Genomic DNA, 101,199 nt, shown 5'->3' with positions numbered 1-101,199 from the left:
ATCTTCAATTGTCAAATAACAGACCAGTAAAACCAGTCAAAATCTTCCCCGACGAGACAACCGCCTTACAGCAACCATCCCTCAACCAAACCGTCGTTTCTATCGAAACTCCAGAGCGAGGCAGTTCGTCGCCAGCAGCGCCGCCGCCCTCGTCAGTGATCGGGCTTATAAAGAGATCGTCGTAAACTCGTCAATGGGGAAAAACGAAATGCCGATAAATTTCGTATAAAGTACTGAATATGCAGGGAAATGTGTCCTGTGGATTTTTGCAGAGGCAGGTCTCGTAGTTCGATCACATAGAAAGCGCCAATGGTCCGCTTCCTGAAATCCTTGTGGCCTCACCTTTTAGGCAATCGCGAGTTTGTTTGAGTGGCGGCATTGACTTCAAGAGTGGGGACGATGCGGTCGCGCGGATTGAAGCCAAGCGGCGAAAGTCGAGCAGGTAGTCCCCGACGACAAGGTAAGCCTCCGGTGATCGGTAAGCCGCGCATGACGTTTCTCGATCTCGAGAACTTTTGCAAGGTCTGTCTGGCGGTCTTCATAGCCAGCCGCGAGCTTGCGCGCGGACATAGGATTCTGACGGCGAATATAATTGGCCGCTTCTTTCGAAGGTCGAACCGTGATCTTGCCACCTTTCCAGCAATGATGTGCTCCATGTCAGCAAAAATATCGCCCATGTCTTCGTTGCCTCCGGTCTCGATCCAGGCGGGGGGCTGGATGGACACAAGAACGTCAGCGCCTTCGTTCATCAGGCAGCTCCGTAGCGCGCGAACAACGATGTAGCTGCGGGATTTGTCCGTGGCTTCGGCAATGGTCGCGATTTCCGCGAGGACATCGGAAGGTACGCGCGGGGTGTGGAGGGCCGGTCACGCCAGTCCGTTTTGCATCCTGCCCATGGATACCGTTTCCGGTCCTGGAATTCAGCGATGGGGATCGCGCCTTGACTGTAGCGCCAGAAACCGCTCAATCATGGCGTTGACCTGGTCGGGGACCTCCAACTGGCAGAAATGACCGGATCCAACGACTTGACCGTAAGCGAGACCAGGCACCAGTTGCCGCAGGCGCTCGACATCCGACCTCGGTTGCGGCTCGCTTGCCGCGATGTAGAGGGCAGCACAAGCCAGCCTCATCCCTTCGGATGCGGGGTCGTGGTCGCGCAAGCCTTCAAATGCGGAGATCATGACATGTTGCGGCACTGATGTCATATCCTCCAGGATATGGGCAAGTCGTCCCCTGTCGTCCGTTGGGATCACAAGCGCGTTCGACACATAGGAAGTAAGGGCCTCACGATAGCCGGAGCCTTCGAGTTCGCGGAGGAACGGTTCCATCGCAGCGCGAGACGCGGCAGGCCTCGTAACGGCACTGTCGATCATGACAACCCCGGCCGCCAGGTCAGGCCGTCGGCGGCCCACCTCATAGGCGACATTGCCCCCCATGCTATGGCCGATGAAGTACGCCTTTGCCATCCCCAATTCATCGCAGAGCCAGCCGACATCGTCTGCAAAAACCTCCATGGAGTAGCTCTGCCGCGGTTGCGCGCTTTGCCCATGCCCACGCAGATCCACAGCCATCACACGATAATCGAGCGATTGAAATCGGCTGATCTGGGGGCCGAAATAGCTATGGTCACAACACCACCCGTGGATAAATACCAGATTGGGGTCGCCTACTTCGGTGGACCGGAAGGAGAGTTTTATTCCGTTGCGTTGAAGTGAATGCATAGACTTTGCTCCTAATCATTCACCGCTCGGACTTGAGGCGACCGACGTACTATCCGCTCAGCAAGCTCTCCCCTCGGACCTTCAACGAGCGATGCCATTTGCTCACAATCGACTGGCGCCATTGGCAGCAACAGTTCTAGAGGGGAGATCATTCGGCGTCTCCTAGCTAGTTCGGAGATATCGAGCGAATATACGGCGTCTTTGCGGGGCAAGAATATTGAACGAGGTGCCGATGAAATCGTCGCGCGGTCGGCTCAGCGATATATCGATCGGCTCGGCGTTGGCGTCTGACGTGCAACCAGGTTCATGGCCTTTCGACCTTTCAAGATGCTCTTCCCCGTTTCAAGAACCGGCGAATACCTTGTTAGCCGATGGCGATTTCGCCAAGGTTGCCGGCCACCCACGGACAAGCCGCCCAGCCGTTGTCGCCGCGCAATCATGAATAGTCTCGCGATCCCGCCCCCATTCCAAAGTCGACCAACAGATCGGGGAGAGCGTTCTCGTAATCAGGTTTGGGGCTAACTTGGGAGCCTGTCCGTGGCAGACTGGAAGACTGGGCTAGCACACAATTGGTAAGAGGATGGTTGATATCAGCAAGCGGCCACTGGATCAGATCCATAGTGTATGAGATTTGCCCGTCGGAACCCAAAGCCGGCATCGAGCCGGCTTTGAGAGATCGCCCGCACCAGAGGGGATGACACGGGCGATCATTGGAGCCTCGCTTGGGAGGAGAAAACAGGCTCCATCAAATATTTACTTGGCCGCGATGTTTCCGACTTTGGCGCGGTGGATGTGATTGCGAGAACTGTATTTCGAAGAGAACCTTCTACTGGGCAGGCGACATCTCCTTGAAGAGATTTCCGGGCTGAGAATAGTCGTCGTCGCCTATCAATGATGATGTGACAAGGTGAGTGGCTCAAGGCGCGATCCGACTGCGCCTCTAGGCTGCTGCCAGCTCATGCTCTCGAGCTGCTTTGCTTCGATAGCCCGCGAGGGTGGCGATATCCTGCGTCAGGGGCATGGATATTCCCTGAAGTTCGGCCAGTTCGATGACGGCGCCGCATATCGCTGCCAGCTCGAGAGGTTGCCCGCGCTCGAAATCCTGGAGCATGGATGTTTTGAAATCGCCCTTGCTGGCGCCCATCGCCAAGAGCGCATCCGGATCGAGCTCCATCCGGGCGCCGTATGAGGCCGCTATCAACAGCCCTTCTTCAAGCAGTTTCCGCGTGATACGCGACAGTGACGGGTGGGCGCATATATCGCGCAACGTTGCGCCAGAAAGCACCGAAAGTGGGTTGCAGATCAAATTGGCAATGACCTTTGACCAAAGGGGATCGCGGATCCGATCGCTTACGCGGGTAGCAATTCCGGAAAAATTCAGAACTGCAGCGGCTTGTTCGACCCTTGCGGTGATACGATGATCGATCTCGCCGATCACCATATTGAGTGGATTGAGACTGCGAGCGAGCCCCGGCTCCAACCGCTCAGCCGTAATGGTCGTGACGGCGCCAATAACCTGGGACGAAGGCAATAGCTGTTTGAGGCGGCCGTCGGGATCCACGGATCGCACGGTCCGGCCGGCATGTCTTCCGCCCTCGTTCTCGAAATACCACCACGGAATTCCGTTGATCACAGGAACAATCAGCGTTTCCGGACCGATCAGGCGCGCGATTTCAGAGGCAAGTTCCGGCAGATCATGCGCCTTGGAGCAGAGAAACAGGATGTCGGCCGGCGCTAGCTCCATTGGTTTCCCAGCTGCCACCTTGGCCGCATGAGCGCCCTCGGCATCGATCAAGCGGACCCCGCTATTCTTGATCGCCGCAAGGCTCGGTCCGCGTGCAACCACGCTGACCGGATAAGCGCCAAGCGCCAGGCGCGTCGCCAATGTCAGGCCGATAGCACCGGCGCCAGCGATGCAGATCCGAGGCTTCGGAGCGGCGCTATCGTCATTAGAAATTTCAAACGGCATATTTATCTCCACGCATCTTCAGATCGATGTCCCGCATCGAGGCATGTGGGGGCCAGAGATTCGGGCGGGCGGCCATCAAAAAGCTTTCGCCGCACAAGCAGCTGTAACGCCGTGCCAACGACGTCGTTGAGATCTCTATGGAGCTGCTGTTAATCGTCGATTTCATTCGAAGATCGCTTTCTTGCATTTGTAATTTGGGCAGCGACCTGAAGACGTCCAAACCGCTCGAAATCAGATCACACCAACGAAGCCTAGCCACCGGGAACCCAGGCCTATCGAGACGCGTCAAAAGCCAGCATGACACCATTGTTACAGCTGTAACCGTTGACCCGGTTTTGGAAACGGAGCTGCAATGCGGCTGCCATAGTCACGGCCTTGTGAAGTCATGTGTTGGCTCGCCTCCCAAAGGTGCGTTGCCTGCAGGACTGGCCGGGTGGAGAAGGAGAAGCGGAGTTTCGGCTGCTTCCTTGAAGGGAAATCGTGATGGAGCACAGCAGGCGGGCCATCTACAGATGAGGGGTCTCAACATTGTCTTCAGATCTAATCTGCGACCACTCGGCGTGATCTTCGCCGCCAGTCTGGTCTGGATCCTTGCTGTCGCTGTTGCCGCCCAAGAGAGCGCGTCAAACAAAGGAGCCAATCAAGAGCCGATAACGCCGTTGGAAAATCCGCCTGCGCTTGATCCGTCGAAAGTCGCCCTCGGAGAGAGCCTCTTTAAAGATCCCATCCTGTCGGGAAAGAACAATCTTGCATGCTCATCGTGCCATGATCTCAACACCGGCGGCGCCATCCATGTGCAAAGAACTGTTGGACATGATGGTCAAATGCACCGGTTCAACACCCCGACGATTTTCAATGCGGCGAACAATTATCGTCTTGGATGGCTTGGACGTTTCACAACGCTTGAAGCGCAGAACGAGGCGGGATTGCTCGATCCGAACCTGATGGCAAGCAATTGGGACGATCTCATTTCGAAGCTCAACGCATCCAAGAACTACAATGCTCAATTCGAAAAAGTCTACGGTCACGAGGCCCGGCGCGTCGACGTCCTCGATGCTCTGGCCACCTTTCAGCGCTCGCTGGTGACGCCTAATTCCCGTTTCGATCGCTATCTGCGTGGAAATGCGGCCGCGCTTTCACCTGAAGAACTGAGGGGATACGAGCTTTTCAAGAGTTACGGATGCACGTCCTGCCATCAGGGTACAAATGTCGGCGGAAATCTTTTTGAAAAATTCGGAATATTTGATGCGCCGCCTTCCCCTGCGGGCACGACCGACGAAAGCGATCTCGGTCGGTGGACCGTCACTCATGCAGAACAGGACAAAGGCGTGTTCCGCGTTCCAAGTTTGAGAAACGTCGCCGTCACCGCCCCGTACTTCCATGATGGCCGTACAGCGAGCCTTCCTGAAGCTGTGGCCATCATGGCTCGTGTCCAGCTCGGGCATGCTGCATCCAATGATGACATTTCCGCCTTCGTTGCATTCCTGAAGACCCTGACGGGAGAGTACAAAGGGCGTCCATTGGATGCTTCCGCCCCATCGGCTGCTCAGTAGCAGGCGATGTTGCCTGCGCATCAGGGGGGTACAGGCTCCAGTATCGGAAACAATATGATGGGGGCGGCATAGCGAGAAGCTGCAATAGATCCTACATGCGCAAGAACTGAATTTGCTTCGAAACACTGTTGAAACTCAGAATGGATGCAGACAAAAAACACCGCTTCCGCAGGATTATCGACGGTCCCTGGGCCATAGTCGGCGTCATTCTGTGTGCGATATTTTTTGCTCTCCTGGCTGTTGGGCGCGGCCCCGACAGGAAGACCCTCGACGCCGTAATTCCTGCTCTCCACGCGATCGAACGGAGCGATTCTGCTCTCCAGCGTGACGTGCTCCAGGCGCGCGACGGATTATTGAACAACTACGATCCTCTGGTCGGGTCGGTCGTTCAGCTTCATGAGATGCTCAACCGGCTGAGATCTCTTTCGACAGATACCGATGACCAACAACGATTGGCCGTGCCTCTCGAACGATTGTCCTTGGCGATCCAGCAAAGCGAGACGCTGGTCGAACAGTTCAAAACGACAAACGCGATTCTGCGGAATTCGCAGAGTATTTTCGGCAAAATTCTGAGCGACCTCTACAAAAGCCGCGAAGCTGAAAGACAAAATTTTCCGGCTGCCTGGGATCAGCTTAGCCATTTGATGATGCAGTTTCAGACGTATCCTGACGTCGATTTATCGCAACACATCAGCACTATTTTGCAGCAGACATCGTCAACGAACGAGGCCATCGAGGCGAAGCTAGAGGCATTGGCCAAGCACGGCCATATGGTCCTTGCGACATTGCCGGTCGTCGACGATGTGGTTGTCGCTATCCAGAATTCCGAGGTTTCGGCTCGTGCGCAGGATCTGCAAAACCAATATCTCGCGGATTATAGCGAGAGCACCGTCCGCGCGACCTGGAGCCGGCTCTTCCTCGGAACGATCGCGATCGTGCTTTGCCTCTATATATTACTCCTCGTCAACCGCCTTCGCCTTCAAACCAATCGACTGGCCCGTCGTCTGGATTTCGAGAATACGAGAAACGAGATTAAGACGAATTTCGACAGTGTTTCCTCGTCCGACTGGGCCGACGCAATTCAGCGATCCCTGAGGGTTCTTGCGCGGTATTTTGATGCCAAGCGTTATGAAATGCTGTTTTTTAACATCGAGACGGGCGAGATCGAGGAGAAATACGAAAACATTCCTGGGGACGGCAGGTCAGACAGTCTCATACCCGAATTCCTCGCCGACCTGCGTCGCCATCTCGCCAATCCGAAACGCAACCGCTTTTTCTGCAGGAGCCTGCAGTCGCAAGGCGAGCTTGTCTTCACGCGGGATGCAATGAGCGCCGGTGCCATCGTCCAAGGCGAAATATCGGAACGCGATGCCGCGATGGTCATTTTTGAATATGCCGAATCCAGGCCGAAGGCGAGCGCCGACGAGGTCGAATTAATGCAGAGCGCTATTGATGCCTTGATTCAAAGCATCGATCGCGTTCGCAAGCGGCAGGAGAGAGACACACTCGAACAGCGCCTGAAGCATGCCGAAAGGCTTCAGGCCGTGGGTACGCTTGCGGCCGGCATTGCCCATGAGTTCAACAACATACTCGGATCGATGCTTGGTTATGGAGAAATGGCGCTACAGATACTGCGACGGCCATCGACCACGCGGCACTATGTGCAGGAGATTGTTGCGGCCGGCGAGCGAGCACGGTTGATCATCGACCAAATTCTGACCCTCAGCCGCAAGCGCGAGAGAACGAGCCAGCCTTTCGATGTCGTCGAAGCGGTATCCAGCATCTTGCCTATGCTGAAAGTCTCGCTGACGGATGCTTTTCAGATCACCTCACGCCTTGTCGACAAGCCCGCCGTCATCCTCGGCAATCCGATAGAAATCCAGCAGATCGTTATGAACCTCTGCAAGAACGCAGCGGAGGCGTCGGACGAGACCGGAAGGATCGAAATCGAGGTCGCGTCTTTGGAGTTGCGGTCGAGGCGGCTGCTCTCACATGGTGTGCTGTCCGCCGGCAGCTACATCCGCCTGGCCATTGCCGACAATGGCGCAGGCATTCCCGAGGCCGTTCTGTCGCATATTTTCGAACCGTTCTTTACGACAAAATCGCGTAGCGGCGGCACCGGTCTTGGTCTCGCAGCCGTGCACGGAAATGTTCAGGCGCTTGCCGGGCATATCAATGTTGAAAGCGAAGTTGGCAGGGGGACGCGCTTTGATCTCTATTTCCCTGCCAGCCTCCAGCCAGCGGTTCCTCTGCGCCAGTTTTTCAATGACGAATCCGTTCCGTTTGGAAACGGGGAAATCGTCATCCTGCTGGAGAAGGAGCATTCCCTTCTGATGATACATGAGGAGAAGGTCGCAGCGCTTGGATACGAACCAGTCGGCTTTTCCACGCTTGCCCAGCTTTTGGAGTGGCTCACTAAAAGTGATCAGCAGCCGGACCTTGCAATTATCGACGTTGCGTCTCTGGAGGAGTCAGTAAGGCTTGTGGACCTGGAACGCAGTCTTGCCGGCCTGTCGTTGCTGCTCGTGAAAGACCAGTATCGGACCGGCTCGATGAGCGAACACAATCTGAGACGCCTGGGCGCTTTGCGCAAACCCTTGAACTCCAGAAGCCTTGCTCATGCGATCCATCAGAAAATGGCGGCCGGCGACAACGCGCAACCGGATCAACTCCAAGCCACCGGGCGCTATGCGGGAAAGCTGGGGTAACAAGGCAGATGGTTTCTGACTGGAGATGTTTCTCGAAGAAGCAACAAATGCTTTGCGGATTTCGTTTGTAATCAAATTCCGCCGGCGTGAAGCGCTAGTGTAGTTTTTCCGCCCTATCAGAACGACCGTATTGTCGATGGCGTTCGGCAAACGTGATTTGTCGCAATCGTCATGAGGCGCGGAGGAACTGGTGCATATTTCATTGGGCAAGGGCCTTTTTTTTCTCCGCAGAACGAAGCTATAGAAATGAAGAAACTGACCATCCAGGATTTTCGTCTGCTCGGTCTGGCAGCTCTTGGCGGGGCCTTAGAATTTTATGATTTCATAATTTTCATTTTTTTTACGCCTGTCATCGGCAAGCTGTTTTTTCCGCCGGGTACGCCCGACTGGCTATCCATTATCCAGACGTTCGGCATCTTTGGAGCCGGCTATCTCGTTCGTCCTCTCGGGGGCATAGCGCTCGCGCATTTTGGCGATCTGTTTGGGCGTAAACGTATCTTCGCCTTTTCAATCCTGCTGATGACGCTTTCCACGATCGGCATGGCCTTGCTGCCGACTTATGGCTCGGTTGGAGTTGCAGCGCCAATCCTGCTTGTCCTCATGCGCCTCATTCAAGGTGCGGCCATTGGCAGTGAGGTGCCGGGAGCGTGGATTTTTGTTGCCGAACACGTCTCTTCCTACAGGGTCGGCTTCGGTTGCGGTTTCCTCTGTTCCGGCTTGACGCTTGGTATCCTGCTGGGTGCATCCGTTGCGGCTGCCATAAATGGCCTGTTCACAGCCGATGAAATGCTTGTCTATGCCTGGCGCATTCCATTCTTCCTCGGTGGCTTGTTCGGCTTGGTTGCGGTGCATCTACGCCGCTGGCTTCATGAAACGCCGGTCTTTTCTGAAATGGAAAGAAATCATCTGCTGGTCCTGGAATTGCCCTTGCGCGTCGTCCTGCGCGACTACACCCGGAGCATCATTGTCTCGCTGCTGCTGACCTGGTTCCTGTCTGCAGGCATCGTCGTCACGACGCTGATGACGTCAACGCTTCTGCAGCAGTTGTACGGCTATTCCGCTGAGCAGTCGCTGGCTGCTACGAGTTTTGGGACTGTCTTCGTTATCGTGGGCGCTATCGGGGCAGGCACTCTGATCGACAGAGTTGGTCCAAAACCAGTCTTTGTAGGAGGCAGTATTTTCTTCGGTCTTTCCACGTTCACCTTCTACAGCTTCGCGGGGGTATCGATGCCGGTTGCGCTCGGGCTCTATGCCGTGATGGGCCTGTCGGTGGGCCTGACCGGTGGAGTTCCCTACGTGATGGTGCGTGCGTTTCCCGCTCGCGTCCGCTTTACCGGCGTCTCCTTCTCCTACAATGTCGCCTATGCTGTCTTTGGTGGCCTGACGCCGATCACTGTGGCCTCGCTCTTGTCGTTCAGCCCGATGGCGCATGCCTATTATCTTCTCTTCATTGCAGCCCTTACTCTCGCTGTCGGCCTCTATCTCTTCAGGACGGGCGACAGGATGGAGTTTCCCGCAGGGATCGAAGAGAGGGACACTCTGACCCGCCAACAGCAGTGACTGCTCGCAGCTTTTATCGAAACCGTATCAGCGTTTCTCGTAGCCGGTCCTCGAGAACACGCCCGCGCGACGTCGTTTACATCGTGCGGGCAATTTCCGGCATGACCGCTATTCGGTAATCAAAATCGCGGCAGATCGAAGATGCCGGGCTCTTTCCAGCTGTCCCGAAAATCGGAGGCTGCCGTGGTGATATCGGTCAAGCCTATGTCTCTCTGTATATGAGGCGGCAGGTTCAACCCGCTCGCGAGTGGAGCCTTTCGCGCCCCACGCCACGAAGCAAAGACCGTTCGCGGTCGCGTAAGGATCGAAAAATACCGATGACCGATGGCCTGAACAAAATTGGCCCGTCGGCGACGAGTTTGCGGGACCGAAGGCAGCAGGTGAGTTGTTGGAAACTGACTAATAGGTGGCTCCTACGATGCGCCGAGGCTGGGTCCGAAGAATGTCGCAACCACGGCGCAATGCATTTCCGTTGGGATTCGGACGGAGCCAAGCTGATGCCTTAGAAATGCAAGGCGATATCAGGATCAGGGTAAGTCGTTTCAACTGTAAGGCAGCCACTACAGGTGAAAACGGCCGCGAAGCAGCGCCGCGGTTGAGTAGTTTTAAAGCGATGCCGTGAAATTTAAGATGCTGCCCGCCTATGCTGTTCGACGCTGACCTCGGCATCGAAATAGTAGCCGACACCGCGCTCAGTCTTGATCAGGCCAGGATTCGAAGCATCGGTTTCAAGCTTACGCCGCAACCGCAGGATCAATACGTCTATGCTTCGGTCATAGACTTCTTCTTCATGAACTCTGCTTGCGGCCAGCAATTGTTCGCGTGACAGCACCTGTTGCGGAGATTCAAGAAATGCCACGAGGAGATTGAATTCGCCGGCCGTCAGTTTCACCTCGTCGCCCGCATCGGAGAAGAGGCGCCTCTGCTTGAGGCTGAGAGTCCAGTTGCTGAACACATAGGATCTTCTATCCTTCTCGACGGCGCGCTTCGGCCTCTCGCGCAACACCGCCCTGACACGCGCAAGAAATTCGCGCATGGAGAACGGCTTGGTCACATAATCTGCGGCACCGAGCTCAAGGCCGACGACCTTGTCGGCCTCCTCGAGCCTGTCGCCGCTGATCACGATGATGCGGGCATCCGAAGTTCTCGCCAGCATATTGACGATCTCCAACCCATCCTCATGGCCAAGATTGAGATCGACCACCACCAAATCCACTGTGTCGCTGCTAAGGACCCGGGCCATTTGCTGGCTGTCACTCACCGCACTTACGGCAAAGGCATGTTGCGTAAGATAATCAACCAATAGATTTCGAATGGACGGATCGTCGTCGACTACTAAGACGTGTTTCACACTGTTCACCTGCTATGGCTGTCATAGAGAACGCATATTGATTGGGACCAAAAACACAACCTTTGCCCCGCGGTTTCTCTAAGACGCTCTACACGCTATCGCCGGATTTCAGAAATCCGGAAATCGGTTACAGATGTAATGTCGCGCCACGCCGGCACAAGGCGTCGATCTAAATGCGCCTTGTTGCCCTCTAAAGGGTAGCCCGGAGCAGAGGCGCTAGGGCGCTCCGACTCCGGGCTGCTGTTCACGTGATATGGCCTCTATTGAAGAGCCAGTTTGCAGACGAAAGGTCTAGTGACGGCGCGCAACCCGTGTCTGGGTTACGATGGCAAGCTTGTCCATTCTCAAGCCGACCGAGCCATTGGCGGTCTGGTTGACGATCCTCAGAATTTCACTGCGGGTGTCGATGGCAGCGAACTCCGCAGCCATCATGATGGCGTTCGACCGGTAGTTCGGCTGATCTAGTACAGCGCGAATGGTCGTTCGCAGTTGCTGCGGCGTCGGGTGGTTGCTCCTCAGATCGATGCCGACACCGGACCAGGCCACCCGCGCATTCACGTCGGCCTTGTCTTCAGTCAATCCGGCGGTAACCAGAGGAATTCCGAGGCTCAAGGCCTGGTTGACGCTGCCATAGCCGCCATTGGTTACCAGCACGTCGACCTTGGGAAGCAGCCATTCAAATGGCAGGTAGCTTGCGAGGCGCGCATTGGCAGGTATTGGACCCGGAATAGCTTCGACTGGGCGACCACCCGCCGTTGCAACCACAAGCACGTCGGGTTCTTTTGCGAGCGCCGCAAGGGTCGGAGCGAGCAGCAGATTGAAATCGTGGTTTGCCACCGTTCCCTGGGTCACCAGGACGACCTTGCGCGAGCCGTCCAGCTCACGCGCCCAGAGTGGAATAGGGGCCTGGTTCGGAATGAAAGGCAGGGCTCCGACGAAATTGACCGAGGGCGGAATCTCGCGAGGATATTCAAAGCCGGGAACGGATAGCTGCATATAGGAATCGGCAAGCTCCACGACTGAATCGAGGAAAGGTGCCGAGAGCGGGCCGACGCCGAGCTCCGCCAGGTGCAGATTCGCGCGGCGGGCTACGGGCAGATCGACAAGCTTTTCCTGCTCTTGCGCGATCGCCGCGTATTGTTCTCGCTGCGCTTTGGTTATTGCGGGCGGCAAGCCCATGAAATGCGGTGCCTTGTCGTCGCGGCGCCAGTGCAAGATCGATGTGCCGCAGAGAACGATCGGAGGCCTTTTCGACCGCGGCCCAAGCAGCATCGGCAGGACGCCGAAGAACATGTCGTCTCCGATAATGATATCGGCCGGGAAGTCCCGCAGGACCTGGTTCAGGCTCTTGGACTGGGCGGGGATCGTGTCGACGAAGATACGTTCCATGGCTATCCGCAGCCATTCGGGACCGGGCGGGATGAGCTTCAATTCAGGAGCATGCGAATGAATGTCGGCCGGATCAAGGTCGGCGTCAAAGGAAAGGGCACGGAATTCTGCTGAGATGCCTTCAATGCGTCCGCGAAAGGCGGAGCCGGACAAGACAAGGACCTGATGGCCTTCCGCCATCAGGATTCGGCCGATTGCAAGCAGTGGGTTCAGGTGACCCGTTGCGGGCGTCGAGGCAATGAGAATTTTCATGAGATTCAATCGCTCTGATTGTTGAAACACAGCCCTTGCCTCGACCGGAACAAGTCCGGCTCAGCGACCCGAGCACGGCGAGAGTGTGCGACTACTATTACGCCTCAGCTTCAGAGCAGGGCTGAATGGCTACGGTTGAAATCTGGAATGCCTGGATGGGAATTGCGCGAAGCCACTCCCCCAGCTTCAGGTCCGCTCTGCTACAGCCGTAACCGACTTTTCCAGGTTCGAAATGGTCCTGTAGCCCGATGCCAGCAGGCTCTCTCGGTCAACACCTGACAGTTAGTGGAGAGCGCAAATGCAATTGGAAAGAAAGCCGACACGCACCATCAACGACACAGAAAATCACCGTCTGCGTGGAGGGGAAGGACAGCCGGTGAATCTTGTCGAGATGTCCCCACTCACGTTCAAACCGGAACCGCCTAAGGTCGATAGCGATCGCAGAGGCTGGCTCGAGGCGGCCATGTCCGGGATGATATCCGGCATCATGGACAGTTTCGCGTTCTGCAGTGCTGGCATGTATCCGGAAGTCTATCATTCGCTCGTTGCCGAAGGACACATCCCCGGGCACGATCAGGGCCGACTGGCTGCCCCACAGATCAGCATACTTGAAAACGCGATCTTTCCATTTCCCGGAAGCCGCGACGGATTTCCCAATAGATCCACCGCGAAGGTAAGCTTCGGCAATTCGCAGCAGGAAGGAGGCGTCGCGGAGCGTCCGGCCGAGCTCGATGCACACGCGGGAACGGACCCGGCCAGCAGCACCGCGACCGGTCGGGGATCATCGATCCTGTCGATGCTTGCCTCGCCCTGGCGCGTATTGACCCATGCCTCCGAGATCCGGCGGATGCGCATGGCGCTAGAGGCACTCGACGATCGCACCCTGAAGGATATCGGGCTGTCGCGTTGCAGTGTCGATGCCGTTGTTAGACGCGGGCGGCTTCCGGACTAATGCTTCCGCTTCTCTGATACCGGGGGCGTCCGGAACCGGCCGCCGCAATGTCGACAAGAGGCGGCCAATTGGCCCCTCTATTGGCCCCCGAAAATCACCATGATGCCCTTGCGTGTTGATTTCCGCCAAGTTTTTATCCGCACCCCAAGCGGGGCATTTCGCAGCGGAAATCAACAAACAGCCCACGTTTAGGTCGATGGGCCGAGAGATCGCGTTGCTGCCGCTTCGGCGACAGCCCCGGTCTGCCTCCGTCTCGTTGCGAGGCTGCTGAGCTTTTCGAGATAGAGATAGACGACGGGTGTGGTGTAGAGAGTCATCACCTGGCTAATGATAAGACCTCCCACGATGGCGTAGCCGAGTGGCTGGCGGAGTTCGGAGCCGGTACCGTGGCCGAGCATCAATGGTATGCCAGCCAAAAGAGCGGCGGCGGTCGTCATGATGATCGGCCGGAAGCGCAGGAGGCACGCTTGTCGAATGGCGTCTTCCGGTGACAACCCAGACTCACGCTGCGCGGCGATCGCAAAATCCACGATCATGATGCCGTTCTTCTTCACGATGCCGATCAGAAGGATTACGCCGATAAGGGCTATGACGGTGAAGTCGAACCCGAACAGCCAGAGCATCGCCAGCGCACCCAGGCCCGCAGACGGAAGGGTTGAAAGAATGGTCAACGGGTGGAAGTAGCTTTCGTAGAGCACGCCGAGGATGAGATAGATGACGATGATCGCAGCCAGTACCAGCACCGGCTCGCTTGCGAGCGAGGTCTGGTATGCCTGCGCATTGCCCTGGAACGTGCCGATAAGCGTGGCCGGTTTGCCCATCGTGGTTTCGGCCTGGCCGATTGCGGCGACCGCCTGGCTGAGCGCTACTCCCTTGGAGAGATTGAAGGAGAGCGTCACTGAAGGAAACTGGCTCTGGTGATTGACCGCCAGGACAGCGGTCGGTTCCGTGGTCTGCTTTACCAGGAGGTTGAGCGGTACCTGTTCGCCGGTAAGCGGCGACTTGATGTAGAGCCCGTCGATCGCCCGGGGAGAATTCTGGAATTCCGGGGCCAGCTCGAGCACGACATGATAGCTGTTCAGGTCGGTAAAATACTGCGTGACCTGCCGTTGGCCGAATGCGTCATAGAGCGTGTTGTCGATCGTCTGAGGCGGAATGCCGAACCGTGAGGCCTGGTCGCGGTCGATCTCAAGCGTGACCGTGGCACCCCCATTCTGCTGATCGGTGGCGACATCGGCGAGTTCCGGCAGGGTCTTGAATTTCGCAAGCAGTTTTCCCGCCCACTCGTTCAGCTCGTCCTCATTGCCGTCTTGCAGCGTATATTGAAACTGGGTTGCAGAGCTGCGTCCGCCGACATTCACATCCTGTGCCGCCTGAAGGAAGAGCTGGGCACCCTGCATCTGGGCAAGTTTAGGACGCAGCCGGTTGATAATTTCCGTGGCGGATGCGTCACGCTCATCAAGGGGCTTGAGCGTGATGAACATGCGGCTGGTATTGACGGTGAGGCCAGGCCCTGCCCCCACCTGCATGCCGACGGTCGCCACGCCCGGATCGCTGCCAACGATGCGTCCAGCTTCTATCTGGAGGCGAGACATTTCGGCAAACGAGATGTCCTGAGATGCTTCGAGGACCCCGGTAACAAGACCGGTGTCCTGCGTTGGAAAGAAGCCCTTGGGGATCTCGACGAAGACGAAGGCCGTTGCGACCAGCGACGCGAGGAAGGTCAGAAATGTTGTCCGATGATGGCGCAACGCTACGTCGAGCGTTTGACGATAGCCCGCGAGCAGGTAATCGAAGCCATGTTCGAAGGCCATGTAGAGCCGCCCATGACCTGACTTCTCCTCCGGCTTCAGAAAGCGGGAGCTCATCATTGGCGTGATGGTGAGGGAGATCAGCGCTGAAACGACGATCGTCATGGTAACGGTGATCGCGAACTCACGAAACAGCTCGCCCACGATACCGCCCATCAGGAGTAGCGGAATGAAGACGGCGACGAGCGAAATGCTGATCGAGATGATGGTGAAGCCGATCTCCTGTGCGCCGTCTATGGCCGCCTGTCGCGGTGTCTTTCCCATTTCCATGTGTCGATGGATGTTCTCGATCATGACGATCGCGTCGTCGACCACAAAACCAACCGCGATACTGAGGCCCATCAGCGACAGGTTGTCCAGGCTGAAGCCGGCGACGTACATGAGTGCCAATGTTGCCAGCAGGGCCAGCGGCACTGTGACACTTGGAATGGCTGTCGCCCAGAAGCTTCTGAGGAAAATAAAGATGACCATGACGACAAGTGCGATGGTGATCACCAGCGTGGTTTCCACGTCGAGAACGGAGGCGCGAATAGTAGTCGTCCGATCACTCAGTACGGAAAAGCGGATGGCGGCCGGCGCGATGGCTTCAAGCTGAGGTAGCTCCGCCTTGATCTGGTCGACGGTGTCGATGACGTTCGCGCCTGGAAGTTTGAAGATCGGCAAGAGGATTGCCCGCTTTCCGTCTGCCCATGCAGCCAACTGCGTATTTTCCGCGCCGTCAACCGCCTTGCCGACATCGCCGATGCGGATCGGCGCCCCATTCTTGTAGGCAATGACCGCGTCATTCCATGGAGCTGCCTTCAACAACTGATCGTTGTCGTAGATCGTGAAGGTTCGCTGGGCGCCCTGCACCGTACCCTTCGGCGCGTTGCTTGTAATGCCTGTGACCGCAGTGCGGATGTCTTCGAGAGAGAGGCCCAGCTCAGCAATTTTCTGAGGATCGATCTGGATGCGAACCGCAGGCTTCTGCTGGCCAAATATCAGGACCTGGGATACCCCGTTGAGTTGGCTGATGTGCTGGGCAAGCACGCTCTCTGCAAAATCATCAACCGCCGTCAGCGGCATCGTATCCGATGTCAGCGCGAGAACCATGATCGGTGGATCTGCGGGATTGACCTTTCGATAGGTCGGCGGCGAAGGAAGCCCCGTCGGCAGTTGTCCGCCCGCCGCGTTGATCGCCGTCTGAACGTCCTGCGCAGCACTGTCGACGTTGCGTGAAAGGTCAAACTGAAGCGTGATCGAGCTATTTCCCAGCGTGCTCGTCGAGGTCATCTGCGACACGCCCGGGATTTGGCCGAACTGTCGTTCGAGCGGCTGGGTAACCGATGACGCGATCGTCTTGGGGTCTGCCCCGGGCAATTGCGTCGACACCTGGATAGTCGGGAAGTCGACTTGCGGGAGAGGTGCTACCGGCAGCAGCGGATAGGACGCCAGGCCTATAGCGAAGAGCCCTGCCATGAACAGCGAGGTTGCGATCGGCCTTTGGATGAACCACGACGAAATGGACATGATCTTAATCCTTCTGCGCGGTTGTGGACGAGGTCGCTGCCGCGACCGACACCCGGGTTCCCTGTTCCAGGCGATACTGCCCTGCAGTGACGACGCTCTCCGTGCCGTTAAGGCCGGTTTCGATGACGGCGCTGCCATCGTCTATTGGGCCTGTGGTGACTTTTTGCGCCGCGACGGCGCCATTGCTTCCGACTACATAGACGAAGTATCCATCAGGACCTCTCTGGAGGGCTGAAGACGGCACCGTAAGTGCACTGCGAAGAACCTTCTCGCGGACCCGAAGCCTGATGAACTGGCCCGGCCACAACGCCCCGTCCGAATTCTCGAAAGTGGATTTAATCCGCAGCGTCCCGCTGGTCTGGTCGATCTCGTTATCGATGAGCGAGAGCGTCCCGGTGGCAAGCACCGAACGCTGAGCCATAGACAGGGCGGCCACTTCGACCGGGCCAGCCTTCAGGGCATCCCGCACTTCGCCGAGATCATCCTCGCGCAGCGTCGAAATAACCGAGATCGGCCGCGTCTGGGTGACGGTCACGATGCCCGACGTGTCGGTAGTGTGGATCTGGTTACCCACGTCGACCAGCCGTATGCCGGTGCGACCGTCGATCGGAGACCTGATCTGGGTGTAGGAAAGCGAGACGCTCGCAGACTCCTTTGCAGCCTGATCCTCGGCAAGTTGGGCATTGAAGCCAGCCACCGCGCTTTGTTGTGTCTCGACGGTCTCGGCCGTTGTCACATTCTGCTTCTCAAGGGTTTGGTCTTTCGAAAGCAGGTATTGGGCGTTGGTGAGATTTGCCTGGTCTTGCTGAATCTTGGCAACGGCCTGGTCCAGGGCTGCCTGGAAGGGTCTGGGGTCGATGACAGCCAGCAGGTCGCCCTTCTTGACCTCCTGACCTTCTTGAAACAACACGCTCTGCAGCTCGCCGTCGACACGCGCCTTGATCGAGACCGTATTGAACGCCTGAACTGTTCCGAGTCCTTCCAGATAGACCGGAACGTCCCTTGTCTGCGGTCTCGTCGCCTGGACGGGAATCGATGGAACGGCATGAGTCTCGGCGGCATCTGCTTTTCGAACAGTGGTCGTCGAATACCAGAGCGAGACCCAGATAGCCGTGCCGGAAAAGACCGCCACCATGCAAACCACCGAGAGCGCCACAACCGTCGATCGGGAACGCTTTACGGCCTCATGCGGGTTTTCAGAATCGTTCATGGCAAATCTCCAGAGCGCGGGTTAAAGATCTTACTTGCCGAGGGGGCGCGACAAAGCCTGGCGAATACAGTCCGCGACACCGCTGTCGACTTCTGCGTCATCCTTCGAGGGATCGTTATGAGCCCGACGGGGCCGGATTCCGAAGGGCATGGCGATGATGATGGCGGTGGTTTTCGCGACTTCGCCGCTGCCAGCAGTGACATCTTCCAACCGGCAAACGATGCCGCGAGATTCACCGGTCGGAATGACGATTTTCTGCTTTTCTTTTGACATGGCCGTTCTCCTTGGCTGTCTTGCGAGGAGAGGTTAGGCCTGTCATGCACGGGTCGCATCTATACACAGGTTTAGCTGGGCATGGACATTGGCGCTATAACCGGCCCTGCTTCGCCGCGCCGCGGAGGCATTGATTGTGGTGTGAAAAAATACCACGGGTTGAGATACGGGCTTTCCCGATCGGGTGCAGGTGCGGGGACTCTGATGTGCTGGCTGAGCGTGCCGGCGGATACCACCAGCCTGCTCAATTTGCCCGGCGCCGCGCGGAGATGATCGTCGTCGCTCTTGCCTCGGCTATATCGACCTAAGCTTGCATGCGAGGTGGGCCGGTTAGACGATTGCGGACTCCAGGCAATCGATGAGGCTGCCGATGTCGACCGGCTTCCCGAGAAATGCCAAGGCGCCGCCATTCATCGCAGCCGAACGTGTTCTTTCATCCCTATAAGATGTCATGAAGATCATGGGGGGGCGGTGCGGCTCCTCGTTAAGCTTGGCTTGCAGCTCGATCCCGCTAAGGCCCTGCATCTTGACGTCGGCCAAGATGCAGCCGATCGCCTCTCGCGGTTCGTAAGCCAGGAACTCTTCGGCAGAGGCGAACAGAAGGCTCTCATGCCCTAGGGATTTGACAAGATCGTCAAGCGCTTCACGGATGGCTTGGTCATCGTCGACGATCGCGACTAAGGATGAATGGGACACAATATTCAACTTTCCTTGTTATTTCCACCCAGCGCATTGCGGGCCGGATGTACTGCCGGAGCGCTCGACGACTCGCACTATTGAGCGAACTTCTCCGTGACGCGCACCAGGTCAGCGACTGACCGCACCTGCATCTTGCGCATGACGTTTCCTCTGTGGAGTTTTACCGTGATCTCGCTTATCCCGAGTTTGTGGGCGATCTGCTTGTTCATCATTCCTTGCACGACCGCGGCCATGACTTCCCGTTCCCGAGGCGTCAGCGTATCGACACGGTCGGCTATGGCCTGCACCTGCTCCTGCTCCCGCATGTGCTTCGCATTGTGCTCGATGGCCGCAGTGACTGCATCCAGGAGATCCTGGTCTCTAAACGGCTTGGCAAGAAAATCTACGGCGCCCGCTTTCATCGCCCTCACGCTCATCGGAATGTCCCCGTAGCCGGTCATGAACACGATCGGCATCGTGCTGCCACCGCTTTCGAGTTGAGACTGGAAGTCCAAACCATTGACGCCCGGCAATCTGACATCCAGCACGATGCAGCCGGGCCTGCGAAAATCGGCGCGGCGCAGGAAGTCTGCAGGGCTTTCGAATGCGAGCGCTTCAAAATGCATCGAACGGAAGAGATCCTCGAGGGATTCTCGCATCGATACATCGTCATCGACGATGTAGACGATGGGCTCGCGGTTCTGTTGCTTCGTTTCCCGGGCGCTAGGCATTGGCAACCTCCACTGGCAGTCTGATCTCGAAGACGGCACCACCTTCGGGATGATTTGAACCCACCAACGAGCCGCCGCGTGCCTCTATCGTACTCCGGCAAATCGAAAGACCCATGCCCATTCCGCTTTCCTTCGTCGTGTAGAAAGGAAAAAACAGCTTCTCCAAAGTATCTGCGCTGAGGCCAGGACCAGTGTCCCGCACTGTGATCGCAACGACTTTCGCATTGTCGGCTGCGTCCAGCGCAATGGTTATCCGCCTGTTTTCCGATCGAGCTGCGCTCATCGCCTGAACGGCATTGGCGATTAGATTTATCATCACCTGCTGCATCTCGATCTTCACGGAAGAAATGGATGGAACGCGAGCAATCTGGACGATTTCGACGGTGGTTCGCTCTTTCTCCAGTTCATGTTCCATAAGAGCGAGGGTATCTCTGACAAGGGCACTTAAATCTACCTGTTCGATACCTTCCTGGGACTGGGACAACAAAGACCGCGTGTTGTGAATGATTGAGCTTGCCCGCTGGCTGTCCCGGATCATCCGTTCTGCCGACCGTCTTGCTGCCGCGAGATCGGGAGGATCGCGATCGAGCCATCTCAGCAGAGTCTGAGAATTAACAACGATTGCGCCAAGCGGCTGATTCAGCTCATGCGCCAAAGAGGCGGACATCACGCCGACGGTTGCAGCCCTCGCCGCCCGGGTCAGTTCGGCCTGAGCTTCAACAAGAGCTTTGCGAGCCTGCTCGCGTTGTGTAATATCGACCATGCTGACGACCACGCGGTTAAACGCAGCGGGATCGTCCGGGAAGCTGATGCTGAGCAACACGAGCTTCGTCTCGCCGGCTTCAGCCGTTATCTCCGCCATGCCCTCAAAAAAACTCGCGCCATCGAATATCGCCTGCAAGACATCGAGGAAGGCTTCATTCGCTGGCGAAATAAAGTGGGACATGACGCCTGGGGAATTGGTGCCTGCACGCCGTCCAAGAAGGTCAACGGCCGCGTCGTTTGCGGCCACGACGCCGATCATCGCGATGCATTGCGGAATGACCTCCGGGTGAGTGCGGATATAGTCACGCAAGTCGGTTACGCCTTCCTCCTTGAGGCCAACTATATAGGCGCGTACCCGCGAATAATCTCGCTCCCAGAGCGCGACGCGAGTCATATCGAAGATAGAACGATAGCGGCGCTCGCTCTCGCGAAGCGCGGCATTGGTCATGAGTATATTCGTTCGAGCCCGGTCATTTCGCAGGAGGAGTGCAGCCGTCACGCAGAGTGCCGCCAGTGCTACCGTCAAACGTAGCGCTGTCTGCAGATCCGGGTCGAGCCCATGGGTCAACAGATAGGACAGAATCGATAGGCCGATGCACAATCCCGTCGCAACCAGCAAACCAGTCCTTGTCGTCGCCTCTGCCGAGAGCAACAAAACGATCACATATAGAACAGCAATCGCGCCCTCGATCTTCGTGTAGGTGTCAATGCTGAAGATTGCTGCCGCAGCGGCAAGCGCGATCACCCCGAAGACAAGGCCATGTTTGCTTCCTGCATGTCGTTCCAACCAGACATTTTTCTTTTCCGACATTGATTTAGTCTCACCTTGTGCGGGCAAGATACCGTGTTCCGAATTCGACCGAACCTATACAATGATTTAGGTCGCCCCGACGCAACTCACATCGATCGAACGCTGCCCTGCGCATGCGAACCTTCACGGCGCTGTGACTGTACGTGTCAGCGTGCTCGCCCCCTATGCACCACGTCAACTTGAAAGTTGTAGTGACGCGTGAGTTTCGGGTTTGCTATTTCTCAAACCTCGATTTCACTTCCAACATGCGCGGCCACTGCTCAAAAAAAGAGACTGCCTTTCGGGTGAAGGCAGCCTCTGGCGGATTGGCCATCCGCAGGTTCGGTGGAGGGGAAAACACCGAACAGTATTGTAGCTTGTCGCTACAGGCCTCATCGGGGGACTATCGAGGCACACGAATAACCTAGCGCGGAACATTTGGCGGGATAACTATACATAGGTTTGGGGTCGCATGGACCCTCTGCTCATGGCTCACCTATGCCGTGGTTCCGCCCTACACATGCTCTAGGAGCCGACGGTGCTGCAGTAATTGCGATCACGCTGACAACTTGCAGCTTGATGTAGTACCCTCGGTGAGTAAAATCGCGGCTTGAGTCGGCAAGACTAAGCGTAATCCTGCCGACTCTTTCTACCGGCAATCTCCAGGATTTTACCTCGGCGTCACATCGAAGCCGAACCACTTGTCAGAAAGCTTCTTGATCGTTCCATCGGCCTTGGCTGAAGCGATGGCTTCGTTGAACATCGCCTTAAGCTCGGGGTCAGTCTTGCGCAAGCCGACTGAGCTTCCGCGCCCCAGCAGTCCGCCTTGGAAACGAGGGCCAGTCATGACGAAATCCTCATTGCCGGGTTTGGCAGCGGCAGTAGAGATATAGGCGGTTGACGCCATGATCAGGTCTACGCGGCCAGCCTTCAGGTCGAGGTCGTGCTGCTCGGTTGTCTTATATTCCTGGATCGTGACAACATCCTTCAAATACTTCTGAGCGAAGGTGTCGGCGATCGAGGAGGTCTGCACACCGATCGTCTTACCTTTCAGAAGCGGTGCCAGCTGCTTTAATGCGTCGAGCGCACCGGCTTCATCGGAGGAGAGCGAGAAAACCTCGTCCTTTAGCGGTAGCTTGGCGAGATCGTCGGTCTTCAGCGTGGCGAAGGTCTGGCCTGTCGTGCCGTAGGAGTCGCTGAAATCGATGACTTCCTGGCGCTTCGGCGTGGCCGACATGCCGGAGATGATGGCATCGAACTTGCCGGCCTGCAGTGCGGGGATCATGCCGTCGAAGGATTGGACGACGGTGGTGCACTCAACCTTCATGTGGTCGCAGAGATATTTGATGAGATCGATCTCGTAGCCGTCGAGCTTACCGTCTGGTTTGGTGAAGTTCCACGGGCGGAATTCGCCTTCGGTCGCGATCGTTACATGCGTCCACTTCTTGCCGTCGTCGGCATGCGCGGTGCCCACCAGTGCGGGTGGGAGTGCCAGCGCCGATAGGCAGAACGCCGTCAAAATGGATGTCAGATATTTTTTCATTCGGTTCCCTTTCTTGTTATTTGAGTCTCGGTGTTCATTTCGAAATGAATTGCCGGAAGCGATCGGACTTCGAACTGGCGAAAACCTCACGCGGGTCGCCGTCCTCCTCGATCATGCCCTTATGGAGGAAGATCACGCGGTTGGAGACGTCGCGGGCAAATCCCATCTCGTGCGTCACGACCAGCATGGTGCGCCCCTCTTCGGCAAGGCCGCGCATGACGCGCAGCACTTCACCGACAAGCTCCGGATCGAGCGCCGAGGTCGGCTCGTCGAACAGCATGACCTTAGGCTGCATGGCGAGTGCGCGGGCGATCGCAGCGCGCTGCTGCTGGCCGCCCGAAAGGTGCGAGGGGTATTGGTTCCGTTTGTCGGCGATGCCGACTTTCGCCAGCAGGGCTTCTGCCTCTTCAATGCATTCCGTGCGGCTGCGCTTCTGAACGTGAATCGGCGCTTCGATGATATTTTCGAGGATGGTCTTGTGGCTCCAGAGATTGAAGCTCTGGAATACCATGCCGAGCCGCGAGCGAAGGCGATCGACCTGACGCTGATCGGCGGGGCGGCTTCCGTTCGCTGTGGGCTGCATGCCGATCACCTCGCCGGCGACCGAGATCTCGCCCGAATTCGGTGTTTCCAGCAGGTTGATGCAGCGCAGAAGCGTCGATTTGCCGGAGCCGGAAGAGCCAAGGATGGAGATGACGTCGCCCTCGCGCGCATCCAGCGAGATGCCCTTCAGCACCTCGACGGGGCCGAAGCTTTTATGCAGGTCTTTGACTCGGAGCGCCGGTACGGGATCCGTCATGATGCATCTCCCTGGATCGCGGGGACAAGTAAGGGGCGCGGCTGGCGCAAATGCGGGCTCAGCCAATATTCGACGAGCTGCACGAGACGGGTCAGCACGAAGTTGATGACGAGATAGATGGCGCCGGCCACAATGAAGACTTCGATCGCCCGATAGGTCTCGGAAATGATCTTGGCGGCAACGCCGGTGACTTCCATCAGCGTGATGATCGAGGCCAGCGAGGTGGCCTTCACCATCGAGATGATTTCGTTGCCATAGCCGGGTAGCGCCTGGCGGATGGCGAGCGGCAGAACAATGCGGCGGAACATGAGCATCCGGCCCATTCCGCAGGCCCGTGCCGCCTCGACCTGCCCTGCCGGCACAGAAAGCAGCCCGCCACGGATAATCTCGCTGGCGTAGGAAGCCGTGTTCAGCGTCAGCGCCAGCACAGCGCACCAATAGGGCTGGCGCAGCACCGGCCAGAAAATGCTGTGCCGAACTGCGGGAAACTGGCCGAGCCCGTAATAGATCAGGAAGATCTGCACGAGCAATGGTGTCCCGCGGAAGACGAAGACATAGAACCGGGCAGACCAATTAAGCGGCGCGATACCGGACAGTCGCGCCATCGCGAGCGCCAGCGCCAGAATAGCGCCGAGACAAATCGAGGTGACGGCAAGCGAGAGCGTCAGCGGCACGGCCGCAATCAGGCTGACAAAAGTCTCGCTGAGAAAATCCCAATCCATCACGCTCTCCTGACGCCGCGGTTGAAATGACGCTCCGCAAACCGCATCAGTCCGCCGGACACGGTGGAAATAGCGAGATAGATCAGCCCTGCGATCAGGTAGAAATCGAACGGTAGCCCAGTCGACCCGGCGCCGACCTGCGCCTGGCGCAGGAGTTCTGCAACGCCGGTGATGGAAACCAGGGCTGATTCTTTCAGCACCACCTGCCAGACATTGCCGAGGCCAGGCACGGCGTGTCGCAACGTGAGTGGCGCCACGATGCGCCGGAAGCGTATCCAGCGCGGCATGCCGCAGGCAATCGCCGCCTCGATCTCGCCTGGATGCACGGCCCGGAACGCGCCACGCAGGACTTCCGTCTGCTGCGCGCCGGAGGTAACGCCGATTGCAAGCGAGCCGGCGAGAAAGGCGGGAAAGCCGATGAAGCCATCGGCGCCGAACACTCTTCCGATCGCTGTGATGGCGGCGCTTCCACCGAAGTAAAGCAGGTAGATGACGAGAAGGTCGGGGATGCCACGAAGCACGGTCGTATAGGCATCAGCGGCGACCCGTGTGACAGCGTTGCCCGAAACCTTCGCCCAAGAGCCGAAGGCACCGATGACGATGCCGATCGCGTATCCGGCAATGGCAATCAACACGGTCATCGACGCGCCGGCAAGCAGCGCGTTGGCCCAGCCATCCGGGCCGAAGCTCAAAAGATCGAGGAAACCGGGCTGGTTCATTGCCTGGTCGATCCGGGAGGGGGCTTGCGATGCACAGACATGCTCATCCTATCTGTCGGAGCGGCGCCGTCGGTTGCCGTCGTGCGGGCGACGCGGAGACGGCAACAGCGGTTACCGTCAATTGGTGCCGAAGGTCGGTGTCAGGTCGAGCTTGCTCCACTTTTCCGACATGGCCTTGATCGTACCGTCCCTGGCAGCGGATTCGATGGCGGCATCGAACTTCGTCTTGAGGTCGGTCTCGCCCTTGCGCGTGCCAATCGCCACTTCGGTTGCCAGCATGGCGCCCTTCATCAGCGGTCCCGACATTTCAAGATCCTCGTTGCCGGGCTTGGCGAGCGCCGTGGTGCCATAGACGCCGCTGTCGAAGCCGGCATCGATGCGCCCCGCCTTGAGGTCCAGCTCGCGCTCCTCGGAATTGCGATAGGAGCGAACGGTTACGTTGCTGCCGAAATAGGCGTTGATCAGCTGCTCCTGACTGGTCGACTGCACGACGCCAACGGTCTTTCCCTTCAGCTCTTCGCCAATCTTCGTCATGATCGGGTCGGCCGTCGCCTTGTCATTGAGATTCAGCCGCTGGCCAGTGTCCGGCAGCTCGTTGACCGTACCGCCCTTAAGAAGCAGGAAGGTTGCGACCCCACTGGCATAGGGAAGGGTGAAATCGACCACCTGCTTGCGCTTCTCATTGATGCCGAGCGTCATGATCAGATCGTATTTGCCGGCGTTAAGGCCGGGAATCATGCCGGCCCAGTCTCCGGCGATCAGGTCGCACTCCACCTTGGCGCGCTTGCAGAGCTCGTTGATGACATCGACGTCGAGACCTGCGAGCTTGCCGCTCGGATCCATCATGTTCCAAGGCGGAAACGCGCCTTCGATGCCGACTTTCACATGTGTCCAGTCCTTGGCGCCGGCACCGGCCGGAGACAGGGCAACGGCGGCGAGCACCGTTGCTACGAAATCTCTTCTTTTCATCGGTTCATTCCCCTTTTTGTTGCCGTGCGATGCACGGTGAATTGCCGGAGCCTGGCGGCCCTTATGCTTTCGGTCTCAGCAGGTCTCTCAAAATCGCATTGGCCTCTCTCAGCGAATGGGCAATGCGGTTGCGGGTCTGACGCGCATGGACCGCATAAAATGCCGTGTCCGGTGAACCATCCGGGAGGCGCGACAATTCCCGGATGCCCTCTAGCGTCGGCCAGGGCGTGCTCGGTAGCGCCGGGTCGTGCCTGAAGCGGTCCCCCGCGGTATAGTTCAGGGGTACGAGGAGCCTTGACAGGCGCATCAACCCGCCATTGATCGTGTGTGCCTGTTCTTCAGAAGCACCTGCGGATCGTTGTTGCAGCTCCGTTGCAAGCCGCTCAAGCTCTTGCGCACCCGTCCGCAGGCAGGAGATGTCGAACCGTCCGGCAAGGGCGGCGCCCATCCGGCGCAGCTCGTCGTCGAGCGACCGGGCATAGACCGAGTAATCGTGGGCCAGCACCTCGTCCGTCAGAAGCCGATGCAGCGCCAGAAGGATGATCTTCGTGTCGCGTGCAAGATTGGCCGGGTCGATATGCTCGGCCGTATCGTGCGGCGTATGCCACCACCAGCCAAGCGCGGTCAGCATCTTGATCGGCGATGGCGGCTGGTGGCTGAGGCTGCCGAACATGGAGGGAATGCCAACGCCCCAAAATGACTGGTCTGCCGCGCGGCCATGGCGTCGACCGGCATGCTTCTGGCCAGAGACAGTCTCGATGGCCTCGAAGGCGACCGCGCGCAACTCGTCGATGACGGCGGAGTTGGTGAGCACGCTCGCGCCTTCGCCACCGGTCGAATCAACATTGACGTGGGCGACGCAGCGACGGTCGAGCTCGTCGAAATACTCGTCAGCATACCACGCCGAGCCGGAATAGCGGCCATGGGAATGGCCTGACCAGAAGCAGATGCGCAGGCCGCGTTTCCACCGACCGCGCTCAGCCGCCAGGAGGCGTGCCGCCTCAAGCATGGTGGCATTGGCGCCGCCATTGTCCATGACGCCAAAATGCCAGGTATCGTGGTGTCCGGAAAACAGCACGAAGGGGGCTTCCCCGTCGCCACCGGGCGCGGAGAGATCGGCGACCAGGATGGGCGTCTTGCGCCAGCCGGTATCGACCTCCGCCTCGATATGGGCTTCGACGGTCTCGCCGGCTGCCAAGCGCTGGCGCAGGCCATCACCCTCTTGCTTCGAAATCGTGCAGATCACCGTTGTCGGCAGTTCGGTGCGCGTATGCTGCGAGGGGCTTCCCCAGACCGGCGAAACGCACATCTCGTAGAGATGCTCGTTCGGGCTGACGTGGATCTGTCCGATAGCACCCGCAGCACTTGCGAACGCCGCGACCTCTTCCGTCGCGATCCCGTCGACGACGACGATCTTGCCTGCGACATTGCGATGTACAAAATCTGCCTCGGCGCCCTCGCCGACATGGATCAAGGCACCGTTAAGGCCGCCAGGAAGGGTCGATTGTGACATCGAATGCGTGATGCAGCGCAGGCTGACGCCCTCGATTTCAACCTTGGCGCGAACGGGCAGGCTGATATAGGCATCATGCGAGAGGAGCTCGGTACGATAGCCATAGGCCTCCATCTCGCGCCTGAGATAGTGGAAACTCTCCAACTCCTGCGGGGTCCCCGACAGTTTTACCCGTTGCGAGAACTCGTTGATATGGCCCATCAGACGGTCGACGTCGGGCGAGATTGCTGCGCTCTCAGTCATTGTTTTTCTCCGGCAATGGGGGCTCGACATCGTCGGGGATAGGGTTGACGAAGGGTGTCTCACCGAGGCGGCCCTTATGGTCCGCCTTGGCCGCCTCGATGAGGGACGGGTCAAGGAGCAGATCGAGTGCCGTACTGGCCATGACCTTTGCCGCATGCTCCATACCCTTGTGGGCTGCAGCCAATTTGCCTTGGGCGACCAGCTGCCAGGAGTGCCCCGGCGTCCCGATCGCGTAGGTGGCGCCGCGCATCTGCACGGTCGGGACGACCCAGCTGACGGTGCCGACATCCGTCGAACCGACCAGGGTGCCGTCGCCGGCATTCAGCGGGAAGATAAGGTTGCAAAGACCCTGGTTCTTCTGAGGCTTCAGTCCGAAGCGGCCGTAAGAGGCGGCGACATCCTCGGCGCTGAAAGTCTCCTGGAATTTGCGCGCGATCGCTTCGTCCCGATCGTCGAAGTCGGGGGGACCAAGCCTTTCGAGGTTGGCATACATCAGTTCTTCCAGTGGCGTATTTCCGACCAGATTGGCGTCACCGCTGACGATTTCGCTGCGCACCGTGGTTTCCGTCATCAGCGCTGCGCCGTCGGCGATCTTCTTGACGCGGGCAACGAGGCTGAGCAGCTCCGGCAGGGTGCGGCCCCGGACGAGATAGCGCACCGTGGCGCGGGCCTGAACGACGTTCGGTGCTGCCCCGCCAGCGTCCGTGATCGCATAGTGGATGCGTGCGCTGGAGGGCATGTGCTCGCGCATGTAGTTCACGCCGACATTCATCAGTTCGACAGCGTCAAGGGCGCTACGTCCAAGATGCGGCGTTGCCGATGCATGTGAAGCGCGGCCAGTGAAATGGAAGTTGATCTCGTTGCAGGCAAGCGAGATCGGGTTGTTGACGCCGGCAAAGGCTGCAGGATGCCACGAGATCGCAATGTCGACATCGTCGAAGACGCCTGATCGCACCATGAAGCCCTTGGAGGAACCGCCTTCTTCGGCAGGACAGCCGTAGTAGCGTACGCGTCCCTTCAAACCGTTGGCCGCGAGATAGTCCTTGACGGCGGCGGCGGCAAGCATGGAGCCGGAGCCGAGGAGATTATGACCGCAACCATGGCCGTTCCCGCCATCGACGAGCGGACGCTGTTCCGCGATGCCGGCTTCCTGGCTCAATCCTGGCAGGGCGTCGAACTCGCCCAGAATGGCAATCACCGGACCGTCCTCTCCCGCCTCGCCCATGACCGCAGTCGGCAAACCTGCGATGCCGCGCTCGACGCGGAAGCCGTCCTGCTCCAGAAGCCGCGCGTGTTCTTCTGACGACCTATATTCCTCATAGTTCGTCTCGGGCATGTCCCAGATCCGATCGCTGAGATCGAAGAAAGCGTGGCGCTTGTTTTCGACGACGTCCCAGATAGGCGAGGAGTTTTTCATGGCAGTCCGATTTCACTTGGATTATAGAGTTACCAAAATTGGCGCCAATTTAGGATACAAAACTTTTATGCGCAATATAGTGGCATGAGGATTTTTTCATCAAAGGCTGGGACGGCCTTGTCTTTGTGTATGCTCGTTAATGGGCGACATGATAACGATGCGGCAATGGGGTGAAAAAAATGGCACAGCTGCAGCCCGCAGGCGGGCAATTCGAGACCAGGGAAGAACAACCGGACGTGACCGACCAGATCCTACAGGACATCCTGACGGGGACCTTGTCGCCTGGGACTTGGTTGAAGCAGGCCGATCTTGAGCGGCGTTACGAAGCGACCCGGCCCGACGTCCGACGGGCGCTTGACCGGTTGGCGCAACGCCGGCTTGTCGCGCATGTCCCCAATCGTGGGTATCATGTCTTTGAACCTGACGGACGGCAGGCGGCTGAGGTCAGCGAAATTCGCGCCATTCTTGAGACTGCCATCGCCGGGAAAATCGTCGCGAATGCGACCGGCACGGCCATCGATCGCCTCCGCACCCTCGCTGACAAATTCGACCAGATGTCTTTGACCGGCACGATGCTGGAGCTTTATGAAGCGAATTTGAATTTCCACCGCGAGCTTCTCGCCCTCGGTGGCAATCAGGAACTCGTCAACCTTGTGACCGACATCCGCCAGAGAACCTCGTCTGCTCCGGTTTCACAATGGCGCACCCGGGCGCGCATCGAGCAATCCGGCAAGGAACATCACCTGATGATCGACGCGATTGCCGGTCGCAACGTGGAAGCACTTAAGGAACTGACCAGGGGCCATATTTTCCAGGGAACGGCGAAGGGTCATGACCAAATCGATGTCGCATAAGGTTATCAGTTGCGGCTGACGCACCACCGTTCAAATATGCTGCGCATCTCGAAAGTCTAACTGAAGGGTCTGGCATGGTTACTTTGCGCAAGAATTCAATGCGGGTTGGCCCCGGCTATCCACAAGTCGTCGTGCTCTTCGGTGCGACAGGCGATCTTTCTCGACGCAAGCTGCTCCCAGGCCTTTTTCATCTTATCAACGCCGGGTTCATTCCGAGCTGCCGCATTGTTGGCGTCTCACTTGACGATATCGATGCCGATGGTTTCCGGACGATCGCACGGGACTCGCTGGACAAGTTTCTTACCCGCAAATTCACGCAGGCCGAATGGCAGGACTTTGCCGCATCGCTCGACTACGTGCCGCTCGCTGGCGGCGCAGGGATGCTGAAGGAAGCCGTAACGAGGGCGGAAGAAGCACTGGGACCTGAGACCCGGCGTGTGCACTACCTGTCCGTGCCGCCGAATGCCGCGCTTCCCGCGGTGCAGCTTCTCGCCGATGCCGAGCTGGTCGAGCATTGCCGCATTATAATGGAAAAGCCGTTCGGCACGGACCTTGCCAGTGCGGTAGTGCTGAACCGGAAGCTGCACGAGGTGTTCGACGAGAAGCAAATTTTTCGCATAGATCACTTCCTTGGAAAGGAGCCGGCGCAGAACATCCTTGCGTTTCGCTTCGGCAATGGCCTCTTTGAGCCGATCTGGAACCGCAATTTTATCGACCACGTCCAGATCGACGTGCCGGAGACGCTCGGCCTTTCCACCCGCGCAGCATTCTACGAAACCACTGGCGCCTATCGCGACATGGTCGTGACCCACCTCTTCCAGATCCTCGCATTCATGGCGATGGAACCGCCCACGGCGCTGGAGCCGGCGCCGATCTCTGAGGAGAAGAACAAAGTGTTCCGATCCATGTTACCGATCGATCCACGCGACGTGGTGCGCGGCCAATATATCGGTTACCGCAAAGAGCCCGGCGTCGATCCCGAGAGCGACGTCGACACCTTCATCGCCCTCAAATGTGCGATCGACAACTGGCGCTGGGCTGGCGTACCTTTTTTCCTGCGTACTGGAAAACGTCTGGCGGAGGGGCAGCGCATCATTTCGATCGCTTTCCGCGAACCACCGAAATCAATGTTTCCAGCCGGCTCTGGTGTTGGCGCCCAAGGCCCCGATCATCTGACTTTCGATCTTGCCGACGCTTCAAAGGTCTCTCTTTCTTTCTACGGCAAACGACCCGGTCCGGGCTTCCGGCTTGATAAGCTTTCGCTGCAATTCGCCATGAGTGAAACTGGCCTTATCGGCGAAGTGCTGGAGGCCTATGAGCGCCTGATTCTCGACGCGATGCGCGGTGACCACACACTGTTCACCACTGCGGAGGGCATCGAGCGACTTTGGGAAGTCTCCCAGCCCCTTCTTGACAACCCGCCACCGGTTCGGCTCTACGACCAAGGCGGCTGGGGCCCAAAGTCGATCCATCAACTCATTGCCCCGCACGCCTGGCGATTGCCGTTCGAGCGCGCCTGGCGAGATTCACCGAAGGAGTGATCGACATTCGGCAACCAAAAAAATGCGCGGGCGGGTTGTCTCAGGGAAGATGAGCCTTGCCGTGCCATATGTGCTCACCGAGGAATCCCCGGTTTTCGGTAACGAAGTTCTTCTCGGCGTCACTTGCGGATTGTGCGGGCAGGTATCGAAGATGCTCCCCCATGACGCGCCGGCCCGCGTTCGAACGCATTTTCGACAGCCGCAACGACGAGCCGCTCGGCGCTGAGGGCCTGCCCGTTTTGATCAACACCGGACGAACGTTGCGAACGGCGTTCATGGTGAAAAGCGCGATCGGAATGGCGGCCGTGGATCGTACAAAACAGCAATACTTCCCGTCCGGGATGATTTGCAGCCTACGCCCGCTTTCTTCCCGATCGGTAAGGATAATATTGCAAATCGAAAAAACTTCCTGTCCGGTAAGCCGTCATTGGAGATGCTCGATGCTCAGGTCCGCACGTGATTTCGGAGCCGCCATCAAGGAAAAGCGCAAAATTCTCGGCTGGAAGCAAAACGAGCTGGCTAGTCGTTCGGGCACGGGCGAACGGTTCATTGTTGAACTCGAATCCGGCAAACCAAGCTGCCAGCTCGAAAAGGCGCTGATTGTCGCCCGTACTGTGGGTATCGAGATCGGAGACCTGAAAGCAGCCCAGGTGTCGAATGCGTCTTCGGAAGACGACCTTGGCTTCCTGCCGACCTTTGGGGATGGTCGATGACTTCAATCTACTACGAGGCCTTCCCACTCGAAGACTTCCGCATCGAAGGAGCTACTCCGCTGCCTTCCCAATCGTATCGGCCATGTAGGCGCCACGGCTGCCCATCAGGAGCGGCTTGCCCGTGGTCGTGTCGATTTCAGTCTGATGCTCCAGCTCTGCATTCAGTTCAGCACCGACGATGAGGATCGTCACCGAGAGCCAGGTCCACATGAGAAGTCCGATCAATGCCCCGAGCGTCCCGTATGTGGCATTGTAGTTCGCGAAACGATCAAGATAGACGGCGAAGGCGATCGACATGGCGAACCAGCCGACCGTGGTCGTCACCGCGCCCCAGGTCATCCATCGAAGTCGAGGCGGTTCGCGGCTCGGCGCGAAGCGATAAATCGCCATCACAGCGCAGAAGGCGCAGATAAAAAGCAGAGGCCACCTGGATATCAGGACAGCATCCGCCTGAAACCGATCGAGCCAAATATAGGAGAAGATCAGTGGGAGCACCGCCGCGGTCGCGACCAGAATTCCAACCGACACGATTGCGCAAACGGTGAATACGAGCGCGATCAGATTGCGCTTCACGAAACCGCGCTTCTCAGTTTCCTCATAGGCTACGTTCATCGCATCGAAGATGGCCAAGGCTCCATTGTGCGTGCTCCAGAGCGCGACAGCGAGACCGACCCCGAAGGCAATGCTGAGCGCACCTTGCTGGCGATGCGCGAGGGCCTGGATCTGATCGGCAACGAGATCGAACGCACCCGGCGGGAGCAGTGCCGCCAAATCCCTCAGATGTTCGGAAATGGTCAGGGGATCGGCGACAAGGGCGTAAAGCGACACCAGCGCTGCAAGAGCGGGAAAGAGCGCCAGCAGCAGATAGAAGGTGACGCCGGCCGCGATCAGCGTCACCCGGTCATCAGAGACCTCGTTCCAGACACGTATAACGACGTCGCGGAGGCCTTGTGCCGGGAGCTGTTCGGGAACCGCGACATGCCGACCGTGGGGATCATCGCGTCTCCCCTCGCCGGGCGGACGCTGCATCAGCCCATCCGGATCCCTTGAAAGCGCGACCAGACATGCGAGCGTGGCGATCGATACCAATGCCAGCGGTCCCCATAGGCCCAGTCCACCGGAAAGCTTCGTCATCCAGCAATCTCCGTTCATTTCTCAATGAACGTCGGGACGACCGAAAAGATGCGGTCGCCCGAAGGGCTATTTGCGGGCCGGAGCGAAATCGGATTCTAAGGGCCTTCGGTCTTTCTGACGCTCTGGCGCACGGACTGTTCACCCGTCGTGATTTCGACCTCGGCCGGATCCCCGGCCGATCGCGGTCGATCACGTCTCGCTGCGAAATCGCCGCTTTCTCCGGCACCTTGGAGCAAAGCAGTCTGGTCGCGGTCGTCCTGGCCGTTCTTGTCGCTCTCGGCTGAATTGCCGAGTTCCTTCGATGCCTGAAGCCAGTGACGCACGTCCTGACGCTCCGGTCGGCCCTCGCTTTCCCATATCTCGTAAGCGCGGTGCCGAATGCGCTCCTGCAGGTCGGTTCCCATCGTCTGTCGCCCCTTCTACATGTTCACCTTGGCGGTATCGCCCATGTCTGGCCGAGCATTCGTCAGCGCCGCCGCGGCCATCTTGATGTAGCTGACGACGGTACCGGGACTGTCCCAGTATTCCGCGAAGGACGGCGTCACCTTCAGGATGCGAATGGAGGGATCGTCGGCGCTTTCCCACCAGGCCTTGGCCGGGGTCGCCCAGAGCTCGTGGATCTTCTCGCGATCGTTTTCGATCTCGGCGGTTCCCGAAATCGACACGTATTTCTGACCGCGACTGTCTGCAAAGGCGAGGCAGACGCTGGGGTTGCGCTCCACCTCGTCGTCCTTGTGGCTCGATGCGTCGGTCAGAAAGTAGAACGCATTCTCCAGTCTTTCGACATAGGCCGCCATCGGACGGGCGCGGATGTCCCTGCCCGTTGCGGTCGACAGCATGCAGAAGCCGATGCGTTCTGCGAGATCCCATACTTTTCCGACATCATCTTCCGTCTTGGCCATGACATGTCTCCTATTCGGTTCCACTGCGCGCCCGAAGACGCGTGCACTTGTGTTCACAACAGCTTGTCGAGGGTGATGGGCAGGTCGCGGATGCGCCTGCCGGTCGCGTTGTAGACCGCGTTGGCGACCGCGGCCGCCACGCCCGTGATGCCGATTTCGCCGATGCCGCGCGCGCCCATCGGCGCCTGCGGATCGGGGGCATCGGTGTAGAGGATATCGATATTGGGGACATCCATCTGCACCGGCACGTGATAGTCGGCGAGCGAGGCGTTGACGATGCGGCCGGACCGCTCATCGAAGTTCGTCTCCTCCGTCAGCGCAAGCCCGATACCCATGATGATGCCGCCCTTGAACTGGCTCGTTGCCGTCTTGGCATTGACGATCTGGCCGGCATCGAAGGAGCCGAGGAAGTGCGACACACGCGCCTCGCCGGTGATCTCGCTGACGCGCACCTCGCAGAACTGCGCTCCGTAGGAATGCATGGAGAAGGCCTCCATCTCGGCGGGCGGCGGCGCTTCGCCGACGCAGCAAAGTTCATCACGACCGGATCGCTGCAGGATCGACCGGTAGGTCTCGAAGCGCGCGGGATCGTCGCGGTGGCCGATGCCTTCGTCGCGCGGCTCGACATCGGCAAGCGAAAGGCCGGCGAGCGGCGAGGCATTGCCTGCAAGCTTGATGAGTTCCTCGATGAAGACCTCCGTTGCCGCAATGATCGCGCCGCCGATTGAAGCTGTCTGCGTCGAGCCGCCGGCAATCACGCCGCGCGGCAAGGTGCTGTCGCCATATTCGAATGCGACGTGCCCGATCGGCACCCCGAGACGGGCGGCGATATGCTGCGCCTGTGCCATCGCGGTTCCCATTCCCATGTCATGCACCGCCGTCGAGACCGTGACCCTGCCGTCCGATGTCAGCCGGATGCGGGCCGCACCACCGGGGAAGCGGTGATAGGGATAGGTCGCCGTGGCGCAGCCCATGCCGATCAGCCATTCGCCTTCGCGCCGCGCCCGCGGCGTCCGGCTTCGCCTATTCCAGCCGAATTTTTCCGCGCCCCTCTCATAGGCTTCCATCAGATGGCGGGAGGAAAACGGCTTACCGCTGGTCGGATCCTTCTCCGGCTCGATGCGGCGGCGCAGATCGATCGGATCAATGCCGAGCTTGTCGGCGAGTTCGTCGACCGCACTTTCCAGCGCGAATGTACCGACGGATTCGCCAGGCGCCCGCATGAAGGTGTTCGCCAGCATGTCCATATCTGCGACCTCCTGCGCGAGGCGGAAGGTCTTCGCCGTGTAGAGATGGCGGGCGGGAAAGGTGAACTGCTCCGGGCAGGAATTGTGCAACGTCATCGCCACGATGCCGGAGTGGATCAGCGCATCGAGCCTGCCGTCGGCCTTTGCACCGAGCGCGACGCGCTGCTCGGTGACCGTCCGCCCGCCCACGACCCGGAAGACGCCCTCGCGCGATAGCATGATGCGGACTGGTCGTTTTGCGAGCTTGGCCGCGGCGCAGGCAAGGATCTGGTGATCCCAAAGACACTTGCCGCCAAAGCCGCCACCGACATAGGGCGACGTCAGGTGCACATTTTTTTCGTCGATACCGAAAATATCGGCGAGCTGCCCCGTTGTCAGGTCGATCATCTGAGTGGCGTCGTGAACCCGGAGCGCGTCACCGTCCCAGGCGACGGTCGCGCCGTGCAGTTCGATCGCATTGTGATTGTGCCGGGGCGTACGGTAGATTTGGTCGATCTTCACCTCGGATGCCTTCAAGGCTGCTTCCGCATCGCCGATTTCAAGGATCGGCGGCTGACCGAGTAGCGTTTCGAGCTGCCGCGGCATCTTCTTGGCCTCCTCGAAGATCGTCACGGCAGGCAGCGTCGCATATTCGACCTCAATCAGCGAGGCGGCATAGTCGGCCTGTTCCTGGGTTTCCCCGAGGACGAGCGCCAACGGCTGACCGTTCCAATGGATCTCATCATTCTGCATGACCGGAAGGTCGCTGGCGCCCGCTGCTGTCGGCGAGGACATCATCAGCGACGGCGCCTTCATGCGCGGAGCATTGTGGTAGGTCATGACGAGCGTAACACCGGACGCCCTTTCAGCCGCGCCCGTCTCAAGTCTCATGATGCGACCCCGCGCGATCGTGCTGAAGACGAGTGCGGCATAGCAGATATTCTTGTAGGGAAACTCCGCGGCGAAGCGCGCCTTGCCCTGCACCTTGAGTGGCCCGTCGATACGGGAGACCGGCTTGCCGAGCGCGCCATGCTTGCGCAGCAGCGGATCGGGGGTGATCGCCGGCTGCCAGCGGCCAGATGTCGGTTTGCGGGGCTCGGGTTGCACACTCATTCGCCCTCTCCTTTCAACTCGTTGAGAACGGCGACGATCGTCCGTTTTGCCAGCTCGATCTTGAATTTGTTGTCGCGAAGGCCGACGGCGGAGGCAAGTTCGGCCTCTGCCGCTGCACGGAAGCTTTCCGGTCCAGCCAACTGGCCTCTCAGCGCCTCTTCGGCCTTCAACGCCCGCCAAGGCTTGTGGGCGACGCCGCCCAGCGCCAGCCGCGCGTCGCGCACCAAACCATTCTCATCGATATCGAGAGCGGCAGCGACGGAAACCAGGGCGAAGGCATAGCTCGCACGATCCCGAACCTTGCGATAGGTCGAACGGCGCGCGAAGGCGAGCGGTGGAATTTCGATCGCGGTGATCAACTCGTTCGGCTGCAGCTCGGTTTCGATGTCGGGGCGATCGCCGGGCAGGCGATGGAGATCGAGAAGCCGCAGGATGCGTTGGTTTGCGGGTCCGTCTGCAGCACCTTCGAGGTGGACCTTCGCATCGAGGGCGGCAAGCGCCACGCACATGTCGGACGGATGGGTCGCGATACAGGCGGGCGACGCGCCGAGGATCGCATGATAGCGGTTGAAGCCTTCCTTGGCGTCGCAGCCAGCACCCTGCTGCCGCTTGTTGCAGTGCGCGGCATTGTCATAGAAGTAGCGGCAGCGAGTGCGCTGCAGGATATTGCCGCCTATTGTCGCCATGTTGCGGATCTGCGCGCTGGCGCCGGCGAGAATCGCCCGCGTCAGCAAAGGAAACGTGGAGCGCACATCGGGGTGGGCGGCAAGTGCGGTGTTCTTTACCGCCGCTCCGACGAGGAGGCTACCATCGTCGCGTCGCTCGATATCGCCGGGCAGATGGGTGACGTCGATGAGCATGTCCGGTTGTTCGACGGTCTCGCGCATGAGATCGACAAGATTGGTGCCACCGCCGAGATATTTCGCGGCAGCCGCGCCATTCGCCAGCCGGATGGCGGCCGAGGCATCGGCCGCCTGTTCAAAGGTGAAAGGGTTCATGCGCGGGCCCTCCTCTTTTTCGACTCGGCGGGTTGCTCGATCAGCATCTCGGAGATCGCCTCGACGATGCCGTTATAGGCGCCGCAGCGACACAGATTGCCGCTCATGCGTTCGCGCAACTCCGTTTCATCAAGCGTAATGCTCGCTGCCGTCAGATCCCTGGTGACGACGCTTGGAATATTGCGCTGGGCTTCGTCCAACATCCCGATGGCGGAGCAGAGCTGGCCCGGCGTGCAGTAGCCGCACTGGAAGCCGTCATGCTCGACAAATGCTTCCTGCAGCGGATGGAGGTTGCCGTTCGCGGCAAGGCCTTCGACCGTGATAATGTTGCGGCCCTGATACTGGGCCGCCAGCGCCAGGCAGGAATTGATGCGCTCGCCATCCACCAGCACAGTGCAGGCGCCGCATGCGCCCTGATCGCAGCCTTTCTTCGTTCCGGTCAGACCGAGATGATTCCGGAGCAAATCTAGAAGGGAGGTTCGGATATCGGCGGAGACAGTCGCTGCCTCGCCATTCACGAAAAAGTCCATGAGGGCCTCCGTGGCTTTCTGGCTTATTGGGGGGGATGTCCCGCGCGGCTCGCGCATGAGCAATCGCATGTGGAGCGCAGGCCGAGATGGCGCCGCTATCGCGGCGCCGAAGCGGTCAATTCACCGCGAACCACTGGCTGCGGACTTCGTCCGCGTTCTTCGACAGGTGGACATGGGCGTCGACATGGTCGACCCAGTCGAGGGGTATCAGGTGGTGTTTGCCGTCCTCGGAATCTGTTCTGGTGAGCTTGATGCGGGAAGTGCCATCCATGTGGTCGACTGTGCCGACATGCCGGCCATCGGCGGCCCGGACTCCCATACGTTCGCGGATCTCGTCGGAATTGATCATTGTCGTCTTCCTCATTGTTGGGAACAGATCCATAACTTCCCGCGAACCACACAGTTCCAAAGGCAGCGATCTATTGGGCAGTCTTGTTGGACTGCACCGGCCTGATCGTGGCCGCCGAGATATCGCCTTCGAGAAGGCCGCGTTCGAGATCTCGTCGACCGCGCTCGATCTCGATCACGGTGTAGAGCTTGTCGTCCCGGAACGCGCTTGCATTCGCTGTGGTAACGTCATCGGCGGCAGCCGCGTCGATTTTCATAAAATCCATTTCGCGGCTCGCAGCGACGATGCGGGCGTCCCCTGATGTTCGCGCCGCCACGAGGACCACGCCGTGGTTCGGGGCGTTCTGCCACCTCGGATCGTCGACTGCCGCGATCGGTTCGAGCCGAAAGACTGACAGGGGCTCGCCAAGGGAGTTGGTCGAGCCGACCGTTTGAGCATCCAAAATTTGCGCTCGGCTCTCGACGGACCGACCGAATGTGTTTGGACTGGTGCCATTGTTGACATCGCCGGTCCCGGCTTTCGATACATTGGACATCGCTTCCTCCATTTACGAAGCAAACGGCAGATCGACTGAACAGTTCCCCGTGAAGCTGCGGAACAATTTCCTTTGGACGCTCGTTCGGCAGCACGGAAGAACGATGGAGGATCCGATGACCGATCTCTACAATGAAAATGCTCCTGCCTATTCGGGCGGCCGTGCCGGGAGCACGCTGACCGCCTTCTTCGACTTTCGCGGTGATGCGGAGCAGGCGATCGATCGCCTGACGGAAGCTGGGGTGAGCCAAGTTCGCTTGATGCCTGGCTACGAGTCCGACGACGAAAAGGCCGAGGTCGGTAGCGACGATCGCGCCGGCTTCTGGGCCCGGCTTGAGGACTGGCTGTTTCCCGCGGAGGATCGCGCGGTCTACGCCGAAGGACTGCGCCGCGGCGGGTTCCTTGTTTCAGCCACGGTCGATGACGCGACCTATGAGATCGCCCATGACATCCTCGGCGAGCACGGTGCAATCGACATGGACGAACGCGCGGAACAATGGCGCAGCGACGGCTGGAACGCGCCGACGACCACCGACGCCCTTTCGACGAGGGCATATGGCCCCTCGATCCAGGAGCGGGAATTCGAAGACCACGATCGCAGCGCACAGGCCGCCAAGCTCCAGGAAGATGCCTTCGAAGCGGAGGCCGCTGCTCGCGACTCCTTCCCGATCGATGACGAGCTGCGCGACGATGTCCTTCCGACCGGGCATCAGCGGACGGTCGAGGACGAGGCCGATCCCGCGATCCGTGAGACCAGGCAAAGCCAGGACATGGACAGCATGCGTCAGGAGCAGATTTTTCCGCGCGGCCGGTAGGAAGCGCGTTCGAAATCATGATCGCACCCACGGCCTCGCCTTCGGGCGGGGCCTCTTTATGATCCGGAAACCTCACGTGAAGATCGCCAGCTACAACATCAACGGCATCAATGGACGACTGGACATCCTGCTTCGCTGGCTGAAGGAAGACGCGCCGGATGTCGTCTGCTTGCAGGAACTGAAGACAGAGGACGCGAACTTCCCGCGAAAGGCGATCGAGCGGGCGGGCTACGGGGCGATCTGGCACGGCCAGAAGTCGTGGAACGGCGTTGCAATACTTTCGAAAGGATCCGCACCGATCCTCACCCGGTGCGGCCTTCCCGGCGATCCAGACGACAGCCATAGCCGCTACATCGAGTCAGCCGTCAATGGCCTGTTGATCGGCTGTCTCTATCTGCCGAACGGAAATCCCGCGCCGGGGCCGAAGTTTGACTACACTCCGCTGGTTTCGACGTCTGTATGCCTATGCGGCCGAGTTGCTGGAATTGGAAATCCCTGCCCTGCTGATCGGCGACTTCAATGTCATGCCAACCGACCTCGACGTCTACAAGCCCGAGCACTGGCGTGACGACGCGCGGTTTCGGCCGGAAGTCAGGCGGGCCTACGCCGAGCTCGAGGCGCGGGGCGGGCGGACGCCGTCCGCCAACTGCATCCGCAGGAGCGCATTTATACCTACTGGAAATATTGGCGAAATTCATTCGAGCGCGATGCAGGACTGAGGATCGACCATTTCCTGCTCAGTCCGGCTGTGGTGGGCTGGCTGACGTCCGCAAGCGTCCGTGGGGAGGCTCGAAACTGGGAGCACACAAGCGACCACGCCCCCGTCATGATCGAAATCGACTTGGAGCGCGACACCATTTAACCAGGGTCCACTGGCGCCATCGAACCTGAAAGTGGGTTCTTAGGGGCGGCTCGAATTGTTACATGGCAACTTTTTTCGTTGGCGGCGCTGTCGGAGGCACTTCGCTTTTCTTCTTGGGCTTTTCCGACGCGATCTGCTCAACCTCAACTTCGGCTGCCCGCTCGGTTGCCTGGTGCTGGGCTTCAGCGTGCTGCCAGTGATCGAGGTGTCGCCCTTCCGGCCGTCCCTCATCTTCCCATAGCTTATAGGCTCGCTCGCGCCGTGCCTGCTCGTTGTCGTTCATCGACGTCCTCCTGTGTCTGGCAAGAATAAGTCCCAACAGGCAAACCAGTTCCAGAAGCACGGGCACATTCAAGCTCAGAGCGTGAAGGCGTGCCAGCACTTCACAAGGGAACGAAGAGCGGTTCAAGTCATTTCCCCATCGATGAAGAAGTCGAGGCTATACCTACAGCTATCGGAAAGAGCCGTCGTACTGGCGGGCCATAGACTTGTTCTGTTGGCTGCAATGCTATCGACCGTCATGTGGTGCTTTGGCGGAGCATTTCTGGGTCTTCCGACGCGATGGTATTTGCTGACAAACGTGTTCGGGACAATGACAACGCTTTTCGTGCTCCTGATCATGCAGCATTCGCAGAACCGCGACATGCATGCGCTGCAGGTGAAGGCAGATGAGCTGATACGATCCAGCGAGGCACGGAACCACCTGATCGGAGTCGAGCAGCTTCAAGAAGCGGATCTGCTGCGGCTGATTGGAGACCGTCAAGCAGATCGGTAACTAAGGGCGAATCTCGTGGCGCGGCCAACCAGTTAGCTTGAAAGGCGGGATGACATGAACCTGATGAACACTGATATCATTCACGGGCCTGACGGATGGAACGTTGAATTCGTCGGCGACGATGGTGATGCCGTATCCGTCCACGTCAGCGATGATCACGCATCGGATGCCGACGAAGCTCTTGAACGGGCAAAGGCCGTGATGATCCAGCTCACCGCTTTCGGCACGAGAGGTGGCGGCCGGAGCCTCAACCGCTACGACGCCGCAAGCAATGGGAACTTCGATGAGGAGCAGCATCTGTTCGACACATCGCATTGAGCCGCCGGCATAACCCGGCCCGTTGCTCGAAAGCGACACCCCGCTCTGGAATTAGACGGGATGCTTGCTTTAATGAAGAACAAACTAATATGACGGCCAAAGGCCCGCTACGGTTAATACGGATCCTTGAGTGAAAGCTCGGATCGGGAAGCCGAGGCCGCGGGGACCGTGTCTCGGCTTCTTCCACTTCAGACCCATTCGTTGTTGAAGGCCAACGCGGCCACAGAGATGGTCTTCCCTTCCGCGTCGCGGACTGTCACCGACATTAACACCCGGTCCTGCTCACGCAGTTCGTCACGAGCTACGTCGAGGAGGATCTTGGCGACATGCCTCGAGATCTCCCCTCTTGTTTCAAGCTCGAGGCCGCAATCGTCCGTAGTTGGCCCGTCGCCGTTGTGCAGGTCGAAGAAATATCTCTTCACGCCGGCGCCCCCTCAGGCGCTTCCGCCTTCTCGTCGGCAACCTCGGCAATGCATTCGGCCTTTTCCGCCAGCGTCTTGCTCATCTTTCGGAGAGATTCTTCATCAAGCTTTTCGATGCCGACGAACTTGTTCTGGGCCTGCGAGGAAAGGATCAGTTCGTCGAGCTTGGCCTGAAGCGCCTTGCCATCGCGGTTCTGCGAGTTCTGCAAGACAAAGACCATCAGGAAGGTGACGATCGTCGTCGATGTGTTGATGACCAACTGCCAGGTTTCGGAATAATTGAAGAACGGTCCGGAACCGGCCCAGACGAGAACGAGGACAACCGCCATCACGAAGGTCGCGGGCTTGCCGGAGAGATCGGCGATCTTCGTTGCGAATTTGGAAAACAGGGAGTTCATAGCGGGGTGTCCTACTGGAGGGAAACAATCCTTAACGCGTGCAATGGTAGCGGGGTTCCCCAAAAGACGTCGGCGAAAACAGGCCGGAGAAAATCGCCCCAGCCTGCCTCGAACTCGGCTACAGACGATTGGTCCGGTATCGCTCGCGCTCGGCCGCAATCTGCTCCGGCGTATATGGATCGGCCGTCTCGTCGAAGCGTGTCCAACCCTGCTCGGCGTAGCTGGCCCGACGCGCTGCGATATCAACACGCGGCGACGTATTGAGGATTGCTTCAGCGGACGCGACGCGGCTCTCGTCCACCCGTGCGGTTACGACCGAGCCGCCGCGGCGGATGCCTTCGGCGTATAAGTTGGCATCCTCTTCCGGCACTCCGGATTCAACCATGGCGCCGACAATGCCGCCAACGGCTCCGCCTGCAACCGCGCCTGCAATCGCACCCGCCGCCGTGGCAGCAAGCCATCCAGCAGCGACAACCGGGCCGACTCCGGGGATAGCGAGCATGCCGAGGCCAGCCAGAAGCCCGCCTGCGCCGCCGGCCACGGCTCCAATGCCAGCGCCTGTGCCAGCACCGTCAGCCGCATGGGTACCCTGGCCTTCCACATCGACTCCGTTGGTTTTGTTGGTGACGATGCTGATGTCATCCGAAGGGACGCCGGCGTCTTCCAGCGCTTTCACGGCCGTCTTGGCGTCGCTGTAGCTGTCATAAAGTCCAGTGATCGTTTTCATAGAAATTTCCTCCGTGTTCAAGTTACTTGGCCATCGTCACATTGCCCTGGAAGTCCAGGGCGACGTTCGCATGCTTGCCGTCCTTGGTCGCGGTTGCGCGCCAGACGCCTTGGCCGTCGAGCTTCAGCCCGGTCACATCCTTGTAGCCTGCGTCTTCCAGGCGGGACTTGGCCTGTGTCTCCGTGAAGCTGTTCTTGCCGGCGACGGGCGCTCCAGGATTCTGCTCGGTTTTGACTGCCGGGGTTGTCTGCGACGTGCTCGGCGTTTCGCTCTGGGCGAAGGCGGCAGATGTGGAAAGAAGCAGGACGGCGGATAAGGTTGCGATTATTTTCATTGGTGTTTCCTCGTGTTGAGTGAAATTGAAACATGCGAAAACGCTAGAGGTTCCAATCATTTATTTGTGCGGCTCCGGCCTTGGAAACGACGCACGGCGCACTATCGAGGTAAGCCGGCGATGGGATTGGTTCGCCTGAAATAGCGCCGCCGGATTGGTCCCACGCAGGCCAGCGCGTCTTCGTCACGTGACACGAGCAAAGACAGCGTATAGTGTTGTCAGACCCCTGAGGAACGCTGTTGTCCGCGCCCATTCTTTTGCTTGAAGACCAGCCGTTCATCGCCTTGGATCTCGAAGAGGTTCTCGATGAAAGCGGACACCCCAACCATGTAACGTTCACCACGTGCGTGGAAGCCAGCGAATGGCTTGAAGTCAACACGCCCTGCCTGGCGATTGTTGATCCCCGCCTGTCGGATGGAATGTGCACGGTCGTGGTTCGGCGCCTGAGCGAACTGGCGGTCCCTTTCATCGTCTACTCGGGCGAGGGCGAATCCCTTCGAGCGGCAGAGCCAGCATTTGCGAGCGGGGAACTGCTGGGAAAACCAGCGTTGCCGGACGAGATGATCGCAGCCGTGACGCGCGCTCTGAATCCGGTGTAACGTCCCGCCACGACGCAAGCTGGAACACGCGACGGGAATTTTAGGAGGCTATTCGGCGAGGAGATCCAATGCTCGATAAACGAGTTCGGCGGAGGCATCGAAATAACCGGCGGCTGGCGCCTCGTGCTCACGAGCGACCTTTTCGCGGAACGCTTCCAGCGGCTTCGATCGTCGATCTTTCGCCGCTTTCGACGCCAGGGCGCTGAACTGCACGCTCTTCCTGATCTCCAGCAAGACCTGATCGCGCTGGTGCACGGTCAAGACCGAAACCGGCTTCGGACCGGCTGCTTCGATGAACCGAGCCATGCGCAAGTCTCCTGATTCGCCACTCAACGAATCACTTGCCGGGTCGTTTGAGTGCAGATCCACCCGTGATGTCGAATGGCTACTCCCCTTCCCCGGAGCGCCGCCGGGGATCGACGATTGCCGATGCCTCGCCGCTCCTTCTGTTCAAGGGTGGGGAAATTCATTCTATTTTCAGGGAAGTAATGGATTATGGAAGGACGCATAGCCGGGTGCCCGACCGATGTTTCGACGATACGTCAAAGATTATGATCTCCCGCTCCTCGGCGATGATATGGACCTCTGCCAGAAGGTCTTCGATATGGTCCGTGACCAGCTCGATATCGAACGTGGGAGCGAGCTTGAAAGCCAGCTGGCGGCGAACATTATTCAATTCTACAAGCAGGGCATAAGGACAGAAGCGCAGCTTCTGATCATGGCGCGGACATCGGCGATTTCCTAATCTCAGACGCTTGCCAGACGTCGGAAATCAGCGCGAATTGCGTTGACGCTCGGGCCATCCGATCCCATCTGCTTGAACATGCCCAAGACGAAGACGAAAAAGAACGAAAGCGATTATCCCGAATTGATGAAGGAGTGGCAGCTTCCGGTGACCGAGACACTTGGATCTGCAGTCCGGGTCAAAGGAATCCTGCAGGAAATCCGCTCCCGGCTACCCTCCGCCGTCAGAAAGTCGCTGGACATGGAGACAGGAGCACTCATCCTGGTCATGCCTGAAACGTCCAAGACAGCGTTCCGCGCGATCTCGGCGACGGTCTCCAAGGCGCTGGAGGACATTGCCGACCTTCCTGTCATCCCTCGGGAGATCGAGGATATCCTTACGATTTCGAGTTCGGAGAGGAAACGCTGGCTGGAGGACGGGCGTCTTCGTAGCGCTGGAACGCGAACGGTCAGACTTCAGGGCCGGGCAAGACGGATCACGTTTCACGTATTCGATCCTCGTGTTGTCGAAGACCTGCTGGATCGGGGCGCTGTCGACGAATGGCGGGTGGAGGACGCGGCGGCAAAGGCGGAAAATCGGAGGCGCGCCGCATACCAGGCGAAGCTGACGCGTTCGCTCAGGAAGAAGAAGGCGAAACCGGCTGAACAGGAAGCTGGTGACGTCCCTACGGGGTTGAAGGGATGGGACGAGTTCGGGAGCGATGGCCTGCTGCGCTAGTTGAAGACTGGTTTCCTTCGAGGCCCACCGTCCGCATGAGAGCCGTTGTTCGGCTTCGTCATCAATGGTCCAGAAATGCGACAAGCTAGGAACCACAATAGGTTTGGGAATATCCCAAACGATGGGAAGTCCCGACTAGGGGAAATTCCGGCTCTTCACCTTCAGCGTGTCGATGTGCAGATCCGGAATAAAGATGTCTCGAGGCTGCGGTGAGTGAACACGATCCGTGAATCATACGCAAGTCGTGAGGATAACTGATTGCGCCCTTGGCTCCGGGTCGCGGAGACCTGCCTGACACGAACTGCTATATCCATCGTTCCAAACCCGTCGCGCGAAATCTGGAGGTCGTTTCTGACTGGTTCTAGGAAATTTTACTAAAGGCGCATGCTCTTTTCGGTTGCGAGCGCACCATTGTGCTCTCGACCCCTCCCCGGGACTCGGGCGATTTGACCAGAAGCCGACGATAGGTTTTGTGAAACAATCCGCCGCGCGGACAACTCAGGAAAAAAGATGCGCTCGGATATGATACTGCGCAAGTTAGTGGAGGCAGGATCGTCAGATCTCAGCGCGACTCAGGAGGTAGTCAAGACCGCCAACTCGAAACCATTTATAGGCGTATCCCTCCAGACAGAGGCAATGCTTGCCATTCTTGTCCGCTCTGCTGTCGGTTCCGTCGGCGATGTCGATAAGGATGTTGTCCTCCTCACTGCCACCAGCATCGATCTTTACCTCGACGGGATTGGCGTTGAAATTGTGCACTATCAGGACGGAGTTGTTTCGCCAATCATATTTGATTGCCAAGACGCCGCTTTGATCGGCGTTCACGGGTCGATAGTCGCCCCAGCCGATTTCCGGCGCCTCTTTTCGCATCCGGATCAGCCGTTCCATCCAGTTCAACATGGATTCCGGATTCTTTCTTTGGTGAGCCACATTAATATGCTCGTAGCCATACGGGCCGCCGGAAATCACCCGCAGGACCGAAGCAGTGCTTTTGGTAAATCCCGCCTGCGGCTCTGTTGACCATTGCATCGGAGTGCGTGCGCATTGACGCTCGGGAAGCGAGAGGTCGTCGCCCATACCGATTTCGTCGCCGTACCGAAGCACAGGCGTGCCAGGCAACGAAAACATCAGACTGTACGCCATTCTTATGCGATCTTCGTTGCCGTCGTTCATCGGCGCGAAACGGCGTCTGATACCCCGATCATAGAGTTGCATGTCCTTGTCCGGTCCAAAGGCGGCAAAGACCTGGTTTCGCTGCCGCTCGCTCAGTCGCCCGAGATCAAGTTCATCATGATTTCTCAGGAAAAGTCCCCATTGCGCTGTTTGAGGCCGGGTACGGGTTTAGTCCAGAGCTTTAATGAGAGGTTGGCAGTCGGCACTGGCAAGCGCGTAAAACAGCGTCTGATTGACCTGAAAATTGAACATCATATGCATCCGGTCGCCGTCCTCACCGAAATAGTCCATGTCTGTCTTCGGCAGGACGTTTGCTTCAGCCAAAATGATGGAGAAGCGTCCTACCGCTACCTGTATTTTGGGCAGAAGCAATCCAAGCACGGAGGGACCGAGGAGTATGCCACCGATCATTTGACCTGCGATGGAAGTCTGTCCGATGCAAAACAAGGCTTCGCAGAGAAGTCTGCCGATAGCGACCAGAATGATGATCCGGACAAGGAACAATGCTTCGGAGGGACCCGAGGCTTTTCGCTCCGCTGCAACGGCGGCGGTTGAAGAGACGAGGAAACAGATCGCTCCGCATGACAGAACGCGGTGATAAGGCTGCGCGGAACTGGGAATCATATGTGGAAAGGCCCCCGAGTACCGCCAGAAAACGGCTGAACCAAGTTTCCGTTCCTTGCTCGCCGGTCATGCGCGAAAAAGATCCCCAAGGAACAATAGTAAAGGACGATCTGGGCACCTTTGGATCCCTGAACACACGCGGAAGTATTAGAATGCGGCAATAGATGAGCGCGGCTGCGGGAACACAAACCTCACGACGGGAGTTTCGGAATAAAGGGCTTCCAAGACTTCCAAGCATGACAGCCGATCAGTTTTCCGTTGATGACTTGGCCGAACAATGTCAAATCAGCCGCCAGCAGGCCTTGCGATACATCGCGCGTTTCAGTGCCGATCGCGAAGAACTCGACAGTCTTTTGTCATCATCGTCGAGAATACCTACTCATCGGAAAGACGAAATCAATCGAACGCCATCCGAGGTTGCGTTGGGCTGAAGTCGCACATCTAAGCTTTCCATTCGGAACCTTCCAAGGCCTCCCCCGTTAGCCGGTCAGCATTCTCGGGGAGGAGAGTTTCCATGGCAGACGAATCCAAGTTCGACACCGATCGCGGCAACGGCGGTGAAACCCACCAGCATGTCCCCACATCGGGGCCCCACGACGCAAGCGGCCATCTGACCACCAATCAGGGCATTCGGATTTCCGATAACCAGAACAGTCTTCGCGCCGGAGCCCGCGGCCCTACCTTGCTTGAAGATTTCGTGTTGCGGGAAAAGATCTTTTCACTTCGATCATGAGCGCATTCCGGAGCGGATCGTCCATGCGCGTGGATCCGCGGCCCACGGCTATTTTGAGCTGACGCAAACGCGATCGGCATGGCACCCGGAGAAGCGCCAAGCCTATTTCAAGCCTGCATCCTCTTGCTGCGCGGAACTTCGCACTCACTGCTTCGTTGAGCGGCTACACTCGGAGAACGTTATGACCAAATATCTGTCCATCTCCACCGAACACGCCGCAATCGTCGCTCCAATGTCGTTGACCGGGCGCTTTCTGCGCGGCCGTCGCGTGCGGGGCGCCATTTGGACCATGGGTGTGGTTGCCCTCTTGTCCTCTGTCATATGGTGATTGTTTCGACCAGCCTTTGGCAAGCCGGATAAAACTGGGGTGGGAATAGCACGCGACAACCCGGTTGGCTGGACTTGCCGTGGGCGACAGCGATCTAGCCGAAAAAAACGCCTATGACAAAACCCCTGCTATCACCAGATCGGACTGCTCGAATGGAAGCACCGCCGCTTGAACGAAAGCTTGCAGCCATCCTCGCCGCCGATGTCGAGGGCTACTCCCGGCTGATGAGTGTCGATGAAGAGCAAACGCTGGCCACGTTGACATCGCATCGGGCAATTATCGACGATCTCATTGAAAAGGCACACGGACAGATTTTTGGCACAGCCGGCGACAGCGTGCTTGCCGAGTTTCCGTCGGTCGTCCATGCGTTTAACGCGGCGGTCGGGATTCAACAGTCGTTGTGGCGGGCAAATCGCGATCTTCCCGTCGATCGACATATGAATTTTCGTATTGGAATAAACGTGGGCGATGTGTTGGTCAAAGACGGGGATATCTTCGGCGATGGCGTCAATATTGCCGCCCGTTTGGAAGGCCTTGCTGATGTCGGCGGCATCTGTGTGACGCGAGGTGTGCGCGATCATCTCCGCGACCGCGTCGATGCAAGCTTCGAGGACCTCGGTGAGCAAAATATCAAGAACATCCCACGTCCCCTGCGCGTGTTTCGCGTCCTTTTCGACAAGGAGAATGAGCCGGCGATCGATTTGGCCCTTCCCCTCATCGAAGATAGAGAGCAAGCGTCTTCCGTCGATCAGCCGCTGTCACGCGACAAGGGCGATGAGGATCGCAGTATTGAAGTTACCTTCTGGCAGTCGGTTCAGGAGAGCGATGACCCCGCAGAATATGCTCTGTACATTGCGCGTTTTCCGGACGGGCAATTCGTCGAATTGGCCCACACGCGGATCGAGAGCGCTGAGGAAAGTAGAGACGATCCTTCAATCGAACTCGCTTTTTGGGAAACGGTGCGCGAAAGCGATAAACCGGATATGCTCCAAGCCTATTTGGTGAAATATCCCAACGGGCAATTCCGTGACCTCGCCAACATCATGATCGCCAACCTCGGGAGAGCGAAACCGGCGCCTTCGCTCGATTGAACAACGAGGGTCCTTCGCTTACTCGGTGCGTCGTCTCCGCGGCCGATGTCACAAAATCCCATAAGCGAAAATCTGTCGGGCCGCGCTGCGATCCGGTGGAGGCTGAGCCACTACAGGTGAATAATCAGGTGTCGAATTGTCGAACCTTTCAACTGGGTATGTGTTTCCCTTGAAAGGAGAACCGAAATGTCGATCCACAACTTTGAAATCCTCGCCAAAGACATAATCCACGAGGTCGAGGAAACACTTACAACCCTCGATCACATTGAAGAAAACGCGGTCGCCCTGAAACGCATCGCTGAAAGAGCAGCAAGGCCTGGTGATGACGCCGGTGGAGTCACTGGACACAGGATCGCGCCCGATGGTTCTTGAGGGGGACGTTGACGCTTACTGTTGTCGTCCTAAGTGACACCTCCAGGCAAGAGGAGTGCTCTCAATGCAGCAAAGAAACGAACAACTCAGCTTCCGAATGATGTCGGAGGCCGTCCAGGCGTGGTACAGGTTCTACGAGGTGCGGCCGGACGATCGTTGCTCCAATGTCCTTTGTCAGGCGGCGATCGATCTCTACCAGGGTGGCCTTCGAACCGTCGATGACATCGCGACCACGCTCATCGGCAGCTACGTTGGCGTCTACGCCACACGAGTGAATGCGCCGACATCGCTATCGGTGCACTAGGCGAGGCACCGATGCGAAACTGCTACCTTCCGTCGAACGTTACTGCCCGCATGCGCTGTGGGCGGTATTCACGAGTGACCGGTACGCATCCGCCTCCCGCGTTTGGAGCCCAATACCGTCGGCAATCCGGAGCCTCTGCCTTTTCGGAGGGGAACCGTTCCGTGAATCGGACGTTCGTCTGATAGCCGGAGGGGCCATCGATGGATCAGGACACTTACGATTGGATCAGCAAGCGCGCCCATCAGATCTGGCAGGAGCAAGGCTGTCCGCATGGCCGCGATCGCGAACACTGGTCGCAAGCCGTCGCAGAACGGGAGGATTTCAGCGAAGGGACAGCGCCGGCCCAGTCTATCGAGGCGTCTCCTCATGTCGAGAAGGTCCTGGTTGTCGATGACGAGCCCCTGATCCGCTACGCGACCGTCGACGCGCTCGAACATGCGGGCTTCGAGGTGCTTGAGGCTGGCAATGCCGACGAGGCGTTGGTGGTCCTGCGGGCCAGCGAGGTTGACGTCGTCTTCACCGACGTCAACATGCCAGGCTCGACGGACGGGCTCGGGCTCATGACGTTGGTTCGATCTCGTTTTCCAAAGACGAGAGTCATCGTCACCTCAGGTCACGTCCGGCTCGGCCGCTTCGACCTTGCAAGCGGCGTCTCGTTCATTCCAAAGCCATACAAGTACGATGCGCTCGTAAACATGCTAAAGGAATTTGGCTGATGCGACACGCTATAGTCGATGGTGATGTTCGATCTCGATGAAGACCCTCTAACATGAACCCAGGCACATCCACCAACTCGGCTCACCGGCGGTGCATTGATTGCTTTGCGTTCTGTATTAGGTCATACAAACTGATTGACCCAGCGGCCTTGAATGCGAGCAGCGCTTTCCTCCTGTGTTGCAATCCAGGCTCAACCTGATTGACGGACACCCATGGCACTTGTGAAGACCTCCCAATTGGGAGCAAAAACGACCGCAGCGAAGTCGGCGCCAGCTGGGCCCACGGTTACAATCCCCGATAAGGCTGCAACCTCACGCCGGACCCAGGATCGCTCCCGCCTCCGTCAACAGAAAGCGGCAGAACGTATCGGGGCGGCGACCGAGGAGCTTGCGACAGGTGTCGCGGAGGCTGCAGCGGCCGCAGAACAGTTGCGTCGCGCTCTGGAACAAATCGCAAGTGGCGCCGAAGAGGCCGCAGGTGCAGCACATGAATCGCTGTCTGCCACAACCCATCTCTCTTCGAGATTTTCCGAGGCTCGAACGGAAGCTGAGGCTGCGCGGAGGCGCACGGAGGAGCTACAAAGCTCAATGTTCGAATCCGCTGCACAGATCGATAATTCGATTTCGGCCATCGACGCCAATGCGTCACGGCAGATCGCATCCGTTACGGTCATCGACCGGCTGCAGTCTCAGGCTGAAAGCATCGGAGCCACCACGGTGGCGGTAGCCGATATCTCGGACCGTACCAATCTTCTGGCGCTCAATGCGGCAATCGAGGCGGCGCGGGCTGGCGACGAGGGCCGCGGATTTGCCGTCGTTGCCGACGAAGTTCGCTCGCTCGCGGAAATAGCCGAGCGCAGTTCGCGCGACGTAAGCCGGCATGCAGAAACGATCGTCGACGGCGTCCGCCGAATTGCAGAACGGATCAACTCGGCCGCCTCCACGGCTAAGGAGCAGACGGCTTCGGGCAGGACGGTCTCCGAGGAGTTGCACGCAATTCGTTCGGGTCTGACCGCTCTGTCCCAAAACAGCCAAGTGATCCTGATTGCCGCGGTTGAGGCGGAAGTTGCGGCGCGCGAGGCCCAGAAGGGTGCTGAGACCGTCGCCGCCGCCGCAGAAGAGCAGTCTGCTGCGGCGACAGAGGCACAGCGCGCCGTCCAGCAGCAAAGTACGGCACTCGAGGAAAGTCAGCAAACCGCTCAGGCGCTTGCCACTCTCGCCGACGACCTGATGAATGAAAATGGTCGAGCGTCGCGAACCGAAGAGCTGAGCTCTGCTGCGGAAGAATTGTCTGCGACCGTTCAGGAGCTTTCCGGCGCGGCCGGCGAAATCCTCATCGCGATTGAGCAGATCAGCCGGGGCGCCGAAGCACAGGCCGCTGCCACGCAGCAGGCCAATGCGGCCATGGCCCAGATCGAAAAAAGCGCGGTGCAGACACAGGATAGCGCCGAGCAAGCGAGCAGGCGCACGGGGGAAATCAAGACATTCCTTCAAAAGAACAAGGCTGGACTTGGCAGCATTGCCGCGGGTGTATCCGACGCTCTCGTCGAAACGCGAAACGCATTGGCAGAGCTGAAGTCGCTTGGTGAGATCGGTTTCCAGATCGAACGCACCGTAGACCGGATCGTTCTGGTCGCTGTCCAGACCAGCATGCTGGCGGTCAGCGGCTCGGTCGAGGCTGCCAGAGCCGGAGAGGTGGGCCGTGGTTTTGCGATCGTGTCGACTGACATCCGAAAGCTCGCGCAGGATGCGGCGGAGAATATAGATGGCGTTAAGGACATCGTGCGGCAAATCCGCGTGCAGATCGCGACGGTGGAGCGCGAACTCGAAATGATCGTTGCGGCTTCCGAGGCCGAGATTGCCAGAAACAAAGCGATTGTCGAGCGCCTCGCTGCGGCTGAAGTCGACGTCGACGCGATGGTGCGCGGCAACGCGTCCATCCTGGACGCAACGCAGGCGATCCTCGTTGCGGCAAAACAGGTCCAGGCCGGAACCCAACAAATCGCTACGGTCGCGCAAGAGGCAAGTGCTGCCTCGGAACAGGCCGCGACTGCGGCACGACAGCAGTCTCGCGGGGCAGAGGATCTGGCAGCGGCGGTCGAAGAAATCGCATCTTTGGCAGATGAACTTCAGATGTCCGGAAACTAGGGACATGGCAGGGTCATCTTCAGCAGCAGACGTCGATCGGCGGCGGCTCGTATTTCGGGTCGGCGAGCATTGTCACGAGATTGAGGCAAGCTCCGTCCTGGAGGTGGTCAGGGTACCCCATATTACGCGGGTTCCGCATGGCCCCGAGGCGCTCGCGGGCATTGCCAATCTTCGCGGCAAGCCCATCCCGGTCCTGTCGATGGGCAGAGTTCTGAGCGGCGGTTATCTCTCGGCCCGACATGAGGGCAAGATCATAATCTACGATCACGGAGGCGCCGTCGGCCTCCTCGTCGATGATGTCTTACGGCTTTCAGCCGATTCCACGGCAACCCCAATCCAAGGGCTGAATGGCCTGCTGGAGGCCGCGTTCAAGGGCGCGAGACGTGCGCCGGTCGAACGCGTAGCTCAGGCCGGCCACGAAATCGAGCCGGACGCGAGCAGTCAGCTGACTGCCTTGCTCTCTTTTCGAGTGGCGGGTCAGCTTTATGGTCTGCCGCTCGATGATGTCCACGAGGTCGCCACGTTGGCCGGCGATATAGCGGTCGTCCCCAACGCTGCACCCGCGGTGATCGGCCTCGTTCCCATGCGCAACAGCGTTCTGCCGCTTGTATCGCTCGCATCCCTTCTCGGCCTTGACGGCGAACAATCGACGAAGGAAGGCTCCCGCATCGTTGTCGTAGAGCACGAGGGCAATATCGTCGGCCTCGTCGTTGACGAGATGGACGTCATTCACCGGCTGCCCAACGATGCGATCGATGCGGTACCCGCGGTACTTCAACGGGGACGCGGCGATGCACAGATCGAGGCGATCGGCCGGATAACGCATAGCGGACGTCTTATCTCCATCCTGTCTCCGGAAATGCTGTTCGGCCACCATGCCGTCTCGCAGGCACTCGACCACAATACAGGACCAAAGCTCATGGATACGACGCGTGAAAGCCAAGAGACATTCGAGCAGTTTCTGATCTTCCAGCTTGGCGACGAGAATTACGGCCTGCCGATCAGCTCGGTCGATGAAGTCGTCCGGGTTCCAAAAGACGTCACCCGCATGCCCGGCGCACCGGAATTTGTGATGGGCGTCATCAATCTGCGGGGCAAGGCTGTTCCGCTGATTGATCAGCGCATCCGCTTCGATACTCCGGTATCGCCGCAGACTGCCAAGGCTCGCGCAATCATTGTAACCCTTGGAAACCTGCGAGCCGGGTTCGTCGTGGACGACGTATCGGAAGTCAAGCCTATTTCCTTAACTGCTTTGTCGGAAGCGCCCGAATTTTCCTCCGATCAGACGGACGTCTTCGACCGCATCGCCCACATCGAAGCCGATGGTCGGATGATCCTGTTGATTGATTCCCAGGAGCTTCTGACGCGGGCAGAGCGGGATATCGTTGCGACGATAGCAGACGAAAAGACAGCGGTGGTCGATCCGTGATTCGTCTTCTCGTCGTCGACGATTCTGCCTTGATGCGGAAACTCCTGGGCCAGATTTTCAGTGCCGAAGGGGATTTCGAGATCGAGTTCGCCCGCGACGGTGCCGAGGCCCTGAAGATTATTTCGACCTTTCGCCCCGACGTGGTGACGCTCGATATCCATATGCCGTTGATGGATGGGCTCACTTGTCTTGATCGCATCATGCTCGAGCATCCTTGTCCTGTGGTGATGGTTTCGTCGCTGAGCGAGGAAGGGGCTGAAGAAACGCTCGCAGCGCTGGAGATGGGCGCGGTCGATTTCATCGCCAAACCGGGTGGCGCGATTTCACTTGGGATTGACGAACTGACCCCTCGTCTCGTCGAGAAAGTTCGCACGGCCGCGTCAGTCCGGATCAAGCGAAGCCGCCGACTTGCCGAACGCCTTCGTGTCACTCGCACAGGGCCATCGTCAAAAACCATTCCATCGCGGGCGTATCAAAAGTCTTTAGCAGCAGCGGGCATTGGAACTTCGGAGAGGCTCGGTCTTGTCCTGATTGGGACCTCGACCGGCGGGCCGCCGGCCCTGGATGCTGTCCTCTCCCATCTACCGGCTGGCTTCGGCTGGCCGGTCGTGGTTGCACAGCATATGCCGGCCTCGTTTACCGGGCCTCTCGCACGGCGTCTCAATAGGCTATGCGCCGTAACCGTTAGCGAGGTGACGCAACAAATCAGGTTGGAGCCGGGCAACATCTACATCGCTAGAGGAGACGCAGATATCATCATCTCCTCGCGGGCCGGATCGCTGGTGGCGATGGCCGCTCCAAGCGACCCGAGCTATCGGTGGCATCCAAGCGTCGACCGGATGGTGCGCTCGGCCATGAGCCATGTGCCGGCAGCTAATCTCGTCGGCGTCCTGATGACCGGCATGGGAAATGACGGAGCAGCCGCAATGGCCGACCTCAAGGCCGCCGGCGGCCATACGATCGCGGAATCCGAGGAAACGGCCGTCGTCTGGGGCATGCCGGGAGAACTGGTGCGCCTGGGGGGCGCAAGCGAGATCAAGCGCGCAGATGAGATCGGGCTGACGCTACTTGAGCGAGCCTGCTGATGGCGATCCCTCCGATCAGATCGAATGATTATGCTGCGCCCCCGCTGTCGACAGCGGATCTCGAGGAGATCTGCGCCATCATCTACAAGCGCAGCGGCATGGTTTTCGGCGAAACCAAACGTTACTATATCGAGCGCCGTGTTTCCGACCTGATCAGCCAGCGGAAGGCGCAGTCGGCGAGAAACTATATCTCCATATTGCGTGGCGATCTGCGCGAGACCGAGCTGCTGATCAACAGCTTCACCGTCAACGAAACCTATTTCTATCGCGAGCAACATCAGCTTGCCTGTCTAAGCCATTCGATCCTGCCAGAGATCATCCGTTCCAAAGGGCCGGGCGATCGCATCCGAATCTGGTCCATGCCCTGCTCCAGCGGTGAGGAACCATATTCTATTGCCATCTGGCTCCTTGAGAACTGGCCGCTGGTCGACGCCTATAACATCGAGATTACCGGCTCGGATATCGATACTGCCATACTGAGGCAGGCGGTCGACGGGTATTTTGGGCAGCGGTCGCTCTCAAGACTTCCGCAGGACATCCTTGTCCGGTATTTCGAGGCGGAGAAGGATCAGCAGCGCCGACTGATCGGCGACTTGAGAGAATCCGTCACCTTCGCCAAGGGCAATATCGTGGATCGGCAGAGTCTCGCCGCACTTGGCCGTTTCGATGTGATATTCTGCAGGAACCTGCTCATCTATTTCGACGAGGCCGCGCGGGAAATCGCTGCGCGCAACCTCCATGAACTTCTCTATCCCGGCGGATACATTTGCCTCGGCCATACGGAATCCATGTCCCGTATTTCGGAGACCTTCGAACCCGTTCGTTTCCCCGACGCTATCGTCTACCGAGAGGCGGGAGGCAAATGAATGGATGAATTGATCGAACAATTCGCCATCGAGGCGCGGGAGCTGGTCCAGCAGGCCTCGGAAGATCTCCTGTCGCTGGAATCAGACCCGGCGAAGCACGCAAGTCTGGAGAGCGCGTTCCGGGCGATCCATACGCTAAAGGGCTCGGTCGGACTTTTCGATTTCGGCCCGATGCAGGACATCTTGCACCGGGCGGAAGACCTTTTGACCCGGGCCCGAGGTGGTAAGGTCGCCGTCGACGCGACGCTCATCGACCCTCTCTTCGCGGTGATCGAGTGGGTTGACGGCTGCATAGACGGGATTTTGCAGACGGGACGTCTGCAGGAGGCGCAGGAGAAACAGGCTCCGAGGCTTCTTCGGCTCCTCGAGGGCGAGGAAAGTGGGCCTGAAGTAGACGAACCCGCCAGCGAACCGACTGCACTTCCCGACTGGGTTCAATCCCTGCATCAGCGGAGTGCTGTGTCCAACGACGAAGGAGCGATGGTCGCCATCCGTTACGAGCCGCATCCGGAATGTTTCTTCAACGGCGACGATCCGCTGGCATTGATATCGAGCCTTTCGGACCTGCGGTATCTGGCGATTTCGATCAAAGAACCTCGACCGTCGCCTCAGGACTACGACCCTTTCCGTTGCAATCTTCTGATCGACGCTGTCTCGGGAGGGTCGATTGCGGAGGCGGAAGCATTGTTTCGGCTGATCCCCGATCAGGTCGAGCTTTTCCCTTTGTTTAGATCTACCTCCAGACAGATCCCCTCTGGGCCGGACGCGTCGGTGGGCCGCTCGGCGGATCGCCGGTCGACAACGATGCGGGTGGATTCCTCGCGCATCGATAAACTGGTCGAGATTGCCGGCGAGCTGATTATCGCGAAGAATAGCCTCGTTTCTCTCGCAGACGAGGCTCGAAATCAGGGCAACGCTCCGCTTGCAAAACGCATTCTATCGAGCCACCACGAGATCGAGCAACTTGTTGCCTCCCTTTACAGTGGCGTCACCCAGGCGAGAATGATCCCGCTCGAACACGTTTTTCGCCGCTTCCCGCGGCTGGTGCGGGAAACGTCGGCAAGGCTGGGGAAGGCGCTCGATCTGATCATCGAAGGGGAAACAGTCGAAGCCGATCGGGAAATCGTCGAAAACCTGTTCGAGCCGCTGCTGCATCTCATTCGAAACGGCCTCGACCATGGTATAGAGCCGGAAGCCGACCGGTTGCGCCTATCCAAGACTGCAAGAGGCCGCATAATCTTGCGAGCTCGACAGCGCGGCGACCAGATCGAGATCGAAGTCGCTGACGATGGCCGCGGCATGGATCCGCAACGTGTCCGAGCGACAGCCGTCGATCGCGGTCTCATTTCGGGAAACCAGGCGTCGACTCTCTCCGATGTGGACATTCTTCAGTTGGTCTTCGCGCCGGGTTTTTCCACTTCGTCCTCGGTCTCCGATTTGTCCGGCCGCGGGGTCGGCCTCGATGCGGTACAGAGCTCGGTTAAGAGGCTTGGTGGGACGCTCACACTGCAAAGCGTCGTCGGCTCGGGCACGTCGTTCCTTCTGAAATTGCCGATCAGCTTCTCGATGTCACAGTTGATGGTCGTTGAAGTCGGTGACGAGCGTTACGGCATTCCCATGTCGGACGTCGTCGAGACGCACAGGCTGCTGACCGGCTCCATTCAGTCCGTTCGGGCGGGTCGTGCATTCATTCTTCGCAACCGGACGATCCCTCTGCTTTATCTCGGCAAACTGCTGGAGACGCCCTTGCAGAATTCCGAACCCAACCACCTTACCGTCCTGATTGTGCGCGCAGGAGAAAGCGAAATCGGAGTAGCCGTTGATGCGATTGCCGAGCGCACCGAAACGCTGACGCGGCCACTGGCCGGCCTGCTGCAGGGCGTCAGCGGGATCGCGGGAACGACGCTGTTAGGCGACGGAAAGATCCTACTTGTATTGGACATTGAGGAACTGGTGCAATGACGGTGAAGCTGGATACGCAGGCCATTACCCTTTCAGGGACGTGTGGGATCGAGGAGGTCGAAGCGTTGATCGGCTATCTCGAAAGTCGCCCGGATCTTTCGGTGGATCTCAGTACTGCAACTGTCGTCCACACGGCACTTTGGCAGGCGCTGATAATGCATAGGGCAAAAATAACCACCGCGTCTTCGCCAGCCCCAGCGGTGGAAAAGATTCTGTCTGCGCTAGATAGCTCAATGATAGTCGCAAATAGGGGGCGGTAACTTGCTAAGGCATACCTATCCACCTAAGGGTATCAACGAATCCGTGGCAAGCCGAGCTGCCAGGGCCATGTGGAGTAACGGAATGACGGTAACAGTCCTGGTTGTGGACGATAGCAAATTGGCACGTATCGTGGCCGGCAAGGCGATCACAGCATTGCAGCCGGATTGGACACGCATTGAAGCCGCGAGTGCTGAGGATGCCCTTGGGATCGTCGGCTCGCGTCAGGTTGACGTTGCGATCCTGGATTTCAATATGCCGGACAAGGATGGCCTTGAACTGGCGTCCGAATTGCGAGCCAGCCACCCGCATATGCCGATCGCCGTGATCACGGCAAACGTCCAGGACGAAATCATCGCCAAGGTGCGTGCGCTCAACGCCACGTTCGTTGCAAAACCGGTCACCCAAGACGCATTGAGCGGGTTCATCGCCGGAGCGGCACTTCGGCTCAAGAAGGCGGGAGCATGACCGATCAATCGCTCGGACTCGACGAACTCGAACGGGACGCTCTCACCGAACTCGTCAACATCGGCGTCAGTCGCGCGGCAGCAAGCCTGCGCAAGATGGTCCATAAGCAGGTCATCCTCTCGGTCCCTTCGGTCGAGATCGTGACGCGCAAGTCCGCGGCCACCCTGATTGGTCAGCGTGAGAGCGAAAGCCTCATTGCAGTCCAGCAACAGTTCGAAGGGCCCTTCTCGGGCCGTGCTCTGCTGATCTTTCCGGAAAGCAACGGATTGTCGCTTGTTCGCGCCATTGTCGGCGACGAGATGGGGGAAGCCGATCTTGCGGAAATGGCCGAGGAAGCACTTGCAGAGACGGGCAACGTCATACTGAACGGTTGCCTTGGCTCGATGGCGAACATGTTGCAGCATACGTTGAAAATGTCGCTGCCTCATGTTCGTCGAGGGGACAGCAATCTCCTGTTTGAAGTCCTGACCAACGGTGGCGACGAGGGATACGTTTTATTCCTTTACATCAACTTCTCCGTGAGGGAGCATGACATCCGCGGATACATCGCGATGATCATGGATCTGCCGTCGATGGAGAGACTTAAGCAACATATTGCAGACTTCATTGATCGCGTAATGACGGAAAGCCCTTAAGTTGATTAGTATCATTGGCGGCATCCATGGATGACGATGCCAAACCTGCGGCAGGCACATCTGACGCTCTTGAAGCGGCGCAACGCCGTTTGCACCTTACCCTTGACGCGGCCGGCGCGGTATGCGCGTGGGAATGGGATATTCCCGCCAACCGCCTGCTTGCCGACGCGAGATTCGCGGCGATAACTCGCCAGGATCCCGTTGCGCTCGCCGACGGAGTCTCGCCGGACCACTTTTTTGCGTCCATTCATCCTGATGATCTGAAGCGCGTAAAACTGGCAGTAGCCGGGATCCTCGCCGGGTCGGAAGTCTTTTCCAAAGAATACAGGCTCGTACGGAATGACGGTGGATATCGCTGGGTGCACGCGAGGGGCCGCACGATATTTGACGACAATGATGAGCCCATCAAGTTCACAGGCGTGCTCGTCGACATCACCGAGCAGAAGCGGATACACGAGCAGCTCCGGATCGCTCAATCCGCGGGCGGGATCGGGACGTTCGAACACATCGTCGGCTTCGGGACGACCACCGTCTCCGAACAGTTCTGCCACCTGTTTGGGCTGCATCCAACCAGGGTTCTACCTGTTCGGACACTCAACGACCTCATTCACCCCGCTGATGAGCCGCTGATCGATCTGACCGATCCAAACGGACTTCAGAACGAGCGCAACATTGAGTTTCGGGTAAGGCGCGCAAATGACGGCCAGGAGCGGTGGCTGGCGCGGCGTGGCGAGTATGTCGACGACATCGAATCGAACGGCCGACGTTATGTCGGCGTCATCTTTGACGTCACCGACGCAAAGCGGACGCAAGAAAGCCTGCACCAAGCCAATCAAAAGCTTTCGGAAATCGCTCGGGACAGTTTGCGCGACCGGGACCGCGTTTGGAAGAATTCGCGCGACCTTTTGGTAGTCATCGGGACGGATGGTGTGTTTCGCGACGTCAGCCCGTCGTGGCAGCAAATTCTTGGCCACTTTCCGGAGGACGTCGTCGGAAAACAAGTCCTCGACCTCGTGTGGGCCGAGGACAGAGACCAGGCTCAACCCGATCTGAAGAAGGCGATCGAAAATGTCTACGCTGAGCTCGAAGTCAGCCTGACGCATGCGGACGGCTCGCAGCGGATCGTCTCCTGGATGACGTCGCGGGAGGATGACCTCGTTTATGCTTATGGCCGCGACATTACTCTCGAGCGGCAACAAAAGGCGGTTCTTGAGCAGACGGAAGATCAATTGCGCCAGGCCCAGAAAATGGAAGCTGTTGGCCAATTAACCGGAGGTATAGCCCATGATTTCAACAACATGCTCACGGGTGTCATCGGAGCGCTATCGATTATAAGGCGAAGGATCGCTGCGAACCGGTTGGATGACCTCGACAAGTATCTGGACGCCGCCTCGTCATCCGCCCATCGCGCCGCGGCGCTGACGCATAGACTTCTCGCGTTTTCTCGACGCCAGTCTCTGGAGCGTCATCCGATCGACCTGACGCAGCTCATTGCCTCTATGGAGGAGCTGTTCCGGCGGACGCTCGGCGAGCGGGTTGAGTTACTCATCAAAACCACTCCGGACACCTGGAAAGCGGTGACGGATGCCAATCAGCTCGAAAGCGCGGTGCTCAACCTCGTGATCAACGCACGCGATGCCATGCCGGACGGTGGCAAGCTGACGATCGAAACGTCCAATGTCGTCTTAGGCGAGGCGGATCTTGCCCGCGGTGAAACGTTGCGACCGGGCAGCTACGTTGTCCTGGCCGTAAGCGATACCGGCATAGGAATGTCGCAAGCAACGATTGAAAAAGCCTTTGAGCCGTTCTTCACGACAAAGCCAATCGGACAAGGGACCGGTCTTGGGCTGTCGATGATCTACGGTTTCGCGCAGCAGTCCGGGGGCCATGTCCGAATCTACAGCCAAGTTGGCGTTGGAACGACGATAAAGCTCTACCTGCCTCGGAGCGTGGAGGAAGTCGGTGCTCAAAGCACCGATGTCGGCGAGGATTTCGTTCCGCCCCGGGGTGAAGGCGAAACAGTCCTGGTTGTTGAGGACGACGATGCTGTTCGGATGCTGGTCGTGGATGTTCTCAAAGATCTCGGTTACCGGGTTTCCGAGGCGATCGATGGTACGCAAGCATTGCCACTGATCGAGGGGAAGAGCCGTATCGATCTGCTTGTGACCGATGTCGGTCTACCCGGACTGAACGGTCGTCAGCTTGCCGAGATCGCTATCGCCGCCCGCCCCTCGCTGAAGGTTCTATTCATCACTGGATACGCCGCGACGGCGGCGTCACGAGCCGATTTCCTGGCGCCCGGAATGGAAATGATCACTAAGCCATTTGCAATTGACGATCTTGCGCAGAAGGTGAAGGAAATTCTCACGACTTCTGCCTGATATGGCAACCGAGGTGTCAAAATGTGATGCGCAACGCAGTCGCGCGCTGAACTTGAGCTTATGAGAGCAGCGCACGCAGAAACGCAAACATCGTGTGCCTGTTAGCTTTCCGGCGTGCGATCGCCACAGAAGAAGCGTGCGAGGTATTCGCGGATGCTGCGATGAAAGCGGGACGCTTTTGTGATTGCATTCTCAGCTGGCGCGCGGCAACTGAGCTGAGGGCGCATAGACATCCCGCAGAGCGGTCAACATCCTTAGCACAGCCGGGTTGTCGCAACTGTAGTATATTGTCTGCGCATCTCGGCGTGTGTTGACCAGTCGCTTCTGGCGCAGCTTCGCGAGTTGCTGTGACAGCGCTGATTGGCTTAAACCGATTTTCGCGCTGAGCTCACCAACCGACACTTCCCTTTCGGACAGAATCTGTAGCACTTCCAGACGGCGTGGGTTGGACATCGCGTCAAGCAAACTGGCGGAGTTCGCAACATCAAACATAGTATCTATTCATCCTTGGAAAAAGCGGCGGGCACCTGATAACAGATTTCTTATATATGACAAAGAAAATATTAGTGTCCTACTAATGAGCTTGGTGTCTCAATTGGCCCGGAACGGCAGCCGTCTCCTGGCATTGGGACACTCGCCAGCGCCTTGGCAACGGCTAACATCCCGCTTTGGCAGATACTGGGAAAACTACGCGCGTTCGCCGAAGCAAATGTCGCCGGCTAATGAAAACGTGTATGATATCCAGAGCATACAAGCTTGAAGTCGAATTGAATAATATGAGTTCACAAAGAACTATGCTCTCGGGATGGGACATATGACGCGAGACGAACACGCAGCGTTTGTAGCGGAGATATTCGAGGGCGACGTTCCGGAAGCTGGAATATACACGTGGGATATCCAGAAAAATCTTGTCTTCGCGGACGCGGCGCTGGCTGATCTATTCGGGCTCGATCCGGCGGAAACAAAACGTGGGCTGCCTCTGGAAGCCTATCTTGCGCGCGTTCATCCCGACGATCGGCCTATGCTCGCCAAATCCATCAGCCAATCAATCATAGCCGAAAGTCCGCAACAGCATCCCTACCGGGTTCGCGGACGCCATGGCGCCTATACGCCGGTGACAGCGTTTGGTCGTGCCTTCCGAGATCGAGCCGATACGCCGGTGCTCTACTCTGGGATCGTCATTCCGACAGCCTCGCTGGACCGAACCGACACTCGCGCTCACTAGCTTATAAGCCCGCGTTTGACGGCTGCGATGTTTTTTCGGGGTTCTTGGTCTGGGCGAACGGCCTTGGGCTCAGATTGTGCTCGGCGATATAGCGGTTGATAGCGCCTTGGAGATCGATGATCGAGTGGAAGGAACCGCACTTGCTGCGCCGCTCGTCAAGATGGCGAAGAAGCCCTCGATAGCATTGAGCCTCGATGTGGATGTGGGCGTAAAGTGGACAGTGAAGCGCGGACGGCGCGCCAGGAAACGATCAGGCCATCGCCGCTTCCGGGAGAAGTAGGATGACCATGACAACGCCAATCATCGCGATGAAATCAAACGCCTTCTGCTCGCCGTTCCAGATCTGCGATTGCCACATCGCGAACCACTCGCCGCCGACGGATATGAAACCCACGGCAAAGAGCAGAATTCCGAGGGTCAATCCTGCGGCTGCCAAGCTTTTCCTGCGTCCAAACTCGTCACTTCTCACGACGGCCAGGAGGCGGACGGTTCCCACCCAAAGAAGCAATGGGGTTACGGTTTCGACCGCGATGATGGAGAGGTAGCCAGCCTCCTGGAGAGTGGGGTTCGCGATCGCCCGCCAATGGAGGTTGGAGTTTGCGAAGGTCGTGCCCATCGACAAGACCTGCTGTACAAACAGCCAATTGCTGCCGTAGTCGGTGATATTGCCAAACGCGACTAGTGTGAAGAACAGCGCGATTGCCGCAATTAGCGCCACCTTGCACAGTCTGACGAGAACCATGTCTCCCCTCTCCATCTCGATTGGTCCAATCCTGTAGCGCCGAAGCTTTTCTGCCACCGGAGGGATCCATCCACGGGCGCGATCAAATATGAGTTTAGTCCAAGACATGGGCCCGACAAGCTTTCCTCTTATCGGCAGGCATACACCGTTAACTCGACCAAGGGCGGCCGGATATCCGATCGCTTTGCTGGGACGGCCGCACCGGGTCGTTGCGACCGCGTCCCCCAGGTTGATGCGCAAGACCGTGCTCACTCGACCACCTCGCCTGGCGCCGTTGGGCTTCTTGATATCGCACTTGCGCGCGCTAGATCGTGCGAACTCAGTTGATTTCGAGAACAGTCACTGACTTAAACATTTACGCCGCATCAAACGCATCTTTCGCACGAGTTTTCATGAAACAGAGCAACGTTCCAAATAACCGCGAGCGGCGGTTGGGCCTTGATCCCGTCGTCGCATTCAGTCTCGCGGGTGCTATCGTGTTTTTTATTATCAGCGGAGCGATCGCCTATTTCAATCTCCAGAAGCTGCGGGACGACAATCAAAGGATCGTCCATTCCCATGAGGTGATCATCGCCCTCGATGACTTGCTGTCGAGCGCCCAAGACGCAGAAACCGGACAACGTGGCTTTCTGTTGACCAATGACGAGCGGTATCTCGAGCCTTATAATTCAGCTTTGACGGCGATTCCGTTGCGGCTCGACGAAATCGCCGAGCTGACGAGCGACAACCCTGCGCAACAACCCAATATCGCGACCCTCAAGGCGCATGTTGCGGCGAAAATGGCAGAACTCAAGGAAACGATTGACCTCCGGCGAACTCAAGGCCTCTCCCCTGCCCTGACCATCGTCAATTCTGACCGCGGCAAGATCGAGATGGACGCCATCAGGGCGCAGCTTGAAACGATGGGCAAGGTCGAGGCGGATCTGCGCGCACAACGGCTGGCCGAAATGAACGACGCCTACAATACGGCGCTCGTCAGCAGCATCCTGTCGGGGGTTCTCGGACTGCTTCTGACCACGGCCATCGGCGTTTTGATCCGTAGAGCAACGCTTGCTCGCCGGCGCGAGGACTGGCTGCAAGCAGGTCATGTCGGACTGAGCTCGGTGATCATTGGCGATCAACGGATCGAGCAGCTCGGCAACAGCATCCTGGAATTCTTGGCGAAATATGCAGGCGCCGTCGCGGGCGCGATCTTCGTCGGTGACGACAACGTCTATCGTCGTGCCTCGACTTATGGCGTCCCTCAAGGAGCTGACCTCCCGGAGCAGTTCAAACCGCGGGAGGGTCTGCTGGGCCAGGCGGCGGTCGAAAGCCGGCCTATTCTCATCGCCGACGTTCCCGACGGTTATCTTGCATTTGGCTCGGCACTTGGGCGGGACAAGCCAAGACATCTGGTGATCTCGCCAGGCAACGTCGACGGATCCGTCAACGCGGTAGTCGAACTCGGCTTCCTGCGCGCGGTCGATGAAAGCGTGCTGGCTCTGCTTGAGCAGGCCTCTTCTTCGATTGCCACTGCCGTTCGCTCTGCAAAATATCGCAACGATCTCCAAAATCTCCTTGAGGAAACGCAGAGACAGTCCGAAGAGCTGCAGGTTCAGGGCGAGGAATTGCGGGTCTCGAACGAAGAGCTCGAGGAACAAAGCCGGGCGCTGAAGGAATCCCAGGCCCGTCTTGAACAGCAACAGGTCGAGCTCGAACAGACGAACTCTCAGCTCGAAGAGCAGGCCCAGCAGCTAGAAGGTCAACGCGACGAGCTGGAGCGTGCCAATGCATCGATACAGCTCAAGGCGCGCGAACTTGAGCAAGCCAGCCAATACAAGTCGGATTTCCTTGCCAACATGTCACATGAGCTCAGGACGCCGTTGAATTCTTCGCTGATCCTTGCCAAACTTCTAGCGGACAACTCCGAGGAAAACCTGACGGAAGAACAGGTCAAATACGCGCAGACGATCCAATCATCCGGAAACGACCTGCTGAACCTGATCAACGATATCCTCGATCTGTCGAAGATCGAAGCGGGTCATGCCGACATTCGTCCCGAGCCGGTTGTCGTCGAGCGGCTCACCATCAACCTCCGACAGCTCTTCGATCCGATTGCGCAAAACAAGCAACTGCAATTCGACGTGGAAATCGCACCGGAATGCCCGATTGCCATCGAGACGGATCTGCAGCGTCTCGAGCAGGTCCTGAAAAATCTTCTGTCCAACGCCTTCAAGTTCACCGATCAGGGCAAGGTCAGTCTGTTCGTTCGAAGCACTGGCGACGGCCGGGTCGCGTTTTCGGTCACCGATACGGGGATCGGAATCGCCGAGGAGCAGCAGCGGACCATTTTCGAGGCATTCCATCAGGCGGACGGCACGATCAGCCGAAGGTTCGGCGGCACGGGCCTTGGCCTGTCGATTTCCAAGGAACTCGTCCGCCTGCTCGGCGGCTCCATCCACCTTACAAGCCGCCAGGGGCAAGGCAGCACGTTCACGATCACGCTGCCGGAAGCCTATGACCCCGCGACCGTCGCGCCCCGCGAGGTCCGCAATACGGTTGCGACCGCTGCTCCCGCGGTGCCGCAGGTGGCATCGGAGCAAGTACCCTTCGCGCGGCGCAGCTTCGTCGACGACGACCGTGCGACATCTTCCGACAACAAGCGGATCCTGCTTGTCATTGAAGACGACGATACGTTTGCGGCGATCCTGCGCGATCTCGCGCGCGAAATGGGTTTCCGGGCACTGGTGGCAGGCACTGCCCAGGATGCGCTGGCGCTGGCCAAACAGTTCCTGCCGAGCGCGATCGTCCTGGATGTCGGCCTTCCCGACCAGTCGGGGCTTTCAGTGCTCGACAGACTGAAACGCGACGTCCGCACACGACATATCCCGATCCACATCGTGTCAGCCACCGACTACTCGGAAACGGCCCTTTCACTTGGCGCCGTCGGCTACATGCTAAAGCCCGTTCAACGCGAACAACTGGTCGACATCCTTCAAAAACTCGAAGCCAAGCTTTCGCAGCGCGTCCACCGGGTACTGATCGTCGAGGATAACGAGATCCAGCGCGAGGCGGTCACGAAACTCTTGTCGTCGCATGACGTCGAAACCGTCAGCACCGGAACTGCTGCGGAATGTCTCGAGCTGTTGAAAGCCCAGACCTTCGATTGCATGGTCCTCGACCTGTCCCTTCCAGATGCGTCAGGCTATTGGCTCCTGGAGACGATCAGTCAGGATAGCGAGCACCCGTTCCCACCTGTCATCGTCTACACTGGTCGGGTGCTGTCGGCCAACGACGAACAGCGGCTGCGCCGCTATTCGAAATCGATCATCATAAAGGGGGCGAAGTCTCCGGAGCGTCTTCTCGACGAGGTTACTCTCTTCTTGCATCAGGTGGTTTCCGACCTGCCGGACGAACAACAGAGGATGATTCGCAAGGCCCAGAACCGGGACGCGCTGCTCGAGGGCCGCCGAATCCTCGTGGTCGAAGACGACGTCAGGAACGTCTACGCGTTGACCAACATCCTGGAACCGCGCGGGGCCATCATCGAGATCGCCCGCAATGGTCAGGAGGCTCTGGACCGCCTTGCGCAAGCATCTCAGCAAGGCTCTGCAATCGATCTCGTTCTCATGGACGTCATGATGCCTGTGTTGGACGGACTGACCGCAACACGCGAGATTCGTAAAAACCCCGATTGGAAAAAACTGCCGGTCATCACGCTGACGGCGAAGGCGATGCCGGACGATCAGCAGCGATGCATCGAGGCAGGTGCCAACGACTATATGGCCAAACCGCTGGACGTCGAAAAACTCCTATCCCTCGTGCGTGTGTGGATGCCCCGGTGACAGAAACACATCCGCTTGAAAAGATCGAAGACATCGAGATACCACTGCTGCTGGAGGCGCTGTATTTGCGCTATCACTACGATTTCCGCAACTACGCCATGGCCTCGATCAAGCGACGCCTGCGGCAGGCGCGCGAGCAGATGGGGTTCGCGACGATCTCGGCGCTGCAAGAAGGCGTCCTGCACGATCCTGCCATGCTACCCCGGTTGCTCGGTTACCTGACCGTGCAGGTGAGCGAGATGTTCCGCGATCCGGGATATTTTCGAGCCATCCGTGAGAAAGTGGTGCCGCACCTTCGCACCTATCCTTCGCTGAAGGTCTGGGTCGCAGGCTGCAGCGGCGGCGAGGAATTGTATTCTCTGACGATCCTGTTCCGAGAGGAAGGCCTTGAGCAGCGCACCCTGTTTTATGCGACCGACATCAATCACGACGCCCTCCAGACTGCCCAAGCGGGAATCTACGAGCTGGACCGCATCCGGCTGTTTACGGAGAACCATCGAAAATCCGGCGGAAAATCTTCGCTATCGGATTACTATCGCGCCGCATACGGTAGGGCGTCGTTCGACAAGACGTTGCGCGATCAGGTAGTGTTCTCCGACCACAGTCTGGTCACCGACGCCGTTTTCGGCGAGATGAACCTGATCTCCTGTCGGAATGTTCTGATTTACTTCGACCGCCGGCTACAAGATCGCGCACTGGGATTGTTTAAGGACTCGTTGACAAGGAAAGGTTTTCTGGGCCTCGGTGCCAAGGAAAGCCTGCGATTTTCCGATCATGCCGGATCGTTCAAGGACTTCGTGCGTGAGGAAAAAATCTACCAGAGGTGGGACCATTGACCGAAACCCGCCCTCGAGCCGTGGTGATAGGGGCCTCCGCGGGCGCGCTTGAAGCCCTGTCGGTAATTCTTCCCCCCTTGGCCGCTGATTTTGACATACCGGTGATCGTCGTGGTTCATATCCCCCCGGACAGGCCGAGTGTTCTGGCGGAGCTCTTTCAGGCGAAATGCCACCTCCGCGTTTTGGAAGCCGAAGACAAGGAACCTATCTATGGCGGCACGGCCTATTTCGCGCCGCCGGACTATCATCTGCTGGTCGAAGCGAATGGGACACTGTCGCTGTCGAGCGACGAGCCCGTCCTGTTTTCACGTCCGTCGATCGATGTTCTGTTTGAAAGCGCAGCGGATGCCTATAGTGACGGCCTGGTCGCGATCGTCCTGACAGGCGCCAATGAGGATGGTGCAAGGGGAACGAACGCAGTCATCAAGGCCGGGGGTACTGCAATCGTCCAAAGTCCAGATGGCGCGTTTGCATCCGCGATGCCGGAAGCGGCCATCGCGATGTGTCCTTCGGCAAGGATTATGTCGTTAGACGCGATCGCCGAATATCTGCAAAAGGTTTAAAGTAATCATGGGCCCCGTTTCTTTTCTGTTGGTCGACGATCTGGAGGAAAACCTCCTGTCCCTCGAAGCGTTGCTGCGGCGCGACGGCCTGGTTCTGTTGAAGGCCCGGTCAGGTGACCAGGCGCTTGAACTTCTCCTCCAGCACGACGTGGCACTGGCGCTCGTCGATGTTCAGATGCCAGGCCTTAACGGCTTCGAACTGGCTGAGCTGATGCGCGGCAATGAACGTACGCGCCGGGTTCCGATCATCTTCGTCACCGCCGGTACGACCGACAATCAACGCCGGTTCAGAGGGTATGAGGCAGGTGCGGTGGATTTCATCCAGAAGCCGATCGAGCCGGACATCCTCTGCAGCAAGGCGGATGTGTTCTACGAGCTCTACCGGCAGCGACAGCAGATCGCCGCCCAACGGGACGAATTGGAGGTGCATGCACAAGCGCTGAAGGAAGCCGATCGCCGCAAGGACGATTTTTTGGCAACGCTTGCGCATGAATTGCGCAATCCGCTGGCACCGCTGCGCAATGGCCTCGATATTCTGCGGCGGAATCCCGACGGAGGAAATGCCGCCGAAATCCGCGACATGATGGATCGGCAACTGGTCCATCTGGTGCGATTGATCGACGACCTGTTGGACGTGTCGCGAGTCAGCCAGGGCAAGATCGAGCTACGAAAGGATCGAATCAAGGTCGAAGATGTTGTCGAGGCTGCGATCGAGGCGTCTCGACCCCTCATTGATTCGGCTGGACATTCCCTTAAAACGGATATTCCGCCCGAGCCGCTTTGGGTTGATGCAGACCATACTCGCATGGCGCAAGTTATCGGCAACCTGTTGAACAATGCTGCCAAATACACTCCCAGTGGCGGCCAGATCTTGATTTCGGCGCGAAAAGTCGATGGCGATGTTGTCATCGATGTGAGGGACAACGGGATCGGCATTCCCGGCGAAATGCAATCGAAGATCTTTCAGATGTTTGCTCAGGTTGACGACCACCTGGAGCGAGCGCAGGGCGGTCTTGGCATCGGTTTGGCCTTGGTCAAGCAACTCATGACCCTGCATGGCGGTGTTGTTACCGCAACAAGCGCTGGCGTCGGCCAAGGCAGCGAGTTCAGCCTTCGGTTACCGCTTGCCTCCCCGATCGAGCAGGAGCATACCGTTCTGGTGGCGGAAGGCCAAAACCCATCGCCTCCCCCGATGAAGGTGCTCATTGTCGATGATAATATCCTGGTGGCCCACACACTCGGAATGATGTTGGAGGAGATGGGCCACGCATTTGACATGGTCCACGACGGACGCGACGCATTACCCGCGGCGAGAGCATTCCGGCCCGATGTCGTCCTTTTGGATATTGGCCTGCCCGGCATGGATGGGTATGAGGTTTGCAAAGCGTTTCGCCAGGAGGAAGATTTTCGAACCCTTCCAATCATCGCCCAAACGGGCTGGGGTCAGACGAAGGATAAGACGCAAGCTTCAGACGCTGGCTTCACTCGTCACCTCACCAAGCCAGTCGGTCTGGATGATCTGGAAAAAGCTCTCGCGAGCCTCGCTCACTGACCAACACGGTTCGAGATAGCTCAGGCGATATCGCGCGTGTTGCCATGGTCCTTGGCTGAGGCCGTGTCCAGGTGCGCTTCATAGAGGGGCGGGAGGAGCCCTATTGGCGGCATGAGGTGATCTTCGTATCACTCGCTCGTCCTCGGAAGGAACGCACAGAGGAACTGCCGTGCCGTGCCGTGGAGGACCGACCGCATGGTGGAGCGTATCGACTCATGCCCGAGCTCGTTTCGCAGGGTAGATAGACTCTCCTCTTCAAGGATCGATCAGAATGAATCCCAGATTGCTCAAGACCTTTCAGTCTGTTGCTCGCCACCGCAATATAACTCGTTGTGCAGCGGAACTGCACCTTTCTCAGTCGGCGGTGAGTGATCAGGTTCAGGCGCTTGAGGCCGACCTGGGAGCCAAGCTGTTCCTTCGGTCCAGAGGAGGGTTGGAGCTGACGCCCGCGGGCGAGGTCCTCATCACCTATGCCGAGGAAATCCTATCGTTGTCGCAGGAAGCTCGAGCAGCTGTTGCATCTGTCGCCGGCTCGGCCGGGCGCGGGCTGACGATTGGGGCCCTCGAAACGATCGCACGTTCAAAACTTCCTGAATGGCTAACCTTTTTCCGGGGAAGACACTCGGACGTCGCAATCCGCCTGAAGGTCGCGGGCAGTGGCGATCTCATACAGCAACTCGACACCGGCGGGATCGACGTCGCCTTCTGCTTCGATCAAGGTCGCGTCGATAGCCGCCTGGCGACAAGGCTGGTTGTCAAAGAGCCTTTGGTCTTGATCACCCCGGTGGCCGGACGATCTGCGCTTCAAAACCCAACGTTGGCTGAGCTTGGGTCGGCCTCCTTCGTGGCGACAGAAGTCGGATGTGTCTATCGCGCGTTGTTCGAGCGGGCATTCGTTGACGCCGGAATCAGTTCACCAAAGCCTGCCATAGAAGCCGGCAGCATCGAAGCCATCGCAAAATTGGTCGGAACGGGCGCCGGCATCAGCCTGGCACCGCGGCTCGCCGTCGCTGACGCGCTTCGCCGCGGCGAGCTCAGCGAGATGCCGTGGCCAGGCGCCGCTCAAACTGCCTCGCTTGTGATGGTATGGCGGCGTAGGCGTGTTCTCCCACCAGCGCTGAAGTTGCTGCTGTCAGCTCCTGCGGACATGTTTGGTCGGTAGCTAGATCAACCGATGTCCACCTTCCACATGTAATACTGTGCCTGATGTGAATGTGTTGCCCATGAGAAAGGAAATCGCGTGGGCAATATCTTCCGGTTTACCGACTCGTCCCACCGGAAGGCGCTCGGCCATCGCCTTCAGTGTCGCGTCCTTCCTGTCTCCGGCGACAAATTCCCATATCGCAGTGTCGACCCAACCAGGTGAAACAGCATTGACCCGGATCGGCGCCAGTTCAACGGCAAGCGCGCGCACCAAGCCTTCGAGAGCAGCGTTGACGGAGGCAACGACCGATCCCCGTGCAGACGGACGGTACGCCGCGATTCCTGACGTGTAGGTTATGGAGCCTGAAGGCGCTAGGACCGGCGCTCCATGTTTCGCAAGTAGAAGCGGTCCGTAGAACTTGCTTGCCACCACCCTTTCCGCCGCGGCGAGATCGAGTGCCGGCAAAAGTTCGTAGGCACCCTCAATATCGGCAGCCGTGCTGACGATGTGGTCCAAGGGACCGGTCTCTTGGAAGAGATGGGCGACCTCCCGCTCCTGTGTGATATCTGCGACAACAGTGCGAAGGGCTGTTGGGTTTTGGAGGCTCTCCGCGGCTGATTTCAGTTTCTGCTCGTTGCGCCCGACCACCGTGACAGTCGCACCGGCCGCGAGGCAGGATTTTGCCAGCGCAAGCCCCATCCCCGAGTTCCCTCCGACGATTAGAATTTTCTGATTTCCAGTTTCCATGTTTGCCATCCTTCATCCGTTTTGCTGGGCGACTTCACTTGCCACTTGCGCCAATGAATGGAAAACGGACAGAATCGATAATGCAATCGGAGATTCCGATAGTCGCACAGTGCTGCGTTTGCTGAGGGCGGGCATTCAGGCTATCAAGCCTCACGCTCTGTGAGCTTGTGGGTGGCCGGACTGGGATCTATGAGTGTCGCCGTTCGACGGCGACAAGACAGCTTACTGCGATGCGAGATGCAACCTCAGGATCGCGTTCAATGAGCCTCACAGACGATTGCTACGGCCTGGGGACAATTCTCCCGCCTTGATAATTGCCACTTCGCTCAGTCGAGGCTGGCTGGCGAAGAGAAGGGCCGATTGGCGTCCATCACGAAGATGGCCAGCTCATCGAGATCGATTGTGCCGGCGTTGAACACCTCCATCGGCGTGTCAGGCCCGTGTCCGGTCATGGTCATGCCGGCTTCAGTATAGGTCACGCCGTGGGGCGTTTTCTGACCAAGCTTGCCGGCCAGGACATAGAATGCCTCGGACCCAGGATGCGTATGGATTGCGGTCTTGGTGCCGGGCGCTCCACCGGCGCGGTTGACACGCAGCAAATACTCACTCGCGCTGATCGGCGGAAGGGGGCCGATCTCGGCGACCTTTGTTCCGCCTCGTGTGGATCCATCCTTGGGTCCGAGCGTGAACAGCCAGATCTTGCCTGCAACCTCCGCCGCAAGCGAGGTCGGACCCGCCGCATCCTGCGCATGCTTCAGCGTCGGGAAATTCTCCAGCCGCCAGTACAATGGCCCAGACGGCAGCTCTGTGAGCTTCTTCTCAACCACCGGCTTGATGAAGAATTTGTTTTCTTCGGAAAGTGCGGCTGAAGTCATCAGCGCGAAAGCAGATAGGGAAATCATAAGCGCGCCGATATGGCGTAGGCTGAGGGATCGCAGCTTCATGGTTGGTCCTCCTACGGTTGCTTCGTTGGCGGGCCGCTCGACGGTGGATATGGTGTCCCACGATGCCAATCCAAGGCGATGCGCCGCCCTCCAGTCTCGCAATGTCACGGCATCGCGATTAGCCCCAACAAGCGAAATATCGTTGCTCGAATGTCGTCGAGAAGTCACGAGCGGCAATGGCTCGCCGGCATATCGATGCAGCTCCTCCCTTCGATTGCATTTCCGATCGAACATTCTACCACAGTTTGAGGCCGCGTGACCATGACACCGCTTCGTTCGTAGTATTTTGGCAGATGTGACAGACGATCGGATGGCGGGAAGCGTCTGATCCAGACCATGCGCGCGGCCTCCCCGACCATTTTGACTGGATGCGTACTTGGACTGTCACGCGAAGTTCCTACGCGTGGCGGTGGCGAATTCTATCCGCCTGCACCTCACAACGTCGACTTCGGACTATTTCATCCAGTCCTCTACGGCACGCCGCAGAAAGTGGAGATCATCTTTGTTGTCTTTTGGACTGCCGGCACGATGGCCCCATATGGAAGGAATCGGCCGCAACTCGGCGTCGACGAGATGGGGAATATCGGCAGCATTATCGGCAACGGGGAAGTAAAGATCGGTTCGCCCCGGCAGGAGCAGCATGCGGGCGCGTATCGCATTGAGCGCGGACACCAGGTCGCCTTGGTATCTGTCATTGGCGCTGATATCGGAGGCAATCCAGGTACAAGCCTGGGCATATAGATCTGCGGCTGGCCTGCGGGAGAATCCCGGCTCCCAACTGTCGGTGAGGAAATCCTCCAGCGTCGCGGCATCCGTGCTGCTTAAATGCAGTCCGGCGCGGTACCAGTCCTGGCTCATCGCCCAGCCGGCATAGATGCGGGCAAAGGCACGCAGCGCCGCGCGGGGCTCTGCCGAAAAACGGCCACGGCCAAGGTGTTCCGGCGCCGCCTCGAGGGTTGCGAGCAACGACAGCAGAAATACCTTGTTGTGGGGCGCCGTCCGGGCACTGCCACACACGATGATGGCGCGCTCGACGACTTCGGGAAAGAGCGCCGCCCAATGATAGGCCTGTTGGGCGCCCATGGAGAAACCGTAGACACAGGCTACCTGCTCGATTCCGAACACCTCCACCAGCAAACGCTTCTGGGCACGGACATTGTCGGCGGTCGTCACAAGGTCCGGATAGTCCGGCGTATTGGAAGGGCTCGACGACAACCCATTGCCGAACATGTCCGGCGTTATGATAAACCAGCGCGTGGGATCGAGAACCTTGTCGGGCGCGATCTGCCATTCCTGGTCGGTGTGCTGGGCGCTGTAACTGGTGGGAAAGACGACGACGTTGTCGCGGCCGGGCGAGAGCGTACCATAGGTCTTCCAATTCAGGCTCGCGCCGCGCAGCACTTCGCCCGACTGCAGCGCAAGGTCGCCGAGCTCGAAAAGGCCCGTTTTAGTCGCAATGGTCATGGGCTTTTCTCCTGGGATCTGCGTGTCTTGCCTTCGAGCGCCGCTCGACGCGGCGGGAACCTAAGTCCGGGGTGGGTTTTGTCAACGTCATTATCGCATGGAGGCAGCCAACGTGCGCGGTAAAGTCGCGGCAATTCTGGCGCCTGTGCATGCGGGTCTATCCGTGACAGTGAAATTAAGTAGATGTGATGGAAACTGAAACTAATTGGCTCAGAGAAACTGCGGGCCGCAATTCGCCGCAGATGGGCGCGCTCCACGATTGCGCTGCCGGGTTATTGGCCAATCAGCTGGTAGGTAATCCTGGATTATGCTATTGGTAGAAATGCGATGGCTTCTGGCGCTACCGATTGCTGGATTTGCTGTAGCGAGCCCGGCTGCATCTGAGCAGTCGTTGTTCGATGCGGTCGTGTCTGGCGATACGCACGCTATGGAGCAGGCGCTGGCTAGCGGCGCGGATGTCGAGAGCCGGGCGGCTGATCAGGCTACGCCGCTCATCGTTGCTGCACTGGACAATCAACCTTCGATGGTTGAACTGCTGTTAGGCAGGGGCGCTGACGTTACTGCGCGCAATTCCGGTGGCTTCACGCCGTTGCACGCGGCTGCCTATGTCGGCAGCGCCGCGATAGCACGACAACTTCTCGCGAAAGGCGCACCGCTTGACGATGCAGACAATAAGGCAGGCGTCACACCGCTGATGGTAGCGGGCGAGGAAAATCATGTGGAAGTTGCCGAGTTTCTGATCGCACAGGGCGCTGACATCAGGCATCCCGAAATTCATGGTTACCTGCCGATCACGCGTGCTCTCTGGAAAGGGAACAAGGATATCGTTCATCTTTACAAGCAGCACGGAGTCATGTGCCCGCCGGCAAATGTTGTCGGCAGTGAGGAGTGGTATCAGAAGTGCTTGAGCGACTGATTGGAGGAGGGATCATGATCAAAGTGGCCTCACACCGCAAACGCGAAAGACGTATGCTTGCGATTGAGGGAGCTGCATTGCTTTCCCTTGCGCTTGCCTATTCCACACCGGTGCTTGCGGATGGCACTGTCAATACGGGCTATTTCGGTGGAGTTGCCATCAATGGCTATGACCCCGTCGCCTATTTCTTGGATAACAAGGCGGTTAAGGGCTCGGAGAAATATGCCTTCGATTGGCTGGGGACGCCCTGGTACTTTGCCAGCGACGAGCACCGTGAGCTGTTCAAGAAAGATCCGGTGAAATATGCGCCGCAATATGGCGGCTATTGCGCCGCGGAGGTCGCCGGCTCCGGATCGGTCACCGTCAATATCGACCCGGAAGCCTTTGCGATCCTCGACGGTAAGCTATATCTTACATACGACAAAGTGGATACGCAAGATTTTGTGACGCATGCCAGCGAAGCAGTGCCTAAGGCTGAAGCCAATTGGCCAAAAAAGCAGGCCGAGCTTGCGAAGGATGACTATCACTGAGGTGAACGAGGTTTAGTCGGCCGCCGAGAAGTGGAACACCTTGCCCGAGTTGACATAGGTGTAGCCGTCGGTTTCGCCGCTGCGTCTGTAAACAGGGCCGCAATCGGGCCGCCCAAACATATTCTCGCTCTGCTCACACAAGAGGTCCTGATCGACATAGAGCTTCGCTGTGTACATTCGTGTCATGGAGCGAAATCCCGCATTTCCATCTTTTCCGATCTGCAGGATGGCTGGTTGACCGCCGGGTTCGAGTTGGCCTTGTAGCGTGTGGCCAAAAATCAGGGAAGCCAACGCCGCGCCATTTACCCGGTCCTTTTCGTCCGCGGTAAATCCAAACGGCCACTCGGGTAAGCCGGCCTGGCGCAACGCGTCTATGATAAGAGCCAAATCCTGGGCGTTGCGAAAGTGAGCGTAGCTGATCCGCCAGTCCGACAACGACCGTTCATTGAACGTTTCCGAACCGGACAGCAATTGCAAACCGCTCGCAAGCGACGCTTTCGCCTCCGGCAGGCGATTGGCACGCGCATAGGCCGCAGCGAGCACTATGCGGAACTCGCTGACCGCCGGTGCGTCGTCGCGCGTGCGTTCGAGGGTCTCGACGGCTCTTGCAGTGTCATCATTCAGAAGGAAGACAAGGCCGGCGACTTCCCGATCAATGGCAGATAGATTGGGGTCGAGCCTCAGCGCAGACTCTACGGCCTCGCTCGCCTCGGCGTGGTTGCCTGCAAACAGCTGAACGTAGCCGAGTGCAATCTGTGCCGCCACATCTCCCGGGCCGAGTGCGACAGCTCGCTCCGCAGAAGCGGTTGCTTCCTCGTAACGGCGATCCACGACTTGCACAATGCCAAGAATAGCGTAGGGCGATGAGAGGTCCGGGTCCAGTTTCAAAGCAAGGCTTGCCTTTTCGTAAGCTCTCCTCCTTGCAAGGGCGCTCTGGATTATGTCGTTGAAGTTAGTGCGCCAGACGTTGACAGACGTGCGCGCGTCAAAAGCAAAGGCCTCAGCGAAAGAGGGGTCCAGCTCTTCCGCCTTTTCATAAAATGCCAACGCTTGTCGTAGCCCCTCGCGCTTGCCGGTGCGCGCTGCCTGCTCGCCTCGCAGGAAGTTATCGTAGGCCTCGAGATTCGCCGTCGGCACCCGCGACAGTCGCATTGCTTCCGTAGCCGAAGGCACTATGCCGAGGGCGCTTACAAGCTCTCGCCGCATATCGTCCTGAATGGCGACGACATCCGCCGCGCTGCGGTCAAAGCGGTTGGCCCAGACACTCTTCCCACTCGTCATGTCGACGAGCTGTACATTGATACGAAGTTGTTCGCCGACCTGCCGAACGCTGCCTTCGACCAGGTAGCGCACGTTCAGCGCACGCGCCGCGTCTACGAGGACGACAGGCTTGTTTTTATAAGCGAAGACGGAATCGCGGGCGATGACATCCACGCCGGAAAGTTTGGCGAGGTCGGTGATCAGATCTTCGGTGATGCCATCGGAGACGTAGTCCTCCTTTGGATCGCCGCTGAGGTTGGCAAACGGTAGGATCGCGACCGACGTGCGTTGTGGCATTGTGGGGTTACCCCACTCGAACTGCCACGCGAAGGCGGATACAACCATCAGCAGCGCTGCAATCCCGATTGCCGACAGGACTATGGTGCGGACACTCGGCCGACGGGACCTTGCTGGAACTTCTCCCGCCTTGCTGGAATCGAGATGAACACGGTAGACCCGAACCGGGTCCGGAATGTTCTTGAGCCGCAGCTCGCCAAGGTTTGTGAAGCCCACGTCAGTCTTGTGAAAGACGTGATCGAATGCGGTGCCCGATATGCAGATGCCGCCAGGCTCGGCCAAGCCCTCCAGCCGCGCGGCAACATTGACGCCGTCACCGTAGAGATCGTCGTCCTCGACGATAACATCGCCGAGGTTCACGCCGATACGAAAGCGAATTTTCCGCGCTTCCGGGACGGCCGGATCGTGCTCGGTCATCCTTCGTTGGATCGCTGCGGCGCACTGGACTGCATCGACCACGCTGGCAAACTCGACCAGCGCACCGTCTCCCATGAGTTTGATGATATGGCCTCGAAACTCCGCAACAGCAGGGTCAAAAAGCTCGCGCCGGCAAATCTTCAGCCGTTCCAGCGTGCCGACCTCCTCATTCCCCATGAGGCTGCTGTAGCCCACTACGTCAGCGGCCAAGATCGCGGTAAGCCGGCGCTCCATATCTCTGCCTTACTCGCTCCACGCTGGGCTCAGGCAATTTTTGCAAGGTAATCCCCTAGAACGCTATTCTCGAATTCCCCATGTGTCCAGCCGGTCCATGTCATCATCGGGGGTTCTCCGCCCTACAGGGCGTGACGTGAGAATCGGCTGGAGCAAGACAAATGCAGAACCATTGGCGGCGGCGAAATAACCGCAATTTTCAACTCACTTGATCGGCTGTCTTATTGCAACGAGCTCAATTCTCAGTCCGCGGCGGAGTTTGGCTCTGCAGGCCTGACTTCCTTGATGTTCGGGCAGGCCGTTCCCGGGTCTGAGTTTCCTCAAAGGTCGTTCTATCTCCAAAGATCCTCCTTCGCCTTCGTCTTTTTTGTGAATTCAATCATATCGCGTCTGCCGAGGTGGCCGCCATTCGGCAGTATGTGCCTCTCATTTCACACAAAGCCAGAAGAGAATCCTTACCTAAAATCCGCCGGTCCAAGGACAATCAGGTTCTTGCGCTCGGAGGCGTAAACCCGCATGGCGACCTCAAGTATCCTGGTTCGAATTCTATCGAATGCGGCAAGATAGTCTGGTTCCGATGGGTTTGACTGTGTCGGCTCCATTCTTAGTGCATCAGCTTCTACCAGGAACCGAATTTCAAACATGCCATCGTATCCCAGAAAGCGAACGCGCTTGGCCGCTTCGTCAAAGCTTCTGGCACTGTTAGGAAAAGTGATTGTCATGGCGGGTCCTCCAGGCCCTAGGCGTTCAAATCGTGCCTGCTTTCGATCCCAGCCAGCCAACGGAATCACTCGGTTGTCCCAGCATCCTTGGCCAGGGCTGTTTCGATCTCGTGCGAAGATACGGTTACGCGCTGCCTTCTACCCACGACCGTTGCAATCGCGGGTATTTCGAGCTGAGTGGACGTCCTCCTAAAGACCGGGAACGACAAGCCTTCAATTTCCTCCTCATCGACAATGAGTCTATAGGTGCCAGCCTCAAATGGCTTCACGAACGAGCTCAGCTCAAAGGGATGAGTAAAGGTGATTTCAGTCTCAATGGTGCGTTCCGTCATGGCTGACCTCGAAGGTGATGGGATGCCTATTTGCGTTCGTCGCTAGCAGACCTCGTCCTCTGCCGGATCGAACGACTTCAAATCACGGCTACCAGAGAACGCCTCTCAACGTGACATAGACGATGAAAGCGACGCTGAGTGCGGGCGTGGATTTGATAAGGAATTCGATAACGTGGAAGCGATGCATCGATCGCCCAAAGTTTTTCGATAGATTCAGGCTAAAGGCGGAAGACATGACGTCCTCCTTTTTTGGGGCTGGGGCACTCTGTGCACCCACACTCTGCAGCGCCCGTTTCAGATGCTGCAGGTAGTCAATATGTGGGGTCGGTGGATAGGACTTGCAATGCTCGAAGAACCCGGCGTTTGGAGCCGTAACATTTCGGACTGTTTGCTGCCTTAGCGATGACGACTCCACCCGCAGGTGAGCGTCTTCATTGTCGCCCTCCTCTGCATTGAAAGATCTATAGCGCTTTGCCGCCAATGATTTCGGTCTGTCCGTATGCCAGCGCCATTGCGATTTCAGATTTCAGGTCCCTAAACAATTTAATTAAGACCCAAACGATTTTAAGAAAGGGGGTCGCATCATTCCGTAGCTGTTCATTGCTCGGCGAAAATAACTCGGCCAGATGCTACCAACGCACGAATCTCGCTAGCACTCTCAACATAAGACTGCTAAAACGACTTATCGGGATCGGCCATTCGGCTGCGCTCCCGTCGAGGAACCCAGCAATGACAGAGATAAATTTTCGGCCGTTACACGACCGCGTCGTCGTGCGTCGGATCGCGGCTGAAGCCAAGACCAAGGGCGGCATCATCGTTCCGGACACCGCCAAGGAAAAGCCGCAGGAAGGCGAAATTGTAGCCGTTGGAGCTGGCGCGCGCGATGAGAGCGGCAAGATCGTGCCTCTTGATGTCAAAGCGGGCGACCGCATCCTGTTCGGCAAATGGTCCGGAACCGAGATCAAGTTCAACGGCGAAGACCTGCTGATCATGAAGGAAGCCGATGTGATGGGGGTGATCGCCTGATCTTCGGCCTCATCTTTATTCTTTTCATGACGACCATTGGGCGATCAGCCCGGGAGTTTTTCCATGTCTGCCAAACAAATCAAATTCGGCCGTGATGCGCGCGAACAGCTGCTGCGCGGCGTCGACATTCTTGCTGACGCGGTAAAGGTCACGCTTGGTCCCAAGGGCCGTAACGTCGTGATCGACAAGTCCTTCGGTGCGCCGCGCATCACCAAGGACGGCGTCGCCGTCGCCAAGGAAATCGAACTTGACGACAAGTTCGAAAACATGGGCGCCCAGATGGTGCGTGAAGTGGCGTCGAAGACCAATGACATCGCCGGCGACGGCACCACGACTGCAACCGTTCTCGCCCAGGCGATCGTTCGCGAAGGCGGCAAGGCCGTAGCAGCCGGCATGAACCCTATGGACCTGAAGCGCGGTATCGACCTTGCTGTTGCCGCCGTGGTCAAGGATCTGCTGGCCAAGGCCAAGAAGATCAACACGTCAGAAGAGATCGCACAGGTTGGCACCATTTCTGCCAATGGCGAGAAGGAAATCGGCCAGTATATCGCGGATGCGATGCGGAAGGTCGGCAACGAAGGTGTTATCACCGTCGAAGAAGCCAAGACCGCTGAAACCGAACTCGAAGTCGTCGAAGGCATGCAGTTCGACCGTGGATATCTGAGCCCCTATTTCGTCACCAATGCCGAAAAGATGGTGGCTGAACTGGAAGATGCCTACGTGCTTCTGCACGAAAAGAAGCTTTCCAACCTGCAGGCTATGCTACCGATCCTCGAAGCCGTCATTCAGACCGGCAAGCCACTTCTTATCATTTCCGAAGATGTCGAAGGCGAAGCTCTTGCTACGCTCGTCGTCAACAAGCTGCGCGGTGGCCTAAAGATCGCTGCTGTCAAGGCTCCTGGCTTCGGCGACCGGCGCAAGGCCATGCTTGAAGACATCGCTATCCTCACAGGCGGCACTGTCATCTCCGAAGACCTCGGCATCAAGCTCGAATCCGTAACGCTCGACATGCTCGGCCGTTCGAAGAAGGTTTCGATCTCCAAGGAAAACACCACGATTGTCGACGGCGCTGGCGCCAAGTCCGACATCGAAGGCCGCGTTGCGCAGATCAAGGCTCAGATCGAAGAAACCTCTTCTGATTATGACCGCGAAAAGCTGCAGGAGCGCCTTGCCAAGCTCGCTGGTGGCGTTGCCGTCATCCGCGTCGGCGGCTCGACGGAAGTCGAAGTCAAGGAAAAGAAGGACCGCATCGACGACGCTCTGAACGCAACGCGCGCTGCCGTTGAAGAAGGCATCGTACCGGGCGGCGGAACCGCCCTGCTGCGCGCCTCCATCCTCCTCGACATCAAGGGTGAGAACGACGACCAGAATGCCGGAGTGGCCATCATCCGTAAGGCTCTGCAGTCACTGGTTCGCCAGATTGCCGAAAACGCCGGTGACGAAGGCTCCATCGTGGTCGGCCGGATACTGGAAAGCAACACGGACAACTACGGCTATAACGCTCAAACGTCCGAATATGGCGACATGATCGCCATGGGCATCGTCGACCCGGTCAAGGTCGTTCGCACCGCCCTGCAGAACGCAGCTTCGGTTGCCGGGCTTCTAGTGACCACGGAAGCCATGATTGCCGATCTTCCCAGGAAAGATTCTGCAGGAGGCGGGACACCTGATATGGGCGGCATGATGTAAAAAGTCGTTCGGGAAGCTCTGTAGCTGACACAAGGAAGGGGGTTCCGATCAATCGGAGCCTCCGACGTCTGGTTTGAGTCGATTTTGCTGAATAGCTCTGACGTTGCTCAAATTCGCAATTGCAACTAAGGGCGCAGGCGACACAAATCCCCGCACCGCCATCGCCCCAAGCTTTCCGCTGAAAGGGAGCCATAAGACGTTGTTCCGGTAAACGAAATGGAACAAAAACCCTTGTCTCGTTGTTCCATTCTATCAAGCAGGAGACGGCAATGAGCGATGTGATACTGGTCGACTTTCAAACGGTTTGGCGCGTTCCGGTCTTTGTCCGCGGAACGGAAGGCCAAATTGCCGCTATCAGGGGACCGGAGGGCGCCCTTCGGAATCTCAACGAGATGGGCGTGAGCTACGAAAGTACACTACACCGGGCTGCGAAAAGCCGGTGCCTTGCCGCGCTCAAGAGGGCCGGCACTTGCGACGATGCGCGAGATGCATTCGTGGACGCGGTTTTCGAGAGTGGCTCGTTAGTTTAGCTCGCTGATCCTGCTACCCGATCACCATGCTGAGTTGGACGGCCCGGCTCGCGTCTGATGGCGAGGTTGGCGATGGGGCCGTCCGCGATTCGGCTCAATTCCATCTGCTACTATTTCATTGCCTTATTTCTACCTGTCCGCCGGGCTGGCCAAGCGCGCCATTCTTCGGCAGCGGAGGTGGTAGCAGAGCCACGGCCTCATCTACTGTCGTCGTGATAGCCACCATCGCACCATCATGACACGTACTGTAAATGAGCGTCGCGGGCAGCGGCAAGGATTGCATGCCGGACGGCGTCCGGCGACGCGTCACCGCTAAACTCCGCGATGATCGCCAACCTTAGATGCGATTGTGCTGAACTTTCCTGCTTCGGCCATTCGTCACTACGATGCAGCTGGGCTGCATCCACGACCCTTGTTAGGACACGATAGCGTCCACCGAGCATTATGCTAACAGGTCGAAAAGTTCGAAGGCTCACTCTCTCCATCACGCAATACCTTTCGAGACTGCAATTCAACGATTTCGTCGCAGGACTCGTTCCGGTTGCTACCGACATCTTCGAGCCGGAGCGGCGGCTCTTTGAACAACGAAGGTAGGACGTCCTCCCATCAACAGCGATGGGGATCGATCCAGCGCAGATCCAGATCACCCTATGAAACCAATCCGCATAATCCACCCTTGTGTTAAAAAATTTAATCCCCACTTAAATTGTTTAAAGGGAATGCTATCCAGAGTATAGCAACCGTCTCGTCCCGAACCTCCACCGTCGGCAGTACCCGACTTCAGCATCATCCAGCACGCCGATCTTTCAACGATAGACGCGGCGGCTGGTCGCAAAGGAGATCATCCATGGCCGTCGCTTCGAATGACCACAGCGTCCGAGAACTGAGACTTCGCAAGGTTTGGAACGTCAGCGATTTCGCAAAACGCTTCAGACTGGACCCGTTGGAAGAAAACCGGCTTCTGAAGCTCTTGGGTCCCACCGCGACCGAGCGTCAGCTCCTCATGAATGCTGGGCGCAAACCGCTATAGAAGTTCACCATCAGGGAGGCGTAAGATGAAGAAACTCACGAACAAAGCACAAAGCTATAAAGCCGGTGCAAAAGCGTATTCGCGTAACGACGGCAGTGCCAAGAATCCCCATTCCGAAAGCGCTGAAGGGCATAAGAGCTGGGAGCACGGTTATCTTGACCGACAGAAGCTCAACGCCAATTCAGATGGCGATGCTTCCCGAAAGCGAGCTATGTTGCGTATCGCGCGGATACATTGACCAAAAAGATCAGGCGGCATTTCGCACGGATTGAACATCCGACGCCATCGCATCTCGATCTGGAAGATGTATTTCAATCTTCGAACATTCGAAGATCTGACAGCGCAATTCTCGTTAAGCAGCCCACAAGCGGCCCTTCCGGCGAGTCCTATCGCGTAACGGCAGTCGGCACGCCTGTGTCGCCAGGAAACGCAGAATATGGAGGGAGCAAATGAGGACCATAGCCCCCAATCCTTGAAATGATTGACCAGCGAAACTTCGGTTCTGCCGGCATCAATCGACGTCGTAGTTGATGGTATAGCTGCACGGGATGTCCTTAAGGTAGGCGTCCCGCGACGGATAGGCTACGATTTGGAGTGTCCTTTCGGCTGCCTGAACGATTTTGTACGTCGATTGAGGGCCACTTGCTTCAAAGAGCGGTAGGCCGCGGGGCAGCTCAACAATCCGCAGTGAGCACGCACCCGGCAGATCGGAAGATAGCTCTATACTGCCTGTCTGACCGCTCACGACGTTAAGATTGTACCGAGACGTCCGCGAGCCCGACACCGACCCGATAACGCTTGATTTCAAGCCGCTTGTGGTGATGAGCAAAGTCGCGCCATCCGCCAGAGCGGACGAAAACCACAATGTGATGGGGATGAGAACGGCAAGCGATTTGAGCATTGGCAGTCCTCTTGAAAAAAGACCTACGCGCTTCAATAGGATCGAAGTCAATAGCGTGTAGTTTCCATGCCGAAGGACAATCTACGCTCTGAGGGGTGGTTTGCGCGTTTGGCTCCCTGTCCTTCATTTGTTTGCCCGCAGCCCAGGCGTGGCAGCCCCATGCTTGCTGGCGCTCAACTGAAACTCAGAGAGAAGCCGTACCGCTTCGTCAACACAATTCGAATACGCTAATCCGCTCGTCTTATGATCGAGGAGGCGGCGATCTATGATCGCCCGCGACAGAGTGAGCAATCGAAGTTGCATCTTGTCGTCGCCAGCGGCCGCTGCTTCCCGTGCCGCAATCTTAATACGAGCGATGAGCGCTTCCAAGATTGCGGAGCGTTGTTCGACCGTCATGTCGGCGGTATTCGGAAGACTGCTCACGCGAAACTCCTCAATCCTAACGGAAAGCCTTCGGAGAAGTTTATCCTCACCACCCGAACAGTTCGTTGTGCACAATACGAACGCCCCGAACGGAACTCGCGACGGCAACAGCGCGGAATGCTTCTCTCTTGCCTCGAATTGATCCGGATAGCGTAATGTCGGCGCCTTTCGCAGTGACGGTGATATCGCTCATGTCGAGTGCTGACGTATTGAGGATTCGCAGGACCGCCGCAACAAGGTCGTCCTCTTTCGGAAGCGGCATTGGATTGGAGTAGGCGAGGCGTAGATGCGTTGCTTTGCTCTTCGGCTTTCGACTGTCTCGTGCAGGATGAGCTATCGTACCCGGTCCGGGAGCCGATGCGATTTGCTTTTGATTGGGAAAGTCGGAAGACACAGGGTCCTCCTTTCGGTCAGGGCGAGGGTACCGCCCCCAACCAACAGCGCCCGTTAGAATGGCTGCTGACGTGAGGATCATGCGCTTGCTTCGCGGATAGCACAATGGGCAGATCAGCTTGCTATGGATGGAGCATCACCTCGGCGACAGAATTCGCTGCGCAGAGAGGCGGGCACAACAGTTTATAGTTAAACTTCGCGCCGGCATCGTAAGGGGGGAACGCTTATCGAGCTGTTCCTCCGGTCAAGCCGCTCGGCGACGACGGCGATTTGACACCAGGTCGGGAGGAAGGATGCGGTTCGATACAGGAAACGACGGTGTCGTGGCGTACAGATCCTGCCGGCCCCCTCGCCTCTTGATCCGAGTTCATCGATCTTCGTTTAGTCGAGGCCAAAGAACGAACGGGCCTCCAGACAGGCCCCATCTCCTGGGACTCAGGCTCGACAGCCATCCGGCCGAAGTTCATAAACCAGAAACGACGTCCGAGAGCCAACACTGCCGGCCAAAGCAGAACAACGCGCGCCGTCGCACCGGGTGACGACGGATGAAACCGGCGGAGCGGACTTCCCGACCAATGGCGGCGGTGTCAGCGTTTGGGTCCGCAGCGATCAAATCGACGCGCGCGGTCAAAACAAATGTCGCGCATAGGACTGTTCCACGTCGAACGGCAATTGCGTACTGCAACAAGCGGTCTTGATCGTTTCATGTACGGTCACAGCTTCGAATGCTGAACGAGCCCGCATACAGCGCTGACTATGTCCAACTAGGAATAAAGTTCGACGTATCCGGTTCATCTCTGCCGTTTTGCCCAACCAGTCGAAGAGATCTTAGAAGCGCAGTCTTTGCTACCCGTTCTTCCGTTTCAACGGTTGTGATCCCGCGAGAGACGAGGTCCGTTACAACGCTTTTATCGCCGGGAAACCGACTGGCATTCCTGTACGAGGAAATTCTTCCGTTTGTCATGATAGCTCCGCAACGCAGCACGATCGCTGCTTTCTCCAACATTGACGAGATGCGCTACGCGCATCACCAAGCGATGCGCGTAGCTGCTCACGACCGCGGGTACGCAAACAATCCCAGGGCAATGTATTGTCCAGATTGGCAGTTTACGGTTGGGCTCGCATTATACTAAGCAGATGGTCGTCAGTGCCCATACCTTGGCCATAGTGCTTAAAGCGCATGACGGAGAGGCTTTGGATTTCGCCGTTCATTGCCGGCCGTCGTTCCCTTCTTCGGCCTTGGCCGAAGAAACCGCCGATAATCGAATGTCCTGTTAGCTTCTGATGGAGTTGTCGGACTGGACCAAGCATGGCGAGCCCTTTCAGATTGGGGCGAAAGCGTCCCATGCTTCCAAACCGCAGCCGCCCGCAAAAGGTTGGCTCCGACGATTGAAAGGTGCACTGCTCGGCAGGATATAGCAACCCCTTTCCACTAATCACTTTGATCGCGCCCTGGTGACGCATCCCGTTATGCGAATGCGGTGTTTCACGGCTCAGGCATCTTGCAAAAAGCCTCCTCAACCGAACATTTCCAAGCACCGATACGGATGCCGGTAACGGATGGGACCCCGTCCATGACGGCTCAAATAGCGCTCGGACGTCTTTTTCTGCTTGCATTCAAGGTCGAGCCATTTCTGACAAAAACCGAGATCGGCACGGGCGCGTCCGCCAACGTCGCTGATCGCCAAGCCCGATATTCCTGCAGTGGGACGGAACTTATAGGAGCTGGCGAGGTTCTGACTTCACGGTCGTGTGAACCCGGCCAGAGAAAGAGAAAACCCTCAATGAAAAATATGATCCTTGCCGCGGCGCTCGTCGCAGCGTCGGCGCTGGCCGCTGTCGCGCAAACGAATCTTGCGCCCTCCACCGATGCCGGAACTCCCGCAATGACGACGCAGGACACAAAGAACCCGGCTGCGCCGGTCGCAGGCGCGAACAGTTTCACCGAGGCCCAGGCCAAGGACCGCATCGAGAAAGCCGGCTTCTCCGAGGTCAAAGACCTCAAGAAAGACCACAGCGGCATCTGGATGGCGGCAGGCATGAAGGACGGCAAGGCCGTCATGGTCGCCCTCGACTACCAGGGCAACGTCGTCGCGAAGTAACGCCCCTTCTCAATTTCTCAAGGATACCTTCATGAAAACCATTACTGGACTTTTTGACGACTACACCGATGCAAGCTCCGCTGTCAGCGCGCTTGAAGCAACTGGCGTCCCGTCGAATGACATCAGCATCATTTCCAACAATGCGGACGACCATTATTCGGACAGGCAGTCTGGTGCTGCGACCGGAGCGGAATCCGGCGCAGGCCTTGGTGCCGTCGTTGGCGGCGCTGGCGGTCTTTTGACCGGGCTCGGCATCATGGCCATTCCAGGCGTCGGTCCTGTGGTTGCAGCGGGCTGGCTTGCGGCGACGGCAGTCGGAGCTGTCGCGGGTGCTGTAGCTGGCGGCGCGGCCGGTGGACTGATCGGAGCGTTGACCGGCTCGGGCGTGTCCGAGGCCGACGCTAACCTTTACGCCGAAGGTGTGCGCCGCGGCGGCTCGCTGGTTACGGCCAAGGTCGACGACGCGCTTGCGCCCGAAGCCGAAGCAATACTGAAGCGTTCGAACTGGGTGGATCCTGCGGAGCGCAGGGCTGCCTATAACCAAGACGGCTGGACACGCTTCGACGACACGCTCGACCCCTACGGGCCTGAACAGATCGAACAGGAACGCGATCGCTACCGGCGTCCTCCGGCCGCCTGATCGCAATGCGCGGCTGCCTGGAGGCGGCCGTGAACATGACCGGGCATCCCCGGTCCCCGACAAAAACCATCGAACCTAGGGAGCCAATCATGGCCAAGGAAACCAAAACACTCGACGTCCTCTTTCACGACACTTTGAAGGACGTGTATTTCGCGGAACACAAGATCGTTGCCACGCTTCCGAAAATGCACAATGCGGCCAAGAGCAAGCAACTCAAGGAGGCTTTCATCAAGCACCTCGCCGAGACCAAGGTGCACGTCACCCGTCTCGAAGATATCTTCAAGATCATCGGCAAGAAGCCGGAGCAGAAGACCTGCGACGCGATGATGGGCATCGTCAAGGAAGGCGCCGGCGTCATGGAAGAATACGAAGGGACGCCGGCACTCGACGCTGGCCTTCTTGCGGCAGCCCAGGCGGTCGAACACTATGAGATGTCGCGCTATGGTACCTTGCGCACATGGGCGCTGGAATTGGGCATGAAGGATGCCGCCAAGCTCCTGCAGACTACGCTCGACGAGGAACAGGCGACTGATATCGCTCTCACGTCAATTGCAACGAAGGTCGTCAATCAGAATGCCGAAAAGGCAGCCTGATGCGGTCGACGTAGTCCCGCCACTGACTCCCGCGCACGGTCATCGCTATCACCATCGGTGACCGGCCGAGCCAGTCCAGGCAGCCAACGGAGGAGAATTATTCAATGACCGAATTTCAGGACATCAGGATCGTCGAGTTGAGCGAAGGCGAATCCGGAGCCGCGGAAGGCCCGCTTACGACAATGGTTCTGCAGCTTTCCGCCGATACCCCCGCGGCTTGGTCCGATGCCTTCAACGAGACATGGAAAGGCCGCGCATCCGTGATGAGACGGGCGGCTACGGCTTGCGGAGGCACAATAACATCGGCCTGCATGCCCTACGAGTTGCAGAGCCAAATCACGGAGATGAACAAGATTATAGCCGAGACCAACGCTTCCTATCGACATAGTGTCGAGCAAGCGGCAGCTCGGCAGGATCTCGAGCTCAAGCATTTGAAGGCTACCCTGAAGTACGACTAGGATCGCAAGCGCTCGACGGGGGACAATCTCGGGTTTGTCCTCGTCACCCGATCGTCATTCCCCCATGTCTTATTGAAATGATATCCTGGCTCCGAAACTGTAAGATCGAAGTCTACAGAAGGAGCGTGCCATGGATGACATCCGAGGAGACGTCGAGGCGATCGGCCGGATGGCTGAGGTTCCCACGATTCTCGAAGTCATCTGCAAGACGACCGGGATGGGATTTGCCGCAGTCGCTCGGGTCACCGACAGCCGCTGGCTGGCTTGCGCCGTTCTCGACAATGTTGATTTCGGGCTGAAGGCTGGCGGCGAACTCAAGCTCGAGTCGACGATTTGCCACGAGATCCGGCAAAGTCGCCATCTCGTCGTGATAGATGACGTCGATGAAAGCCTCAAATACCGCGGCCATCACACGCCTGCCATCTATGGGCTGAAAAGCTACATTTCCGTACCGATCATTCGTCGCGACGGCAGTTTCTTCGGAACCCTGTGTGCCATCGACCCAGCGCCTCATAAGGTCGACAATCCCGAGACGATCGGGATGTTCCAGCTCTTCGCCAAACTGATTGCCAGCAATCTGGACAGCAACTCGGATCTTGTCCATGCGCAGGTCGACCTTGCAGAGGAGCGCGAGCTCTCGATCGTGCGAGAACAGTTTGTCTCCGTCCTTGGCCACGATCTGCGTAATCCGATTGCTTCGGTGATGGCGGGAATCAGGCGCTTGGGTCGGACAGCAGAAATGAGTTCGGAAAGCCGCGACATACTTGGTCTCATCCAGTCGAGCGCGCTCCGCATGCGCGATCTCGTCGACAACGTGCTTGATTTTGCAAGAGCTCGCCTGGGCGATGGTTTGAAGCTTGACGTCGTTGCGCAGGCGTCGCTGCGTCCCGTTCTGGACAATGTCGTGGAGGAGATCCGATCAGTGCATCCGGATCTGGATATCCGCCCCAATTTCGAACTCGATCGTGACGTCCGCTGCGACCATCCCCGTATGTCTCAGCTTCTTTCGAACCTGATCGACAATGCCGTGACGCACGGCGATCGTACAAAGCCGATCGAGATCGGCGTGACCACGACTGGAGGCCGCCTGGATGTCTGGGTCGCCAACAGTGGCAAGCCGATATCGGAAAAGGTCAAGCCAACCCTGTTTCGGCCATTCTTCCGAGGCGAGGTCATCAGCAGCCAGCAGGGTCTGGGTCTGGGTCTCTATATAGCAAGCGAGATCGCCAGAGTGCATGGCGGAAGACTCTCGGTGAACTCTGACGAGACCGAGACCCGGTTCACATTGACGATGCCCTTATAGTCCAGCCGGCAAGTCTTGACCGGCGGGAACCCTCCGCATGTCAGCCGATATCTCGGGGCTTACCTGGTCCGTTTGGAAAGTGCGTTTTCAATGCCTCAAGGACGGTTTCGGCAGAAAATGGCTTCTGAATGAAACTCGCATTGCTCGGGAGGTCCCCCTCTTTCGGCATCCTCGCCCCTGATGCGACGACCACCTCTATGTTCGGCCACCGCTTGGCGACCTTCCTGGCCAGTTCGAAACCGTCAAGGTCCCCACCTGTCTGCACATCCGTGAAGAGCAGTTGCAGCGAGCTGTACCTTTCAAGAAATTCGAAAGCTTCGTCGGCCGTGGCGGCCTCTACGACATGATATCCAGCGTCGGAAATGAGGTCGGCGGTATCCATCCGTATCAAGGGTTCGTCATCCACGACGAGTGCGATGGGTTTCGCAATGGTGTCGAGTTTCTCGCTATCCATGCTCGGTAACACCATCTGCGAGGGCTTGTTCCAAGCTTTTGATATGATCCCAAAAATAACCGCGAGGTCGGTGAGATTGTGGACATCAGGACTATGCCGTGAGCCTGTTCCTGTCGGTTAAAAGAGGCCAAACGTCCCCAGAGGAAACAGGTTTGTCGCGACTCAAGTGAGATAGGACCGATCAGCCTTGAGCGTCACAACGCAGACGCCTTCTCTATACACTATTGCCGCTGGCGAGGCGGCCTCATCACCGCACTATGCCCTCACCTCTGGTCAAGACGCGCTGCAATTTTCGGTTTCCGCGCCGCCGCCTCTTGAAGAACATCCATATACCATCCATCTACCATCCATATGGATGGAGAACGATATGGCTGACAATGTGTACAGGCTTCGTGAGAAAAACAGTGAGACGGAAAAGATCACGATCAATCTCGGCTATGTCGATCTTGGCCGTGTCGACGTTCTGGTGCAGGAAGGCTTCTATTCAAATCGCAGCGATTTCATACGGACAGCGATCCGCAATCAGCTCGCCAGCGAGGGTGAGGTGGTCAAACAGTCCATCATCAGGCAATCGCTGGAACTTGGCTTGAGGGACTATACCAAGGCTGATCTGGAAGCGGTGAAGGCCGCTGGCGAAAAGCTCGAGATCAGGGTGCTTGGACTGGCCCGCATCGCGCCAGATGTCACACCCGAACTCGCGCTCGCGACAATTCACGCAATCACCGTGCTCGGCGCGCTGCACGCCAGTGCGGAACTGAAATCGGCATTGACCGATCGTATTCGCTAGACATAGGCGCGGCCACAAGGACATCAGATGAACAATTTTCTCATTGCCATGAGGCGGGCAACGTCGCTGACGCGAGCTTCGAATCTCGTCGAGGCGACCCGCGTCATCCAGGATCTGCTTGCTCGCCGTCCAACGGCCGATCCTCGTGCTCCTACGGAACCGGTCACCGCGGACACTCCGCACGCGCGTCATTCGAAACCGTTCCAGATAGATCCTGACGCAGAAGTCATCGAGCCTAGAGAAGAGCAAGTACCTGGATCGAGGGAACGGCCTGACGATGTTGGATGTCATCGGCTGCGAAAGCCGCTTGGCGAGACACTCCGCGTCTTGCGCGAAGGACGGGCGGGATCGGGAGCATTCTCCTCAATGCCAAGCATAGGCTTGCCAGGACTGGCGAGACATAGCCCCTCTCCTGCTGTGCCATCTGGCGCGCAATTTCTGGCGCGATCCTATTCCTGCGCGGCCGGCACCCGAGGCTACAAACTCTATATACCGGCATCCGCACGAGGCGAGCCGCGTGGACTGATCGTCATGCTGCACGGCTGCAAACAAAACCCCGAGGACTTCGCGACGGGAACCGGCATGAATGCCGTGGCGGAGACACATGGTCTCCTCGTTGCCTATCCCCACCAGACGGTAACGGACAACGCCTCCTCCTGCTGGAACTGGTTCAGACCGGCGGATCAGAAGCGCGATGCCGGCGAGCCTTCGATCATTGCAGGAATTACCGCGGAGCTCATGGCGGAATTTGACCTCGATCGCCCCCGAGTTTTTGTAGCGGGACTATCGGCAGGCGGCGCGATGGCGGCGGTCATGAGCGAGACATATCCAGAACTCTATGGCGCCGTGGGCATTCATTCCGGATTGGCCTACGGTGCCGCAAACGACGTCATGTCGGCCTTCTCCGTCATGCGAGGCGACGCGGGTGTCGTTTTACCCCACCCGCAACCGCGCCAACGATCCACACCGGGCGTTCGCACGATCGTGTTTCAAGGTGGCGCGGACCGCACCGTGCATCCGTCCAATGCCGAGCGGATAGTCTCGATGGCCATTCCGCCGGGTCCACACGCCACAACCCAAACGGAGACCGATCGCTCTGCCGGTAACCGCCCCTATACGAGAAAAATTTTCAGGAACGCGGAAGGGCGACCAACACTGGAATACTGGCTTGTCGAGGGTGGTGGCCATGCCTGGTCCGGCGGCGATGCGCGCGGATCGTACACCGACCAGCGCGGGCCTTGCGCAACAGACGAGATGGTGCGGTTTTTCCTCGAGTCCGGCGGCTGCTAGACGTGCAATCCCGCGCTCGGCGAGCACGGTTCGCGCGATTTGGCGCTGGGCGACGGAAGTCGGCATTGATACAAAAACTCGGAGCATAGGATCTATTATCCAAGGATTTGCATCAAAGGTCTTAAAGTTGAGAAAGGCGTCGATTGGCAAAACTGTGTGGCAGCGAACTCTGCCCGTTATTTAAGCAAGAGCGCCGTTATTCTAATAAGCGCCTAGCTTATGCAAGTGCGGTTAATTAACGTGACCGTTGTCGCAGCGTCAAGCGAGGGCGCCGGAATTCAGGCCAGCTCCTTGAGACAGACAACTGTGGCAACGAACTTAGCCGCCAACCGACGGGCAATCCTCCAATACGTCATTTCTTAAAACTGCGCTCCTATTCCCGCTCGTCCTCGGCACCGATGCCGCGAGAAATCGAATGAGCATGCCAAAGCAAGACCTTTGAGTTTCGTTTAGGAGTTCAGCGCGTTGTTGAGATCATGCAATCCGATCATCAGCACCATGGGGTCGAACGAAGAAGACAGAAAGCCGACGGCCTTATAGAAGGCTCGCGCGTCCTCCGAAATGGCATGCAGCAGCACGCCGCGGATGCCGAGTATTTCAGCGGCATTGAGCAGGCGCAGGCCTGCATCGCGCACTAACGCCCTTCCAATGCCTCGTCCCTGATAGGATAGATCAATTGCGAGGCGACCAAGCACGGCGACTGGAATTGGATCAGGCATGTCGCGCCGAAAACGGCCAGGTGCTTCCGCCTGCTTTACCGCGCCGGAGGCAAGCGCGTAGTAAGCGATGACCCGGCTTTCCTCGCACACTATGAACGTGCGCGGTGCGCCGCCTGATTGATAGGCTCGGGCGCGGCGACGCAGCCAGTCATCCAGTTCGGGGACGCCTGAATCGAATTGGACCAGTTCATGATGATCGGCCAGTGGTGCCGGCGCGCTGAGGGTCGCGCCTCATCCCACGGCGCTGTGGTCGACATGGTGCGTTTCAGACGCTCATTGGGCTGCGCGGGCGCATCGAGCCGGGCAAGGTATTCGGCATAGATTTCGGGGTTTACCGCAAAGATGGTACGGTCAAGCAGCACCTCCTCAGCGCGACGCTCGGAAGCCTCCAGCGTGAAATCCGTGCGCGTCTTACCAAGCAACTCGGCGGCGCGGTCGATCAGGTTGCGGGTCAACGGCTTGATGCGCATATTCAGCGGCACGCTTGCGTCCGGGCTTTTGGTCGTGTCTGAAGCCGGCATGGGAACTCGTGTCTGAACGCACTACGTGGCGTAACGACATCGTCTTTACAAGCATCGTAAAGACGATGTCGTTACGCATCTCGTTTAGTGCCATTTGGTTCAATCACCTTAAAGGATCTAAACCTACGACACCGCTGTCTTGGAAGAAATAAAAGCAGAAAATCGGGGGCCCCGCTGAATCAGTTCGAATGGCCTCCGACCATCCACCTTTCTAGGAGCGCTCACTCGGGCCGGCGTACTCTTTGCCTTGCGCGGCTAGATCATAAATCGGACCCATTCCTTGCACATTCAGATGCATGACCTTCGATCGTGCCCGAGCCATTTCATTCTTATTTTTGGTGACTGTCTTTATCGGTTCCGTCCCTGCGCCGGCTTCCGCGCACCCTCACATTTTCGTGGACGCACAATTCGAAGCTGTCGCTGGCGCAGACGGCACTTTGAGCGAGGTTCACGATAGATGGCGCTTCGACGAAGTATTCTCTTCGTCGGTGCTGATCGATTTCGACAAGAACCAGAATGACACGCTCGATCCGTCCGAGCTTGAGGCCGTCGCGAAGACCGTGCGGACATCGATGGCGAAATACAATTACTACACAAACATAACCATCAACGGGAAAGCCGTTGCGCTGACAAAACCCGACATCATTCGCGCAAGCTACGAAAACCAGGCGCTCATCCTGTCGTTTTCGCAAAAGCCGGCGGCGCCGACCAGCCTCAAAGGTCTAACCGTCTTCGGCGTCTACGATCCGACGCTTTACACGGCGCTCGATTTTGCGAGCGACAACGACATCAAGACATCGGGCCCGGGCTTTGCAAGCTGCAAGCGAAAGGTCGTTCGGCCCGGTTCGAAGGAAATCCTGGCCGAGAACCAGGCCATGCTGACGACACTGTTTTTCAACGATCCAACCGGCACGGACTATTCGCAGCTCGTCGCGACCCGGCTGGAAGTGCGCTGCTAAACACGCCGTTCGGGCGTCCCCGGCGCGTTGGGCGTCAGGCTTTCGACCGATTGCAGCGTCAGGCCAAGAGATACTGCACATGGCAGCGGCCGTGGACGGGCGAACGCTCGACATGGGCATCGACCTCGAAGACATCGGCGATCAGCGTCTTGGTGAGAACCTCTTCCGGCGCACCGATCGCCACGAGTTGCCCCTTGTTCAAGACGGCCAACCGGTCGCAGAACATGGCGGCAAGGTTGAGATCGTGCAGAGCGACGATGCAGGTGATGTCGAGCTTCGAAACAAGGCCGAGAATATGCAGCTGATGCTGGATGTCGAGATGATTGGTGGGTTCATCGAGAAGCAGTTCGCTCGGCGTCTGTGCCAGAGCGCGCGCGATATGAACGCGTTGGCGTTCGCCGCCTGATAAAGTGTGCCAAAGCTGTGCGGCCCGCTCTTTCATGCCGACCCGGGCGAGCGCATCCAATACGATCGCATCGTCGCCGGCAGAGGATAAGGGAAGCAATCCGCGATGCGGCGTTCGTCCGAGCCTCGCGACATCCATGACCGTCAGTTGCGTATCTGTTGTTGCGTGTTGTTCGACAAGCGCGACCCGCCGCGCCAAATCGCCTCTCGACAAGTCGGCGATCGAGTGATCGCCTAGTCGGATGACACCGCTCTTGACTTTGCGCAGCCGACCGATAAGCCGCAGCAGGCTCGACTTACCCGAGCCGTTGGGCCCGAGCAGACCCAGCGTCTTGCCCTTCTCGATTGCCAGGTTGACGCCATCGACGATGACGGTGTTACCCACGGCAAAACTGACGTTGTGGGTCGATATGGTCATGCGGATCTCCGGGCACGGTAGAGAATGGCTGCAAAGGCGGGAGCACCGAAAAGGGCAGTCACCACGCCGATTGGCAGGATCTGCTGCGGGATGATGATGCGCGAGATGATGTCAGCGACCACCATGAAGATTGCTCCGGCAAGTGCTGCCGCTGGCAACAGGCGTCCATGGCCCGGCCCAACGATGAAACGGGCGGCATGCGGGATGACGAGTCCCACGAAGCCGATCGAACCCACGATGCTGACAACAGTGGCCGTCATCAGCGCCGTCGCGCCTAGAAGGATCGCCTGCACGCGGCGCACTGGGATGCCCAACGACGCGGCTGCATCCATTCCGAAAACGAAGGCATCGAGCGCCCGCACATGCCAGAAACAGACGAGAAAGCCGACGACTGTGACCGGAGCTGCCAGATAAACATCCGGCCAGCGCACGCCGCTTAACGAGCCGAGCAGCCAGAACATCACGCCGCGGGCTTGCTCGGCATTGGCCGAGGTCGTGACGATATAGGACGTCAACGCATTGAAGAGCTGTGAGCCGGCGACGCCGCAGAGAATGATACGCTCGCCGGTGCCGCCCGCGCCGGCAGCCAGCAGGACCACCAGCGCGAATGCGAGAACGGCGCCAATGAACGCACCGCCCGACAGCGTCAGCACCCCATAACCGAAACCGAGGATCATGACGGCGACGGCCCCCGTGGACGCGCCTGCGGAAATGCCGAGCAGATAGGGTTCGGCGAGCGGGTTGCGCAGCATTGCCTGCAGCACTGTACCGCTCAACGCGAGCGCCGCGCCGGCGCTGGCCGCCACCAGGGCCCGGCTCAGCCTGTAGTCCCAGACGATCCCCTGATGGATGCGACTGATCTCGAATTCTGCGCCGAACAGGCGATTGGCCACCGCCTCGGCGGTCGTCGAGAGCGGAATGGAAATCTCGCCGATCGACACGGCGAGACTGATCGCGAAGGCAAGCAGGACGAAGCCAAGGACAAACAACAAAAGGAGCGACCAGACGCCCCGCCTTCCCATATCAAACCGTGTCACTGCGTCAGGCCAAAAGACTTGATCGCGCTGGCCAACTGCTCGATGCCGTCTACGGTACGGATCGATGGGCTCATTGCTTCGGCATCCATCAGAACGATGCGCTTGTCCTTCACTGCCGCCATCTGGCTGGTGACCGGGTCGTGATCGAGAAAATCGCGCTTCATCTTCGGATTGTCGGCGGCGTAACGACGCCGATCCATATCAGCCATGACGATCACAGCGGGATTAGCCGCGCTGATCGTTTCCCATCCGACGAGCGGCCATTCCTCCTCGGTCGTCACCACATTTGTAGCGCCCAGGGTCTTGAGGATATAGGCGGGAGCGCCGTTCTTGCCGGCGATGAAGGCGTCGCCATTGACCTCCTTGCTGGAAAACCAGAAGACGATGGGCACGTTCTTCATCTTGACGGATGCGACTGAGGCGACCGCGTCGGCCTCGCGCCTCTTCATGTCGGCGATCAGTGCGTCGCCACGATCCTTGACGTCGAAGATCTCCGAGAGCTCGGCGATTTCCTGATAGATCAGGTCCATGGAGAACAGTTCCTTGCGAACACCGTCGCCGCCATTGTCGTTGACCTTGGCGACGCAGTCGGCTGGCGACACATAGGTGTTGATTCCGAGCGCAGAAAACTGCTCGCGCTTTCCGACGGAACCCTGCGGCCCGACATGCCACTCAAATTCCGCAGCGACGAGATCAGGCTCCTGCCCGACCACGGATTCAAAGCTCGGCTCGTTGTCGGCCAGACGCCTGATCTTGCTGTTCACGTCGGCAAATTGCGGCAGCACTGGGCTGAACCAGACGGCCGTGCCTACAACCTTGTTTGAAAGACCAAGAGCGTAGAGCACTTCCGTCATGCTCTGGCCGATCGAGACGATCTTCGCAGGCGCCTTGCCGAAGGTAACCTTCAGGCCACAATTGGTGACGGTGAGCGGATATTGCGTGGCCGCGAAAGCGGGCGCGGCGACGAAGGCAAGGCCGCAGGCGACGGCAAGCAATTTTAAAAGCGATGTCATTGGTTGGTTCTCGATGTTTGCAGGAGGAGTTCGGCCCGGTGCGGTTTCAGAGGAAAGGCCGCACGCGAAAATCGGGCATGAGAAATCCAATCGAGGCCGATGGGCATCGCGATAAGCGAAGGGTCAGGTCTGTCATATCTGTTCCTTGTCCGGGCATCCCCGCCCGGCTGATTGGATGACGATTTGACGGCAGGTCTCCTGGCTCACGGATTTCTGCCGTCCATCTGCCTTCCCGCGGTTTTCGCAGTGGCATGGCCTCAAGGGCCCTTGGATGGTCGGCAATCCGCTTACAGTTGCGGGGGCAGCCACGGTCTTGGTCCCACTTTGGGTCGTCCGCACCGTGTTCCCTATTAATCCCCTCAGAGTCATCCTTGGGAAACCGTCGGCATCAGTTAAGGTCAACGACGCCTCGAGGTCAAGACGCTGTCGATTGCATTGGGTAGATGGTGTGATACCAGGCAGCGCGGCGCGCCCAGCTGACAAAAGGATCCGCTAGATTTCGCCAATGTTGAGGATGAATTGGGAGGCATCGACAAGAGACCTGTCAAGCTCGGTCTGAGAAAGCTGGAAAGGACGATGACGGGGGGTTTGGATCGTATCACGGTAATTCCTTTAGTTATGTTATTACATAACACTACTGCCTAAACCTTGTCCCAGTCAAGTCGACTTGCGTGCTTCCGGCGCTGCTGGCGACCATTGCCCCTTGGGGAAACCGGTTATATGCCCGGCCTACTGCTGATCGTCCCCAAAGAGTGCAAAGGATAGTGAGGCGGCTGCGACACAGCCAGACGGTCAAGCCCGAAACCGATCGAATGCGGTCAAGTGCCGGAAGGGCGGATCGGCTTCCGGATACCGATAGATATCGGAGCGGAGATAATTGAGCTCATCGTCTAGGTCCGCTTCATCAACTTCGATCCACCAGCATTTCGGGCGGCCATCGCTGCCATCGGACCAGCGGTAACCGCGCGCCTTGAGGTGATCCTTCATGTCGAACGGACTGTTTTCGGCAAAGATGCGGACCCGCGACCGCTGGCTTGCCTGATAGAGTTCGGCAAAAGGCGAGCGTGCGTCAGAATTGCTCCCTAGAGAGAGAACCTCGAGCAAAGCGAAGCAATCGTCGATGGCCCGATGGCCTTCATGAAAAAGACCCGCCTGCCCAACGAGATAGCCAAGTTTCGTTCCCTCGAACCCGCGCGACGACCAGTCGATCTCCACGTTGGAGCACGCCCATGCCTTGCCGGAAAACGATGCTGAGAAGGTTTCGCAAAAAGGGCGGTCGAACCGGGCATTGTGCGCGATGATCAGATCCGCAGGATCGATGATGTGCCTCAATGCCAGCATGTCGATAAACTGACCCGCCACCATTTCACCGGTGATGCCCGTCAGTTTAGTAATTTCGGCGGGAATAGACGTTGTTGGCTGCTGCAAGCCACCGTAAACGCCGGTGACGTCGCCGATCCCACCCTGCTCATCAAACGTGAAGCCTATCGCTCCGATCTCGATGATCTCATCCCTGCGATGATCGAGACCCGTCGTTTCCGTGTCGATAATGACGCCGCGGAGCGGATATTCGGGCCGAATTACTGACGCTATTCCACGCGGCTCGAGTTTTCTTAAGACACGATAGCGACCAGTCGCCGCCAGGTGGGCGATCATGCCCTCTTCGTGGAGGGTAGCCGGCGTCATTCGCTTCGTCGAAACGGCGCGAGGAGATCTTGCAGGCGCTCCGACGTCATTGTCGGAAAACATGTCGAATTGTGTGGTCATGCCTCTCAATCTTTGTCGCCGAAAATCGCCAGATATCATGCCGCCACTTTCAAGTCATGACCAGGCTGACTCACCTTGTTGGGATCTGAACCGGCGACACCAAGGCCCAAATCCAAAAACACCCGAAAACAAGCCTTTGAGACCTGGTAGAAACCGTGGAGCAGCAGGGCGGCTTTGTTGCTGTTGCCTTTCGTTTAGTCGAGCCCAAAAGACGAACGTGCCTCCAGACAGGCTCCGTCTCCTGGGACACAGGCCCGGCAGACATCGGGCCGAAGTTCGTAAACCAGACACGATGTCCGAGAACCAACAATGCCAGCCAAAGCAGAACAACGCGCCCCGTTGCACCGCATCCCCCGCTGATCCTCCGAAACAAAGCGCGCCGGTATAGCGTCGAGCTCCGCTTCCGTCTCGGTGGAAAATCTGGGCCAGGTGGGCGAGAACGAGCAGCAAGCACCGCAGGCTTCACAGTCAAAGTCAATTGGGACGGTCATGACCGTGTATTAACGCAATAGCCAGACAATGCTAGGCGATGTGGACGGATTGCGCATGTGGCCCCTTTGGGATTCCTGACTTGCACTTAGTCTGATTCATGGAGTGCCGACTGATTTGGAGGTCGGCATGAGCACGAAGATGACAGAAGACGATTGGACAGTGGCGCTTGAGGTT

Annotated in this window: 97 protein-coding genes, 6 pseudogenes and 1 riboswitch; of the genes and pseudogenes, 50 read left to right on the top strand and 53 right to left on the bottom strand. The window is 58.2% G+C overall.

The window, feature by feature from the left end:
- Positions 1 to 338 precede the first annotated feature (338 nt).
- The 3 genes from DTW90_RS29875 to DTW90_RS29865 form a co-directional block, all read right to left on the bottom strand.
- Positions 339 to 749 (bottom strand): hypothetical protein, encoded by a 411-nt coding sequence (locus tag DTW90_RS29875; RefSeq protein WP_149343112.1) that lies wholly within the window; start codon positions 747 to 749, stop codon positions 339 to 341.
- Between the two features lie 171 nt (positions 750 to 920).
- Positions 921 to 1,721, bottom strand: coding sequence for an alpha/beta hydrolase (locus DTW90_RS29870; protein ID WP_149343110.1), 801 nt, complete (start codon positions 1,719 to 1,721; stop codon positions 921 to 923).
- Between the two features lie 940 nt (positions 1,722 to 2,661).
- Positions 2,662 to 3,690 carry a 2-dehydropantoate 2-reductase gene (locus tag DTW90_RS29865; RefSeq protein ID WP_132528208.1) on the bottom strand — a complete coding sequence of 343 codons (1,029 nt, stop codon included), beginning with the start codon at positions 3,688 to 3,690 and terminating at the stop codon, positions 2,662 to 2,664.
- A 137-nt stretch (positions 3,691 to 3,827) separates the two neighbouring features.
- Here DTW90_RS29865 and DTW90_RS29860 point away from each other — a divergent pair, with 137 nt between their 5' ends.
- The 3 genes from DTW90_RS29860 (at position 3,828) to DTW90_RS29850 (ending at position 9,511) form a co-directional block, all read left to right on the top strand.
- A complete protein-coding gene (locus tag DTW90_RS29860) occupies positions 3,828 to 5,243 on the top strand; it encodes a cytochrome c peroxidase (RefSeq protein ID WP_246665108.1) in 1,416 nt (471 codons plus the stop codon).
- A 140-nt stretch (positions 5,244 to 5,383) separates the two neighbouring features.
- On the top strand, positions 5,384 to 7,951 hold the full coding sequence (locus tag DTW90_RS29855; protein ID WP_149343108.1) for a two-component system VirA-like sensor kinase: 2,568 nt from the start codon (positions 5,384 to 5,386) through the stop codon (positions 7,949 to 7,951).
- Positions 7,952 to 8,197: 246 nt separating this feature from the next.
- Positions 8,198 to 9,511: an MFS transporter gene (locus DTW90_RS29850; protein ID WP_246665107.1), complete on the top strand. Its 1,314-nt coding sequence runs from the start codon at positions 8,198 to 8,200 to the stop codon at positions 9,509 to 9,511.
- A gap of 625 nt (positions 9,512 to 10,136) precedes the next feature.
- Here DTW90_RS29850 and DTW90_RS29845 read toward each other — a convergent pair.
- A complete protein-coding gene (locus DTW90_RS29845) occupies positions 10,137 to 10,862 on the bottom strand; it encodes a response regulator (RefSeq protein WP_149343105.1) in 726 nt (241 codons plus the stop codon).
- A gap of 291 nt (positions 10,863 to 11,153) precedes the next feature.
- Positions 11,154 to 12,503 (bottom strand): glycosyltransferase, encoded by a 1,350-nt coding sequence (locus DTW90_RS29840; RefSeq protein WP_149343104.1) that lies wholly within the window; start codon positions 12,501 to 12,503, stop codon positions 11,154 to 11,156.
- Between the two features lie 298 nt (positions 12,504 to 12,801).
- Between DTW90_RS29840 and DTW90_RS29835 the strand changes: the two genes are divergently transcribed.
- Positions 12,802 to 13,455, top strand: a complete 654-nt coding sequence (locus DTW90_RS29835) for a DUF1127 domain-containing protein (RefSeq protein WP_149343102.1) — start codon at positions 12,802 to 12,804, stop codon at positions 13,453 to 13,455.
- 188 nt (positions 13,456 to 13,643) lie between these two features.
- Here DTW90_RS29835 and DTW90_RS29830 read toward each other — a convergent pair whose 3' ends face one another.
- The 13 genes from DTW90_RS29830 to DTW90_RS29770 form a co-directional block, all read right to left on the bottom strand.
- Positions 13,644 to 16,775 carry an efflux RND transporter permease subunit gene (locus DTW90_RS29830; protein ID WP_149343100.1) on the bottom strand — a complete coding sequence of 1,044 codons (3,132 nt, stop codon included), beginning with the start codon at positions 16,773 to 16,775 and terminating at the stop codon, positions 13,644 to 13,646.
- Between the two features lie 4 nt (positions 16,776 to 16,779).
- Positions 16,780 to 17,985 (bottom strand): efflux RND transporter periplasmic adaptor subunit, encoded by a 1,206-nt coding sequence (locus tag DTW90_RS29825; RefSeq protein ID WP_149343098.1) that lies wholly within the window; start codon positions 17,983 to 17,985, stop codon positions 16,780 to 16,782.
- Between the two features lie 30 nt (positions 17,986 to 18,015).
- Entirely contained in the window at positions 18,016 to 18,258 is a 243-nt protein-coding gene (locus DTW90_RS29820) for a hypothetical protein (RefSeq protein WP_149343096.1), read from the bottom strand.
- A gap of 330 nt (positions 18,259 to 18,588) precedes the next feature.
- Positions 18,589 to 18,954, bottom strand: a complete 366-nt coding sequence (locus DTW90_RS29815) for a response regulator (protein ID WP_132528199.1) — start codon at positions 18,952 to 18,954, stop codon at positions 18,589 to 18,591.
- Between the two features lie 77 nt (positions 18,955 to 19,031).
- Positions 19,032 to 19,667 carry a response regulator transcription factor gene (locus DTW90_RS29810; RefSeq protein ID WP_132528198.1) on the bottom strand — a complete coding sequence of 212 codons (636 nt, stop codon included), beginning with the start codon at positions 19,665 to 19,667 and terminating at the stop codon, positions 19,032 to 19,034.
- Positions 19,660 to 21,270: an ATP-binding protein gene (locus DTW90_RS29805; protein WP_348642668.1), complete on the bottom strand. Its 1,611-nt coding sequence runs from the start codon at positions 21,268 to 21,270 to the stop codon at positions 19,660 to 19,662. The genes DTW90_RS29810 and DTW90_RS29805 overlap by 8 nt, the downstream gene beginning before the upstream one ends.
- Positions 21,271 to 21,892: 622 nt before the next feature.
- A complete protein-coding gene (locus DTW90_RS29800; protein ID WP_149343095.1) occupies positions 21,893 to 22,765 on the bottom strand; it encodes a transporter substrate-binding domain-containing protein in 873 nt (290 codons plus the stop codon).
- 34 nt (positions 22,766 to 22,799) lie between these two features.
- Entirely contained in the window at positions 22,800 to 23,564 is a 765-nt protein-coding gene (locus DTW90_RS29795; RefSeq protein WP_149343093.1) for an ATP-binding cassette domain-containing protein, read from the bottom strand.
- Complete coding sequence (locus tag DTW90_RS29790; protein ID WP_149343091.1) at positions 23,561 to 24,286, bottom strand: ABC transporter permease; 726 nt, start codon at positions 24,284 to 24,286, stop codon at positions 23,561 to 23,563. The genes DTW90_RS29795 and DTW90_RS29790 overlap by 4 nt, the downstream gene beginning before the upstream one ends.
- Entirely contained in the window at positions 24,286 to 25,005 is a 720-nt protein-coding gene (locus tag DTW90_RS29785; RefSeq protein ID WP_149343089.1) for an ABC transporter permease subunit, read from the bottom strand. Before DTW90_RS29785 ends, DTW90_RS29790 begins: the two co-directional genes overlap by 1 nt.
- 117 nt (positions 25,006 to 25,122) lie before the next feature.
- Complete coding sequence (locus DTW90_RS29780; protein ID WP_149343087.1) at positions 25,123 to 25,974, bottom strand: transporter substrate-binding domain-containing protein; 852 nt, start codon at positions 25,972 to 25,974, stop codon at positions 25,123 to 25,125.
- A gap of 61 nt (positions 25,975 to 26,035) precedes the next feature.
- Complete coding sequence (locus DTW90_RS29775) at positions 26,036 to 27,730, bottom strand: M28 family peptidase (RefSeq protein ID WP_149343085.1); 1,695 nt, start codon at positions 27,728 to 27,730, stop codon at positions 26,036 to 26,038.
- On the bottom strand, positions 27,723 to 29,147 hold the full coding sequence (locus DTW90_RS29770; RefSeq protein ID WP_149343083.1) for a M20 family metallopeptidase: 1,425 nt from the start codon (positions 29,145 to 29,147) through the stop codon (positions 27,723 to 27,725). The genes DTW90_RS29775 and DTW90_RS29770 overlap by 8 nt, the downstream gene beginning before the upstream one ends.
- Before the next feature lie 179 nt (positions 29,148 to 29,326).
- Between DTW90_RS29770 and DTW90_RS29765 the strand changes: the two genes are divergently transcribed.
- The 3 genes from DTW90_RS29765 (at position 29,327) to DTW90_RS29755 (ending at position 32,255) form a co-directional block, all read left to right on the top strand.
- Positions 29,327 to 30,001: a GntR family transcriptional regulator gene (locus DTW90_RS29765; RefSeq protein ID WP_149343081.1), complete on the top strand. Its 675-nt coding sequence runs from the start codon at positions 29,327 to 29,329 to the stop codon at positions 29,999 to 30,001.
- A gap of 74 nt (positions 30,002 to 30,075) precedes the next feature.
- A complete protein-coding gene (gene zwf, locus DTW90_RS29760; protein WP_149343079.1) occupies positions 30,076 to 31,542 on the top strand; it encodes a glucose-6-phosphate dehydrogenase in 1,467 nt (488 codons plus the stop codon).
- 440 nt (positions 31,543 to 31,982) lie between these two features.
- Complete coding sequence (locus tag DTW90_RS29755) at positions 31,983 to 32,255, top strand: helix-turn-helix domain-containing protein (protein ID WP_149343118.1); 273 nt, start codon at positions 31,983 to 31,985, stop codon at positions 32,253 to 32,255.
- 51 nt (positions 32,256 to 32,306) lie between these two features.
- On the opposite strand, the gene DTW90_RS29750 is transcribed toward DTW90_RS29755, so the two are convergent.
- The 8 genes from DTW90_RS29750 to DTW90_RS29715 all read right to left on the bottom strand — a co-directional run bounded on the left by DTW90_RS29750 (position 32,307) and on the right by DTW90_RS29715 (position 39,042).
- The gene (locus tag DTW90_RS29750) at positions 32,307 to 33,389 is read right to left on the bottom strand and encodes a YihY/virulence factor BrkB family protein (protein WP_149343077.1); all 1,083 of its coding nucleotides are present in this window, start codon (positions 33,387 to 33,389) and stop codon (positions 32,307 to 32,309) included.
- A 95-nt stretch (positions 33,390 to 33,484) separates the two neighbouring features.
- The gene (locus DTW90_RS29745) at positions 33,485 to 33,793 is read right to left on the bottom strand and encodes a DUF2934 domain-containing protein (RefSeq protein ID WP_149343075.1); all 309 of its coding nucleotides are present in this window, start codon (positions 33,791 to 33,793) and stop codon (positions 33,485 to 33,487) included.
- Positions 33,794 to 33,808: 15 nt separating this feature from the next.
- Complete coding sequence (locus tag DTW90_RS29740) at positions 33,809 to 34,291, bottom strand: pyridoxamine 5'-phosphate oxidase family protein (RefSeq protein WP_149343073.1); 483 nt, start codon at positions 34,289 to 34,291, stop codon at positions 33,809 to 33,811.
- A gap of 53 nt (positions 34,292 to 34,344) precedes the next feature.
- Positions 34,345 to 36,630 carry a xanthine dehydrogenase family protein molybdopterin-binding subunit gene (locus DTW90_RS29735; protein ID WP_149343071.1) on the bottom strand — a complete coding sequence of 762 codons (2,286 nt, stop codon included), beginning with the start codon at positions 36,628 to 36,630 and terminating at the stop codon, positions 34,345 to 34,347.
- Positions 36,627 to 37,628 (bottom strand): xanthine dehydrogenase family protein subunit M, encoded by a 1,002-nt coding sequence (locus tag DTW90_RS29730; RefSeq protein ID WP_149343069.1) that lies wholly within the window; start codon positions 37,626 to 37,628, stop codon positions 36,627 to 36,629. The genes DTW90_RS29735 and DTW90_RS29730 overlap by 4 nt, the downstream gene beginning before the upstream one ends.
- Positions 37,625 to 38,158, bottom strand: a complete 534-nt coding sequence (locus tag DTW90_RS29725; RefSeq protein ID WP_149343067.1) for a 2Fe-2S iron-sulfur cluster-binding protein — start codon at positions 38,156 to 38,158, stop codon at positions 37,625 to 37,627. The genes DTW90_RS29730 and DTW90_RS29725 overlap by 4 nt, the downstream gene beginning before the upstream one ends.
- A 115-nt stretch (positions 38,159 to 38,273) precedes the next feature.
- A complete protein-coding gene (locus tag DTW90_RS29720) occupies positions 38,274 to 38,507 on the bottom strand; it encodes a DUF2171 domain-containing protein (protein WP_149343065.1) in 234 nt (77 codons plus the stop codon).
- Between the two features lie 70 nt (positions 38,508 to 38,577).
- Positions 38,578 to 39,042: a hypothetical protein gene (locus DTW90_RS29715; RefSeq protein WP_149343063.1), complete on the bottom strand. Its 465-nt coding sequence runs from the start codon at positions 39,040 to 39,042 to the stop codon at positions 38,578 to 38,580.
- Positions 39,043 to 39,157: 115 nt separating this feature from the next.
- On the opposite strand from DTW90_RS29715, the gene DTW90_RS29710 reads away from it, so the two are divergent.
- Together DTW90_RS29710 and xth are read left to right on the top strand one after the other, a co-directional pair.
- Positions 39,158 to 39,856 carry a hypothetical protein gene (locus tag DTW90_RS29710; protein ID WP_149343061.1) on the top strand — a complete coding sequence of 233 codons (699 nt, stop codon included), beginning with the start codon at positions 39,158 to 39,160 and terminating at the stop codon, positions 39,854 to 39,856.
- Between the two features lie 76 nt (positions 39,857 to 39,932).
- Positions 39,933 to 40,718: pseudogene (gene xth / locus DTW90_RS29705) on the top strand (exodeoxyribonuclease III).
- A gap of 58 nt (positions 40,719 to 40,776) precedes the next feature.
- Here the strand turns inward: xth and DTW90_RS29700 are convergent.
- Positions 40,777 to 41,001 carry a DUF2934 domain-containing protein gene (locus DTW90_RS29700; RefSeq protein ID WP_149343059.1) on the bottom strand — a complete coding sequence of 75 codons (225 nt, stop codon included), beginning with the start codon at positions 40,999 to 41,001 and terminating at the stop codon, positions 40,777 to 40,779.
- A gap of 141 nt (positions 41,002 to 41,142) precedes the next feature.
- Between DTW90_RS29700 and DTW90_RS29695 the strand changes: the two genes are divergently transcribed.
- Both DTW90_RS29695 and DTW90_RS29690 read left to right on the top strand, forming a co-directional pair.
- Positions 41,143 to 41,493, top strand: a complete 351-nt coding sequence (locus DTW90_RS29695; protein ID WP_149343057.1) for a low affinity iron permease family protein — start codon at positions 41,143 to 41,145, stop codon at positions 41,491 to 41,493.
- A 54-nt stretch (positions 41,494 to 41,547) separates the two neighbouring features.
- Positions 41,548 to 41,811: a hypothetical protein gene (locus DTW90_RS29690; protein WP_149343055.1), complete on the top strand. Its 264-nt coding sequence runs from the start codon at positions 41,548 to 41,550 to the stop codon at positions 41,809 to 41,811.
- Positions 41,812 to 41,999: 188 nt separating this feature from the next.
- On the opposite strand, the gene DTW90_RS29685 is transcribed toward DTW90_RS29690, so the two are convergent.
- From DTW90_RS29685 to DTW90_RS29670, 4 genes are all read right to left on the bottom strand, one after another.
- On the bottom strand, positions 42,000 to 42,233 hold the full coding sequence (locus tag DTW90_RS29685; protein ID WP_149343053.1) for a hypothetical protein: 234 nt from the start codon (positions 42,231 to 42,233) through the stop codon (positions 42,000 to 42,002).
- Positions 42,230 to 42,631, bottom strand: a complete 402-nt coding sequence (locus tag DTW90_RS29680; protein ID WP_149343051.1) for a low affinity iron permease family protein — start codon at positions 42,629 to 42,631, stop codon at positions 42,230 to 42,232. Before DTW90_RS29680 ends, DTW90_RS29685 begins: the two co-directional genes overlap by 4 nt.
- 118 nt (positions 42,632 to 42,749) lie before the next feature.
- On the bottom strand, positions 42,750 to 43,358 hold the full coding sequence (locus DTW90_RS29675; RefSeq protein ID WP_149343049.1) for a general stress protein: 609 nt from the start codon (positions 43,356 to 43,358) through the stop codon (positions 42,750 to 42,752).
- 22 nt (positions 43,359 to 43,380) lie between these two features.
- Positions 43,381 to 43,692, bottom strand: coding sequence for a PepSY domain-containing protein (locus DTW90_RS29670; protein WP_149343048.1), 312 nt, complete (start codon positions 43,690 to 43,692; stop codon positions 43,381 to 43,383).
- A gap of 239 nt (positions 43,693 to 43,931) precedes the next feature.
- Here DTW90_RS29670 and DTW90_RS29665 point away from each other — a divergent pair, with 239 nt between their 5' ends.
- Positions 43,932 to 44,291: a response regulator gene (locus DTW90_RS29665; protein WP_246665106.1), complete on the top strand. Its 360-nt coding sequence runs from the start codon at positions 43,932 to 43,934 to the stop codon at positions 44,289 to 44,291.
- 48 nt (positions 44,292 to 44,339) lie between these two features.
- Here DTW90_RS29665 and DTW90_RS29660 read toward each other — a convergent pair whose 3' ends face one another.
- Positions 44,340 to 44,597 carry a hypothetical protein gene (locus tag DTW90_RS29660; protein ID WP_149343046.1) on the bottom strand — a complete coding sequence of 86 codons (258 nt, stop codon included), beginning with the start codon at positions 44,595 to 44,597 and terminating at the stop codon, positions 44,340 to 44,342.
- A gap of 220 nt (positions 44,598 to 44,817) precedes the next feature.
- On the opposite strand from DTW90_RS29660, the gene DTW90_RS29655 reads away from it, so the two are divergent.
- Complete coding sequence (locus DTW90_RS29655) at positions 44,818 to 45,036, top strand: hypothetical protein (protein WP_149343044.1); 219 nt, start codon at positions 44,818 to 44,820, stop codon at positions 45,034 to 45,036.
- 78 nt (positions 45,037 to 45,114) lie between these two features.
- A complete protein-coding gene (locus DTW90_RS29650) occupies positions 45,115 to 45,753 on the top strand; it encodes a hypothetical protein (RefSeq protein WP_149343043.1) in 639 nt (212 codons plus the stop codon).
- 555 nt (positions 45,754 to 46,308) lie between these two features.
- Here the strand turns inward: DTW90_RS29650 and DTW90_RS29645 are convergent.
- A pseudogene (locus DTW90_RS29645) lies at positions 46,309 to 47,259 on the bottom strand (trehalose synthase); the annotation flags it as partial.
- A gap of 527 nt (positions 47,260 to 47,786) precedes the next feature.
- Between DTW90_RS29645 and DTW90_RS29640 the strand changes: the two are divergent.
- The 16 genes and pseudogenes from DTW90_RS29640 (at position 47,787) to DTW90_RS29570 (ending at position 62,326) form a co-directional block, all read left to right on the top strand.
- A complete protein-coding gene (locus tag DTW90_RS29640) occupies positions 47,787 to 47,981 on the top strand; it encodes a hypothetical protein (protein WP_132528778.1) in 195 nt (64 codons plus the stop codon).
- 83 nt (positions 47,982 to 48,064) lie between these two features.
- Positions 48,065 to 48,365 (top strand): annotated as a pseudogene (locus DTW90_RS29635) (catalase); the annotation flags it as partial.
- Positions 48,366 to 48,464: 99 nt separating this feature from the next.
- Positions 48,465 to 48,611 carry a hypothetical protein gene (locus DTW90_RS37320; protein WP_188080101.1) on the top strand — a complete coding sequence of 49 codons (147 nt, stop codon included), beginning with the start codon at positions 48,465 to 48,467 and terminating at the stop codon, positions 48,609 to 48,611.
- Between the two features lie 152 nt (positions 48,612 to 48,763).
- Positions 48,764 to 49,702, top strand: a complete 939-nt coding sequence (locus DTW90_RS29630) for an adenylate/guanylate cyclase domain-containing protein (protein ID WP_149343041.1) — start codon at positions 48,764 to 48,766, stop codon at positions 49,700 to 49,702.
- 186 nt (positions 49,703 to 49,888) lie between these two features.
- Complete coding sequence (locus DTW90_RS29625; protein ID WP_149343039.1) at positions 49,889 to 50,074, top strand: hypothetical protein; 186 nt, start codon at positions 49,889 to 49,891, stop codon at positions 50,072 to 50,074.
- Positions 50,075 to 50,138: 64 nt separating this feature from the next.
- A complete protein-coding gene (locus tag DTW90_RS29620) occupies positions 50,139 to 50,378 on the top strand; it encodes a hypothetical protein (RefSeq protein ID WP_149343037.1) in 240 nt (79 codons plus the stop codon).
- Positions 50,379 to 50,578: 200 nt separating this feature from the next.
- A complete protein-coding gene (locus DTW90_RS29615; protein WP_149343035.1) occupies positions 50,579 to 51,094 on the top strand; it encodes a DUF2934 domain-containing protein in 516 nt (171 codons plus the stop codon).
- 588 nt (positions 51,095 to 51,682) lie between these two features.
- Positions 51,683 to 53,242 carry a methyl-accepting chemotaxis protein gene (locus DTW90_RS29610; protein ID WP_246665105.1) on the top strand — a complete coding sequence of 520 codons (1,560 nt, stop codon included), beginning with the start codon at positions 51,683 to 51,685 and terminating at the stop codon, positions 53,240 to 53,242.
- A 4-nt stretch (positions 53,243 to 53,246) separates the two neighbouring features.
- Positions 53,247 to 54,671 (top strand): chemotaxis protein CheW, encoded by a 1,425-nt coding sequence (locus DTW90_RS29605; RefSeq protein WP_149343032.1) that lies wholly within the window; start codon positions 53,247 to 53,249, stop codon positions 54,669 to 54,671.
- On the top strand, positions 54,668 to 55,756 hold the full coding sequence (gene cheB, locus DTW90_RS29600; RefSeq protein WP_132528393.1) for a chemotaxis-specific protein-glutamate methyltransferase CheB: 1,089 nt from the start codon (positions 54,668 to 54,670) through the stop codon (positions 55,754 to 55,756). Before DTW90_RS29605 ends, cheB begins: the two co-directional genes overlap by 4 nt.
- Positions 55,756 to 56,622, top strand: coding sequence for a protein-glutamate O-methyltransferase CheR (locus DTW90_RS29595; RefSeq protein WP_149343030.1), 867 nt, complete (start codon positions 55,756 to 55,758; stop codon positions 56,620 to 56,622). The genes cheB and DTW90_RS29595 overlap by 1 nt, the downstream gene beginning before the upstream one ends.
- Positions 56,623 to 58,584 carry a chemotaxis protein CheA gene (locus DTW90_RS29590; protein ID WP_149343028.1) on the top strand — a complete coding sequence of 654 codons (1,962 nt, stop codon included), beginning with the start codon at positions 56,623 to 56,625 and terminating at the stop codon, positions 58,582 to 58,584. It begins immediately after the preceding gene.
- A complete protein-coding gene (locus tag DTW90_RS29585) occupies positions 58,581 to 58,844 on the top strand; it encodes a hypothetical protein (RefSeq protein WP_149343026.1) in 264 nt (87 codons plus the stop codon). The genes DTW90_RS29590 and DTW90_RS29585 overlap by 4 nt, the downstream gene beginning before the upstream one ends.
- Positions 58,845 to 58,926: 82 nt before the next feature.
- Positions 58,927 to 59,310: a response regulator gene (locus DTW90_RS29580; RefSeq protein WP_132528389.1), complete on the top strand. Its 384-nt coding sequence runs from the start codon at positions 58,927 to 58,929 to the stop codon at positions 59,308 to 59,310.
- Positions 59,307 to 59,945, top strand: coding sequence for a chemotaxis protein CheX (locus tag DTW90_RS29575; RefSeq protein WP_149343024.1), 639 nt, complete (start codon positions 59,307 to 59,309; stop codon positions 59,943 to 59,945). Before DTW90_RS29580 ends, DTW90_RS29575 begins: the two co-directional genes overlap by 4 nt.
- Positions 59,946 to 59,971: 26 nt before the next feature.
- A complete protein-coding gene (locus DTW90_RS29570; protein ID WP_149343022.1) occupies positions 59,972 to 62,326 on the top strand; it encodes a hybrid sensor histidine kinase/response regulator in 2,355 nt (784 codons plus the stop codon).
- Between the two features lie 192 nt (positions 62,327 to 62,518).
- Here DTW90_RS29570 and DTW90_RS29565 read toward each other — a convergent pair whose 3' ends face one another.
- On the bottom strand, positions 62,519 to 62,818 hold the full coding sequence (locus tag DTW90_RS29565) for a metalloregulator ArsR/SmtB family transcription factor (RefSeq protein WP_149343020.1): 300 nt from the start codon (positions 62,816 to 62,818) through the stop codon (positions 62,519 to 62,521).
- A 322-nt stretch (positions 62,819 to 63,140) separates the two neighbouring features.
- Between DTW90_RS29565 and DTW90_RS29560 the strand changes: the two genes are divergently transcribed.
- Positions 63,141 to 63,551: a PAS domain-containing protein gene (locus tag DTW90_RS29560; protein WP_132528385.1), complete on the top strand. Its 411-nt coding sequence runs from the start codon at positions 63,141 to 63,143 to the stop codon at positions 63,549 to 63,551.
- Here DTW90_RS29560 and DTW90_RS37825 read toward each other — a convergent pair.
- Both DTW90_RS37825 and DTW90_RS29555 read right to left on the bottom strand, forming a co-directional pair.
- Positions 63,548 to 63,779 (bottom strand): annotated as a pseudogene (locus tag DTW90_RS37825) (IS630 family transposase); the annotation flags it as partial. The gene DTW90_RS29560 and the pseudogene DTW90_RS37825 sit on opposite strands and share 4 nt — an antisense overlap.
- Positions 63,780 to 63,801: 22 nt before the next feature.
- Positions 63,802 to 64,293 carry a DUF2165 domain-containing protein gene (locus DTW90_RS29555; protein ID WP_149343018.1) on the bottom strand — a complete coding sequence of 164 codons (492 nt, stop codon included), beginning with the start codon at positions 64,291 to 64,293 and terminating at the stop codon, positions 63,802 to 63,804.
- A 392-nt stretch (positions 64,294 to 64,685) separates the two neighbouring features.
- Here DTW90_RS29555 and DTW90_RS29550 point away from each other — a divergent pair, with 392 nt between their 5' ends.
- The 5 genes from DTW90_RS29550 (at position 64,686) to DTW90_RS29530 (ending at position 72,230) form a co-directional block, all read left to right on the top strand.
- Positions 64,686 to 68,117: a response regulator gene (locus DTW90_RS29550; RefSeq protein ID WP_149343016.1), complete on the top strand. Its 3,432-nt coding sequence runs from the start codon at positions 64,686 to 64,688 to the stop codon at positions 68,115 to 68,117.
- Positions 68,114 to 68,953 (top strand): CheR family methyltransferase, encoded by an 840-nt coding sequence (locus DTW90_RS29545; RefSeq protein WP_246665104.1) that lies wholly within the window; start codon positions 68,114 to 68,116, stop codon positions 68,951 to 68,953. Before DTW90_RS29550 ends, DTW90_RS29545 begins: the two co-directional genes overlap by 4 nt.
- Positions 68,941 to 69,516, top strand: coding sequence for a chemotaxis protein CheB (locus DTW90_RS29540; protein WP_246665103.1), 576 nt, complete (start codon positions 68,941 to 68,943; stop codon positions 69,514 to 69,516). The genes DTW90_RS29545 and DTW90_RS29540 overlap by 13 nt, the downstream gene beginning before the upstream one ends.
- 28 nt (positions 69,517 to 69,544) lie before the next feature.
- Positions 69,545 to 71,068 carry a response regulator gene (locus DTW90_RS29535; RefSeq protein ID WP_246665102.1) on the top strand — a complete coding sequence of 508 codons (1,524 nt, stop codon included), beginning with the start codon at positions 69,545 to 69,547 and terminating at the stop codon, positions 71,066 to 71,068.
- Between the two features lie 283 nt (positions 71,069 to 71,351).
- On the top strand, positions 71,352 to 72,230 hold the full coding sequence (locus tag DTW90_RS29530; protein ID WP_246665101.1) for a LysR family transcriptional regulator: 879 nt from the start codon (positions 71,352 to 71,354) through the stop codon (positions 72,228 to 72,230).
- Here DTW90_RS29530 and DTW90_RS29525 read toward each other — a convergent pair whose 3' ends face one another.
- The 3 genes from DTW90_RS29525 to DTW90_RS29515 all read right to left on the bottom strand — a co-directional run bounded on the left by DTW90_RS29525 (position 72,231) and on the right by DTW90_RS29515 (position 75,367).
- A complete protein-coding gene (locus DTW90_RS29525) occupies positions 72,231 to 72,959 on the bottom strand; it encodes an SDR family oxidoreductase (protein ID WP_207910653.1) in 729 nt (242 codons plus the stop codon). It abuts the gene before it with no gap.
- Between the two features lie 326 nt (positions 72,960 to 73,285).
- Positions 73,286 to 73,903, bottom strand: coding sequence for a cupin domain-containing protein (locus DTW90_RS29520; protein WP_149343008.1), 618 nt, complete (start codon positions 73,901 to 73,903; stop codon positions 73,286 to 73,288).
- A 453-nt stretch (positions 73,904 to 74,356) separates the two neighbouring features.
- Positions 74,357 to 75,367 carry an alpha/beta fold hydrolase gene (locus DTW90_RS29515; protein ID WP_149343006.1) on the bottom strand — a complete coding sequence of 337 codons (1,011 nt, stop codon included), beginning with the start codon at positions 75,365 to 75,367 and terminating at the stop codon, positions 74,357 to 74,359.
- A gap of 322 nt (positions 75,368 to 75,689) precedes the next feature.
- On the opposite strand from DTW90_RS29515, the gene DTW90_RS29510 reads away from it, so the two are divergent.
- Positions 75,690 to 76,283, top strand: a complete 594-nt coding sequence (locus DTW90_RS29510; protein WP_149343004.1) for an ankyrin repeat domain-containing protein — start codon at positions 75,690 to 75,692, stop codon at positions 76,281 to 76,283.
- Positions 76,284 to 76,297: 14 nt separating this feature from the next.
- Positions 76,298 to 76,813, top strand: coding sequence for a YHS domain-containing (seleno)protein (locus tag DTW90_RS29505; protein WP_149343002.1), 516 nt, complete (start codon positions 76,298 to 76,300; stop codon positions 76,811 to 76,813).
- A gap of 12 nt (positions 76,814 to 76,825) precedes the next feature.
- Here DTW90_RS29505 and DTW90_RS29500 read toward each other — a convergent pair whose 3' ends face one another.
- The 4 genes from DTW90_RS29500 to DTW90_RS37315 all read right to left on the bottom strand — a co-directional run bounded on the left by DTW90_RS29500 (position 76,826) and on the right by DTW90_RS37315 (position 80,310).
- Entirely contained in the window at positions 76,826 to 79,021 is a 2,196-nt protein-coding gene (locus DTW90_RS29500) for an adenylate/guanylate cyclase domain-containing protein (protein WP_149343000.1), read from the bottom strand.
- A 455-nt stretch (positions 79,022 to 79,476) separates the two neighbouring features.
- The gene (locus DTW90_RS29495) at positions 79,477 to 79,743 is read right to left on the bottom strand and encodes a DUF1488 domain-containing protein (protein ID WP_149342998.1); all 267 of its coding nucleotides are present in this window, start codon (positions 79,741 to 79,743) and stop codon (positions 79,477 to 79,479) included.
- A gap of 65 nt (positions 79,744 to 79,808) precedes the next feature.
- Positions 79,809 to 80,075 (bottom strand): hypothetical protein, encoded by a 267-nt coding sequence (locus DTW90_RS29490; protein ID WP_132527573.1) that lies wholly within the window; start codon positions 80,073 to 80,075, stop codon positions 79,809 to 79,811.
- Positions 80,076 to 80,163: 88 nt separating this feature from the next.
- The gene (locus DTW90_RS37315) at positions 80,164 to 80,310 is read right to left on the bottom strand and encodes a hypothetical protein (RefSeq protein ID WP_188080098.1); all 147 of its coding nucleotides are present in this window, start codon (positions 80,308 to 80,310) and stop codon (positions 80,164 to 80,166) included.
- A 494-nt stretch (positions 80,311 to 80,804) separates the two neighbouring features.
- On the opposite strand from DTW90_RS37315, the gene DTW90_RS29485 reads away from it, so the two are divergent.
- From DTW90_RS29485 to DTW90_RS29460, 4 genes are all read left to right on the top strand, one after another.
- Positions 80,805 to 81,101, top strand: a complete 297-nt coding sequence (locus DTW90_RS29485) for a co-chaperone GroES (RefSeq protein ID WP_132527571.1) — start codon at positions 80,805 to 80,807, stop codon at positions 81,099 to 81,101.
- 63 nt (positions 81,102 to 81,164) lie between these two features.
- Positions 81,165 to 82,790, top strand: coding sequence for a chaperonin GroEL (groL, locus tag DTW90_RS29480; protein ID WP_149342996.1), 1,626 nt, complete (start codon positions 81,165 to 81,167; stop codon positions 82,788 to 82,790).
- A gap of 1,377 nt (positions 82,791 to 84,167) precedes the next feature.
- On the top strand, positions 84,168 to 84,350 hold the full coding sequence (locus DTW90_RS37820; protein WP_132527563.1) for a hypothetical protein: 183 nt from the start codon (positions 84,168 to 84,170) through the stop codon (positions 84,348 to 84,350).
- Between the two features lie 25 nt (positions 84,351 to 84,375).
- The gene (locus tag DTW90_RS29460) at positions 84,376 to 84,588 is read left to right on the top strand and encodes a hypothetical protein (RefSeq protein ID WP_149342993.1); all 213 of its coding nucleotides are present in this window, start codon (positions 84,376 to 84,378) and stop codon (positions 84,586 to 84,588) included.
- Positions 84,589 to 85,374: 786 nt separating this feature from the next.
- On the opposite strand, the gene DTW90_RS29455 is transcribed toward DTW90_RS29460, so the two are convergent.
- Together DTW90_RS29455 and DTW90_RS37815 are read right to left on the bottom strand one after the other, a co-directional pair.
- Positions 85,375 to 85,674, bottom strand: coding sequence for a hypothetical protein (locus DTW90_RS29455; protein WP_149342991.1), 300 nt, complete (start codon positions 85,672 to 85,674; stop codon positions 85,375 to 85,377).
- An 828-nt stretch (positions 85,675 to 86,502) separates the two neighbouring features.
- Positions 86,503 to 86,601, bottom strand: a pseudogene (locus DTW90_RS37815) (YkgJ family cysteine cluster protein); the annotation flags it as partial.
- Positions 86,602 to 87,851: 1,250 nt separating this feature from the next.
- Here DTW90_RS37815 and DTW90_RS29440 point away from each other — a divergent pair.
- The 5 genes from DTW90_RS29440 (at position 87,852) to DTW90_RS29420 (ending at position 91,163) form a co-directional block, all read left to right on the top strand.
- A complete protein-coding gene (locus DTW90_RS29440) occupies positions 87,852 to 88,169 on the top strand; it encodes a PepSY domain-containing protein (protein WP_149342987.1) in 318 nt (105 codons plus the stop codon).
- 31 nt (positions 88,170 to 88,200) lie between these two features.
- Positions 88,201 to 88,809: a general stress protein gene (locus DTW90_RS29435; protein ID WP_149342985.1), complete on the top strand. Its 609-nt coding sequence runs from the start codon at positions 88,201 to 88,203 to the stop codon at positions 88,807 to 88,809.
- An 89-nt stretch (positions 88,810 to 88,898) separates the two neighbouring features.
- Entirely contained in the window at positions 88,899 to 89,402 is a 504-nt protein-coding gene (locus tag DTW90_RS29430) for a DUF892 family protein (RefSeq protein WP_149342983.1), read from the top strand.
- A 104-nt stretch (positions 89,403 to 89,506) separates the two neighbouring features.
- Positions 89,507 to 89,860: a hypothetical protein gene (locus DTW90_RS29425; protein WP_149342981.1), complete on the top strand. Its 354-nt coding sequence runs from the start codon at positions 89,507 to 89,509 to the stop codon at positions 89,858 to 89,860.
- A gap of 130 nt (positions 89,861 to 89,990) precedes the next feature.
- Entirely contained in the window at positions 89,991 to 91,163 is a 1,173-nt protein-coding gene (locus DTW90_RS29420; protein WP_149342980.1) for a GAF domain-containing sensor histidine kinase, read from the top strand.
- Between the two features lie 40 nt (positions 91,164 to 91,203).
- Here DTW90_RS29420 and DTW90_RS29415 read toward each other — a convergent pair whose 3' ends face one another.
- Positions 91,204 to 91,617, bottom strand: a complete 414-nt coding sequence (locus DTW90_RS29415) for a response regulator (RefSeq protein ID WP_149342978.1) — start codon at positions 91,615 to 91,617, stop codon at positions 91,204 to 91,206.
- A 367-nt stretch (positions 91,618 to 91,984) separates the two neighbouring features.
- On the opposite strand from DTW90_RS29415, the gene DTW90_RS29410 reads away from it, so the two are divergent.
- Positions 91,985 to 92,404 (top strand): CopG family transcriptional regulator, encoded by a 420-nt coding sequence (locus DTW90_RS29410; protein WP_132527543.1) that lies wholly within the window; start codon positions 91,985 to 91,987, stop codon positions 92,402 to 92,404.
- 27 nt (positions 92,405 to 92,431) lie between these two features.
- Positions 92,432 to 93,694 (top strand): PHB depolymerase family esterase, encoded by a 1,263-nt coding sequence (locus DTW90_RS29405; protein ID WP_149342976.1) that lies wholly within the window; start codon positions 92,432 to 92,434, stop codon positions 93,692 to 93,694.
- 449 nt (positions 93,695 to 94,143) lie between these two features.
- Here the strand turns inward: DTW90_RS29405 and DTW90_RS29400 are convergent, their stop codons facing one another.
- Positions 94,144 to 94,617 carry a GNAT family N-acetyltransferase gene (locus tag DTW90_RS29400; protein WP_149342974.1) on the bottom strand — a complete coding sequence of 158 codons (474 nt, stop codon included), beginning with the start codon at positions 94,615 to 94,617 and terminating at the stop codon, positions 94,144 to 94,146.
- A gap of 23 nt (positions 94,618 to 94,640) precedes the next feature.
- Positions 94,641 to 94,934, bottom strand: a pseudogene (locus DTW90_RS29395) (DUF1778 domain-containing protein); the annotation flags it as partial.
- Between the two features lie 296 nt (positions 94,935 to 95,230).
- Here DTW90_RS29395 and DTW90_RS29390 point away from each other — a divergent pair.
- Entirely contained in the window at positions 95,231 to 95,893 is a 663-nt protein-coding gene (locus DTW90_RS29390) for a DUF1007 family protein (protein WP_149342972.1), read from the top strand.
- Positions 95,894 to 95,951: 58 nt separating this feature from the next.
- Here DTW90_RS29390 and DTW90_RS29385 read toward each other — a convergent pair whose 3' ends face one another.
- The 5 genes from DTW90_RS29385 to DTW90_RS29365 form a co-directional block, all read right to left on the bottom strand.
- Entirely contained in the window at positions 95,952 to 96,716 is a 765-nt protein-coding gene (locus DTW90_RS29385) for an ABC transporter ATP-binding protein (RefSeq protein ID WP_149342970.1), read from the bottom strand.
- Positions 96,713 to 97,738, bottom strand: coding sequence for an iron ABC transporter permease (locus tag DTW90_RS29380; RefSeq protein WP_149343114.1), 1,026 nt, complete (start codon positions 97,736 to 97,738; stop codon positions 96,713 to 96,715). The genes DTW90_RS29385 and DTW90_RS29380 overlap by 4 nt, the downstream gene beginning before the upstream one ends.
- 11 nt (positions 97,739 to 97,749) lie before the next feature.
- Positions 97,750 to 98,766, bottom strand: a complete 1,017-nt coding sequence (locus DTW90_RS29375) for an ABC transporter substrate-binding protein (RefSeq protein ID WP_149342968.1) — start codon at positions 98,764 to 98,766, stop codon at positions 97,750 to 97,752.
- A gap of 170 nt (positions 98,767 to 98,936) precedes the next feature.
- Positions 98,937 to 99,165, bottom strand: a riboswitch (cobalamin riboswitch).
- A 393-nt stretch (positions 99,166 to 99,558) separates the two neighbouring features.
- Positions 99,559 to 100,533: a 3'-5' exonuclease gene (locus DTW90_RS29370; protein WP_149342966.1), complete on the bottom strand. Its 975-nt coding sequence runs from the start codon at positions 100,531 to 100,533 to the stop codon at positions 99,559 to 99,561.
- 194 nt (positions 100,534 to 100,727) lie between these two features.
- On the bottom strand, positions 100,728 to 101,024 hold the full coding sequence (locus DTW90_RS29365; RefSeq protein WP_149342965.1) for a YkgJ family cysteine cluster protein: 297 nt from the start codon (positions 101,022 to 101,024) through the stop codon (positions 100,728 to 100,730).
- Between the last annotated feature and the right edge of the window lie 175 nt (positions 101,025 to 101,199).

The organism is Neorhizobium sp. P12A, assembly GCF_008365395.1.
In the GTDB taxonomy this organism is placed as follows: Bacteria; Pseudomonadota; Alphaproteobacteria; order Rhizobiales; family Rhizobiaceae; genus Rhizobium.
The sequence above is the reverse complement of the archived record's forward strand: the minus strand, read 5'-3'. Positions and strand labels throughout refer to the sequence as shown.

What these genes read in the sequence shown, in the direction of transcription:
- DTW90_RS29740 (WP_149343073.1), bottom strand. Translation starts at nt 34,291, where the DNA reads ATGGCCAAGACGGAAGATGATGTCGGAAAAGTATGGGATCTCGCAGAA.
- DTW90_RS29565 (WP_149343020.1), bottom strand. Translation starts at nt 62,818, where the DNA reads ATGTTTGATGTTGCGAACTCCGCCAGTTTGCTTGACGCGATGTCCAAC.
- DTW90_RS29835 (WP_149343102.1), top strand. Translation starts at nt 12,802, where the DNA reads ATGCAATTGGAAAGAAAGCCGACACGCACCATCAACGACACAGAAAAT.
- DTW90_RS29570 (WP_149343022.1), top strand. Translation starts at nt 59,972, where the DNA reads ATGGATGACGATGCCAAACCTGCGGCAGGCACATCTGACGCTCTTGAA.
- DTW90_RS29390 (WP_149342972.1), top strand. Translation starts at nt 95,231, where the DNA reads ATGACCTTCGATCGTGCCCGAGCCATTTCATTCTTATTTTTGGTGACT.
- DTW90_RS29775 (WP_149343085.1), bottom strand. Translation starts at nt 27,730, where the DNA reads ATGACTGAGAGCGCAGCAATCTCGCCCGACGTCGACCGTCTGATGGGC.
- DTW90_RS29615 (WP_149343035.1), top strand. Translation starts at nt 50,579, where the DNA reads ATGGATCAGGACACTTACGATTGGATCAGCAAGCGCGCCCATCAGATC.
- DTW90_RS29800 (WP_149343095.1), bottom strand. Translation starts at nt 22,765, where the DNA reads ATGAAAAAATATCTGACATCCATTTTGACGGCGTTCTGCCTATCGGCG.
- DTW90_RS29780 (WP_149343087.1), bottom strand. Translation starts at nt 25,974, where the DNA reads ATGAAAAGAAGAGATTTCGTAGCAACGGTGCTCGCCGCCGTTGCCCTG.
- DTW90_RS29730 (WP_149343069.1), bottom strand. Translation starts at nt 37,628, where the DNA reads ATGAACCCTTTCACCTTTGAACAGGCGGCCGATGCCTCGGCCGCCATC.
- DTW90_RS29365 (WP_149342965.1), bottom strand. Translation starts at nt 101,024, where the DNA reads ATGACCGTCCCAATTGACTTTGACTGTGAAGCCTGCGGTGCTTGCTGC.
- DTW90_RS29525 (WP_207910653.1), bottom strand. Translation starts at nt 72,959, where the DNA reads ATGGAAACTGGAAATCAGAAAATTCTAATCGTCGGAGGGAACTCGGGG.
- DTW90_RS29860 (WP_246665108.1), top strand. Translation starts at nt 3,828, where the DNA reads ATGGAGCTGCTGTTAATCGTCGATTTCATTCGAAGATCGCTTTCTTGC.
- DTW90_RS29500 (WP_149343000.1), bottom strand. Translation starts at nt 79,021, where the DNA reads ATGGAGCGCCGGCTTACCGCGATCTTGGCCGCTGACGTAGTGGGCTAC.
- DTW90_RS29825 (WP_149343098.1), bottom strand. Translation starts at nt 17,985, where the DNA reads ATGAACGATTCTGAAAACCCGCATGAGGCCGTAAAGCGTTCCCGATCG.
- DTW90_RS29770 (WP_149343083.1), bottom strand. Translation starts at nt 29,147, where the DNA reads ATGAAAAACTCCTCGCCTATCTGGGACGTCGTCGAAAACAAGCGCCAC.
- DTW90_RS37315 (WP_188080098.1), bottom strand. Translation starts at nt 80,310, where the DNA reads ATGTCTTCCGCCTTTAGCCTGAATCTATCGAAAAACTTTGGGCGATCG.
- DTW90_RS37320 (WP_188080101.1), top strand. Translation starts at nt 48,465, where the DNA reads ATGACCAAATATCTGTCCATCTCCACCGAACACGCCGCAATCGTCGCT.
- DTW90_RS29415 (WP_149342978.1), bottom strand. Translation starts at nt 91,617, where the DNA reads ATGGATAGCGAGAAACTCGACACCATTGCGAAACCCATCGCACTCGTC.
- DTW90_RS29720 (WP_149343065.1), bottom strand. Translation starts at nt 38,507, where the DNA reads ATGATCAATTCCGACGAGATCCGCGAACGTATGGGAGTCCGGGCCGCC.
- DTW90_RS29435 (WP_149342985.1), top strand. Translation starts at nt 88,201, where the DNA reads ATGAAAACCATTACTGGACTTTTTGACGACTACACCGATGCAAGCTCC.
- DTW90_RS29380 (WP_149343114.1), bottom strand. Translation starts at nt 97,738, where the DNA reads ATGGGAAGGCGGGGCGTCTGGTCGCTCCTTTTGTTGTTTGTCCTTGGC.
- DTW90_RS29515 (WP_149343006.1), bottom strand. Translation starts at nt 75,367, where the DNA reads ATGACCATTGCGACTAAAACGGGCCTTTTCGAGCTCGGCGACCTTGCG.
- DTW90_RS29605 (WP_149343032.1), top strand. Translation starts at nt 53,247, where the DNA reads ATGGCAGGGTCATCTTCAGCAGCAGACGTCGATCGGCGGCGGCTCGTA.
- DTW90_RS29485 (WP_132527571.1), top strand. Translation starts at nt 80,805, where the DNA reads ATGACAGAGATAAATTTTCGGCCGTTACACGACCGCGTCGTCGTGCGT.
- DTW90_RS29710 (WP_149343061.1), top strand. Translation starts at nt 39,158, where the DNA reads ATGACCGATCTCTACAATGAAAATGCTCCTGCCTATTCGGGCGGCCGT.
- DTW90_RS29495 (WP_149342998.1), bottom strand. Translation starts at nt 79,743, where the DNA reads ATGACAATCACTTTTCCTAACAGTGCCAGAAGCTTTGACGAAGCGGCC.
- DTW90_RS29765 (WP_149343081.1), top strand. Translation starts at nt 29,327, where the DNA reads ATGGCACAGCTGCAGCCCGCAGGCGGGCAATTCGAGACCAGGGAAGAA.
- DTW90_RS29595 (WP_149343030.1), top strand. Translation starts at nt 55,756, where the DNA reads ATGGCGATCCCTCCGATCAGATCGAATGATTATGCTGCGCCCCCGCTG.
- DTW90_RS29700 (WP_149343059.1), bottom strand. Translation starts at nt 41,001, where the DNA reads ATGAACGACAACGAGCAGGCACGGCGCGAGCGAGCCTATAAGCTATGG.
- DTW90_RS29735 (WP_149343071.1), bottom strand. Translation starts at nt 36,630, where the DNA reads ATGAGTGTGCAACCCGAGCCCCGCAAACCGACATCTGGCCGCTGGCAG.
- DTW90_RS29460 (WP_149342993.1), top strand. Translation starts at nt 84,376, where the DNA reads ATGAAGAAACTCACGAACAAAGCACAAAGCTATAAAGCCGGTGCAAAA.
- DTW90_RS29715 (WP_149343063.1), bottom strand. Translation starts at nt 39,042, where the DNA reads ATGTCCAATGTATCGAAAGCCGGGACCGGCGATGTCAACAATGGCACC.
- DTW90_RS29630 (WP_149343041.1), top strand. Translation starts at nt 48,764, where the DNA reads ATGGAAGCACCGCCGCTTGAACGAAAGCTTGCAGCCATCCTCGCCGCC.
- DTW90_RS29520 (WP_149343008.1), bottom strand. Translation starts at nt 73,903, where the DNA reads ATGAAGCTGCGATCCCTCAGCCTACGCCATATCGGCGCGCTTATGATT.
- DTW90_RS29855 (WP_149343108.1), top strand. Translation starts at nt 5,384, where the DNA reads ATGGATGCAGACAAAAAACACCGCTTCCGCAGGATTATCGACGGTCCC.
- DTW90_RS29750 (WP_149343077.1), bottom strand. Translation starts at nt 33,389, where the DNA reads ATGACGAAGCTTTCCGGTGGACTGGGCCTATGGGGACCGCTGGCATTG.
- DTW90_RS29795 (WP_149343093.1), bottom strand. Translation starts at nt 23,564, where the DNA reads ATGACGGATCCCGTACCGGCGCTCCGAGTCAAAGACCTGCATAAAAGC.
- DTW90_RS29745 (WP_149343075.1), bottom strand. Translation starts at nt 33,793, where the DNA reads ATGGGAACCGACCTGCAGGAGCGCATTCGGCACCGCGCTTACGAGATA.
- DTW90_RS29375 (WP_149342968.1), bottom strand. Translation starts at nt 98,766, where the DNA reads ATGACATCGCTTTTAAAATTGCTTGCCGTCGCCTGCGGCCTTGCCTTC.
- DTW90_RS29655 (WP_149343044.1), top strand. Translation starts at nt 44,818, where the DNA reads ATGTTTCGACGATACGTCAAAGATTATGATCTCCCGCTCCTCGGCGAT.
- DTW90_RS29370 (WP_149342966.1), bottom strand. Translation starts at nt 100,533, where the DNA reads ATGACCACACAATTCGACATGTTTTCCGACAATGACGTCGGAGCGCCT.
- DTW90_RS29875 (WP_149343112.1), bottom strand. Translation starts at nt 749, where the DNA reads ATGAACGAAGGCGCTGACGTTCTTGTGTCCATCCAGCCCCCCGCCTGG.
- DTW90_RS29555 (WP_149343018.1), bottom strand. Translation starts at nt 64,293, where the DNA reads ATGGTTCTCGTCAGACTGTGCAAGGTGGCGCTAATTGCGGCAATCGCG.
- DTW90_RS29580 (WP_132528389.1), top strand. Translation starts at nt 58,927, where the DNA reads ATGACGGTAACAGTCCTGGTTGTGGACGATAGCAAATTGGCACGTATC.
- DTW90_RS29690 (WP_149343055.1), top strand. Translation starts at nt 41,548, where the DNA reads ATGAACCTGATGAACACTGATATCATTCACGGGCCTGACGGATGGAAC.
- DTW90_RS29680 (WP_149343051.1), bottom strand. Translation starts at nt 42,631, where the DNA reads ATGAACTCCCTGTTTTCCAAATTCGCAACGAAGATCGCCGATCTCTCC.
- DTW90_RS29510 (WP_149343004.1), top strand. Translation starts at nt 75,690, where the DNA reads ATGCGATGGCTTCTGGCGCTACCGATTGCTGGATTTGCTGTAGCGAGC.
- DTW90_RS29725 (WP_149343067.1), bottom strand. Translation starts at nt 38,158, where the DNA reads ATGGACTTTTTCGTGAATGGCGAGGCAGCGACTGTCTCCGCCGATATC.
- DTW90_RS29660 (WP_149343046.1), bottom strand. Translation starts at nt 44,597, where the DNA reads ATGGCTCGGTTCATCGAAGCAGCCGGTCCGAAGCCGGTTTCGGTCTTG.
- DTW90_RS29840 (WP_149343104.1), bottom strand. Translation starts at nt 12,503, where the DNA reads ATGAAAATTCTCATTGCCTCGACGCCCGCAACGGGTCACCTGAACCCA.
- DTW90_RS37820 (WP_132527563.1), top strand. Translation starts at nt 84,168, where the DNA reads ATGGCCGTCGCTTCGAATGACCACAGCGTCCGAGAACTGAGACTTCGC.
- DTW90_RS29865 (WP_132528208.1), bottom strand. Translation starts at nt 3,690, where the DNA reads ATGCCGTTTGAAATTTCTAATGACGATAGCGCCGCTCCGAAGCCTCGG.
- DTW90_RS29785 (WP_149343089.1), bottom strand. Translation starts at nt 25,005, where the DNA reads ATGAACCAGCCCGGTTTCCTCGATCTTTTGAGCTTCGGCCCGGATGGC.
- DTW90_RS29850 (WP_246665107.1), top strand. Translation starts at nt 8,198, where the DNA reads ATGAAGAAACTGACCATCCAGGATTTTCGTCTGCTCGGTCTGGCAGCT.
- DTW90_RS29410 (WP_132527543.1), top strand. Translation starts at nt 91,985, where the DNA reads ATGGCTGACAATGTGTACAGGCTTCGTGAGAAAAACAGTGAGACGGAA.
- DTW90_RS29490 (WP_132527573.1), bottom strand. Translation starts at nt 80,075, where the DNA reads ATGACGGAACGCACCATTGAGACTGAAATCACCTTTACTCATCCCTTT.
- DTW90_RS29560 (WP_132528385.1), top strand. Translation starts at nt 63,141, where the DNA reads ATGACGCGAGACGAACACGCAGCGTTTGTAGCGGAGATATTCGAGGGC.
- DTW90_RS29810 (WP_132528198.1), bottom strand. Translation starts at nt 19,667, where the DNA reads ATGCCTAGCGCCCGGGAAACGAAGCAACAGAACCGCGAGCCCATCGTC.
- DTW90_RS29385 (WP_149342970.1), bottom strand. Translation starts at nt 96,716, where the DNA reads ATGACCATATCGACCCACAACGTCAGTTTTGCCGTGGGTAACACCGTC.
- DTW90_RS29830 (WP_149343100.1), bottom strand. Translation starts at nt 16,775, where the DNA reads ATGTCCATTTCGTCGTGGTTCATCCAAAGGCCGATCGCAACCTCGCTG.
- DTW90_RS29590 (WP_149343028.1), top strand. Translation starts at nt 56,623, where the DNA reads ATGGATGAATTGATCGAACAATTCGCCATCGAGGCGCGGGAGCTGGTC.
- DTW90_RS29405 (WP_149342976.1), top strand. Translation starts at nt 92,432, where the DNA reads ATGAACAATTTTCTCATTGCCATGAGGCGGGCAACGTCGCTGACGCGA.
- zwf (WP_149343079.1), top strand. Translation starts at nt 30,076, where the DNA reads ATGGTTACTTTGCGCAAGAATTCAATGCGGGTTGGCCCCGGCTATCCA.
- DTW90_RS29610 (WP_246665105.1), top strand. Translation starts at nt 51,683, where the DNA reads ATGTTCGAATCCGCTGCACAGATCGATAATTCGATTTCGGCCATCGAC.
- DTW90_RS29550 (WP_149343016.1), top strand. Translation starts at nt 64,686, where the DNA reads ATGAAACAGAGCAACGTTCCAAATAACCGCGAGCGGCGGTTGGGCCTT.
- groL (WP_149342996.1), top strand. Translation starts at nt 81,165, where the DNA reads ATGTCTGCCAAACAAATCAAATTCGGCCGTGATGCGCGCGAACAGCTG.
- DTW90_RS29575 (WP_149343024.1), top strand. Translation starts at nt 59,307, where the DNA reads ATGACCGATCAATCGCTCGGACTCGACGAACTCGAACGGGACGCTCTC.
- DTW90_RS29755 (WP_149343118.1), top strand. Translation starts at nt 31,983, where the DNA reads ATGCTCAGGTCCGCACGTGATTTCGGAGCCGCCATCAAGGAAAAGCGC.
- DTW90_RS29620 (WP_149343037.1), top strand. Translation starts at nt 50,139, where the DNA reads ATGCAGCAAAGAAACGAACAACTCAGCTTCCGAATGATGTCGGAGGCC.
- DTW90_RS29430 (WP_149342983.1), top strand. Translation starts at nt 88,899, where the DNA reads ATGGCCAAGGAAACCAAAACACTCGACGTCCTCTTTCACGACACTTTG.
- DTW90_RS29790 (WP_149343091.1), bottom strand. Translation starts at nt 24,286, where the DNA reads ATGGATTGGGATTTTCTCAGCGAGACTTTTGTCAGCCTGATTGCGGCC.
- DTW90_RS29675 (WP_149343049.1), bottom strand. Translation starts at nt 43,358, where the DNA reads ATGAAAACGATCACTGGACTTTATGACAGCTACAGCGACGCCAAGACG.
- DTW90_RS29420 (WP_149342980.1), top strand. Translation starts at nt 89,991, where the DNA reads ATGGATGACATCCGAGGAGACGTCGAGGCGATCGGCCGGATGGCTGAG.
- DTW90_RS29870 (WP_149343110.1), bottom strand. Translation starts at nt 1,721, where the DNA reads ATGCATTCACTTCAACGCAACGGAATAAAACTCTCCTTCCGGTCCACC.
- DTW90_RS29505 (WP_149343002.1), top strand. Translation starts at nt 76,298, where the DNA reads ATGATCAAAGTGGCCTCACACCGCAAACGCGAAAGACGTATGCTTGCG.
- DTW90_RS29640 (WP_132528778.1), top strand. Translation starts at nt 47,787, where the DNA reads ATGACAGCCGATCAGTTTTCCGTTGATGACTTGGCCGAACAATGTCAA.
- DTW90_RS29585 (WP_149343026.1), top strand. Translation starts at nt 58,581, where the DNA reads ATGACGGTGAAGCTGGATACGCAGGCCATTACCCTTTCAGGGACGTGT.
- DTW90_RS29670 (WP_149343048.1), bottom strand. Translation starts at nt 43,692, where the DNA reads ATGAAAATAATCGCAACCTTATCCGCCGTCCTGCTTCTTTCCACATCT.
- DTW90_RS29425 (WP_149342981.1), top strand. Translation starts at nt 89,507, where the DNA reads ATGACCGAATTTCAGGACATCAGGATCGTCGAGTTGAGCGAAGGCGAA.
- DTW90_RS29820 (WP_149343096.1), bottom strand. Translation starts at nt 18,258, where the DNA reads ATGTCAAAAGAAAAGCAGAAAATCGTCATTCCGACCGGTGAATCTCGC.
- DTW90_RS29440 (WP_149342987.1), top strand. Translation starts at nt 87,852, where the DNA reads ATGAAAAATATGATCCTTGCCGCGGCGCTCGTCGCAGCGTCGGCGCTG.
- DTW90_RS29695 (WP_149343057.1), top strand. Translation starts at nt 41,143, where the DNA reads ATGAAGAAGTCGAGGCTATACCTACAGCTATCGGAAAGAGCCGTCGTA.
- DTW90_RS29650 (WP_149343043.1), top strand. Translation starts at nt 45,115, where the DNA reads ATGCCCAAGACGAAGACGAAAAAGAACGAAAGCGATTATCCCGAATTG.
- DTW90_RS29625 (WP_149343039.1), top strand. Translation starts at nt 49,889, where the DNA reads ATGTCGATCCACAACTTTGAAATCCTCGCCAAAGACATAATCCACGAG.